Here is a 115,343-nt window from a genome sequence, read left to right on the forward strand (position 1 = left end):
ATGGGCATCGTGTTCTCCTGTCGGACTGCGTGCGACTGCGTGCTGCTGCGATCGGACGATTCGGCGGCGTAAGGGGGCGGTGGACGTCAGCGGCGGACGGTGACGACGACGGGCGTCTCAGCTCGCCCGCGGTTCGCGACCCGGCCCGGGCGGACCTGCGAAACACTGTGCGATACCCGACCATTCGACCGCGTCGGGTCCGGTGAGCTCGAGTGCGAGGTCGGCGAGTGCGCGTCGCTGGGTCACCAGGAAGCAGAAGTCGAGTGCCGGCCCGCGCACGCTGTTCGACGCGTCGTCCGGGCCCCAGGTCCAGATCTCGCCCGACGGCGCGGTGAGCGCGTAGTGGAACGGCTCGGCCGGCGGCGTACGGCCGTTGACGATGTAGGCGAAGTCGCGTGTGCGGACACCGATGTGGGCGACGCTGCGGATCCGATCGGTCGGCACGACGGGAACACCGAGGGCGTCGGCGACATCGAGGCCGTGTGCCCATGTCTCCATCAGGCGCGCGGTCGCCATCGACGCCGCGGACATCGGTGGCCCGAACCACGGGATCTTGACGCCGGCCGGTACCGCGCGCAGCGCGTCGGCGAGACGGTCGCGCGCCGCCCGCCAACCGGCCAGGATCTCGTCGGCCGGCGCGGCGGCCCCCGCTTCGGCGGCGTCGTCGACGTAGGTCGCCACACTGCTCGCCGCCTCGGAGAGCAGTGCGCCGAACCGGTCCGGGTCGGTGGCCGCGACCGCCGCCACCTCGTCGGTCCACGCCAGATGCGCGATCTGGTGCGCGATCGTCCACCCCGGCGCCGGCGTCGGGGTGGCCCAGCCCGCATCGTCGAGACCCGCGACGAGGGTGTCGAGCTGCGCGGATTCGGCTTCGAGGTCGGCGACGACGCCGATCACGGCTGCTTGTCCCTCAGGCATGCGATCACCCTCACACACGGCATCAGAAGAATCAAGCGCGCTTGATTGTTTTTCCCGCAGGGACGACCCGGCGCTTTCACCACCGGTGGTTGAGCCGGCACCGAGCGGAGCGAGGCGCCGAGTCGAAGCCACTCGACAACCCGCGCCCCCACCGCTGGTTTCAGTGTCAGGGTTGTCTAGCCACTTCGGTGGTGGTTGGGTTCTGACCATCAGGCATCTGGCTCTACCGCTGGTTACCGCCCCTGGCTGTATTGGGCTGGTGTTGGCTCATTGTGCCGATGCCTGGTGTGTCAGGACCGGCCGGCGTGACTTGATAGGAGCGTGGCATCGCCCCGACTGAGATGTGTCCGCCGACCGGCCCGACTGTCGCCACTCCMCTCTGACAGGAAGGCATCTTCCATGATCGTTATCGGTGCTGGCGTCTCACGATGCCGTGTCCTACGAGATGAAAGCTCTCGTGGACTATCGGGATTGCCTTGTGCGCGAACGAACCTCGAAGATCAACCGGGTGTTGTGGCGGGTGCATCAACTCGATCCCGAGTACCACATCAAAAAGGGTGGGTTGACGGCGAAGAAGCATCAGAAAGCACTGCAAACCTGGCTGGAGCCTCAAAGCAGTGTCGATGCCCGCCTGGCCGGCAAGGAAGTCGCCGCCATCTACGACCTGACCGTGGAGATCAATGAGGTCGAAAAGGAGATCACCAAGAAGGTTTCCGACGCGGTGCCCACCCTGTTGGCGATGCCCGGCTGTGGCGCGCTCAGCGCCGCGAAACTCCTCGGCGAATCCGCCGACATCACCCGCTTCCCCGGGGAGGCCCAGTTCGCCCGCCACGCGGGAATCGCCCCAGTGCCGGTGTGGTCGGCCAACCCCGGACGCCATCGACTCACCCGGTCTGGCAACCGCCAGATCAATGCCGCGATCCACCGCATCGCGCTGACCCAGGCACGCATGCCCGACACCCTCGGCCACGCCTATTACGAGAAGAAGAAGGCCGAAAACAAGACCCCTCGCGAGGCGATGCGCTGCCTCAAACGCCGCCTCGCCCGCGTCGTCTACAACCACCTCACCACCGACCACCACGCCCGCACCCGCAAAGCCGACAACCCAACACCCGCCGCCGCTTGACATAGGAGCTATGAGCCGGCCCCGATCGAGTACTCCTGCCCGGCACCGGCATGCAGATGCCCGGCGAACGATGCCGCCTGGCCGGCGATGGTGGCGATGACGCCGCCGTGCATGGTGCCGAACATGTTGCCCATCCACGGCTCGGTGGCACTGCGAAAGCGGATGCCGGACTCACGGTCGGTGGTGCCGTCGATCACCTCGACGCGGCCGTTGAGCATGTCGGTGAGCGGGCCGGGTTCCCGCATCTTCGACGCGATCTCCTCGACCACGGCCCGCCCGGACAGCGCGGCGGGTATGGGCTCGGGCAGGACGGACCCGTCATCGTCGCTGCATTGCGGTGTCGCGTGGCCGATCTCGGCGGACGGGGTGGCGCCGGTCGGGGCACGGCCGACACGGACGTTGCGCGCAGTCCCGACGCAGCACAGGTCCCCGGTACCGGTGCGGATCTCGACCGACGTCGAGCCCCAGTCGTCGTCGTGCATGACCACCTCGGCCCGTGCAGCAACCAGGTCGCCTACTTCTGCGCGGCCGTGTGTGGACATCGTCAGGCGTGCCTGGAGGGTCGCGGCGGCGGGGTCGTCGTGGATGCGATGGAACGGGATACCACCGCAGTGATCGAACAGCACGGCGAACGCCGGCAACTCGATCACGCCGCGATGGTCGGCGAACCGCGGGCACAGCCGCTGCGAGGCCCGCACCCCCGACTCCGACACCGAGATGTCGCCGAGGTGGAACGCGGACAGGGGATCGTGCGGCTGGCTCATGAAATCCCTTCTATCAGCGATGTACCGCCGATCTCGCATTGGAGAGTCCAATCTCACTCCCGTAGTCTGGCTGCGTACGTGTCCAAAGTGACGGGAGAGACAGATGCGACGCACAACTGTGGCGACGATCGGGGCGATTGCGGCAGTGGGAGCGTTCGGCGTAGGAGCAGGCACCGCCTTCGCCGCACCCGCGGAACGACCCCTCAGCGTGGAGCAGGTCCCCAACGCCGGAGTCACCGTCGGCGCGAACGGCATCACGGGCGGTTTCGTGGCGAGCATCCTCGCCTCGGCCACCGAACCCGGGGTCACGCTGATCACGCTCAACACGACGCCCACCGAGTCCTGCGCCACCAACCTGAAGGATGCGCGCGTCGGGATCACCTGGAAGAACACATCGACCGGGGCATCCGGCGACGAGGTCTTCGCCGCATGTGCGGACGGACGTCCGTCCGACGGGGTCGCCGTTGCGACCGGAGCGGGATCGGTCGAGTTCACCACGACGATCCTCGGCCAGGGGGACCAGACCTTCACGGTCGTCCCGGGCAGCGGATCGTTCACGCGCTGACGCCGAGCCGACCACACCCACTCCGCTGAGCGGGAGGGCGCGAGCCACCCACCCTGCTCCCTGATCTGAATGAAGCCCGTAACCCGTGCTCCCTGAGGTGTGAGGAGCGCAAGCCGCCGGGCCGAGCAAGCGACGAAGGAGCGCGTCGAGGTCGACGAGCCTCGGAGGGCTGGCGAGACACGTTGTTACACCCTTCGTGGCTCGCTTCGCTCGCACCTCAGGGAGCATGGAGATCAGACGCTCACGAGTGTTCTTTCAAAGGTCACGGCGACCCCCTCCGGTACCGCAGTAGACAATTCTGCAAATCTGTATACACGTGCGGTGAACACGTTCTAGATTTGCCGCATGGCCGAGACAGTCACCCAGCTCCTGCAGGCACGCGCCGACGACGACAACCTCGCGATCACCTACGAGGGTCGGCAATGGACGTGGCGCGAGTACATTCGCGACGCCGAACGCGCCGCGTCGGCGATTCTCGGCATCGCCGACACCGAGCGCCCGCTGCATGTGGGTGTGCTGCTCGGGAACACGCCGGACATGCTGATCGCCCTGGCCGCCGGCGCGCTGGGCGGTTACGTGACGGCGGGGATCAACAACACTCGCCGCGGTGAGGGTCTGGCGGCCGACATCGTGCGCGCGGACTGTCAGATCCTGCTCACCGACGCCGAGCACCGCCCTCTCCTCGATGGCTTGGAGCTACCCGGCGTGACGGTGCTGGACACCTCTACTCCGCAGTGGGCCGAGATGCTCTCCGGCGCCGCGGAGTTGACCCCGCATTCGGTACCCGGGGCGATGGACACGTTCATGCTGATCTTCACCTCGGGGACCAGTGGAAACCCCAAGCCGGTCCAGTTCGCGCACATGATGATGCCGTTCGCGGGCCCGGTGCTCGCCGACAAATACGACATCGGCCCCGGCGACGTCTGCTACCTTTCGATGCCCCTGTTCCACAGTGCCGCACTCATGGGGGGTTACTGCGTCGCACTGTGCGGCGGTGCCGCGATCGCGCCCGCCAAGTTCTCCGCCTCGACCTTCCTGGCCGACATCCGCCGCTACAACGCGACGTACATGAACTACGTGGGCAAACCGCTCGCCTACATCCTGGCCACCGAGGAGAGGCCCGACGACGCCGACAATCCGCTCCGGGTGGCGTTCGGCAACGAGGCCACCGACCGCGACATCGACGATTTCTCGCGCCGGTTCGGTTGCACCGTCTGGGACGGCTTCGGTTCCACCGAACTGGCGATCATCATCACCCGCGAACCCGGGACCCCGCACGGCTCGATCGGCAAGGGTTTCCCGAACGTCGCCGTGTACAACTCCTCGACGCTGACCGAATGCCCGCGTGCCGAATTCGACTCCAGCGGGGCGCTTCTCAATGCCGACGACGCGATCGGCGAGCTGGTGAACATCGAGGGCGGCGGCATGTTCATGGGCTACTACAACGATTCCGACGCCACCAGCGAGCGTCTCCGCCACGGGATGTACTGGTCGGGCGACCTCGCGTACAAGGACGCAGACGACTGGATCTACCTCGCCGGCCGGACCGGCGACTGGATGCGCGTCGACGGCGAGAACCTCGCCGCCGGACCGATCGAACGGGTGCTGTTGCGCGTTCCCGAGATCAATCGCGTTGCCGTGTATGCCGTTCCGGACGACCACGTCGGCGATGCGGTGATGGCCGCCGTTGTCCTGCAGGACGGCGTCGAGCTGACCCCGGAGTCCTTCGCCGAACAGCTTGCCGCACAGGCCGACCTGTCGCCGAAAGCGTGGCCGACGTATGTCCGGATCGAGGACGACCTGCCCACGACCGCAACGAACAAGATCCTCAAGCGCACCCTGAAATCCGAGGGAGCCGTCCCCGGCACGGGCACACTCTGGGTGCGCGAGCCCCGGTCCCGCGTGTATCGACAAGCCGTCGCCGCACAGGCATGACCTCGACCGCGGCCACCATACCGACACCGGAATCCGTCCCTCAGCAAACGCTTCCGGAGATCGGCTACTACGCACTCTCGCGCCATCCGGTCGATCCCGCCGAACTCGCCGACGAAGCGGGGCTCGCCGACCGCGCGGGCTTCGGTGCCGCCTTCGTCTCCGAGCGGTTCAACGTGAAGGACGCGGCCGTACTCGCGGGCGGTCTCGCGGCGGCGAGTCGCCGGATGGGCGTCGCCACGGCCGCGACCAACCACAACACCCGTCACCCCATCATCACCGCGTCCATGGCCGCCACGTTGTCGACCATGACGGATGGTCGCTTCGCGCTCGGCCTCGGTCGTGGATTCGCCGCACAGTGGCAGGTTCTCGGGGTTCCCGATGTCACGAGCGCCCAGCTCACCGACGCCGCCTCGGTGTTGCGCACCCTTTGGCGCGGCGAGATGATCCTGGGCCACGACGGCCCGCTCGGCACCTACGACTACCTCAACCTCGGTGTCGCGGTTCCACCGGTCCCCATCCTGCTCGTGACGATGTCGCCCAACACCTTACGTCTTGCCGGGCGCATCGCCGACGGTGTCGTCCTGCACACGTTCTTCTCCGACGAGGCCACCATCGCCGCGGTCGAGACCGTCCGGGCGGCGGCCGCCGAGGCCGGTCGGGACCCCGCTTCGGTGCGCATCTGGTCGGTACTGGCCACCGTGCCCGACCATCTCGATGATGACGACCGGTTGCGACGTCTGTACGGCCGGCTCGCGACCTATCTCCAGGGGTATCCGGACGTCCTGATGCGTGCCAACGAATGGCGTGGGGATGATCTCGAACGAATCAGAGACAGTCCGGCTTTCGCCGGCGCCCGCGGACCCATCGACGCCACCGCCACGGCCGACGAACTGGCCCGGCTCGCCGAGGTCATCCCGGCGTCGTGGGTCGCCGACAGCGCGGTCGGCAGTGCCGAACAGTGCGCGGCCGCCGTGGCGCGCCAGTTCGACCTGGGAGTCGACTCGGTCATCATGCACGGCGCCGCGCCGTCGGAACTGTTGTCGGTGCTGACGGCGTACCGGTCGATACGACCCGCCTTGCCGGCTCTGCCAGTGAACCCGGGTTCGGTTGCGGGACCACCGGTTCAGTGACCGTCAGTCGGGCACGCCGGGTGGCACCGAGTTCAGCAACGCGCCCGCCTCGACCCGGAGCTGTTGACCGGTCACGTACCGGGCAGCATCGGACACCAGGTAGAGGACCGCCTCGGTGACATCCTCCGGCGCGAGCAGGTCCACCGGCATCGCGTGCAACGACGCGAAGACGTCCTTGACGTCGTCGTAGACCGGCTTCTCGAGATCGGGTCGGAACAGCCGGTAGAGTTCGTCGTGATGCACCATCGCGGTGTCGACGTTGCCGGGATGAATCGCGTTGACGCGAATACCTTTCGGCGCCAGGTGCCGGGCGAGGTCGTTGACGAGTCGCGCCACCGCTCGTTTCGAGTGGCCGTAACCGCCTGCACCCGGCCCGGCCTGCGCGGACTCGAACGACGGCATGAACGCGGCCATCGAACCGATGCAGACGATCGATGCACCCGCTTCGAGGTGCGGCAGAGACAACTCGAGGGTGTTGATCACCCCACCGAGATTCACCGACACCGTGTTCAGCCAGGTGACCGAGGGACTCTCGGGCCCGAGCGGGCTGATACCGGCGTTGGCCACGACGATGTCGAGTCTGCCGAACTGCGCCACCGCGTCGTCGATCGCGGCCTGCAGGGCGTCCCGGCTGCGGACGTCGGCGATCTTCGCGATCACCCGACTGTCCGTCGCGTCGACCATCTTCGCGGTCTGCTGCAGGTCGTCCGGCGTGCTCATGGCGTAATTGACCGTCGTGATCTGATCGCAGATGTCGATGGCGATGATGTCGGCGCCCTGCTCGGCCATCCGCACGGCGTGGCTGCGCCCCTGACCCCGTGCCGCGCCCGTCACGAGTGCGACCTTCCCGTCGAGTCTGGTACTCACTCGCGCTCTCCTCGTCCCGGCGGCCACGAGTCCGGCCGCCGCGTCTCCGCGCAGCCTAGCCGACGGCCATCCTTCGTGTGGCGGAATGGATTTGCTGTTCGCAAGGTCGCCCGGCGTGGCCGGCCTGCACAGCTGCACACCGCCGCGCCGGTTCCCTGGACACCAGTCCAATTCCTCGGTAGTGTCCGATCAGCGGCCTGGGTGAGCCCGGTCACATCGGCCCGGCCCGCGCAGCTCGATCGAAAGGGCGTGCCCGTGCCGGACACCGTTGGAATCCCGACTTGCATAGACGAACTCACCCCGACGTGGTTGACCGCGTTCCTTGCTTCCCACGGTCACGACGTCAGTATCGAGTCGGTGGGTGCCGAACCGGTGGGAACCGGTCAGATGGCCGGTTCCTATCGTCTTCACCTCGGGCACGACAGCCCAGCGACATTGCCCGACACCATGATCGCGAAGCTCGCGACCGGGTCACCGGACCAGCGCGAGTTCGGATCGGGGGTGTTCCGCAACGAGGTGCGCTTCTATCGCGACCTCGCCGCGTCGTTCACGGTGCCGATGCCCGACTGCTTCGCCGCGACCATCTCCGATCGCGGCACCGAGTTCGTACTCTTGCTGGAGGACATGGGCGCAGCCGTGCAGGGCGATCAGATCGCCGGCTGCACACCCGCGCAGGCCGAGGCGGTAGCCGTGGCGACTGCTGGTCTCCACGCTCCCCGGTGGAACGATCCGACCCTGCTGGCCGAGATGCCGTTGCCCACCGACGCCGACCGGGAGGTGATGGAGTCGATCCTCGCTCCGATGGCGGAGGTCTACCGCGAACGCTTCTCCCCTATCGGTCCGTCATCGGCAGCGGTCGACTGGCTCGTCCGTGAAGCCGGCCAGTGGCTGGTCGCCCCGCTGGACAATGCCACCCTGATCCATGGCGACCTCCGGGTCGACAACGTCCTGTTCGGCCCGTCCGGTGAGGTCACGGTGATCGACTGGCAGACGATCACCACCGGTAACCCGCTGCGCGACATCGCCTTCCTGCTGAGTACCAGTCTGACCACCGACGACCGGCGCCGGCACGAGCGCGGCATCGTCGCCTCGTATCATCGGGCGTTGGTCACCGCCGGCGTCGGCGACTACACGCTCGACGACTGCTGGGACGACTACGTCGGCAACCTCATCCAGGCGCCGCTGATCATCGTGTTCGGCTCCGCTGCTGCACAACCCACCGAGCGTGGCAACGCGATGTTCGATGCGATGCTGTCCCGCAGTGCAGCCGCGATCGACGATCTCGCACCCGGAGGGCTGTGAACCGTGCCGTCACTGGTCATCGGGGGCAACGGGTTTCTCGGTTCTCATCTCGTTCGGCAGCTCGTGGACGCGGGCGAGGAGGTGCGGGTGTTCACCCGGCCCACGAGTGGCCTCCGGACCCTGGCCGGTCTCGGCGTCGATCACGTGACGGGCGATCTCTTCGACGCCGACGCCGTCGCGCGGGCGATGACCGGTTGCGACGTGGTGTTCCACTGCGCGGTCGACACGCGCGCCTGGTTGCGCGATCCGGCACCGCTGTACCGGACGAACGTCGAGGCCCTGCGTTCGGTGCTCGACGTCGCAGCCCGGATGCCACTGCGGAAGTTCGTGTTCACCAGCACCGCGGCGACCATCGGGCGGGTGAACGGCCGTCGGGCGACGGAGGACGATGTGTTCAACTGGGCCGCGCGGGCTCCCGCCTATGTGCGCAGTCGCGTGGCCGCCGAGGACCTGGTGCTGCGTCGAGCGCAGGACGACGCGGTACCCGCCCTCGCGATGTGCGTCGCCAACACCTACGGACCCGGCGACTGGCAACCAACTCCCCACGGCGCATTCGTTGCCGGTGCGGCGCTGGGCAAGTTACCGTTCACCGTCCGCGGCTGTCGCGCCGAGTCGGTCGGCATCGACGACGCCGCGCAGGCGCTGCTCCTCGCGGCGGACCGCGGCGAGGTCGGCGAACGCTACATCGTCTCCGAGCGGTCCATCGACACCGGTGAGATCGTGGCCATCGCCGCCGCGACCGCGGATCGTCAGCCCCCGCGCGTCGTTCTCAACCGCGCTGCGCTGTACACCTTCGGGGCGGTGGGTTCCGCCCGTGGGGCGCTGACGCGCAAGCCGGTGCAGTTGACGATCCCCTCGGTCCGGTTGATGCACTTCATGTCCGAGATGGACCACGGCAAGGCCGAACGCGACCTCGGATGGCATCCACGCCCGGTGACCGAGGCCATCGCCGACGGTGCCCGCTTCTGGCTCGAACGACGCGCCGCCCGCCGCGCTGGTTGAGCCGACACCACCACCTCGCTGGTTGAGCCGGCACCGAGCGAAGCGAGGCGCCGAGTCGAAGCCACTTGGTGACCTCGACGAGCTCGGTCAGCGGGCGAGTCAACCCGCCCTGCTCCCCAATCCCCAAGAACCGCAAAAGCACTGGTCCCTGAGGTGCGAGGAGCGATAGCGACGAGCCACGAAGGGCCTGGTGGGGCACCTTGCGAGCCCTTCGTGGCTCGCTTCGCTCGCACCTCAGGGAGCAGAGGGGTGGCCCTCCGCAAGCTCCGCACGCTTCTCAGGGAGGACGAACGCGATCGATCTCAGGGACCGGAAGGCCCGGCCAGGATGCCGGCGAGTTCGTCGAGGCTGTAGGGCGAGGTGCCCTTGTGATCGCGGTAAGCGACGAAACTCGCCTGCTGCGACTCGAACCGGCCGATGAATCCACCGGCAGCGCTGAAGATCTCGCCGGTGATGTGCTCGGCCGCGTCACTGGCCAGGAACACGTACAGCGGGGCGACGTACTCGGGCGGGGCGGGATCGAGCGCCGCGTCGCGCGTGGGGTCGTCGAGGATTCCGCGACGATGGAGTCCTTCGATGTGGGCGACGTAGTCGTCGCCGGAGGACAACCTCGACTTCGCTCCCGGCATCACCACGTTGACGCGTACGTGATGATCCCGGAGGTCCGCGGCCGCGGCGAGGGCGAGTGCGTTGACGCCGCCCTTCGCCGCGGGATAGCCGCTGCCACCGAACATTCCGAGCGAGGCCGCCGAACCCGTGAGCACGACCGACCCCGATCCTTGTTCGACGAACACCCTCCCCGCGGCCTGTAGGAGATGGAAGGCGCTCATCAGGTGGGCGTCGATCTGCTCGCGGAACTCGTCGGAAGCGATCGTCAGCACCGTCGAACCGGGAGGTTCGGCGATGCCGGCGCAGTTGATGGCGATGTCGAGGGCACCGAACTCCGCCAGCGCCGCCTCGACCATCGCCTGCGCCACTCCGTCGTCACCCGCGGACCCGCGAACGCCCACGGCATATCCGCCGCCGCCGCGGATCTCGGCGACGGTGTCGTCGACGGCCTGTCCGTCGCGACCGTTGACGACGACCGAGACTCCCTGTCCGGCCAGCGCATACGAGACGGCCAGTCCGATACCGCGGGTCGCGCCTGCGACAACGGCGACCCGGCCCCCCAGTCCCGCGCCGCCAGGTGACCAACCGCCGCCCGACGTCACGCCGAGCTGCCCACCGGCGTGATCGGGATCGACCGCCCGCGGTCGACGAATTCGAAACTCGCGCCCCCGCTGAAGCGTGCGACGGCCACCTCACCGTACTCCTTCTGCGGCGTGTCCGCCTTGGTGATCCGGACGACGAGATCGCCGTCGGCCTCGGTCGCGTCCGCGACGACGAGATACGGATCGACGGCGGTCGCCGCCGCCTGCAACGGTTCGACGTGGTCGACATCGAGTATCGACGTCCAACCGCCGTCGGTCATCGCATCGGACTCCCGGGGGATTCGGACGGTGACCGTGTCCCCGTCGGCCTCTGCGGTGAGTCCCGTGTACTGGGTCGGACCGAAACACGGATGGAGTGCCAGTACCTGGGCGAGACCTGCGGCGTCGGCGGACAGATCGAGCGCGACGCGAATCCGGTCGGCAGCGAGTCCGGCGATGCCGATCAGCTGCTTGCGGAAGATCTCGGTGGTCTGCGCCTCGCTCTCGGCATACCTGCGCAGGCTGACGAGGAAGCCCAGCGACAGCAACTGGTGTTGCAGCGCAACCTCTTCGGCGACCCGCACCAGAGCCGACGTCGACCACTCCGCGAACTGCAGATCCTCGACGAGCGGGCCGCGGTAGTCGACCCAGCCGTCGGTCTCCGTGGTGTCGATGGCCGACAGGACGAGTTGCCCCGCCCGGGTCTCGAACATGTCGACCGAATCCGGTGGGAGCGGCAGCTCGTCTCGATCCGGTTCGATCGTGACCGTCCACTCGCAGTGCGGCGTGCGATCGACCGGTCGACGCGGCGGCCGGTGGACCGGACGGATTCGTGCGCGCCGATTGGTGGCGATGGCCGTCGCGTCGAAGGTGGGGTCCTCGATGTCGTGGCACATGGTGGTCACGTAGTCGTCGCCGAGGGGTTCGACGTCGAGCAGCGCGCCGCAGTGATCGAGCACGAACGACCCGTGGTACTCGTCGTCGATGCGGTATCGGAAGTCCATGAACTGGGGTGGCGCACCGATGTCGAGTTGCAGACACTTGAACATGTCCTCGACACCGTCGCCGTCGATACCCAGGGCCGTACGCATGCGATGCGTGTAGACCGGACTCGCGGCCATCCACTCCTCGATGGCGACCTTGCCCATCACGTCCCGGCCGAAGGCGCTGATGAGATGCGCCATGCCGCTGCGGTCGATCATCTGACCCGACAGCAGCAGTTCCGGTACGAGCACGGCGAGCTGATCCTGACTCAGACCTTGGTAGGTCGGGGCTGTGGAAGTCATGTCAGTTCACCAGAACGCGACCGGGGCCTTGCCGAAGTCGTACCAACCCGGCAGATCACCCGGCGCCGACTTCTCCACACGCTTGAGCATCGGCTCACTCATCGCGTTGTTCTTCATCATCTCGATGAAGAGAGCCGAGACGTTGCCGTAGTCGAAGAAGTCACGCTGCCAGCGGAACTGGAAGTTGCCGCCGTACTTGAACCAGCTGCCCTGGATGCCCTCGAGCGCGTAATGGCTGCCGTCCTCGCGGGTGCCCTCGTAGATCTGCTTCCACAGTCCGATCATGTCGCCGGTCCGGTCATCGATGACCCAGGCCTGATAGGGATACTCCCACCCCTGCAGACCTTCCATCTCCTGGCCGAGGGCGAGCTCGCGGATCTCCTCGCGACCCACGGCCATGAAGTCCTTGTTGGGGCCGTAGTTCCACCCGTAGGTGGCGTCCTCGGTGTAGAAGTCGGCCAGGGGCTTCCAGTCCCCCGCCTTTTCGGCCTCGATGTTGGCGGCGAGCCACCGTTCTTTCATCTCGTCGAGTTCGGCACGGTCAAAAGACATGTGTTCCACCTTCATTCGGTCGTTCAGGTCGTGCGTGGGAGGTGATCGGGAATTCAGCCCTCGATGATCCGCAGGGCTTGCGTCGGGCAGTAGTGCACGCCGGCCTCGACCTCGGCGCGCTGGGATTCGTCAGGGGTCGCGTCGAGGATCTCCACATGGTCGGTGTGCGCGGCGAAGACCTCGGGCGCCTCGAGCTCACACATCCCATGTCCCTGGCAGAGGTCCAGGTCCACCTCGACGCGCATCACGCGTCCTGACGCTTGCGGTAGGCGACGCGACAGGGCTGCTGCAGCTGGACGACCATCTTCGAGTGGTCGTTGCGGTAGCTCTCCGGGGGCTGGAGCATCTCGAACTCGTAGTTCTGGAAGAGCACCGAGAAGATCGCCTTCAGCTGCATGATCGCGAATTGCGCACCGACGCAACGATGACGACCGGCGCCGAAGGGGATCCAGGTCCACCGATTGACCAGATCCTCTTGCCGCGGCTTGTCGTAACGGTCGGGGTCGAAGGCGTCCGCCTCGGGGAAGTCCTCGGGCAGCCGGTTGGAGATCGCCGGTGACACGGCGATCGACTGCCCGGCCTTCACCTCGAAGTCCTCGACGTGGAAGTCGTTCTGCACCACGCGCATGAGGATGATGAGCGGCGGGTGCAGCCGCAGCGCTTCTTTGAGCGCGTTCTCGAGCTGCGGCATCTGACGGGTGTGCGCGAAAGTGTATTCCGGGCGCTCACCGGGCGGGGTCTCGCCGTAGATCTCGTCGAGCTCCTCGTACACCCGTCGCATGTAGTCGGGATTGCGCAACAGTTCGATGAGGGTCCACGCGGCGGTGCCCGACGTCGTGTGGTGGCCCGCGAACATCATCGAGATGAACATGCCGGTGATGGTGTTGGCATCGAAGCCGACCTGGACGAGGACGTCCATCAGGTCCCGGTCTTCCTTGTTCTCGGTCGGGTTCGCGATCCGCTCGTCCATCACGCCCTGGATGAACTCGACCAGTTCGGCCCGGGCCTCGTCGCGCTTGCGGAAGCTCTCGATGTCGGCCTTGTAGTCCACATACGCGATCGGGTCGGTGCCCTTCTCGAGGTCGTGGAACAGGTGGGCGATGTGCCCGCTGAGCCGCTCCCGGAACTTCCGACCGATGAGGCACGACGACGAGGTGTACAGCGTCAGTTCGGAGAAGAAGTCGAGCAGGTCGATCTCCCCCTCGTCACCCCACTCGGCGATGATCCGCTCGACCTCGTTGGGGATGGTCACCGCGTGCTGCTTCATGTGCGCGCCCTTGAGCGCCGAGTTGTGGATCGCCTTCGACCGCTCCTCGGGGCTCGTGTCGAACACGACGCCCTCACCGAACACCGGTGTCATGAACGGGTAGGCGGCCGCCTGGTCCAGATCCTCTTCGGGCGCGCGGAAGAACTCCTCACTCGCCGCCGATCCCGAGACCAGCACCACCTCGCGGTCGGCGAGCTGGAACATCCCGACGTCACCGCATTCCTCGCGGACGCGCCAGAACAGTGCGAGCGGGTCGGTGGCGAGTTCGTCGAGATGTCCGTGTTCGCCCTCGCCACCCGAGACGCGATTCGGTTGTTTCAGGCCTGATTCGGTGATGGCGGTCATCCATCCGTCCCCTTCTCCTGTGCTGCCTGTCGTTTCTTGTCGCTGACTGCGCCTTCGGCCTCCACCTCGACCGACCGCATGTGCGCACCGCGAGGCATGGTCACCATGGCGGCGACGGCCTGCGCGATGTGTTCGGGCGAGAGGAAGTTGCCATGACGGGCCAGACCGTGTGTGATCCAGTCGTTCAGCATGTTCTCGGTCGTCTTCGGGTCGAGGTTCATCCCCATGCCGGTGAGTGTCTGCCCGGGCCGCACGACTCCCGCACGGACACCGGTTCCCTCGAGCTCGAGCTGAATGGTCGCCACCAGCCCATCGATGCCGGACTTGGCTGCGACGTACGCCGACGACCAGGGCCGCGGATGTATCGCCACATCGGACCCGATGAACACGAAATCTCCTCGGGTGCGGTCGATCATGCCGGCGATCACCGCGCGGTAGATGCGGTAGGCGCCGGTGAGATGGATGTTGATCTGATCCGCGAAGTGGTCGGTGCCGGTCTCGTAGGATAGTCCGACCGCGAGATCGCCCGCACCGGCGACGACGATCTCCAACGGCCCGAGAGCAGCTTCGGCCTTCGCCACGCAGTCGAGCACGGATTGCTCGTCGGTGACGTCGAGCGGAACTGCGACGGCCTCGCCACCGGCAGCGGTGATCTTGTCGGCGAGTTCCTGTAGCTTCTCCACCCGGCGGGCGGCCAGGGCGACGGGATGGCCCGCAGCGGAGAGGAATTCGGCCGTGGCGGCGCCGATTCCCGACGACGCACCCGCGACGAGGACCGGTCGGCGCTCGGGATGAGGACGGAAAGCCATCAGCGCACCGTCACCTTCACCGGGAGCTCGGCGAAGCCGCGCACATTCACCGAGTGGACCCGTACCGCCTTGTCGGCATCGATCTCCACTGCCCGGATCGACTTGATCACCTCGGTCAGGCCGATGTTGGCCTCGAGGCGCGCGAGGTGCGCCCCGAGGCAGAAGTGGGCGCCCAGGCCGAAACTCATCAGGGACTGGGCGCAGTCGCGGCCGATCTCGTACCGGTCGGCGTCGGCGCCGAACACCTCGACGTCGCGGTTCGCCGAACCGACGAGCAGGAGTACGCGCTCGCCCGCCGGGATCACGAAGTCGCCATAAGGGGCATCCTCGATCACCCGCCGCACGACGATCTGCGTCGAGTTGTCGTAGCGCAGCGTCTCCTCGGTCCAGTCCGGGACGACGACTTCCGGGTCGGCGAAGACCTTGGCGAGCTCGTCCGGATTGCGCCAGCCCCAATACAGGGCGTTGGCAAGCAGTTTGGTGGTGGTCTCGTTGCCCGCCACCACCATCAGAACCATGAACCCGACGATCTCGTCCTCGGTGAGCTTCGTCTTCTCACCGGTCTCGTCGTCGTCGATCTCGGCCGCGATGAGGGCCGAGACCAGATCCTCGCCGGGGTTCTTGCGACGGTCGGCGATGAGCTCCGAATAGTACTTGTGCAGTTCGATGTACGCGTACACCGCCGCCTCGGGAAGGTCGAGGTCGCCGTCCTCGCGATGCAACAGCAGGTCGGACTGGTGGCGCAGCCGGGTGCGATCGGCTTCGGGCACTCCCAGCAGTTCGGACACGACGTCCATCGGGAGCAAGGCGGCGAAGTCGTGCACGAAGTCGAACTCGCCCTTGTCGAGACATCTGCTCCAATGCTGATGGGTGAGGGCGGTGATCCTGCCGGTGAGTTCGTTGACGCGGCGAGGCGTGAAGCCCTTGGAGACCAGTTTGCGGATACGCATGTGCTTGGGGTCGTCCATGGCGAGGAACGACATCGACTTGTGCGCGTCGGGACCGTACGCCGACGGGTCCATCGACACGCCCCAGCTGTTCGAGAGTCGTTGTGTGTCACGGAATGCGGCACGGACGTCGGCGTGTCCGGCGAGCGCCCAGAAGTTCATCCCGCCGTGGTAGTAGACCGGCGCCTCCGCGCGGAGACGGGAATAGGTCGGGTAGGGATCCTCGTGGAAATCATAGGCATACGGGTCGAAGGGGAGCTCGTGCTCCATCCCCGACACCGCCGTCGTTTCGGTCATCACTTCTCCATCAGTAGATGTGCGGCTGCGACAAGACGTTCGGAGGTCTGCTCGTAGGTCATGTGCCCCATACCGGCATAGACCAGGCCGCCGGAGTAGATCATCTCCAGGGCGTCGAGCAGCGGGCCCGGGTTTTCCGGGTCCTCTTCGAGGGCGGCGGCGAGACGACGCCGGATGAATGCGCCGATCCGCACGCGCAGGTGTTCGACGTCGGGGTCACTGCCCAGCAGGGCCACCGTGACCGCACCACCCAGCTGCCCCTCGCCGGCCACGACCAGCGCGACCTCGCGGAGCACCTGCGCGACGCGCTCACTCCGCGGTGCACCGGGATCCGGTTCGAGCACCCCGGCCGAGAGGCGACGCCAGAACACCTCGGCGACGAGGTGACTCTTCGACGAGAAGTAGGTGTAGGCGGTAGCCGGCGCGACCCCGGCGATCTTGGCCACCGACCGCACGGTCAGACCGTCGAAACCCTCGGCGTTCAGCACGTCGACCGCGGCATCGGTGAGACGTGTGACCGTCTCCGCCTGCTGCTGGGTCAGCCTGCGACGAGTGGATTCCTGAGACACGGGGCTGGACATGTGAGCCACGCTACACTAGGTTTGAACGCGAGTCCAGACACCTGTCCAGATGGAGTTCCAGCTCATGCCTCTTCGCCCCGAATCCGCGTCGGATCTGTTGATCGACGGCAAGCTCACCCCCGGGAGCGGTGGCGTCTTCGACGTCGTCAATCCCGCGACCGAGGAGGTCATCGGGCAGGCGGCCGACGCCACCGCGGCCGACATGGATGCCGCCATCGCCGCCGCTCGCACCGCCTTCGACACCACCGACTGGTCGCGCGATCACGCCTTCCGCGCTCGCTGCCTGCGTCAACTGCGCGACGCACTGCTCGCCCACGGCGACGAGTTCCGAGAGCTCACCATCGCCGAGGTCGGGTGCCCGTCGTTCCTCACCCACGGCCCGCAGTTCGAGGGACCCGTCACCGATCTCGGCTACTTCGCCGACCTCGCCGAGAGCTATGAGTGGACTCGCGACCTCGGCACCGCGAAACCCATGGGACTGAAGAACCACCGTGAGCTGCGCTCGGAGGCGGTCGGCGTCGTCGGCGCGATCACCCCGTGGAACTTCCCGCACCAGATCAATTTCGCCAAGATCGGACCCGCCCTAGCCGCCGGGTGCACGGTGGTGCTCAAGCCCGCGCCCGACACCCCGTGGTGTGCGGCGCTCGTCGGCAAGGTGGTCGCCGAGGAGACGGACTTCCCGCCGGGCGTCCTCAACATCGTCACCTCGACCGACCATCAGCTCGGCGCCCAGCTCAGCACCGACCCTCGCGTCGACCTGGTCTCGTTCACCGGCTCCACGGCGACGGGCAAGAAGGTGATGGCGGCCGCCTCCGAGTCGCTGAAGAAGGTGTTCCTGGAGCTGGGCGGCAAGTCGGCCTTCATCGTCCTCGACGACGCCGACATCGGATCCGCCTGCGCCATGGCCGCGTTCAACGTCGTCACCCATGCCGGCCAGGGGTGCGCGATCACGACGCGTCTCGTGGTTCCGCGCGGCAGCCTCGACGAGGCGATCACCGCTACCCGCGACGCGATGGCCGGCCTGCCCGCCGGGGACCCGACCGACGGCGGCACCATCTGCGGACCGGTCATCTCGGCCCGGCAGCGCCAGCGCATCGAGTCCTACATCGAACTCGCCACCAGTGAGGGCGGCACCATCGAGATCGGTGGCGGCCGTCCCGCCGACAGGCCCGCCGGTTTCTTCGTCGAACCGACCCTGATCTCGGGTCTGGACAACTCGGCGCGGGTGGCGCAGGAGGAGATCTTCGGCCCGGTGCTCGTGATCATCCCCCACGACGGCGACGACGACGCGATCCGCATCGCCAACGACTCGCCGTACGGGTTGTCGGGCATGGTCTACGGGACCGATGAGGACCGGATCGACAAGGTCGTCAACGGAGTTCGCACCGGGACGATGGGCGTCAACGGCGGCATCTGGTATTCCGCCGACGTCCCGTTCGGCGGTTTCAAACAGTCGGGCATCGGCCGCGAGATGGGTGTCGCCGGTTTCGAGGAGTACCTGGAGACCAAGGCCGTCGCCCGCCCGGCGTGACCCTTCGACAACACACTGACCACACAGAAAGCAGGACAATGAGTTCCAAGCGTTTCGAGAACAAGACCATCATCGTCACCGGCGCCGCCGGCGGGATCGGCGAGGCCTATGCGCGTGCCCTCGCCGCGGAGGGCGCGAACGTCGTGGTCGCCGACCTCGCCGACGAGAAGGGCAAGCAGGTAGCGGCCGACATCGGCGGACTGTACGTCAGCACCGATGTCGCGGATGAGGATTCGGCGAAGGCGCTCGCCGCCGCCACCGTCGACGCCTACGGTTCGATCGACGGTCTGGTGAACAACGCCGCGATCTACGGCGGGATGAAACTCGACTTCCTCATCACGGTGCCCTGGGACTATTACAAGAAGTTCATGAGCGTGAACCTCGACGGTGCACTCAACGTGACCCGGGCGGTCTACCCGCACATGACCAATGGCGGCGGCGCCATCGTCAACCAGTCCTCGACCGCCGCATGGCTGTACAGCGGCTTCTACGGGCTGGCCAAGGTCGGTGTCAACGGCCTGACCCAGCAGCTCGCCACCGAGCTCGGCGGGCAGAACATCCGCGTCAATGCGATCGCCCCGGGACCCATCGACACCGAGGCGACCCGGAGCACGACACCCAAGGAGATGGTCGCCGACATCGTGAACCGGTTGCCGCTGAAGCGTTTCGGCACTCCCGAGGATCTCGTCGGCATGTGCCTGTTCCTGCTGTCGGACGAGGCCGGGTGGATCACCGGGCAGATCTTCAACGTCGACGGCGGCCAGGTCATCCGCTCATGAGCGAGTCGTCCCTCATCCGTCTGGGGTATGTCGGACTCGGCAACATCGGTGGGCCGATGGCCGGGAGCCTGGCCGCCTGGGCCGGCGGGCTGACGGTGTTCGACCTGTCGTCCGACGCCGCCGCGAAGGTCGTCGAGAAGGGCGCCACCGCTGCGGAATCGCTTGCCGATCTCGCCGCGTCGGCCGACATCATCGGCATCTGCGTGCTCGACGACGCGCAGGTCCGAACCGTGGTCGCGGGTCCGGACGGCCTGCTGTCGGCAGCTCGCCCGGGCACCGTCATCACCGTCCACTCGACCATCGCGCCGGAGACCGCCGTCGAACTGGCGGATCTGTGCGCGGCGCGCGAGGTGACTCTGCTCGACGCACCGATCTCCGGTGGTGCGATGGGTGCGGCGTCGGGCCGCCTCGCGATCATGGTCGGTGGACCGCGGGACGCGTACGAGAAGCTGAAGGAACCGTTCGCGCTCACCGCCGACATGCTGGTCCACGCGGGGCCCGAGGTCGGCGCGGGTACCCGGATGAAGCTGGCGCGCAACCTCCTCCACTTCATCTCGTTCACCGCGACCACCGAGGCCGCGCGACTGGCCGAGGCCGCCGGCATCGACATCACCAAGCTCGGCAAGGTGGTCCGGCACTCCGACGCCGTGACCGGTGGGGCCGGGGCGATCATGTTGCGCGACACCACCGCTCCCGTCGAGCGCGACGATCCCTGGTACGGAATCCTCGCCGGCGTCCGTACCCTGGGCGAGAAGGACCTGACGCTCGCACTCGCACTCGGTGAGGAACTCGGCGTCGACCTGCCCCTCGGGCAGCTCGCGTTGCGGAACCTGGCCACCGGGCTCGGTGTCCCCCACCTCGAAGGAGAACCAGCATGACCCGTTCCAACATCTCCGACGACGCACCCGACGAGGCACGCAAGCGCGGCCTCGCCAAGATGTCGGAGGTCTACGGCTGGGAGGTGAGCGACGGCCCGGGCGACTACTTCGCACACACCGCCGACCAGGTGTTCGGAAATGTGTGGGCGCGAGACGGTCTGTCCAACCGTGATCGTCGGCTGCTCCTGCTCGGCGCGCTCGCCGCGAGCAACAACATCGACGTCGCCGAGATCCAGGCCGGTGCCGCACTCGGGAACGGAGAGCTCACCCCAGAGCAGCTCGAGGAGATCAGCCTCTTCCTCTGCTACTACGTAGGCTGGCCGCAGGGCACCAAGATGCACTTCATGTTCGGTGAGGTGATCAAGCAGCACCGGAAGAAGAAGTGAGTCGACCCATGCGGTTTCGAGTCCTACAGGGCGGCGACGGGTGTTCGTTGCTCAGCGCCTCTCCCCTCCCCGACCTCGCCGCGGCCGGATACACCGACATCGAGTACGCGGCGTCGGGGGTGGCCGAGAAGATCGTCGGGGACCCGCCCGCGCCCGCCGCCGAGTTCACGACCCGGGTCGTCGTCCGACGCCCAGCGGAGCCCGCGACGTTCAGCGGCTGCGTTGTCGTCGAGTGGCTGAACGTCAGCAGTGGCGCCGACGCCGCCCCCGAATACTCCTATGTGGCTGCTGAACTGGTCCGTTCCGGGCACGCCTGGATCGGGGTCTCGGCCCAGTTCGTCGGAGTGGAGGGCGGCACGGGCTCGGTCGGCGTCGCGACCGGTGCGCCGCAGAGTCTCGCCGCCAAGGACCCGGAACGGTATGCCGGACTCCACCATCCTGGTGATGCGTACTGTTACGACATCTTCAGCTCGATCGGACGCGCCGCCCGGGACACCGCTGGGGCCGACCATCCCCTCGCGGGCCTGACGGTCGCCACCGTGCTCGCGATCGGCGAATCACAGTCGGCGATGGCCCTGACGACCTACGTGAACGCCATCGGCCCGGATGCGGCGCCGTTCGACGGATACCTCATCCACAGCCGCGCGGCCGCCGGGTTGCCCGCAGGCGAGGTCGGTTCGGGCATCGACGTGGCGACCGTCTTCGGGCGCGAGCCCACCACGATCCGCACCGACCTCGACGCACCGGTGTTCGTGGTGCAGACCGAGACCGACGTCCTGACCAACTTCCGCTATCACACTGCGCGGCAACCGGATTCCGACCGGTTACTCGTGTGGGAAATGGCGGGCACGTCCCACGCCGACCTGCACCAGGTCGGCGACTTCGAGGAGTTCCTCGGCTGCCCCGACCCCGTCAACCGGGGTCAGCAGCGTTTCGTCCTGCGGGCTGCGTTGCGGCACCTGCGATCCTGGGCCGACGGTGGCGATCCGCCGCCGGCAGCCGACCCGCTGGCCCTCCGGGACATCGACGGCGCCGACCCCGTGTTCGAGCTGGACGACATCGGCAACGTCCGGGGCGGGGTCCGGACGCCGTGCGTCGACGCACCGACCCAGGTCCTCAGCGGGATCGTCGTCGACCCCGTCTCCCGCATCTGCCTGCTGTTCGGCACGACATTCCCTGTCCCCGGCGACGCGTTGGCGGCCCGGTACGGAACGCGCGACGAATACGAGAAGCACTACCGGAACGCCGCCGACGCCGCCATCGCGGGCGGATTCGTCCTCGCCGAGGACCGTGACGAGCTGCTCGCCGACGCCAATCCGGACCTGATCCCGAACTGACCGTCCGCCGAATCGTCTCGACGCGCGGCGGTTTGAAAATCACCATGACTCCAACGGTGCCGGTGGAGTCGAGTTCTCAGTAGCGTCCCAGAAGTCCTGCCAGCCCTCTCCCAGGCGGATTTCGATGACTCTAGAACTCACGACACCGGTCGGTGTCGCCCCCGCCCCGTCCGCGGCCGGGCCCGTCGACGTGCCGTCCGACGGCCCGGCGGCCCGAGTACGTCGGCGACGGCTCTCCCGTCACGCCGCCACACGCACGCTCCGTCAGTCCATCGGCCTGATCCTGGTCGTCGTCATCTGGCAGGTCGGCGCGCGGGGATGGCTCGGCGCGACCACCCCCGCACCCACCGAGGTGGTCGAGGCGGGCTGGGAACTGATCAGCACCGGTGAACTCTGGACCCATCTGGCCGCGTCGGGGCGGCGCGTCGCGATCGGACTGGCGATCGGGATCGCCATCGGCGCGGTGCTCGGCGCGGCCGCCGGCCTCTTCAAGGTCGCCGAAGACCTGGTCAACGCACCGGTCCAGGTGCTGCGGATGATGCCCGCCGTGGCCCTCGTCCCGGTCTTCATCATCTGGTTCGGGATCGGCGACTCGTTCAAGATCGCCCTGATCATCGTCGCCCCGATCTTCCCCATCTATCTCAACTTCCTCGCCGGCATCCGGGGCGTGGACCAGAAGCTCATCGAAGCCGCCGAATCGCTGGAGCTGACGCGTTTCGAACTCGTGCGATACGTGGTCCTGCCGGGCGCACTACCGCAGATCTTCGTCGGGCTACGACAGGCGCTGGGCATCGGTTGGCTCGTCCTGGTCGTCGCGGAGATGCAGACCACCCCGGTCGGTCTGGGCTTCCTGATGAACGACGCCAAGGAGTACCTACGCACCGATCAGATCTTCCTGGTCCTGGTGATCTACGCGGTACTCGGACTGCTCACCGACATCGGCGTGCGAATACTCGAGCGTCGGTTCCTGTCGTGGCGCAACGGATTCGAAGGTAGGTGAGTGGAATGTTCGCAGATCGAATCGACGGTGTCCGCGTCCTCGGCGCCGGGCGCGAGTTCGACGGCCGGCGGGTTCTCGACCGCGTGGATCTGACCATCGCCCGGGGCGAGTTCGTCGCGCTGCTCGGAGCGAGTGGTTCCGGGAAGAGCACCCTGCTCCGGGGGATCGAGGGGTTCGACCGCGGTTTCACCGGCACGATCGAGGCACCCTCGGCCAAGGCCATCGTGTTCCAGGAGCACCGACTCATGCCCTGGATGTCGGTGTGGCGCAACGTCGCGCTCGGGTTGCGCGGCGGTGACACCGAGGCCCGCGCGCTCCGCGCACTCGACGAGGTGGGGCTGGCGGCCAAGTCCGGCGCCTGGCCGTCCACGCTCTCGGGTGGCGAGGCCCAGCGCACCGCGCTGGCACGCGCACTCGTCCGGGAGCCCGACCTGCTGTTGCTCGACGAACCGTTCGGCGCGCTCGACGCCCTGACCCGGATCAATGCCCAACGCCTGGTGGCCCGGTTGTGGGAAGCGCACCGTCCGGCAACACTGCTGGTGACGCACGACGTCGAGGAAGCCCTTCTGCTCGCGGATCGCGCGCTGATCCTGCGGGCCGGCCGGATCGCACAGGAGATCGTCGTGGATCTACCTCGCCCACGCCAGGTCACCGATCCCGAATTCGTCGCCCTCCGTTCACAACTGCTCGCCGGGCTCGGCGTCGGCGGAACCGACGCCGAATCCACCGGCCGCACAACGACACCGACAACGACACCCCGGGAGTTCACCCATGTCTGACGTACTGACCCTGTCCACGGACGTGCTGGTGATCGGCGGTGGTCCCGCCGCGACCTGGGCCGCCATCCACGCTCGCGACGCCGGAGCCGAGGTGATCATCGTGGACAAGGGTTACTGCGGTGCGTCGGGTACGACGGCCCCGGCCGGGACCGGGGTCTGGTACGTCGTCCCGGACCCGGACAAGCGCTCGGCGGCGAAGGCGAGTCGCGAAGCGCTCGGTGGGTATCTCGCGGACCACGCCTGGATGGACCGGGTTCTCGACAGGACCTACGCGAACATGCACCGGCTGGRCACCGAGGGTCGCTACCCGTTCCCGATCGACGAGCACACCGGGGAGCCCATCCGCACCGGTGTCCAGGGCCCGGAGTACATGCGTCGCATGCGCGCGTGGGTCCGGCGCCGCGGTGTACAGATCCTCGATCACTCCCCTGTCCTGCAACTCCTCACCGACAGCCAGGGCGCTGTGCGGGGCGCCGCCGGATACCAGCGGCAGACCGGCCGGGACTTCCGGATCTCGGCCGGCGCCGTCGTCGTGGCGACGGGCGGATGTGCGTTCCTGTCCAAGGCACTGGGCAGCAACGTCGACACCGGCGACGGCGCACTGATGGCGGCGGAGGTGGGTGCCTCGTTCTCCGGGATGGAGTTCGCCAACGCGTACGCGATCGTGCCGAAAGGCTCCACGGTGACCAAGACCGCGTACTACGGCTACGCCACCTTCTTCCACGCCGACGGACGCATCGTCGAGGGTGCGGGATCGACGAAGGGGCGGTCGGTGATCGCACGGACTCTGCTGCAGGAGAAGGTCTACGCACAGCTGGACCGGGCCGATGAGCGGGTGGCGGCACAGATGCGCCAGGGTCAACCCAACTTCTTCCTCCAGTTCGACCGCCGGGGCATCAACCCGTTCACCGACCGGTTCGAGGTCGATCTCCTCGCCGAGGGCACCGTTCGCGGAACCGGTGGCATCGACATCGTCGACGCGGACTGCTGGACCGGCGTCCCGGGTCTCTACGCGGCCGGCGACGCCGCCACCCGCGAGCGGATCTGCGGTGGCTTCACCGGCGGCGGCAGTCACAACTCCGCCTGGGCGATGTCGTCGGGCGGTTTCGCAGGCGCTGCCGCGGCACGAGCGGCCCGCGACGCGGGCGGGGCATCCCCACTCGATCGGCTCTCGGGCGCCGGCACCGTCGGATTGGACTCCGCCCGGAGCGGGATCACACCCGACGAGGTGGTGACCGCCGCACAGGGCGAACTGATCCCCTTCGAGAAGAACTACCTGCGTCACGGCGACCGTATGGGTCCGGCGCTGAACGCCCTGGACTCGCTGTGGGATGAGGTCTCCGGCCCGGCCTACGGCGCCCGCACACCGGCGGGGCGCGTCCGCGCGCGGGAGGCGGCTGCGATCACCGCGGTCGGACGGTGGATCTACCGATCCGCACTCGCCCGCACCGAATCCCGCGGGATGAGCAAGCGCGCCGACCCCCCCGAGCTCGACCCGGCACTGGGCGATCACGTCCGCACCGGCGGACTCGGCGATGTCTGGGTCGCCGCACCCGGATCGGCTGTCCGCCGGCCAGACCCGGCCCCTCGGCTCGCCGTCAGGATTCCCGCGTGATCGAGCTCGTCGTCGCGTCGGCGTGTATCGCCTGCGACAAATGCGTGAATGCCTGTCCCACCAACGTCTTCGACACCGGACCCGACGGCGTACCGGTCATCGCACGGCAGTCCGACTGCCAGACCTGCTTCATGTGCGAGGCGTACTGCCCCACCGACGCTCTCTACGTCAGCCCGGAGTCGTCCCCACTCGGCACCCGAGAATCGTTGCCGCTCGAGCTGATCGGCAGCTACCGGGAACGGCTCGGCTGGGGCAAGGGGCGCGCACCAGGAAGCCTCACCGCGGTCGGGCCCCCGATCCCGCATGGAGACCCGCCACCACGGCTCGTCGAGCAACACGCCGACTGACCGGCTCACCCCGTTCATCCCTTCAGATTGCCAGAACAGAGAAATCATGCCCACCACATCATCTTTCGGATCACCGCTGCGCCGGATCAGACGCGCCCTCGCCCTCTTGTCGGCGGGCGTGGCATTCGCAGCGGTGGCCGCGTGCGGTTCCGACGATGCGTCGTCGGCGCAGCGCGAGGTCATCGACACACTCCGGATCGGCGTCATCGGCTCGAGCAACGTGATCGCCGGTCCGGTCGGTTTCGCCCACAGTCGCGGGGAACTCCTCGAGGCCTTCGCCCCGCTCGGTGTCAACAACGTCGAGGTTTTCAACTTCCCGAACGGGCCCGATCTCAACCAGGCGCTCATCGGCGGACGCCTCGACGTCGCGAGCTACGGTGACACCCCCGCCCTCGTCGCCCGCGGCTCGGGACTACAAACCCGCCTGCTGTCGATCAACCAATTCGGCAACGATGCCGGCGTGGTGGCCAAAGACCCGTCGATCCGCTCCCTGGCCGACCTGGCCGGCAAGAACATCGGCGTGCCGAAGGGGTCCTACATCGACCGCTATCTCCAAGGCGCACTGGCCGAACAGGGCATCACCGCCAACCTGATCCACCTGTATCCGGCCGATCAGGAGGCACCGTTGAACTCCGGTGAGATCGACGGAGCGGCGCTGCCCGGCGTCATCCCGTCGGTGGCGCTGCAGACCTTCGAAGGCAAGGGATTTCACCTGGTCGACTCGGTCTACCGGGACCATCCCGATCTGGCCGGCACCAGCGTGACGGTCAGCAGTGACCAGTTCCTGGAGAAGAACCCGGACTTCGCCGCGACGTGGCAGCAATTGCACGCGACGTCGGTCCGCTACGCGAAGGCGAACTGGGAGCAGTACCTCCAGTTCGAGCTCGGCAACTCCAAGGCACCCGAAGCCGCCGTCCGTGCCGCCGCCAACCCCGAGGGCTACTCCGAGGAGCCGTTCCCCGCCCGCGCCGTCGAATTGCTCACCGGCACCAAGGCATTCCTGGTCGAGCAGGGCAGCATCGAAGAAGACTTCGAACTCGACTCCTGGCTGCAGCGTCCCGCGACGGGAGCGAACTCGTGACCGGGCCCCGGTTCGGGGTGTGGACCAATGTCTACGGCACCTGGGCGTCGGCACACCATCCCGACGACCCGGTCGACGCATCCTGGGAACGCAATTTCGCACTGGTCCGACGCGCGGAGGAACTGGGGTATCACAGCACCCCGTGAGGTGCGAGCGAAACGAACCCACCCCCCTGAGGTGCGAGCCCAACTACTGCTCCCTGAGCAGGGGCAGGGCGTTCTTTCGGATTAGGGAGCAGAAGAGGTCAGCGCTGCCTCACATCAGCGACCGCAGGCCCGGTTCGCTGTCGAACCGCGGGGGCGGGGCGGCGCGGAGGAATTCGTCGGTGGCCTGTCGGATACTGCCCGAGATGGCGTGTCCGACATGGCTACCGGAGTACCAATGGACTTTCCCACCCCAGTGATTGTGTAGCTGCTGGGCGGCGGTCACGGAGGTCACCCGGTCGTTGAGCGCCGCGACCACCATTCGCCGCTCAGGCGTCGGAAAGGGTTCCACCGCCAGCGGGTTGATGACCGACGAGACCGCACGAACCGGATCGCTCCGCATCAACGACGCGAGATGGCGCCCCTTGGACCCGCCGCGCTCCATGTGATGAGCCAGGGTGGCATGCATCTGCAGCATCGGCACGACGGCGAGCACCGAGCTGATACGGGGGTCCATCGAGGCGACCATCGCGGCGATCGGTCCGCCGAGCGACGTGCCCGCGATCGCGATGTCGGCGGGTTCCTGACTCTCGATCCACGTGATGAGCGAACGGATCTCGGCGATCGCCCGGATGGTGATGACGGTGTTGACCAGTGGATCGAACCCCGGATAGGCCACCTTCTCGACTCGCCGCGAGCCGTGGGCCGGAAGAACGGGGAAGACCACGTCGTAACCGAGCTTGTTGTACAGGTTGGCCGCGCGGAACGCGTAGAGATCGTCGGCCCGACCCTGAGCCGCCCCGTGGACCCAGATCAACCAACGGCGACCGGCGCGTCGTCGTGACAGCACCCGCACCGAGGCGATCCCGTCGGCGTAGGGGTCGGCCGCGGCGATCGATTCCGGGAGCGGCACCGCCACCGAGTAGTCGATGTGATCGAACGAGGTGGTCCCGAAGGTCTTCCGGTTGCGGGAGACGATGCCGGGTGGGCCGGGGTCGAGGTGGACTCGCGACGGACCGAGGGCAGCCAGTTCATCTGCGACACCGACACATCGGTCGACGCAGTCTTCCACGAAGTCGATCGGCGGGATGTCCCGGATCACCGAGTTGACCGCGATGAACAGCTCGTCGACGGCGGTCTCCCCGACCATCCGCGGACCGCAGTCCGCCGGCGGGACGCCCGTCGCGGGATCCCCGCGGCCGGCCGCACGCGAACTGCCGATCGCACGGGGCAGCACTTTCGCGAACAACCCCAGTCGTGCTGCTCCCGACTCCCAGTCGATCAACTCGCCTCCTGCGCCATCGCGGTACTGTTCTCGTCCTCGTCGGCGGTCGTCCGTCCGAGCGCATCGGCGGCCTCGGCGACCGCGTCGGCCACCCGCCGCAAGAAGCCGGCCGGGTCGGGCATCGACTCCGGTGTCGCGATGAGGCCCATGCTGAGCCTGCCGGCGTAGCTGTAGGTGGTGAGGTTGACGTCGGCGGGTGCGATGGCCAGCGCGAACGAGATCCAGTCGACGACCTCGATGTCCCCGACCCACCGCGTGGTGCGCGGACCCGGCATGTTGGCGGTGGTGATGTTGTTCATCACCAGCGGCGCGCGATTCGCGGCCAGACCGCGGAAGGTCGGGCCGAGCCGTCCGGTGTAGGTGGCCAGCGCGTCGGTGAGATCGAAGCCGACCTCGCGCCGGCATCGAACAGTCGCCGCGCAGCTCTCACCGGTGGCCGCGATCCGCTCGATCGGGTCGGCCAGATCCGACCTGAGATAGGCCATCGCGGTGGCGATCTCGTTGCCGTGCACACGGGTGGAGGCCAGGTCCTTGCATACCCCGAAGATCGAGACCGACACTCCCGGCTCCTCGCCGCGAGCGATGAGTTCCGCCCGGATCGCACCGGCGATGACACCGTGCAGAGCCCCGTTCACGGTGTTTCCGGTGGCCAGCGCGAGTCGCTGGACGGCGGCGAGCGGGATGTCGCCGGACGCACACACGCGTTCGGCGCCGCTGCGGGCGTTGAAACTCGTCCGACGGACCGTCAGGGGTTTCGGGATGAGTTCGGCATCGCCGGCCCGGCGTTTCGCGACAACCGCACGCGCCAGTGCCGACGCTGCCGACGGCAGGCGACGAACCATGCGCCAGGATTCCGAACGCGCTGCGCGCGTGAGCTCGTCGTCGCCGTGCTCGATGCGGGTCGCGCCGATCGGCGCCTGCTCGACCCGCTCATTCGGACCGGCGGTCGCGGCCATGAACGTGTTGAGTGCGGCGAGACCGTCGGCGACGGCGTGATGGACGCGGACGACGACCGCCTGCCGCCCACCGGCGAGACCGTGCACGAGGGTCAGTCCCCAGAGCGGCCGACTCCGATCGAGTTGCCGGACGGCGAGCTCGGACAGGATCGCGTCCAGCTCGGCACGTCCCCCCGGTGCGGCGGCGGAACGCTCGTCCAGGTGCCGGCGCACGTCGAAGTCGTTGTCGTGCACCCAGAAGGGACGGGCGCCGTGTCCGCGAGCCCACGCGAGCCGCTGGGTCGCGCGCGGGAACATGCCGAGGTAGTCGGGCAGGACGTCGGCGATCTCGGTGAGATCGAGGGGCCGGCCACGACGGGAGGTGTCGAGCACCGCGACCTTCAGTGTGTGCATCGGGGTCGACGCCGATTCCATGTTCAGCATCAGCGCGTCGGGACCGGACATCCGTTCGGCGTCCAGAACACCGGTGGAGCGGTCGATCTGCTTGACAGCGTGCATGATTCAGCTCACCTTTCGTTCGGTCGACGGGGCGGACGGGAGTTCGCGTTTGAGGATCTTGCCGGTGGCATTGCGCGGCAGTTCGTCGAGGAAGTGGACGTCGCGGGGGACCTTGAATCCGGCGAGCTGTTCTCGCACGTGCCGCTGGATGTCCTCGGCGCCGATCTCGGCCTCCGGTGCTCGCACCACATGGGCGACGAGACGCTGGCCGAACCTGTCGTCGTCGACCCCGGTCACCGCGACCTCGACCACCTCGTCGAGAGCCCCGACGACCAACTCGACCTCGAGGGGATACACGTTCTCCCCACCGGAGACGATCATCTCGTCGTCGCGGCCGACGACGAACAGCAGCCCGTTCTCGTCGAAGCGGCCGACATCGCCCGACACCATGTGTCCGTCGCTGAATGCCTTGGTGTCCGAGCTGGTGTAACCGTCGAACCCGGAGTTGTTAGCGACCACGATGCGCCCGACCTCGCCGACGGGGACCTCGCGGTCGTCGTCGTCCAGGATGCGAACACTCGTACCCGCGAGCGGCCGCCCGGCGGTCTCCGGCGCGGTGCGCAGATCGGTTGGGGTGGCGGTGGTGATGAGACCCGCCTCGGTGGCGTTGTAGCTGTTGTAGACCACGTCGCCGTACCGGTCCAGGAATGCGACGAGAGCGTCGGAGCGCATCCGCGATCCGCTCGCGGTGGCGAAGCGCAGTGTCGGCATCGGGTGGTCGTCGAGGACGTCGTCGGGGAGGTCCGTGATGCGTTCGAGCATCACCGGAACCACGGCGAGGCCGGTGGCCCCGTGGTCGCGGACCATGTCGAGCGTCGCCACGGGATCGAAGCGACGGCGCATGATCATCGTGCACGTCATCGTCGCCGCGATGGCCACCTGCCCGAAACCCCATGCGTGGAAGACCGGGGCCGCGATGACGATGGACTCGCCTGCGCGCCAGGGAATCCGGTCGAGCATCGCGGCAAGGGACGCCACGTCGGTGCTTCCGCCTCGGCGCGCACCCTTGGGCGTTCCGGTGGTTCCCGAGGTCAGCAACACGATCCGGCCGGCACGTTCGGGCCGCGCGGGTCGCGCGCCGCGATTCGCGCCGATCAGTCCGTTGACGGTGACACCTTGCGACGACTCGTACTCCGTCCATGCACGGATGCGCCGCAGTTCCGGAAGTCGTTGCGCCGCGGCCTCGACGACGGTGTCGAACTCGTCGTCGGCGATGAGCACGTCTGCCTGTTCACGTTCGAGGACGTCGGCGAGCTGGGGTCCGGCGAACCCGGTGTTGAGGAGTACCGCGTCGGCACCGAGCCTCGACGTCGCGGCGAGCGCCTCGATGAGACCGCGGTGGTTGCGGCAGAGGATGGCGACGGTGCCGACGGTCGTGCCGGGAAGATCGCGCAGACCGACGGCGAGCGCGTCACAGCGGGCATCGAGCTCGCGCCAGGTGAGTTGTCCTGCCTCGTCGATGAGGGCGAGTCCGTCGGGATCGCGCGCCGCGGCGAGGCCGATCCCGCTCACCGGCGAGGCGCCGCCGTGCCGACAGAGGTTGAGCCCCATGCGGACATAGCGATCGACCCGAAGCGAACCGAGAAAGCCGCTGCGGACGAGGGTGCGAACGAGCCACATCTGTGTGGTGACGCGATCGCGGAGTTGCGAGATCATCGTCGTCTCCTGGTGATCAGCCGATGACCGGGAATCGGCGCTTGCGGGCGAGGTCGTCCAGTGCGTGCTGCATGCGTTTGCGGACCATCTGGTCCACCTCGTCGTGTTCGGGGTTGTTGCCGAACTCGGCGGTGATGTCGATCGGGTCGAGGACCTCGGTGACCAGCTTCGACGGCAACGGGATGTTCGGCGGGAGGTGCGCGGTCAGACCGAACGGGAAGCCGAGCGCGAACGGAGCGGTGTCGGTGCGGATCAGCTTGTCGAGCCGCAGTATCCGGGCCAGCGTGTCACCGCGGTTGAGGAACAGCTGCGTCTCCTGGCCCCCGATGGTGACGATCGGGACGATCGGCACGCCCGCCTCGAGTGCGGTGCGGATGTACCCGGTCCGACCGTGGAAGTCGATCGTCGCGCTCTGGCTGCTCGGCCGCAACGCCTCCCACTCTCCGCCGGGGAACACGATGGTGGCCGCGCCGGACCGCAGGGCGGCGACCGCGTTCTTCGGGTGAGCCGGCAGGAACCCGACCTTTCCGAAGATCTGTTTGCCCGATCCGGTGAAGATGAGGTCGTGGGCCAGGGTGTACAACGGCCGGTCCGCCCCGAACTCGTCGGCGAAGGCCACGCTGATCACCGGGACGTCGAAGGCCATCAGACCGCCCGAGTGGTTGGACACGAGGAGGGCACCGCCGTCGGGCACCTTGTCCATGCCCCGGACCTCGGAGCGGAAGTAGGTCTTGGCCACGAGCTTGAGCACGGGCAGCACCCGCTTCACCCAGGTCTCGTCGCGTGCGGTGAGGTCGAAGGTCTCGGCGCTCATCGGTCCATCTCCTGTGGGATCGATTTCGCGGTTCGCGCGGATCACCGCTGGATCGGTCGGAGCCAGATGTCCGACCGGGGTCGATGTCCTCGGAACCACAAAATGAGAACACGTTCTAGTGGTTAAATTAGAACACGTTCTACTTTGCGTCGCCACACTTCGTTACCTATGCCACAACTGACTGATCGGTAGCCTTATGGACTTCATCCTGGAGGACATCTCCGAAGCGGAGGTCGCGCGTCGCCGCGCGGTCTACACCCCTCTCACCGACACCGTCCGGAACCTCGTCGACGCGGTGATCCGCACCGAGGTCGCCGAGGAGGACCTCGACGAAGCGCGCCGACGGATCGCCGACGTGGTGGCCGATTTGCGAAGAAGCCAGATGGACGGGGCCTTCGGGGTGCGACACACCCGCGAGAACACCGGGATGGCCTGGGGAAATGCGGTCATCGGCGTGCGCAATGCGCTCGCGCCACCTCTCGACGTGGTGCATGTCGCCGACGGGGTCCGCAGTGAGTTCACGCTGGGAGCGGCCTACGAGGGGCCGCCCGGTCAGGTGCACGGCGGGGTGTGCGCGATGGTCCTCGATCACGTCCTCGGCAACGCGGCCAGTGTCGAGGGGCCGTGCTACACCGGCACCCTCACCGTCCGGTACGGGCGACCGACGCCCCTGGGCGCTCTGGTCGCGCAGGCGTCGGTGACCGAGCACAGCGGACGCAAACGCATCGTCCGCGGCACGATCTCCGACGCCGACGGGGTGACCTGCGAGGCCGAAGGGGTGTTCATCGTGCCGCGCTCCGCGGTCGACGTCCCGTCGGTGCGCTGGTCGGCGGGCTGATGCGAGCCGCGGTGACCGCCCCCGGTGAGTCCGGCCCAGGACAGTTCGGCCCAGGCGGATTCGTCGTCGAGCATCGTCCGGATCCGACGCCTGGACCCGGCGAACTCGTTCTGCGGGTCGCGGCGAACGGGATCTGCGGTTCCGACCTGTCGACCGCGCCGCTGCTCCCGGCCGGCACGATCATGGGCCACGAGTTCGCCGGCGAGGTCGTCGGCATCGGGCCCGCGGACCCGGACGTCCCCCACGCCTTCCGGGTCGGCGACGCCGTGGCCGCCATGCCGGTCATCRGGTGCCATCGGTGCCGCGCCTGTCTCACCGGTGACGTCGCCCGCTGCCCGTCTGCGCGCACCCTCGGACTCGGCGTCCTACCCGGCGGACTCGCCGAGTTCGCGGTGGTCGGTGCCGCCGAGAGTGTCCTACTCGACGACATCGACCCGGTCGACGGCGCGCTGGTCGAGCCGCTGGCGGTGGGTCTGCACGCCGTCACCCGCGCGTCCGTCCGGCCCGGCGACCGGGTGCTGGTCCTCGGCGCCGGTCCCGTCGGCCTCGCGGCGTTGCACTGGCTCTCCCGCGGCGTGGCCACCGAACTCGTGTGTTCGGACCCGTCGCCGGGCAGGCGCGCGGCCGCACTCGATCTCGGCGCGTCCGCGGTGTGCGCTCCCGACGAAGTCCCCGCCCMGGTCGAATCGGGCTTCGACGTGGTCGTCGAGTGCGTGGGCAAGCCGGGGATGATCGCGTCCGCCCTCGACGCGGTCGCGACCCACGGCACAGTGGTCATCGCGGGCGTCTGCTTGAGCCCGGACACGTTCATGCCGGTGGCCGGAGTCGTCAAGGAGATCACCATGCACTTCGTCTCCTACTACACCAAGCGCGAGTTCGACACCGCCGCAGCGGAGTTGAACAAGGGCGCGATCGGGTCGTCGACGCTGGTCAGCGGGATCGTGGGGCTCGACGAGACCGATCGCGTCGTCCGCGAGCTCTCGGCGCCCAACGACCACCGCAAGGTGCTGATCGCGCCCGGGGTGTCCACGGTCGGCTGATCGGCACTCGCGGCCGCCCGCGCAACCGGCGTACGGTCACTCGGGTGAACAGTGCCGTCCCCGAAGCCCCCGAGCCGTTCAGCACCGACGAGGCGCGGCAGGTGCGCGCGATCTCTGCCGAGCTGGGCCTGCCGGGCATCGTCGACGTCCACACCCACTTCATGCCGCGACCGGTGATGGACAAGGTGTGGGCCTATTTCGATTCCGTCGGGCCGTTGGTCGGACGGGAGTGGCCGATCACCTACCGCGCCGACGAGGACGTCCGCGTCGCCACCCTGCGCGACTTCGGGGTGCGGGCCTACTCGTCCCTGGTCTATCCACACAAACCGAACATGGCCGAGTGGCTGAACGGCTGGGCGCACGACTTCGCCGCCAACCACGACGACTGCCTGCACACGGCGACGTTCTATCCCGAGGAGTCCGCCCACACCTACGTCTCCCGCGCCATCCAAGCCGGCACGCAGGTCTTCAAATGCCACATCCAGGTCGGCGACTTCGCCCCGACGGATTCGCTGCTCGACGGGGTGTGGTCGCAGATCGCCGACTCCCAGGTTCCGGTCATCATCCACTGCGGTTCCGGGCCCGCCCCGGGGACGTACACCGGACCCGACCCCATCCGCGAACTGCTGCAGCGGTTTCCGTCGTTGCCACTGATCGTCGCGCACATGGGGATGCCCGAGTACACCGCGTTCCTCGACCTCGCGTTGGAGTACCCCAACGTGCGCCTGGACACCACGATGGCGTTCACCGACTTCGCCGAAGAGGACGCCCCGTTCCCGTCGGACTACCTGCCGCGACTGGCCGATGCCGGCGACAAGATCCTGTTCGGCAGCGACTTCCCGAACATCCCCTACGGCTACACCCACGCCCTCGAGGCGATCATCCGCCTCGATCTCGGGGCCGAGTGGCTCCGAGACGTGTTCTACCGCAACGGCTCCAGACTCTTCGGGATCGGCTGACCGGGGCGAGCGCCTACAGCACCTGGGACAGGAAGGCCCGCAGCCGATCCGACGTCGCGTCGTCGAAGACCTGTTCCGGACGCCCGGTCTCCACGACGGCACCGTGATCCATGAACAGCACGTTGTCGGAGACGTTGCGCGCGAAGCCCATCTCGTGGGTGACGACCACCATGGTCATCCCCTCGCTGGCGAGGTCGGCCATGAGTGCGAGGATGCCCTTCACCAGTTCCGGGTCGAGCGCGGAGGTCGCCTCGTCGAAGAACATGACCTCGGGGGTCATGGCGAGCGCACGGGCGATGGCCACCCGCTGCTGCTGGCCGCCGGACAGGCGTGCCGGGCGCACATCGGCCTTGTTGGTCAGCCCGACGATCTCGAGCTGACGGAGCGCGACCTCGCGGGCCTCGTCCTTGCTCAGCCCCTTCAGCTTGCGCGGTCCGAGCGCGACATTGTCGACGACGCTCTTGTGCGGGAACAGGTTGAAGTGCTGGAACACCATGCCGATCCGGCGTCGGAGTTCGTCCGGGTTGTCCGTCAGGACCGACCGGCCGTCGAGCAGGATGTCGCCCTGGTCGGGTTCGTGCAGCCGGTTCAGCACTCGCAGGAGAGTGGACTTGCCCGAGCCCGACGGTCCGATGACCGTCGTCGTGGTGCCGGCGTCGACCTGGATGTCGACGCCCCGCAACACGTGGTGCTTGCCGAAGGACAGGTGCAGGTCGGTGCCGGTGAGCGAGACGGCCGTCCGGGTGGCGGTCGCACTCGGCGTCCGGGAGCCCGGCGTCTGGGAGCCCTCGGTGTCGGTCTCGGACTTGTTGAGATCAGGCATGGACCTATCCCTTCTCGACGACGGTCGGGGGCAGCGGGTCGTCGTGGACGTCGGTGGGACGTCCGGTGCGCAGGCGCCGGTCGATGTAGTTGACCAGGTGTGTCAGCGGGATCGTGAGGATCAGATACATGATTCCCGCGGCGACGAGGGGCGAGAGGTTGCCCGTCTGCGCGTTCAGGTCGCGGCCGACCGCGAACAATTCCCGCTGGCTGGCCAGCAACCCGAGGAAGTACACCAGCGAGCTGTCCTTGATCAGGCTGATGAACTGGTTCATCAGCGCCGGGAGCACCCGCCGCACGCCCTGCGGCACCACCACCAGACGCATCGACTGCCGATAGCTGAACCCGATGGCCCGCGAGGCCTCGAGTTGCCCGTCGTCGACGCTCTGGATTCCGGACCGGAAGATCTCGCCGATGTAGGCCGCGGCGAGCAGGGCCAGGGCGACCGCCCCGAGCCAGTACGGGTTGTTGCCGGTGATGCCCTTGACCACCGGGCCCACACCGAGTCCGACGATCAGGATGACGACGACGGCGGGCAGTCCGCGGAAGATATCGGTGTAGACGCGCGCCGGCCAGCGCAGCCACCGTGAGCGGGAGATGCCGCAGAGCGCCAGGATCATGCCCAGGATGGTGCCGAGCACCCCGGACACCACGGACAGGATCAAGGTGTTCACGAGCCCGGTCTTGATCAGCTCCGGGAACGACTCCTTGTAGAGATCCCAGTTGAAGAAGGTGTCGCCGAGCTGTTCCAGGGTGCTCTTGGGCGCGGTCTCCTCGGCCGGGCCCGCCTTCTCCGCGTTCTCGGCGGCGATGGCGGCGATGTCGGGGAGTTCGGGCGCGGGCGCGGCCTTGCTGCCCGGCTTCCACCCCTCGGGTAGCTCGCGCGGCACCCAGTCGACGTAGAGGTCGGCATACGTGCCGTCGGCGATGATGGCGTCGAGTCCGGAGTTCAGGGCCTCGGTGAGCCGCGGCTTGTTCTTGCCGACGGCCCACGCGACGAAGTTGTTGACGCTGAAGGTGTTCTCGACGATCGCGGTGCCGTCGCCCTCTCGGACCGCACCCTCCGCCTGCTGCGACGGTGCGACCCAGGCGTCGACCTGACCGCTCCGGAGGTTGGCGTAGGCGGTGGCGTAGTCCGGAAACTTCACCGGGTCGAGGCCCAGGGTGTTGACGACGTAGTCGTCCTGGACGGTGCCCTGGACCACGGCGATGCGCGTCGAGTCGGAGAGGTCGCCGAAGCCCTTGATCGCCCCGTCGGTCGGCGCCACGAGTGAGAAGTAGCCGAAGTCGTAGCCGTTGGTGAAGTCGACGGTCTTGCGCCGGTCGTCGGTGGTGGTGATCGACGACGACCCGACGTCGAAGCGGTTGTTGGCCACCTGTGACAGCAGGCCGGCGAACTCGGTCCCGTTGAACTCGATCTGCAGACCCAGCTTCGCGGCGACGGCCTTGAGGAGTTCGTTGTCGAAGCCGGTGAAGTCGCCCGCGCCGTTGACGCAGATGCTCGGTCCGGCGTCCGACAGCGTGCCGACGGAGATCTTGCCGGGCGACAGCAACTCGAGACGACTCACGTCGATCTGGTCGAGCGGCGTGGTGGACTCGGTGGTGTAGCGGTCCTCACCGCCCTGATCGGCTGCGGCGAGGTTGACCGGCGCGGCCGAGGCCGACGCGAGTCCAGCGGGCGCACAGCTGTCGGCGGGAGCCGCCTGGGCTCGCGGCGCAGGTCCGCCGAGGATGGTCAGCAGGCCGACGATGGCGACCGTCAGTGCCAGCGCGACGACGCGCACGGCGCGCGGCGCGGCCCCTCGGGCGCGATGGGATCGGTGGTTGGACACCATGTCGACACTATCCCCACGCGCAGGAGGTGTCCCAAATTTTTGCTCGCCGGTGGGTTTAACCCGGTTGAGCTGGGGATCGTCGTCGTCACGGGGCGCCTGCGAGGCGCGCTGCGGAGGCCACCGTCGGCCTGGCCATCTCACGCCGATCATCGGGGACACTTGCGTGGGGTCGACGCCGATACTTCTCTATCGGAATTTGCCAATTGCTTGTCGGAAAACGATTCGCGTGCTACCAATGATACAGGGATTCGGGATTTGTAACATCATTTCTTCACCGCGCCAGAAATCAACCCCCTCTTGATCATCTGGCACCCATCCCGCTATCCCACAGGCCGCCGACGTGCGCCTTTGTTGCGGCCTGCGTCCACTGTCGAATTCGAAGTGAAAGCGGGAAATATCATGCTGTCTGCAATCTTCTACGCAATCGAGGCTTTCGACAATCTGTTGTGGGACTTCGCGGAAACGATCGTCACCGGCAGTGACGAAGCCGCCGGCTCGTAGGCTCCACCACCTCAGGACGAGTTCAGCAGTAGGTATCGCCTCGCGATACCTACTGCTGAACCTGTGTGGGACTCCTCAGCCCCGAGCGGCAATCCGCGCCTGCACCTCGGGGCGCCGGAGCGGGGGCACCGTCTTCGGCGGCTGACGACGCTCGGGCAAGACGTCGAGCAGCGTGCGGGTAGCCGCGGTGACGGCGACCACCGCGGCCTCGAAGGCCTCCGCATTCGCCGGCGACGGATGCCGCACGCCGCTCACCTTGCGCACGTACTGCCGTGCGGCCGCCTCGATCTCGTCCTCGGTGGCCGGCGGTTCGAGCCCGCGGAGTTCGGTGATGTTGCGGCACATGGCAGATCCCCTCGATGACGGATGCGCTGGGCGGAATGCGATGCGACGTCGCAACCGGGCCGACCCGCCGAGGGCCTACTCGCCGATCTTGACGACCGCTTTCCCCAGAATCCGCCCTTCGGCGAGATCGGTCAACGCTTCCGGCAGCTGATCGAGCGTGTAGGTGACGTTGACCTGAGGTTCCATCCCGTCGGCGATCATCTGCGTCAGCTCTTCATGCAGCTTCGCGGGCAGATTCAGTTCCGGATGGGTGCGCACGTACTCGCCCCACGCGGCCCCGACGACGGCGATGTTGCGGAACAGGACTCGATTGAGTTTGACGGTCGGGATGCCGCCGGCCGCGAAGCCCACCACGACGTAGCGGCCGTCGGGGGCGACCTGGCGGAGCGCCTCGTCGAACACCTCGCCGCCCGACGGGTCGATCATCACGTCGACGCCCTTGGGGACGATCTCCTTGAGCTTGGTACCCCAGCCCTCCTCGAGCTGGACGATCTCGTCGGCCCCGGCGCTGCGCAGCAGGTCCTCGGCACCCTTCCGGTGGACGATGGCGATGACCTTCGCGCCCATCGCCTTGGCGACCATGATCGACGCGGTCCCGACGCCGCCGGCGGCGCCGAGCACGCCGACCACCTCACCGGGCTGGGTGTGCGCGCGGGTCTTCAGCGCGAACAAGGCGGTCTGGTAGTTGATGCCCATGGCCGAGCCCTGCTCGAAGGTCAGGCGTTCGGGAAGCGGCAGGAGCTGTTCGGGCGCGGCCGCGACCTGTTCGGCGAATCCGCCGACGATCGACGCCACGAGCACCTTGTCCCCGACCTTCACCGACGCCCCGTCGGGAGCCGAGCGCACCACGCCGGCGACCTCGGTGCCCGGCGTGAACGGCGTCGGCACGCGCAGCTGGTACTTGCCCTGACTCATCAGCACGTCGGGGAAGCACACGCCGCACGACTTCACGTCGACGACGACCTGGCCGTCGGCCGGGGTGGGATCGGGAACGTCCTGCAACTCGAGTCCGGACGGGCCTGTCTCTGCGGTGAGTACCTGAGCTTTCATACGGCTCACCCTACGCGGCGACCGTCACACACCCGATAGGATCTGATGCCATGTCACAACCTGCGGCACAGTCGCCGAACGCACCCTCCCCCGACCGCCTCCGCGTCGCGGACGAGGCACCCGGATTCATGCCGCTCGACGAGGCCCAGACGCTCTTCGAGATCGCCGGAGAATATCTGTCCCAACCTGATTCGACGAAGGTCGGCGTGGAGATCGGTACCTACTGCGGGAAATCCACCGTCTTCCTGGGATCGGCCGGCGAAGCGAACGACGCCGTCATCGTGACCGTCGACCATCACCGCGGTTCCGAGGAACACCAGCCCGGTTGGGAGTACCACGACGAATCCCTCGTCGACGCACACACCGGGACGCTCGACACCTCGGCACGCTTCCGCCGCACCATGTTCGACGCCAGGCTCGACAACACCGTCGTCGGGTTGCTCGCACCGTCGGCCGTCGCCGCGAAGATCTGGGGCCGTCCGGCCGATTTCGTGTTCATCGACGGCGGGCACAGCATGGAAGCGGCACAGACCGATCTCGACGGCTGGGCGCCGTGGGTGCGCATCGGCGGGGCCCTGCTCATCCACGACGTCTTCCCCGACCCCGCGGACGGCGGCCGCCCGCCGTACGAGATCTACTGCCAGGCATTGAAAACCGGACAGTTCACCGAGGTGCGGGCGGAGGGATCGCTGCGCGTCCTCCGCCGCGACTCGGGCGAGGTGGGCGCACCGCTACCGCGGAAAGCCTGACCACGTCGGAGGCCGTCAGCGTCAGACCTCGCCGGCCAGCGCCCGCACCTTGCCGAGCACGTCGGGATAGCGCTTCAGGTGCGCACCGCCGTTGACGTCGAAGGCGGCACCGGTGATCCAGCGCGCCTTGTCGGAGGCGAGAAAGGCTATGGTGTCGGCGATCTCGGCGGGTTCCCCGCTCCGGCCCAGTGGGGTGTTGTCGAGATAGTCCTCGGTGAGGCCCGGTACGAAGCCGATGCCCTCGGTCAGCGGGGTCATCACAAGCCCCGGCGACACCGCGTTGACCCGCACCCGACGGTCGGCGAGTTCGAGTGCGGCCACCTCGACGAGCATCAGCACACCGGCTTTCGACGCGCAGTACGCCCCCATCCCGGCGCCCGGTTGGCGGCCGTTGAGTGACGCGATGCAGGTGATCGATCCGCCCTCGGCGATCCGGGCGCCGGCGTGTTTGATCACGAGGAACGTTCCGGTCAGACAGATGTCGACGGTGTTGCGCCAGGCATCGAGTTCGAGTTCGGTCAGCGCACCCGGATTCGACAGTCCGGCACAGTTCACCACCGTGTCGAAGTCGCCGATGCCGGCGATAGTCGCTGCGACCGAGTCCTCGTCGGTCACGTCCATGTGCACCGCCCGCGCCCCGTCGCGCGTCGCCGCCACCTGCTCGGCACGTTCGACGTCGCGGTCGGCCACCACCACCTGCATCCCCTCGCCGACGAACGCGTCGACGGTGGCCAGTCCGATCCCCGAGGCACCCCCGATCACGACCGCCCGGTTCATCGCGTAGCCGCTTCCACAACGTCGGCGTTCGATGCCAGATGACGGCGCAGGAAACCGATCTCGTGCGTGACGCAGGGCTCGAAGAAGTCGTTGCCCGCGAAGATGTCGAAATGGTCGCACGGGTAGTGGCGCACTTCGGCGTGAGCTTTGAACGCGGTCTTCGACGCCGCGTACGGCGGCGCGGCGGAATCGAAGTCGGCTATCTGGAACAGCACCGGGGCATCGACGCGCGCGGCGTGCTTGTCGACTCGGAACGAGCCGATCTCGAGACCGACCGAGGCATCGACCTCGTTGCGCCACGACGGCCCCGCGATCGCGCGGTAGCTCTCCAGAAACCCTGGTGCGGTCAGCGCGGCGCCCACGTCGCCGGGTTCGCCGACGACCCGCATCATCTTCGGACCCCGGCCCAGCCGTCGACCCACCGAACTGGCCACTGCCGTGGCGGTCGAGCGGGCGATCGCCGCCCCGCCGACCTGGGCGTAGGCGACGCGACCGGCGGCGAGCCCGTTGACCAGTGGCACCACCGCGATCACCGCGGCCACGTCGGTCCGGTCGGCCGCCACGGTCAGCGCATGCCCGCCGGATTGCGACACTCCCCAGAGGATGATCCGTTCCGGGTCCACTCCCGGCTGTTTCTTGGCGGCGCCGATCGCGGCGCGGTAGTCGTCGGCCTGCCGTTCCAGCGAAATCGACTGTCGCGGTGCGCCACCGGACAGCCCGAAGCCGCGGTAGTCGAACGCGCACACGGCCAACCCCGCGTCGTTGAACCGCTGCGCAAAGGGCGCCAGACCCGAGTCCTTGGTCCCGGCGAAACCGTGCGCCATCACGACGACGGGGCGCTTGCCGTCGATCTCGAACGGCGAGGACTCCGCGCCCGGAAAGAACCAGGCGTCGCAGTCGGCGTCGGACGATCGGAAGCGTACGGTGGTCGCACCATTGGGGATGGTCATGCGGATGCTCCCTTCGAGACCAGATCGTCGGCCACCCCGGCCCACGTCGGCGGCCCCTGCTGGTGGGCCCGCCGGATCCCCGCCGGAATCTCCGTGGTCCGCATGTTGTGTTCGTAGAGATAGTGATCGAGTTGCTGCGTGTGCCGCGGGCGGTCGAGCATGTGTCCGGTGTAGTACTGCATGTCCGCCTCGATCGTCTGCCGCATCTCCGGTACCGACGGGAGCCGGTAGTGACCCGTGGCGTAGGCCCCGATCAGCCGCGCCTGGCATTCCACGAAGGGAAACAGCGTCGGAACCGCCTGCGCGAAACCGGCGAAGACGAGGTCGTCGATCCCCGGGTAGAACATCCGCTTGTAGAGGTCGATCCGGTTGTCGGGCGCACTGATGAAGTCCGGGTCGAAGAACGGGAACGTGATGTTGTAACCCGTTGCGTAGATGATGATGTCGAAGTCGTCGGCGGTTCCGTCGTCGAAGTGGACCGTGGACCCGTCGAACCGGCTGATGTTGGGCTTGGGGATCACGTCGCCCGAACCCAGTCGCAGTGGCAGTTCCACCGACTGCGTCGGATGTGCCTCGAAGAACTTGTGATTCGGCGTCGGCAGACCGTAATCCTCTGGCCGGCCCGCGGTCACGGGTTGCATGACCTGGACGAACTTGCGCTGCCACGAGGTCGGCAGATACGGCGTCGACCGGTAGTACTTGTCGGCGGGCTTGCCCCCGAAGTACTTCGGCACGATCCACGCTCCCGACCGCGTCGAGAGGGTCAGTGTGTTGTCCAGCGCCTTCGACGACAGTTCGACGGCGATGTCGGCGGCACTGTTACCCAGGCCGACGACGAGGATGCGCTTACCCGTGAAGTCGTGCGGGGTACGCGGATCGATGTAGTGGTGGGCGTGCATCTCGATGCCGTCGAAGTCGCCCGGGAAGTCGGGCCACCGCGGATCCCAGTGATGGCCGTTCGCCACCACCAACAGGTCGAACCGTCGACGTTCGCCGCCCTGGGTCTCCAGTTCCCAGCCGCCCCCGTCCAGTCGGGTCGCATGCTCGATTCCGTTGGTGAACTCGATCGAGGAGTAGAGGTCGAAGGCCTCGGCGTAGGAGTCCAGGTAGGCCTTGACCTGGGTGTGGTGCGGGAAGTCGGGATACTCGTCGGGCATCGGGAAGTCGCGGAACGACAACTGGTGTTTCGAGGTGTCGATGTGCAGCGACCGGTAGGCACTGCTGTGACCGTTCGGGTTGCCAAAGGCCCAGTTGCCCCCGACCCGGTCCGAACTCTCGAAGCAGGTGTACGGCACGCCGTAGTCGGTGAGCATCTTGCCGGCGGTCAGCCCGCTGATACCGGCGCCGATGATCGCGGTGATTGGTAAAGGCACACTGCCCCCTCGGTGGACCCGTTGGATGTAGACACAATCTGATTTGTGTCTACACGATGAGACGTATCGTGTTCACAGAATCCGCGAACTGTCTACGCAGCGCCCTCCTGAGCAGACATGTGGGGACGCGGCGCGCACCGACCACGACCACAGGAGGAGTCAGTGACCGAGGCCTCGACCACGACGGTCCACGAACGACTGCTCGACGCCACGCAGAAGCTGCTCGCCGACAAGGGAATCCGGGCGACCACCATGCAGCAGGTCGCGGAGTCGGCAGGTGTGTCCCGCGCGTGGCTGTATCGGCACTATCCGGACAAACCGTCCATGATCGGCGCGACCATCGTCCGTCTCACCGAGTCGTTCTGGCGCGACGCCCGGGCCGAACTCGACGCCATCCCCGACCTGGTCGGGCATCTCACCGCCGGCGTCCGGATCGGCCGGGGTGCCTACGACGACCCGGGCACGCTGCTGCTCCGACTCCGCACGGAGGAACCCACGGAGTTCGCCGAATGCGCCGGTGTCGGTGTCGTCAAGCTGGTTCCCGACCTGGCAGCGTTCTGGTTCCCGTTCGTCGAACAGGCCGCTGCCCGAGGGGAGATACACCCCGCGCACGATCCGTACGAGGTGTCCGAATGGGTTGCGCGCGTCCTGATCAGCCTCGGCACCTCCCCGGGTGAGGCCCTCGACATCGACGACGCGCGGCAGGTCCGACGCCATCTCGAGCGGTTCGTCATGCCGGGTCTGGCCACCGACCCGCAGGGATGAGTAAATGAGGCCCCCGATGCCCTCTGGCCTGGGTGACGCCGATCACCTAGACTAGTGTCCAGTCAACCGTCCGGAAAACGCGGACGACCGAACGACGCCGTCGGAGGGCCCCATGGATTTCGGGATCGTGCAGTTCACCAGCGACCGCGGGCTCAAGCCCCACGTCCTGGCCCCGCTCATCGAGGACGCAGGTTTCGCGTCGTACTACGTTCCCGAGCACGGCCACATCCCGACTCGACGCGACGCCGCGCATCCCCGCACCGGWGACGAGACCCTGCCCGACGAGCGCTACATGCGCACCCTCGATCCCTGGACGTCACTCGCCGCCGCCGCGGCCGTCACCGAACGCATCCGGCTCGCCACCGCGGTCGCACTGCCGGTGCAGTCCGACCCCATCACGCTCGCCAAGACCATTGCGACGCTCGACCACATCTCGAACGGAAGGGTCACCCTCGGCGTCGGATTCGGTTGGAATCTGGACGAACTCGCCGACCACAACGTCCCGCCGAAGCGCAGGCGGACGATGCTGCGCGAGTACCTCGAGGCGATGACCGCGCTCTGGACTAAGGAAGAGGCCGAGTTCGCGGGCGAGTTCGTGAATTTCGGCCCCAGCTGGGCGTGGCCCAAATCGACGCAGTCGCACATCCCGGTCCAGGTGGGCGCGGCAGGCAACGAGAAGAACTTCAAGTGGATCGCGCGCAGCGCCGACGGCTGGATCACCACACCCGGCGAGGAGGACATCGAGGGGTCGGTGTCGTTGCTCAAGCAGATCTGGTCCGACGCCGGTCGTGCGGGCGACCCCGAGATCGTCGTCCTCGACTTCCGGCCGGTACCCGAGAAGCTCGAGAAGTGGCGCGAGATCGGGGTCACGACAGTGCTGTACGGCCTCCCCGACGACTCGGTCGAGCGCGCGAGCGGCTACCTCGCCAAGCTGGCCGGCAAGCTCGGCATCACCCCGGCGGTCGTGTAGCGAGTAGCGTGATCGAACGCGTTCACACCTCTGATGACTATGGGGTAATGAGCCTAATGAGCCTAATGAGCAGGCTCATTACCCCACCGGAAGACTGAATCGAACGTCGCCTGGCCAGGCGCCGCAACTTCGCAGCACCAGAAAGGTCAGAGCACGAGGCTTCCCACATCATGCGTCGGCGTTGCATGGTCGCAGCGCTGGTCTCAATGCGAGACGGCCGACTTCAGTAGTGCGGCCCCTGGTCCTCGCCGACGCTTAACCCACACGTCGAGGCGAACAACCGAACCGCGTTCGCGCGTTCGGCCATTGCGGTAGAAACAGTATCCGCTTGCATTGTCCAAAAGCTGAGTTCGCGCTCCGCGAACTGTTTGACGGTTGCATTCTCGACGTTCGTACGCGCGCTGGGATCGTTTGAACGTTCACCCGTCCGAAACCCGCCCACTGAGTTAACTACAAGCTGGATTCGACGACTTTGCCCCTCCAGTCGGGGAGGCACAATCACCCGCCAGCCTGGTTCAGCGTCTATAGGCCTGACGCTCGAAGCTGCCCCGATAAACCACACAATCCAAGCGATATGTATGGCCAAATGCCAGCCCAACAACTGACGGTATCGCACTGACCGCCTGTAAACGCGGCACGATCGCGTGGGGTGGTACTGCGCCATGACTAGATTCAACCGATCGACTGAAGCGCTCACTCTGTAGAAGGCTTCAAAAAGATCGGGGTCGGTGCAGCGAAATTCTTCGCCAGTGCCATCGAAGGCGAGTTCACCGTGTGACCACCACATGTACTCTGCGCCGGACAGTTTCTCTCGGGCCTCGCCGCCCGCCCCGCTTGTCAAATCCTTGTGGAGTTCACGGGCTTCTATGTCCGTAGAAGCGCGCACGTTCACCAGCCAAACTGCGAAAGCGACCAAGCCAGAACTGCATAGGCCGATTACACCGCTCGCTATTAAGGTCGCGAAGTCACTCACAGAGTCGCTCCAGTCTGTGCAGCTGTTCTGACGCAAGTTGAGCCAGAACTGTGGACTTTCTCAACGTTCGATGCTTGGTTGCCTGATATAAAACAGCTAGATCAGCATTTCAGGGAGTCGGTGCGACGAGCCGCTGGCGGACGTCCCGGAAGATCCCGTTGGCCACGCTGGTGCGGCTCACCGCATCGGCCGCCAGGATCACAGCCGCCGAGGTCCAGCAGCTCTTCTCCACGGGCCAGCGTTTGCCGTCGGCGAAAACCAGTCCGGTCCAATACGATCCGTCCGGGTCGCGCAGATGCTGAATCGACGCGATGAGCTCGATGGCATCGGCGGTGTCACCGAGGGCATCGAGTGCCAGTGCCAGCTCACAGGTCTCGGCGCCGGTGACCCAGGGACGATGGTCGACGCAGCGAACACCCTTGCCGGGCACCACGAACTGTTCCCACCGCCGCGCGATGAGTTCCTGCCCGTCGCGTCCGCGGACGGCGCCGCCGAGGATCGGGTAGTACCAGTCCATGGAGTGTTCGGACGGCGGGGTGAAGGTCTGCCACTCGTCACGCGTGACGTCGGCACGGATCGCGTCGCCGAGCACACTGTGCGCCGCGATCCAGTCGGCGTCGGGCTGATCCATCTCACCGGCGATCCGGATCGCGCAGTCCAGCGCTTGGAAGATGCTGGCGTTCCCGGTGATCAGCGCTTCACCGAACATCGCTCCGGTCCGGTGGTCGCCGCCCCAGCGGAACGCACCGTCCTCACGCTGGAAGCGCAGCACGCAGTCCATCGCCGACCAGACCACCGGCCACATCTTCTGCAAGAAGGCGTCGTCACCGGTGATCAGATAGTGATGCCAGACCCCGACCGCGATGTAGGCGCAGAAGTTGCTGTCGGTGCCGGCGTCCTCCACCTTTCCTACGACGGTGCGGATCGGCCACGACCCGTCGTCGCGCTGTTTACGCCGCGACCACTCGTAAGCCGCCTCTGCCTCGGAGTGAAACCCGGTCACGGACAACGCCATCGCCGATTCGATGTGGTCCCATGGGTCGGTCTGCCCGCCCGGGAACCACGGCAACGCACCGTCGGCCTCCTGCATGCCGACGATCGCGGCACCGGTGGCCCGCATCTGCTCGGCCGTGACCACACCGGGGATCGCCGGGACGGCCGTCATGGGGCTCCCGTCCTGGAGGCCCCCGTCATGAAGACGCGGTGGCGGTCTCGGGCTTGCGCAGGTAGAGGGCCACCGACTTGCCGATGAGCGGGTTGAGCACCTGCTCGCCGACCCGGGTCAGCCACGGCTTGCTCATCATGTCCCAGACCAACAGCTGGTGGTAGCCCTTCACCAGGACATTGTCGTTGTTCTCGACTCCCACAGCGCATTTCAGCCACCAGTAGGGGGCGTGCAGGGCATGGGCGTGGTCGGTGCCGGTGACCTCGAGTCCGGCTCGCTGCAACTTGCCCGCGAGCTCGGAGGCCTTGTAGATGCGGACGTGTCCGCCCTCGACCTCGTGGTACTCGTCCGACAGGGCCCAGCACACCTTCTCCGGCCAGTACCGGGGCACGGTGACCGCGGCGACGCCACCCGGCTTCAGCACGCGCACCATCTCACTGATCGCGCCCTCGTCGGTCGGGATGTGCTCGAGGATCTCGCTCATCAGGACGACGTCGAAGCTGTTGTCCGCGTACGGGAGTCGAAGCGCATCCCCGACCTCGGCGCGCGCCTTGGCCGACGCGGGCACGTGACCCTCCGCCATCATGGCGTCGAACATCTCACCGACGTCGGACATGTCGCTCTCGGACATGTCGAAGGCGATGACCTCCGCGCCACGACGGAACATCTCGAACGAGTGCCTACCCTGCCCCGCCCCGATGTCGATCGCCTTGGTGCCCGGTCCAACGCCAAGCCGGTCGAAATCAACTGTGAGCACTCGATGTCCCTTCTGTTGCCCGCCGATGTCCGGCGAGCACGGTTTCGTAGTGAGCCGCAGTCTTCGCGGCCACTGCTGCCCAGCTGTAGTGCTCCTCGGCGCGTCGACGACCACCGTCGCCGAGACGCGTCCGCAGATCGGCATCGTCCAGCAGCCGGCCGATCGCCTGCGCCAGGCGTCCGGAATCCCGCGGCGGCACCAGCAACGCCGCCTCCTCAGCGGTGCCGACGACCTCGGGGATCGCACCGGCCCGGGTTGCCACCAGCGGCGTTCCGCAACTCATGGCCTCGACCGCCGGCAGCGAGAACCCCTCGTACAACGAGGGCACACACGCCACCTCGGCGGAGGCGAGCAGGCCGGCGATCTCGGAGTCCTCGAGGCCGGACACCACCGAGACGCGATCGCCGATCGCCAGATCCTCGATCATCTTGGCGGACGGACCGTTCGGGTCCAACTTAGACACCAGTACCAATTCGACATCCCGCTCGGAGGACAGCTTCGCGACCGCCTCGAGCAGGTACGAGACACCCTTCAGCGGCGCGTCGGCACTGGCGACACACACGATACGTCCGGGAACGCGCGTGGCGGCCGGCGTGAAGATCTCGGTGTCCACCCCCAGCGGGATGGTGGTGATCCGACCCGACGGGATGTCGAAGGCCTTGCGGATGTCGACCTCGCTGCTGCGGGAAACGGTGAGCAGCTCGGGGATACGGCGTGAGACGCGCCCCTGCATGCGCAGGAACGAATGCCACCGCCAGGCACTGATCTTGCGCCACCCCTTGGCCGCCTTCACCGCCAGTGTGCGGTCGCGGGTGATGGGGTGGTGGATCGTCGCGATCAGGGGGAACCCGGCCTTCTGGATGTCGAGCAGTCCGTAACCGAGGCACTGGTTGTCGTGCACGATGTCGAAGTCGTCGCGGCGCTGTTTGAGAAGGCGCGCCACCCGGAGGCTGAACGTGAGCGGTTCGCCGAAGCTCGCCGTCCACATCGAGCCGACCTCGAGCACGTCGATCCAATCGCGGTACTCGCCCGGACGAGGCGTCCGGAACGGGTCCGGCTCGTCGTAGAGACCGAGGCTCGGCACTTTGGTGACGGTGACCCCGGCGTCGATGGCCACCTGGTCCAGTTCGGGGTAGGGCTGCCCCGAGAAGATCTCGACGCTGTGCCCCAGCAGTGCCAGTTCGCGGGAGAGGTGGCGGACGTAGACGCCCTGGCCACCGCAGTGCGGCTTGCTTCGGTACGAGAGCAGTGCGATGCGCACGGTCACTGCGCCCCGGCGGTGGCAGCCGCCTCGAACTCGGAGATTCTGACGAACTTCGTGCGGACCCGGCCGGTGGCCCTGCCCGCGGACTTCTCGGCGGCGTCGATCGCCTTCCAGCCCGTGAGGTCGATGCGGTTGGCGCCGCGGTCGGCCACGAGTGCGGCGACGTCGTCCCGCGAGGTCGAGGGGTCGTCGAACGCGGCGGCGACGAAGTCCGCGATGACCGCCTGCGCGGTCTCCTGACCGCAGATGCGGTTCATGCCGATACCCCCTGTCGCTCCTCGCTTGATCCAACCCGTGACGTACAGGCCGGGCATCACATCGCCGTCGGCCGCGGTCTGGACCCGCCCCTCGGTGTTGGGGACGACGCCGTGCCCCTCGTCGAACGGTAGGTCGGTGACCGGCACGCCCCGGTAACCGATGGCCCGCAGGACCAGTCCGGTCTCGAGGTCGAACCGATCCTCGGTGGGTGTCACCGCGACTGTCCCGGTCGCGTCGGCGTAGGCGTTGCGCACGCACGTAAGCGTAGCCACTTCCCCGTCACCGGCAATTTCGACGGGAGACGTGAGGAACCGGAACACGATGCGCTTGTTGCCCGGCGTCTGCGGACGCTCGGCGAATTCTCGGGCGAGACGCACCTTGGTGGCGATCGTCGAGTCGAGCGTGTCGTCGGACTGCGCCGCCTCCGAGGCCGGGTCGAGGACCAGCTCGTCGGGGTCGATGACGACGTCGACACCGTCGACGTCACCGAGTGCCAGGAACTCGCTGTTGGTGTATGCCGCCTGCGCCACGCCGCGGCGGCCCAGGAGCACCACCTCGGAGATGTTGGATTCACGCAGCTTCGCGAGGGCGTGGTCGGCGATGTCGGTCTTGGCGAGCTCGTCGGGGTCGGTGACGAGGATGCGCGCGACGTCGAGTGCCACGTTGCCGTTGCCGACCACGACGGCCCGCTCGCCCGACAGATCGACGTCGAGGTCGGCGAAGTCCGGGTGACCGTTGTACCAGGCGACGAACTGGGTCGCGGCGACCGAATTGCGCAGATCCTCGCCTTCGATGCCCAGCCGCTTGTCGGTCGCGGCGCCGACCGCGTAGATCACCGCGTGGTAGCGGGCGACCAGCTCGTCGTGGCTGATGTGCTTGCCGACCTCGACATTGAGGTAGTAGCTGAAGTTCTTCTTCGCCGCGACCGAGGCGAAGGTCTTCTCCACGCCCTTGGTGGCGCTGTGGTCCGGTGCGACTCCGGCGCGCACGAGTCCGTAGGGCGTCGGCAGCCGATCGAACATGTCGACCTTGATGGCCGGTTTGCGGACGAGCTCCTCGGCGGCGTAGAAGGCCGCCGGCCCGGCACCCACGATGGCCACGTGCAGTTCCTTCTCGGGCAGCTTGGGTGCCTTGCGCGGTGGCACGAGGCCGCCCTCGACGTCGTGGTCCTTGTAGTAGTCCGCGTTGATCTGGAGGTACGGCTCGTCACGCTCGTCCAGCTGATCGTCGGGGATGATCGCCTCCACCGGGCACTCGTCGATGCAGGCGCCGCAATCGATGCAGGTCTCCGGATCGATGTAGAGGGCCTCCGCCGTCAGGAACTCCGGCTCGTCGGGCGTGGGGTGGATGCAGTTCACCGGACACACGCTGACGCAACTGGCATCGTTGCAACATGGGCGGGTAATCACATGCGCCATCTGCTGTTTCCTCGTGATCCGACACGTAGAACGTGTTCTATTTTTCCGATTAAATGTATCTTAGCCGCAAAGATACCGGCGACCTATCGGAGGGACTCGAGTGAGCCAGGTTACGCCAGCAGTGTCGGTTGCATCACTCCCGGATCGCAAGCCTGGTGCCCAGTTCTACGAGGTGGGCTATCGCGTCCGCACCGGCGACGTCGATCAGGACATGCGTGTGCGCCTCGATGCGGTGGCCCGCTACCTGCAGGACGTCGCCAACGACAACCTCGAGGCAACCGAGTTCAGCGCGACCGACCCGTTCTGGATTGTCCGGCGGACCATCATCGATGTCATCGAGCCCATCACCTGGCCGGGTACGGTGACCGCGCAGCGCTGGTGCGGTGCCCTGTCGACGCGCTGGACCACCATGCGCGTGCACCTCACCGCCGAGCACGAGACAAACCGGTTCAACCCCCGACCGCGTCCCGCGGGCCTGATCGAGACCGAGGCGTTCTGGATCAACGTCAACGAGCAGGGCGTGCCGTCACGCCTGTCCGACGACGCCTTCGCGATGCTGTCGGCGATGACCGACGAGCACCGCCTTCGCTGGCGGTCGATGAACCCCGAGAAGGCCCCCGACGCCGCCGACATCGACTTCCCCGACCGTGAACACGTTCTCCGGATCACCGACTTCGACCCGTTCAAGCACCTCAACAATGCCGCCTACCTCGAGGCGATCGAGGACGAACTCGTCGAGCATCCCGACCTGGTCGATGCTCCGCACCGGGTGGTCATCGAGTACCTGCGGCCCATCGTGCCGGGCACGCGGCTGGTCCTGCGCCGGGTGCGCGAGGACGACCGGCTCACCGTGTGGTTGATGATGCCGGGCGCCGGCGACGAACTCGTGGTCGCGGCCAGCGTCGTCGTCGGGCCGCTCCCGGGGTGAGCAACTTCTACTGACCGCCCTGGAGCAGCAACTCCATCAGCTTGATCGGCGCCGCGCACGGATCGCCCTGGGGCGCGCTGCGGGGTTCGACGAACCAGGTGAAGATGCCGCGGCTCGGCGCGCGGGCGGTCACACCGCAGACGCCCGGCCGGTCGGGACTGCGCTGGGTGAACGCCGACTGGCTGGCGACCTTGATGTTCTCGGTCTGGAACCCGAGCTTCTTGGCCGTCTCCTTCTCCACGTTGACGTTGCCCCACTCGAACCAGTTGAACGTCACACTCACCACGTCGGTGGTGCCGGAGACCAACCATCGGCAGATGGCCCCGCTGAACGACCGTTCGGCGAACCCGCCGCCGGCGACGACATCGGCGATCATCGCGTCGGGTAGCACATCGCATTCCAGCAAGAGCCGGTCGAACTGGTCGGTGTCGATGTCGCTGCTGCCGGACTGGTCCGCGGCCCCCAACGGCACCGCCTCACCGTCGACGGTGCGCGCACACCCGGCCAGGGCGGTCAGTCCCAGCAGCACCGCGGCGATCACGACGAGGGCGCGCTTCACGACGCACGCTCTATCGACAGCGTCGCCAGCTCGCGTGCGGCGTCACAGATCTCTTCGATCGGCCGTGGTGTCGCTGCGTCGCCGCGGATCGACCATTCGAAGAAGTCCGCGCCGAAACCGACGCCGACCTCACAGATCTGACCTGATTGCGTGTAACCGATGAATCCCTCGTGGCCGTCGATCTCGAGTCTGTTGGTGACGTCGCGCGACAACTTCACGTTCGCCTCCTCACGACCGATCGGCGATCCGCGATACCAGTTGAACGAGGCGACGGCACCCGTCCGCGAACCGGTCGTGTCCCATTCGCACACCGAGGTGTTGTTCACGGTCTCGGTGAGTCCACCGAACCCGGTGATGCGGACCACCTCGTCGAGGGACACGCCGCCGCATTCGCCAAAGAACGGTCCGGAACCGGCCTGGGCGGGCGCCTCGGGCGTGTTCGGAGTGTTTGGATCTGACGTCGGCTCGTCGTCCGAGCAGGCGCCGACGAGGAGCGTGATCGCCGCCAGTACCGCGATGAGGAATGTGCCGTCACGCAGCCGATCCAGTTGACGCCGTTCACGTTTCGTCGGCCGACCGGCACCGCGGTCGCGACGCGGCTGACTCGCGAGGATCTCCTTCGGCGGCGGCGGCGGAGACCGGTCGATGAAGCACTCGGCGGCCATCGGCGCCGACACCCGCTTACTGATCGTCCTGGTGACCTCGACGATGCGCTCCCGTCCGGCGAGCCGTACGCGGACCTCGTCACCCGGCACCACCGGCTGGGCCGGTTTGGCGGTCACCCCGTTCACGCGGACGTGCCCGCCCCGACACGCGGCGCCCGCCGCCGATCGGGTCTTGGTCAGACGGATGGCCCAGATGTAGGCATCGACGCGGGTGGACATGGTCAGCCGCCCAGCCGACTCGTCCGCAACCCGGGAGTCCGTCCGGCGCAGGCGCCCCGACCCGGTTCAGTGCCCACGACGCCGACTCCCTTCACCGCTCTCCTCGACCCTGCCGGGTGCTCGTTGGGCACCACTGTAGCGGGGTCGCCCAGCTCGCCGCGGGTGCTGAACAGGCGACACCGTCAGCGCTTGCGCGTCAGCAGGTATGCGCCCCCGCCGACGGCCAGGACGAGGAACAGGATCGCCAGGAAGGTCTGGTCGAGCAGCAGCAACGTCACGAACACCGCGATGCCCGGTGACACCGCGACCAGGCTCATCGCCGGGTGCTGACGCACGACCTCCGACACCGCTCTGCTCTTGTCCCGATCGATGGCCATGGGTCCTCCCTGTTCGATTGCATCCGGACCGGTCCGAGAACGGCCCGGGGTCGTGTGCCCAGGGTAGTCGCGTGTCGCGACAGGCCCGTCACCCGCGACCGGCAGACCTCGACTCGACCGATGGACTTCGATCGAGGTCTGTCAGTCGAGTCGAAGTCTGTCGGTCGAGAACGGATCAGGCCGCGGCATCTCCGGAATCACTGCCGGAATCGGAATCGGTGCTCGAGTCCGAGTCGCTACCGGAGTCGTTGCCATCGGAATCAGAGGTGTCGGAATCAGCGGCGTCGGAGTCCGCGGCGTCGGAACCGGCTCCGTCGGAATCCGAAGTGTCAGGATCCGAGGTGTCGGAGTCCGAGCCGCCGGGCTCGGGCGCGTCGGAGTCTCCGGCATCCGAGTTCCCGACGCCACCCTCTTCGGAGGCCGCCGGCGCCCGGTGCTTGCCGACGTAGGAGTTCTCCGCCGAGCGGTGCTTGCCGACGTAGCTATCGGCCTCGTCGGTCTCATCGTCGGTGGCGGCCGAATCCGCCGATGTGTCGACGACCGACATGCTCGTGCGCGCCAAAGTGTTCGACGCGCCGGTGTCTATTGGATCGGTGGCGGGCAGGCCGAACGGGAACTCGTAACTCGGGATGCGGATCACGGGGACGAGTTCGCCGGTGTCGAGTTGCCCGAATTCGATGACCGGCATGCCCAGTCGATTCGGCCGGAGCTCGCCGTTGACCTCGACCAGCGGCCGGAAGGTGACGGTCGAACCCAGCCAGTCGACGGTGATCGGAGCCGTGAATCCGTAATCGCTCGTCAGCCGGAGGAAGTTCCCGCTGAACAGGTCGTAGTCGCCCCCGATGCTCAGGCGGGCGAAGTCCTTGGAAAGCGACATCCAGTCGCCGTCGAAGTCGATTCCGGAGCCACTCAGGACGCCGGCGAGCAGACCCTCGAGAACGTCGGCGCCGAGTCCGCCGAGAACCCCTCCCGGATCGGCGATCAGCGCTGTCAGGTCAGTGAGCGCGAACTGGAGTTCGCCGTTCGGTTGCTGCCACCGGAAGTCGAAGGTGCCCAGCACGTTCGCGCAGGCTCCGACGCCGTCGGCATAGGCACCGGTGAGGCCGCCATAGCAACCCACGCCCTGGACGCCGGGGATCGTCGTGATCGTCTCGCCGAGGACCGTGACGTCGAGCGGCCCGGTGTTCCACGCGTGTGCCATCCCGATCAGTGCGAACGACCTCGCCGTCCGTCCGTCACTCGCCCCCGCGGTCGCGATGCTCAGCGGCAGATACGATGTCGCAGTCGCGTCGCCGCCGCGGTATGCGAGCGCGAACTGGAAACCGTTCCCGCCGACCGTCGCCGAGCCCTCGGTGGCGGGGCCGTCGGTCATCGTCGGCGGCAGGTCGATGCCGAGAAAGCGGAGGATGTCGCCGAGGACCGAACCGGACACGGTGTCGAACACCTGCTTGACCGGATCGTAGATCGCGACCGGCACCACCTCGATGCGGTCGGGCAGGACGACGGCGAGTCCGATGCCGCCGAGCTCGGTGCTCGACTGAGAGCAGTCGGCCCCGTCCCGGACGCCGCCGGACAGGCAGCTCTGGATGCGCCACTGCTCCGCGATGTCGGCGAGCGCGCCGTTCCCGATCTCGGAGATCAGACTGCCGAGCGGGTTTCCGCTGTTGAAACCGTTCAGCCAGTCGTCGAGTTCGCCGATCGCCGGTGGTATCACCGCGGCCTCGGCCACCGTCGGCTCCGCGACCTGCCCCGCTCCGATCGCGGTTACGGTCGCCAACGCGGCCGCCCCCGCGATCGCACGATGCTGCCGCCGCTGCTTCCGGTTCTCGCGTCGAGCGACCTTCTCCGATCGCTGAATTCCGCTGCGCCCCAACCTGGTCATCCGTCCCACCCTCTTCTCCCCGACCGCCCGAGCTGAGTAAGTGAATCATCACGCTCGGTGAACAGATGGTCGATCGGAGGAAATGGCACGAATCGGCGGTTCTGGTCAGACGTCCCACCCCTACCAGCGGTCGCGATCGAGACCCTGACCGGTGGCACCGGCGTCGGCGGCGCACCCGAATCCCACGAGCCAGCGGGCAGGACCGCTCTCTCCCGCGGCGATCTCGACCTTGCCCAGCATCATCGGCTCGGGCAGGGCGGCCAGGAACTCCCCCAGCGCCGACGGGGCGAGCGTCCACACCTCGCCGCGAATCGCACGGCCGGCCTCGGGATCGCGGATCAGTCCCGGTTTGGGCGGGGTCGTATCAAGTGCGACCAGACGGTACGACTGGGTCGTGGTGACCTCGCCGGCCCACCGGGCACCCCGTTCGCTGAGCTCGTGCGTCAGAGGCCCACCCCGCATGTGCGCCCCGAAGACCGCGAGTTCGATCGCATCGTCGGGCTCCGCCCAGGAGGACGCCACCGAGTCGTCACCGACGAAGCGACGTGCCACGTCGACGAGCACGGCGTCGGCATGCGCGACGCCCAGGAACGTGACGCCGAACTGGGCTGTGCTGCCGTCTCCTTCGATGACCGTCCCGGCCGGCACCGCGAGTCCGCAGAGGTCGAAGAGGTTGCAGAAGTTGGTGTACGTGCCCATCCGCGAGTTCACGCCCACCGGATCGGCGGCCACCTCGGCGAGCGTCGGGTGCGCCGGCGCGGTCGGGACCATCAGGACCGTCGCATCGCCCCACTGGTTCATCGCCGCCGCACGAAGGTCCGCCAGCCGACGACGGGCGCGCAACAGGTCGACCGCCGAGAAACGGTCCGCCGCATCGATGATGGCCGACACCGTCGGATCGAGGCCGGCGGCGCCGGGATCGGCAACGGAATCGAGGTACTCCCCCACCGCCTCGTATCGCTCGGCGACGAGCGCGTCGTCGTAGAGGAGCCGGGCGGCCTCGAGGAACGGCGACAGGTCGATGGTCTTGATCATGAGCCCCGCCGCCTCGGCACGATGCACCGCGTCGTCGAACGCGGCGCGCCATCTGTCGTCCAGACCGGGCAGCTCGGTGGGCACGGCGACGACCGGGCGTTCGGGCGCGGCGTAGGGCATAGACTTCGGGAAGGGGCGTGTCCCAGCGGCTTTCGCCATCACCGCAACCGATCGGTCGGCCAGCGCGAGGTCGGCGGCGAAGATGGTGAGGACATCGTAGCTCCGACAGGCGGGTACGACTCCGTCGGTGGAGACGACACCGAGGGTCGGCTTGACACCGACGATGCCCTGCAGGCCCGCCGGCACCCGACCCGACCCGGCGGTGTCGGTCCCGATGGCGATGTCGGCGAATCCGAGGGCGACCGCCACCGCCGATCCCGAGCTCGATCCACCCGAGATGCGGTCGGGGCGTCGGGAATCCCGCACCGCGCCATAGGGGCTGCGCGTTCCCACCAGTCCGGTCGCGAACTGGTCGAGGTTGGTCTTGCCCAGCACCACCGCGCCGGCCGCACGCAGGGCGGCGACCGCGGGCGCATCGGCCTCGGGGGTGAAAGCGAAACCGGGACACCCGGCGGTGGTCGGCAGACCGCCGACGTCGACGTTGTCCTTGACCGCGAGAAGAATGCCCGCCAGCGGTCCGCCGGTCGCGACGGACCGCTCGTATTCGGCACGCACCTCGGCCTCGGGCCGGAGCGTGATGAACACCTCCGGACGATTCGCCTCGGCGATCCGCGCGTACACCTCGTCGATCCTGCTCATGCCACCCGCTCCTCGTCGTCCGCGTTCTCCGACGCTCCGCCGTCGGCCACGCTCACACCGGCCGCTCGCGCAGCGAATTCACCTTGTAACGACCATCTCTCGCGCTCCTCCGCACGGGCGATCTCCATCGTCTCCCGGCGAGCGGAGATGTCGCCGGCGTGCTCGTCGAGGAAGCGCTGATGCGCGGCCAGCGAGAACTCGCCGTCGACGATCTTCGTGCTGTCGCCGCGCCCGGCGGCGACGTCGGCCCGCATGTCGAGCAGCTCCTCCGAGCTGACCGGATACCAGTGAATACGGTCGAAGAACCGCAGCAGCCACGGATGTTCGGGATCGAAACCCGGGGCCGGCAACGGATGCCGGTGGTTCCACACCTGGGTTGTCCGTCCGACGAACTGATAACCGCCCGGGCCTTCCATGCCGTAGATGCACAGGTAGGCGCCGCCGATACCCACCGCGTTCTCCGGGGTCCAGGTGCGGGCCGGGTTGTACTTGGTCGTGACCAGGCGGTGGCGGGGATCCAGCGGAACAGCCACCGGCGCACCGAGATAGACGTCGCCGAGACCGAGGACGAGGTAACTGGCGTCGAAGACCGTGCGGTACACGTCGTCGACCGAGTCCAGGCCGTTCATCCGGCGGATGAACTCGATGTTCCACGGACACCACGGGGCGTCGGACCGCACGCCGAGCATGTACCGCTCGATCGCTTCGCGAGTGGCCGGGTCGTCCCATGAGAGCGGCAGGTGCACCGTGCGGCTCGGCACCACGAGGTCTTCGGCGGCCGGCAGTTGGCTCTCGCATTCGGTCAGCCACTCCAGCATCTGCGCCTGCGACCACACATCCGGGTCCGCCTTCACCTGCAGGGAGCGGATTCCCGGCGTGAGATCGACCAGCCCGCGCGGCTTCTCGGCGGCGATCCGCTCGGCCAGCGCATGCACGCGGGCCCGCAGGGCCAGGTCGAGGTGCATCTCGCCGTACTCGACGAGCACGTTGTCGTCGCCGGACCGGCGGTAGGTGACGGTGGTCGATCCGTCGGCGGTCGTCGTGGTGGCCAGGATTCCGTTGTCGGCGTCGCCGCCCGACGACAGGACGTCGACGAAGCACGCCCGCCGGCCCAACCCGACCTCGGCGGGCGAGGCCGCACGGTCACCGCGCACCGCGACGAACCGGATCGTGTCACCCGGCTTCAGCTGGCCGAGCTTCCAGCGCTGCGCGGTCGTGACCGTCACCGGGCACACGAATCCACCGAGACTCGGGCCGTCCGGGCCGAGCAGAATCGGTGTGTCCCCGGTGAAGTCGAGGGCACCGACCGAGTAGGCGGTGTCGTGGATGTTCGACGGGTGCAGACCGGCCTCGCCACCGTCGTCGCGCGCCCACCGGGGTTTGGGTCCGATCAGCCGGATACCGGTCCGGTCGGAGTTGAAGTGCACCTCGTAGTCGGTCGCGAACAGATCGGCGATGTCGTCCTCGGTGAAGAACTCCGGGGCGCCGTGGGGTCCGACGGTCACCGCCAGTTGCCAGCTGTTGGTGAACGCCGGTTGCTCGTCGGAGAGGATGCGCCGGGGCGCGCCGGCCGGCGCACCCAGCAACGCGAGATCGTCGCCGGCCACCAGCGCCCGCCCGTCGAGCCCGCCGAACTTCCCCATGGTGAAGGTGGACCGGCTCCCGAGGTGATCGGCGGCGTCGAACCCGCCCCCCACCGCCAGATACGCCCGCATGCCGAGGGTGCCGATCGATCCGATGTCGAGCACGTCACCTGGTTCGAGAGTCAGCGGAACCCATTGCGGTGCAACTGTTCCGTTGATCGTCACCGGGACCGGCGCCCCGGTGACGGCCACGACCGCGGACCGGTCGAACCGCAGGGCCGGCCCCATCAGCGTGATCTCGAGACCGGCTGCCGTCCCCGGATTGCCGACAGCGATGTTGGCGAGCCGGAAGGACAGGTCGTCCATCGGACCGGAGGGGGGTACGCCGACCTTCCAGTACCCGACCCGGCCGGGCCAGTCCTGGATGGTGGTGAGCGGACCGGACCGCAGTACGGTCACCGCGCCCGTGGTGGTGGCAGACATGATGGTGGGATCCTCGTCGGAGTCAGGCGACGCCCGGGGGCGTGGAGGTGAACGGATGTCAGGACGGCCGGGTGACGATGACGCGCACCGCCGTCGGATCGAATCCGTTGCACGGGTTGTTGATCTGCGGGCAATTCGAGATGAGCACGAGGGTGTCGACCTCGGCGCGCAGCGCCAGTCGCTTGCCGGGGGCGGACAGCCCGTCGACGATCCCCAGCGAGCCGTCGGGGTCGACGGGGACGTTCATGAAGAAGTTGACGTTGCCGACGAGGTCAGCCTTGCCCAGGCCGTGCCGGCTGCCCTCGATCAGGAAGTTCTCGACGCATGCGTGCTGGTGCTTGGTGTGGTGGCCGTAGCGCAGCGTGTTGGACTCCTGCGAGCAGGCGCCGCCGAGGGTGTCGTGGTTGCCGACCTCGTCGGCCACGATCGTCATCAGCGGAGTGGAGTCGTGGTCACGGATCACGCTGCCGGTGGTGAGGAAGATGTTGCCCTGCGCGGCGATCGTCGCCTGGGCCGAATACCGCTGGGCAGTGTCGGCGGCGGCGTAGAACAAAGTGTCGACGGCCTGGTTGCCGTGCAGGTCGACGATGGTCAGCACGTCGCCGGCGGCGACGACGCCCGACCACGGAGCCCGGTCGCCCACATGCGCGTCGTCGACGACGGCGCCGGGGACGAGAGCGAGTTCGGCGGCGGGCGCCGAGGCGAAATCGGTGATGAGTGCGGTGTTTGTCTCGGTCACGATGGGTGGTCCTCTCTGTGGGTCGGCTCAGTGATGAGCCGCGGCCCAGACGTCTTCGGAGTTGGCGACCGCGCGCTGGTACTCGGGGTCCGTGCCGGCGACCTCGGCCAGCAGCGTGTCGAGGTCGCTCTTCGCCTGCCACGCCAGCACTTCCAGCGAGGTGGTGTCGAAATGCGGCGACGGGTCGAGCGGATGCGCGGTGTTGGCGATCGCGACTGTGCACGGCAGATGCAGGATCAGATCGACCGAACGCCCGGGGCCCGCGCTGCCGGTCGAGCGCAGTGTCCCGTCGGCGTCGACGGTGACGCCGTGGAAGAACGACAGCGACGGCGCCACATCCGTGGGTGTCAGACCGTGCTTCGCGGCCGCGAGCGTGAACAGCTCACGTCCGGCCGGACTACCCGAATGCACCTCCCCGGCTCCATATCTCGCGGTATTGCCCGCGAGGGTCGAGGTACCGCACAGGGCGTCGTGGTGACCGGAGTCGTCGGCGACCACGGTCGCGAGCACGCGGCCCTGATCGCTGAGGAGCGGATGACCCGCACCCAGGTACGCCTGCCACGGGACCTTCACGGTGTCGGCGACGTTGAGACGCTCCCACGGCGTGTCGGCGCGCCAGAGCAGCAGATGGGCGCAGGCCGCGCCGGCCACATCGGTGAGCCGCAACCGGGTCCCCCGTGCCAGGACCTTGCTGGTGTAGCGACCACCGGGCACCGTCTCCGCCCAGGTCAGCGAGGTGGGCGGGACGTCTGCGGGCGGGTTGGGCCAGGCCGATGGCGGCACCACCGGCATGCTGTCGGTGATGGCACCGGCCTGCGCACGGGCGTGTTCGCGGGCGCCGGTGGTGGTGCCGGTACCCGCCGCGGTGATCGTGCTCATTCGGAACTCCTTGTTGTAGAGGGTGTTCGGGTGCCACCCTGCTCCCCGAAAAGCGAGCTTGCGAGGGTATCCCCCTGCTCCCTGAGGAGCGAGCTTGCGAGGGTCTCCCCCTGCTCCCTGAGGAGCGAGCTTGCGAGCGTCTCCCCCTGCTCCCTGAGGAGCGAGCTTGCGAGCGTCACGAAGGGTCTTCGCAACTCGTCTCGCCAGACCCTTCGTGACGCGCCCTCCGCAAGCTCCGGGCGCTCCTCAGGGAGCAGTGGTTGTGCGGTTCTTTCGGATTAGGGAGCAAGGGGGCATCAGGCGGACGGGGAGGTCGTCACCGGTCGCGGGTGTTCTTTTCCGCGGGGGTAGCAGGCGATGCCGACGAGGACGGTCGCCACGATGCAGATGGGGCCGGCCCAGCGGAGGATCGGCATCTCACCGGACGGGTCGAAGACCTCGGCCCGCGGCCACGCCAGATTGATCACCATCAGGACGCCGTAGAGCACCGCGAGGGCGTTCACCACGATACCGAATCGGCCCAGGCTGAACAGCTTTCGGCCACCGGCGTCGACGGCCGGCGTGTCCCGGCCGCCGCGATGCGGCCAGCCCTGGAACCGCCGGTAGAGCATCGGGCCGGTGACGGCCAGGTAGGCGAGGTAGATCAGGATGATGCACACGCTGGCGAGGGTCGCGAAGATCGCCGAGTTGCCGACGTTGACGAGCAGGATGCCGATGCAGAGCACACCGATCAGGATCGACGGCAGGATCGGGGTCCCGGTGCGGCTGTTGACATGTGCCAGTTGCGCCGAGAACGGGAGCCGGCCGTCGCGAGCCATGGAGAACATCAGACGCGAGCAGGCGGTCTGGATGGCGAGGGTGCAGATGAAGATCGCCACGGCCACGTCGGCGAGCAGGACCTTGCCCCAGAAGCTGCCGAGCACGGAATCGAGGACGTACGGCAGACCGCCGGTCGCGAGTTGCTCATCGAGGGTGGGTGCCGCCATCAAGGTGCCGAGCAGCATCAGTCCGCCGCCGATGGCCGAGACGGTCAGCGCCATCCGGATGGTGCGCGGTGCGACGCGGCGCGGGTCCCTCGTCTCTTCGGCCAGCTCACCCGCCGACCCGAAACCGACCATGACGTACGCGGCCATCAGACCGGAGACGATGAACGCCCAGATGTAACCGGGCTGCTGACCGGGAACGCCGGTGTCGAAGACGACGTCGGGACCGCGCTGGGCGTGGGTGAACAGTGCCAGGATCACCGAGACGACACCGACCAGTTCGCAGACGACGCCGATGCTGTTGACCCGGCTCATCCACCGGACGCCGACACAGTTGATGGCGGTCACGACCACGAGCAGAACCGAGCCGAGCAGCACCGCGTTGGCCGCACCGCTCGTGGTGGTGAGGGTTGGGTCGTCGCCGATGATCTGAAAGCCGATCCAGATCGACGGCAGGACGACCTGCAGGGCGATCGCGGCCGCGGCAGCGGTGACGACCTGCGCGATCATCATGAACCAGCCGCCGAACCAACCGACGACCTCGCCGCCCATTCGCCGGGACCACTGGTAGATCGCGCCCGAGATCGGGTATCGCGCCGCGATTTCGGCGAAGCACAGCGCCACCAGGAACTGGCCGGCGTAGACGATCGGCCAGGTCCAGAAGAAGGCCGGGCCGCCGAAACCGAAACCCAGACCGAACAGCTGGAAGATCGTGGTCAGGATCGAGACGAACGAGAACCCGGCGGCGAAGGACGCGAACTTGCCGAGCGAACGATGGAGTTGCTGGTCGTAGCCGAGTGCCGAGAGGTCGTGTGCGTCGGCATCTCCGGCGCCCGGGCCGGACGATGATCCAGCGGCCGAGGAGGGCGATGCCGCGGGAGCCACTTCGGGGGTGGAGGTCATGCGCGGTCTTCCTTTCCGAGAAGAAGCTCCACGTTGAGCACGGTTGAGGCAGGCACTGTTTCCTGTCACCTGATAGGTAAGCCCTCGCTGATTTCTATCGATTGACAGAATTGTTCCGGTCGTGAAAACTCCCGTTACGTCCGCGTAACGCGCCTGGGATTTCCCCGGTCGGCGGGTCCGCGAACGGCCGAAGCACGCGGCCTGTCGGCTAGGGTCGAGAAATCCGGGTCACAAGATGCCCGGGTTGCGAGATCTGTTGACGCAATTGAGGAGACGACATGCCGTCCGGCTCGAGTACGGCCCCGACGCCGACCGGCCGCGGCCGCCCGCGCCTGGTACAGGCCCGACGCCGCGGGCAGACCGCGCGCGAGGAGATCCTCGACGCCGCTGCCGAATTGTTCACCCGCCACGGGTACACCGGGACGTCGACACGCATGATCGCCGAGGCGGTCGGCATCCGACAGGCGTCGATGTACCACTACTTCGGCACCAAAGACGACATTCTCGCGACCCTGCTGGAGACGACAGTCGTCGCCTCACTCGACCGCGCGCGGGTACTCCTCGACGGGGATGGACCCGCGCTCGCGCGGCTGCTGGAGCTCGCGCGCTTCGATGTCGATCAGCTGGCACAGTCGCGCTGGAACCTCGGCGCCCTGTACCTGCTGCCCGAGGTCGCCGACCAGCGTTTCGTCGAATTCCGTTCAGCACGGCAGGAATTGGGCGACTCCTATGCCGCCCTGGCGGCCGCGGCACTCGGCGACTCCACCGACAAGCGGACGCTGCTCCCCTTCCGGCTGGTGGAGTCGGTCATCATGATGCGCGCCGACGAACAGCGCGGCGAGCTCGGCGAACACACGGCCGCCGGTCTCGCCGCCACCGTCGTCGACGCGATCTCGCGAATCCTGTAGCAACAGAGCGCACATGGCCGACGTCGCTACGGAGTTCCCGCGAGCGTGACGGCTAGCAGGTTCCGATCACGCCACCCTGCAGCGCCACCTCCATCTTGCGCACGATGGAGCAGTCCGCCGGACCACTCCCGACACTCCGCATGGGTTCGACCTGCTTCACCGCGGGGGTCGGGGCGAGCTGCCGGCCGACCGGCCTGGTGACCTGCGGTACGACCGGCTCCGGGGCGGCATGCCGCGGCTGATGCGGGACGACGACCCGCTCGGCCGACACCTCGGTGGCGTCCGCGCGCAGGTGTCGCGGCTTGTCGACCGGCACCTTCCAGCCCTTGTCGTAGCCGTGCGCCGCACCGATCGCGACACCGGCCGCAACCGCGGGCAGCGCAACGAGGGTGGCGACCAGAGCCGTCCCCACCACGGGTCCGACGACGAGTCCGGTGGGCAGGAACGGGATACCGAAGAGCAGACCCAGTCCGCCGCCGACGACGCCGCCGACCGCGAGGGCGAGGGGTGCTGCCACCCCGGCTCCGATGACGCCACCGACCGCGGCGTCACCGACCATCTGCTCGGCCACCCGGTCAGCCCGCGCGACCGGTACCCCGTTGCTCTGTAACACATCCGAGATTCCTTGGACGATCTCACCGGCTCCCGCCGAGATCTGCGCGGCCAGTTGCGGGGACACCGCTCGCGGACGGGTCAGGTCCAGGTTGCCGACCCGAACCCGGTCCTCGGCATCGACGACCGGCACCGCCACCGAACCGAGTGGCCGCAGGTGCCGCGGCCCCGGTGTCGGGACGACCGACGTCACGTCCGGCCATGACCCGACCACCACCGGCGCCGCATCCGAGACCAGCGCGGCGTCGATCTGCGCGATGCGGAAAGCGTTGCCGGGCAGTGTTTGTGCTCCCGACGTCGATGAGGAGGGAACCACCGGGACGGGCAGGGCCACCCCGGGTGAGACCGCCTGGGCCACGGCCGGGGCCGTCACCGTGAGCGACGCGGCCATTGCGCAGCCAAGCAAGGCGCCCGCCGGGCGGCGACCGCGCGGACGTGGGCAACGGTGTGCGCCGGATTTGCCGTTCTTGTCCATGGACGACCTCATCTCTTGTTGGTGAACCGATCATCGTGAGAAAACGCTAACCCCGAAGCAGCTTTCCGCGAGGCACTTTCGCGCGTCAGATGATCGTCGAGGACGGTCGCGATCTGTCTGATCGCCTCGTCCTCGGTCATCCCGAGGTGGTGGGTGTCGATGTCGACATTCGTGATGCTCCCCCGGACGTACCGCCCCCATCCGTTGGCGCCCAACGCATCCGGTCGCCGATCGCGCACTGCGGTGAAGTAGAGCACGTCGGTGTCGACGACCGGCGGGTGCCAGTCACCGGTGGCCCGAATCAACAGGTTGTAGGCGTCGGTCAGCCGCTCGATCGTCGCGGCGTCGATGCCGAACCCGGCGCCGAGGCGCTCGGCGATCTGCTCGGCGGCTTGTTCGGCGGTCGCGTCCGCACTCACGAAATCGATGCCGAGGACCGGACCGAGGTTGCTGATCAGCTCGCCGGGGGTGACGGTGGTGATCGCCGACGAGTCGACACCGTCGGCCTCGGTGTCGAGCATGGCGAGCATCGCGACCTCGGAACCGGCGGCCCGCATCTCGGCGGCGATCGCGTGCGCGATCACCCCGCCCAGCGACCATCCCAGCAGGTGATACGGGCCCTCGGGCTGTACAGTCCGGATCTCGTCGGCGTACCTGCGTGCGATCTCGTCGATCGTGGTGGGGCCGGGTGTCTCGCCCCCGATCTGTGGCGCCTGCAGGCCGTACACCGGACGGCCGGGCGGCACCTGCCGGCTCAGGGTCTGGTAACTCCAGGCCAGGCCGGAGGCCGGGTGGATGCAGAACAGCGGCGGCAGTTCGCCTTCCGGCCGGATCGGGAGCAGGACGTCGAAGCCCACCCCGCCCGGCGCCTCGTCTCCCGGTCCGCGCGCGGCGTCGAACCCGTTGCGCATCCCGTCCTCGATCCGCCTTGCCAGGTCGGCCGGGCTCGAATCGGACAGCATCCACCGGACCGGGATCTCGACGTGCAACTCGGTCTCGAGGTCGTTGACGACCTGTACCGACCGCAGCGAATTGCCACCGAGCGCGTAGAAGTCGTCGTCGGCGCCGACGCGCGGGACACCGAGCACGTGCTCGAAGGTCCGCGCGATCTCGGTCTCCAGCCACGACGACGGTGCGCGGAACGCCGAGGCGTCACGTGTCGGCTGCGGCAGCCTCGCCCGGTCGAGTTTGCCCGACGCGGTGATCGGCAGCGAGTCGATCACCATCACCGCCGTCGGCATCATGTATCCCGGGAGCGCCGCCGACGCGAACGCGGTGACCTCGGCGGTGTTCACCGACCTCCCCCCGACGTCCCTCACGCCGACGCCGCGGTCGGCCCCCGCCGGCACCAGGTAGACGGTGAGATAGTCGACCGTGTCGGTGGAGGTGACCGCGGCCGCCGCGCGGGCGATGTCCGGGTGCGAGGCGAAGACCGCCTCGATCTCACCGAGTTCGATGCGCAACCCGCGGAGCTTGACCTGGAAGTCGCTGCGTCCCAGATACTCGAGCACACCGCTTCGGCGACGCCGCACCAGATCACCGGTGCGGTACATCCGGGCGCCGGCGGTGAAGGGATCGGCCACGAAGCGGTCGGCGGTCAGAGCCGGTCGTCCGTGATAACCCCGCGCCACCTGCGTCCCGGACAGGTAGAGATCGCCGGTCACCCCCGCCGGCACCGGACGCAGCCGCGAGTCCAGCACGTACGCACAGGCATTCCACACCGGCGCACCCATCGGCACCGCGCCGTCGTCGGCCGTCCCCACCGCGGAGGAGGTCGCGTGCACCGTGAACTCGGTCGGCCCGTACAGGTTGTACAACTCCACTTCCGGCAGCGCACGGCGGGCGGCGTCCACCACGTCGGGCCCGAAGGCCTCACCCGCGACGAGCAGGGCCCGCAACGACAGCGCCGCGCCGGTGGGCAGGGCATCGGCGAACACCGCCAGCATCGACGGCACGAACGAGGTGATGGTCACCCGATGGGTGGACATGGCCTCGGCCAGGTAGCGCGGATCGGTGTGGCCGTCCGGTCGCGCGATCACCAGTCGGGCACCGACGGAGAGGGTCGCGAACAGTTCCCACACCGACACGTCGAAGGTCGCGGGAGTCTTCTGCAGCACCACGTCCGATCGGTTCAGCCCATACTCGGCGCTGATCCAGCGAAGCTGGTTGACCACCGAACGATGCGACACGGCAACGCCTTTGGGTCGACCCGTGGAGCCGGAGGTGAACAGCACGTACGCGAGGGCGTCCGGGGTCAGCGGCGTGATCCGGTCATCGTCGGTCAGCGGCGAGTCGTCGAAACCCGAGAGGTCGACAGAGTCGAGCGCGGACAGCACCAGCACCGGCTCGGCGCACTCGACCATGTAGTCGATCCGCTCGGCCGGATGGTCCGGGTCGATCGGCACGTAACCACCGCCGGCGGCGTGCACCGCGGACATCGCCGTGAGCTGGTCGAGCGAGCGTCGCATACGGAGCGCGACCAGCGAGTCCGGCCCCACCCCCTGTGCGACCATCCAGCGGGCCAGCCGGTTCACCCGACCGGAGAACTCGGCGTAGGTCTGCGAGACCGTCCCGCAGATCACCGCGGTGTCCTCGGCGTACGCGACCGCGGCCGCGGCGAACATCGAGACGAGGGTCTCGGCGGAGTCCACCTCATGCATCGTCGCGTTCGGACCCTGGAGGGCGGCAGACCGTTCGGCGTCATCGAGCAGGTCCACGTCGTGGACAGCGCGGTCGGCGTCGATCGTCATCGCCTCGAGCATCGCCACCAACCGTTCGACGAACCGCTCCACGGTCGACGCGTCGAAGAGGTCGGACGCGAAGGTGACACCACCGGTGATGCCGGCCGGCGCCCCGTGCGCGTCGTAGGAATCGGCGACCGTCACCTGCAGGTCGAACAGGGCGAGTCCGGTGTCCGGTTCGACGGCCCGCACCGACAGATCGGGCATTTCGATGTCGGTGCTCGAGATGTTCTGGAACGCCAGCATCGCCTGGAACAGCGGGTTGTGGGCGTCGGAGCGGACCGGGTTGAGTTCGGAGACGAGCCGTTCGAACGGGACGTCGGCGTGACCGAACGCCGCGAGGTCGGTGGCGCGCACGTCGTCGATCAACTCGGCGAACGACATCCCGCTCCGCACCCGGGTGCGCAGGACGAGCGTGTTGACGAACATCCCGACCAGATCGTCGAGAGCACGTTCCCCGCGTCCGGCGTACGGGGTCCCGACGGCGACGTCGTCGGTCGCGGCGAGTCGCGCGAGCAGGGCGGCCAGCGCGGCATGGAAGACCATGAACAGTGTCGTGTTGTGGGCGCGGGCGACCCGTTGCAACCCGGCGTGCAGATCGGCGTCGATGGTCAGGCCGACGGACTCCCCGACGTAGGACTGGGTGGCCGGGCGCGGCCGATCGGTGGGCAGCTCGAGCAACGGCGGTGTGCCGGCCAACTGCTCGGCCCAGTAGTCGATCTGCGCGCGCAGCAACGAGTTCGGGTCCGATTCGGAGCCCAGGACCGCCCGCTGCCAGATCGCGTAGTCGGCGTACTGCACCGGCAACGGCACCCATCCGGGCGCCTCGCCCTGCAGACGCGCGACGTAGGCCGTCATGATGTCCCGCGCGAGGGGCCCCAACGAGGAGCCGTCACCGCCGATGTGATGCAGGATCACGGCGAGCACCCACGCGTCGCCGCCGAGCTCGAAGAGCACGATCCGGGTCGACGCCCCGGCGGTGAGGTCGAACGGTGCCGCGATCAGCTCCGTGATCGCCTGATCGACATCGGATTCCGCGACCTGGACGACCTCCATCGGGACGGAGTCCGCGGGCAGGATCACCTGAGCCGGTTCGCCTTCGACGAAGGGGTAGACGGTGCGCAGGATCTCGTGGCGGGCGACGACATCACCGATCGCCCGGTGGAGGGCGTCGACATCGAGACTTCCGGACAACCGCACCACGACCGGGATGCTGTACGCCGGCGACTCGGGTTCGATCCGGTTGAGGAACCACATGCGTTGCTGCGCATAGGACAGCGGGATCCGCTCCGGGCGTTCGTGTGCCACCAGGTCGACACGCCCGGTGTCCGTGTGCGACTCGGCGCGGGCGGCCAGCCGCGTCACCGTGGACGCCTCGAAGATCACCGACACCGGGATCGTGGTGTCAAGCGCCGCACCGATTCTCGCCACCACCCGCGTTGCGGCGAGACTGTTGCCGCCGAGGTCGAAGAAGTCGTCGTCGGCACCGACCGCGGCATCGACGGACAGGATGTCGGCGAACACCCCCGCGACGATCTCCTCGACCGGCGTGGCCGGGGCACGGAAACTCCGGGTGGTGACGACCGGCGCGGGAAGGGCACGCCGGTCGAGCTTCCCACTGGGTGTCAGGGGGATGTCGTCGAGGACCACGACCGCCGCCGGGACCATGTACGTCGGCAACACCTCGCCGAGTTCGGCACGAAGTTTCTCACCGACGAGGGCGACGCCCGGCGCGGGCACCACGTAGGACACCAGGCGCATACCGATGCCGGAGTCGTGCCGCGGGACGGTGACGGCGTAGGCCACCCGAGCGAGTTCTGCCAGCGCGGCGTCGATCTCCCCGAGCTCGACCCGGAAGCCGTGGACCTTCACCTGGAAGTCGTTGCGTCCGATGAACTCCAGGTCGCCCGAGTGGTTGCGGCGCACGATGTCCCCCGTGCGGTACGCGCGTTCTCCGGCATGGCCGAAGGGGTGGGCGACGAATCGGGCGGCGGACACCCCGGACCTGTTCAGGTAGCCGCGCGCGAGCGCGGGTCCGGACAGATACAGCTCCCCCGCGACCCCGTCCGGCACGGGCTGCAGACGGGTGTCGAGCACGAGCGTCTGCATCCCGGCGAGCGCCCTGCCGATCGTCGACCGTTCGCCCACCCGCAGCGGAGTAGTGGCGGTGGCGACGATGGTGGTCTCGGTGGGGCCGTACAGCACCCGGAATTCCCGGCCAGTAGCCGGATCGGCACCCACCCACCGGCTCACCAGGTCGGTCGGTACCTCGTCACCGCCCGACATCACGACCCGCAGGTCGTCGAGCCCGTCCGGGTCCACCGAGGCCAGCGCGGCCGGGGTGACGAACGCATGGGAGACGCGGTGATCGCGGAGGAAGTCGGCCAGCTCGCGACCACCCCGCATCCCGGTGGGCGCCACGACGAGGGTGGCCGCGGCGCTCACGGCGAGCAGGATCTCCAGCAGCGACGCGTCGAACGAGGGAGAGGCGAAATGCAGTACCCGCGGGCTGGTTCCGGGCTCACGGTCGACGTGCAGCGTGGCGAGGTAGTCGGCGACACCGGCATGCGTGACGGCGACGCCCTTCGGCACGCCGGTGGAGCCGGAGGTGAAGACCACCCAGGCGGTGTTCGCGGGCCGGACCGGGCACACCCGATCGGTCTGCCGGACCGGTGACGACGACAGTTCGGCGACCTCGGCGGCGGTGGCGGGGTCGTCGAGCACGACCCAGTCGAGCGCCCCGGACAGCGCCGGACGCGAGCCACGAGTCGTGATCCCGAGTGGCGCAGCCGAATCGGACACCATCTGGTCGATGCGCGCGGCCGGGTAGTGCGGGTCCACCGGGACATAGGGGGCACCCGATTTCACGACGGCCCACCACGCGACCAGCGATTGCGCCGACCGCTCCACGGCCACCGCCACCGGCCGCTCCGGTGCCGCCCCGTTGTCGATGAGATACCGCGCCAGCCGATTCGCTCGGCGATCGAGCTCGCCGTAGGACAGCTCGACGTCGCCGCAGATCACCGCCGCACCGTCCGGGTCGGCCACGACGGCCGCCGCGAAGATCTCCGGCAGCAGCACGGGCTCCGCGACCGCACCCGGTCCCACCACCGACACCAGTTCGGCGCGCTCGGCTCCGCCGAGCCAGTCGATGTCACCGACGGGGGTTGTCGCGTCGTCGACGATCGCATCGAGCACACGGTGCAACCGACTGGCGATGCCGGCCACCGTCTCCGGATCGAACAGGTCGCGGGCGAACATCATGGTTCCCGAAAGACCCTGCGGCGTGCCCTCTTCGGTGTAGGACTCGGCGAAGACCACCTGGAGGTCGAACTGGCAGATGCCGGTGTCGGCCTGCGCGCGGGAGACGCGCAGGTCCGGCAGGTCGAGATGGACGTCGGACAGATTCTGAAAAGCCAGCGCGACCTGGAACAGCGGATGATGCGCGGTGGACCGTTCCGGGTTGAGTTCGGAGACGATCCGCTCGAACGGGACGTCGGAGTGCCCGAAGGCGTCCAGGTCGACCTCGCGCACGCGGTCGAGCAATCCGGCGAACGACTCCGCGGCGTCGAGGTCGGTCCGGAGCGCGAGGGTGTTGACGAACATGCCGACGAGCGGTTCCAGTCCCGGTTCGCCGCGCCCGGCGACCGGGGTGCCGATCACGACGTCGTCGGCGCCGCTCAACCGGCCGAGCACCGCGGCGAGCGCGGCGTGCACGACCATGAACAACGACGCGCCATGTGCCCGCGCGAGGGCGAGGAGTTGCCCGTGCAGGCGGGCGTCGATCGCCACCGGCACCTGCCCGCCCGCGAGGGTCGCCACCGGCGGACGCGGGCGGTCGGTGGGCAGATCGAGGACGTCCGGGGCACCCGACATGGTCGACCGCCAGAAATCCAGCTGGGCGTGCATCCGCGAGGTCGGATCGTCCGCGCTCCCCAACATGTTTCGCTGCCACAGCGCGTAATCGGCGTACTGGACCGCGAGCGGTTCCCAGGTCGGTTCCGCGCCGGCGATGCGGGCGGCGTACGACGTCATCACATCGCGGGCGAGCGGCGCCATGGACTGGCCGTCACCGGCGATGTGATGGACCACGAGGACGAGCAGGAAACGCCCGTCGGTCCCCTCCCGGTCGTCGTGTGCGTCGCGGTTGTCCGGGCCATGGGGATCGTCCACGCCGTCCGGGTCGATCGCGACCACGGCCACACGCATCGGCACCGACGCGGTCACGTCGAAGCCGAGGCGCACGAACCCGGCGACGACGTCGCCGACCTCGGTGGCCGATGCCCGCATCGACTCCAGGAGCACCGGGGCGTGGTCGAGGACGAGTTGCCAGGGCTCGCCGTCGGTGTCGGGGTAGATCGTCCGCAGCACCTCGTGCCGCCCGACCACGTCGTCGAGGGCCCGCCCGAGTGCCGCGAGGTCCAGGTGCCCTGTGAGTTCGAGGACCACCGGGATGTTGTAGGCCGGCGACTCCGGCTCCATCCGATTGAGGAACCACATCCGCTGCTGCGCCAGCGACAACGGGATGCGCTCCGGGCGAACGGTTGCCGTCAGCGCGGTGCGCCGGTCGTCGCCCAGCGACCCGACCAGCTCCGCCAGGGCCGCAACGCCGGGCGCGTCGAACACCGACCGCAGCGGAACCCGTACTCCCAGCTCCGCACCCAGCCGCGCCGTCACCACCGAGGCGGTCAGCGAGTCGCCACCCAGGGCGAAGAAGTCATCGTCGGCGCCCACGCGCGGCACGCCGAGGACATCCTGGAAGACGTGCGCCACGGCGGACTCGGCCGGGCCGGACGGTGCACGGAACCCACGTGGGGCGATCACCGGTTCGGGCAGGCGACTTCGATCCAGCTTTCCGGTCGGGGTGAGGGGTATCTCGTCCAGTACGACCACCGCGGCCGGGACCGTGTATGCGGGCAGCGATCGCTCCAGCGACGCACGTAGTTCGTCGCCGGAGAGCGACGCCCCCGCGGTGGCGGTCACGTAGGAGACCAGACAGTGCGGCGTTCCGTTCCCGCCACGCGGGACGGTCACGGCGTAGGCGACGTCGGCGCGCGATCCGAGGCGCGCGTCGATCTCGCCCACCTCTACCCGGGTGCCGCGCACCTTCACCTGGAAGTCGTTGCGTCCCACGTACTCCAGTGCACCGGACCGGGAGACCCGGACGAGGTCGCCCGTCCGGTACATCCGGGTTCCGGGCGCGTCGGCGGGGCAGGCCACGAACCGCGCCGCCGTCGTCGCGGGCCGGCCGACATAACCGTCGGCCAGGCCGGGGCCGACGAGGTACAACTCGCCGACGACGCCATGCGGAACCGGACGCATCCACGTGTCGAGCACCATCGTGCCGACCGGTCCCACCGCCGTCCCGATCGTGATCGGATCACCCGCCCGCAGCGGCGTGCCGGCGGTGGCCCAGATGGTCGATTCGGTCGGCCCGTACAGGTTGATCATGTTCCGGCCGTCGGCCCACCGTGAGACCAACTCCGGCCCGACCGGTTCACCCGCGGTCGCCAGTACGCGCAAGGTGTCGAGGCCGTCGGCCGGCACGGTGGCCAGTGCCGACGGGGTCAGGACGGCACGCGAGACCTGCTCGCGCCGAATCAGATTCGCGAGCGCGGGGCCGCCGTAGACGTCGGGTGGCGCCACCACGAGACGTCCCCCGGAGCCGTGGGCCATCAGGAGTTCGAACACGAAGGCGTCGAAGCTCGGTGAGGCCACCTGCAACACATTCGACGACTGGTCGACGCCGAGTACCGCGCGCTGCGCCGCGACCACCGGCGCGAGTCCGCGGTGGGAGACGACGACGCCCTTGGGCGTGCCGGTGGAACCGGACGTGTAGATCACGTAGGCGGTGTCCCCGAGCCGGATCGGGCCGCCTTGTTCGACGTCGCTGACCGGATTGCTGGAGCGACCCTTCGAGACGCTCGCAAGCTCGCTCCTCAGGGAGCGGGGGGAGCCGCCGGCTTCGTTCGACTGGGGGCCGTCCGTCCGCGGTTCGTCGACGACGAGCCAGTCGATGCTGTCGGGCAATGCGGCCCGGCGCGCGCCGACGGTGATCCCCAGCCCGGCGCCGGCGTCGGCCAGCACGAACTCGATGCGTTCGGCGGGCAGGTTCGGATCCAGCGGCAGGAACGGCACTCCCGCCTTGGCCGCCGCCCAGATCGCGATCGCCGCCTCGACGGACCGCGGCAGTGCGCACGCCACGACGCCGGACCGCGCCCGCCGCGAGATCTGCCGCGCCAGACGATCGGACTCGGCGTCCAGCTGCCGGTACGACAGCGACCGCTCGCCGCAGGTCACCGCGATCGCATCGGGCGCCTGACCGGCTGCGGCGGTGAGGATGTCGGGCAGGGTGGCCGGTTCCGTCTTCGCGTCGATCCGACCGGTACCCGCCTCGTGCCCGATGTGACGGAGTGCGCCGAGGCGCGAACCCGGCTCATCGGCGATGCGGGCGAGACATTCCACGAAGTGGTCGACGATCTCCCGTGCGCGGCTCTCGTCGAACTCGTCCCGATGGAACCGCACGGTGATGCCGAGTCCCGGTTCCCCCTCGCCGCCGTCGATCTTCGGCGCCACGACGACGCTCAACGGGTAGGGCGTGGCGTCGAGCCCGGTGACGCTGTCGACGTGCAAGCCCGCCGCGGTGACCAGTTGTTGCAGTGCGTCCTCGCGCAGCGGGAACGACTGGAAGGCCAGTGCGGTGTCGAACAGATCCGACCGGCCCACCGCGCGGTGGATGGCCGGGAGTCCGACGTAGTGGTGGTCCAGGACCAGCGCGTTCGCGTCCTGCACATGAACCAGCAACTCGCGCAATGACATCGACGGTTCGAGACGGACCCGGATCGGTACCGTGCTGAGGAACATCCCCAGCGCCCGGTCGACGCCGGGCAGCTCCGGTGGCCGTCCGGCGACCGCGGAGCCCAGGACCACATCGGTGTCGCCGGTGAGGGTTCGCAGGACGAGGGCCCACGCCGCGGACAACGCGGTCCCGACCGTCACCGCGGACTCCGCGGCGGCCGACCGCAGACGCGCATACTCCTGCCCGGGCAGCTCGGCGATGACCTCACCGGCGTCGAACACGGTGGTCGCGGCGCCGAGTCGGGTCACGCGGGTGGGTCCGTCGACGTCGGCGTAGGCCTGCGCCCATGCGGCCGTCGAGGCGTCCTGATCCTGTTCGCCGAGCCACGCGAGGTAGTCCCGGTACGAGGCTGCCGGCCGGCATGCGCCGATCTGCCCCGGGTCGCCGTAATAGTGGAGCAGTTCGCCGAGCAGCAGGGGCATCGACCAGCCGTCGAGGATCACGTGATGGTTGGTGACGTGCAGGGCGAAGTGGTCGCTGTCGAGCCGCACGAGGGTGAAGCGGATCAGCGAGGGTTCGGTCAGATCGAAACCGGCGGCGGCGTCGTCGGCGGCGACCCGCCGGGCGGCCCCGCGGTCCGCGGCAACGGTGAGATCGACTGTCCGGAAGCGCACCTCGACGCCGTCGACGACGACCTGCCGCGGGCCACGCGACGTCTCGACGAAGGCCGTCCGCAAGACGTCGTGGCGGTCCACGAGCGCCTGCGCGGCGCGGCGCAGCAGGCCGGCGTCGACCGGGCCGGAGAGGGCGATCGTCGACTGCACGGTGTAGGTGTCCACCGCATCGGGATCGAGGGTCGAGTGGAAGTGGATACCCGATTGCGTCGGCGACAACGGCCAGACGTCCGACAGCCGGGGGTAGTCGTTGCGCAGCCGGTCGAGATCGTCGTCGGGAAGATCGACGAGTGGCGAATCCTGCTCGGTGACAGCCTGTTCGACGGCCGAACCGGTGGCGGGGTCGCCGGTCGCGGAGGCGGTGGTGGCGATCTCGGCGAGCGCGGCGACGGTCTTCGCCTCGAAGACCGCCCGGGGAGTGAGCGATAGTCCGGCGGCCTTCGCCGCCGCGACCAGTTGCATCGAGACGATGCTGTCGCCCCCGAGCGTGAAGAAGTTGTCGTCGGCGGTGACGTCGTCGAGCTCCAGTACCTCGGCGAACAGCGCGGCGATGACGCGCTCGGCCGGTGTCTCCGGCGGGCGGCCGCCCCCGCTCTCGGCACGGAACTCACACTGCCGCAGCGCCTTCGTGTCGACCTTCCCCGACCGGGTGACCGGCATCGACTCCAGCTCGACGATCGCTGCGGGAACCATGTAATGCGGCAGGGTGTTCGCGAGGTCGTCGTGCAGCGCATGCACGTCCATCGGCTCGTCCGGCGTCCCCACGACGTAGGACACGATGACCGGACGACCCGCCGGTCCGCGCTGGAGCACGGTCGCCGCCTGCGCGACGCCGGCGATCCGCGCGAGATGGGCATCGATGTCCCCGGTCTCGATGCGCAGGCCGTGGACCTTCACCTGCTGGTCGTTGCGCCCCAGATAATCCAGCCGCAGGGCGCCGTCCGTGCGAATCCAGCGCACGGCATCGCCGGTGCGGTAGAGGCGTTCGCCGGCGGAGCGTATGGGATCGGCCACGAACCTCGTCGCGGTGACGCCTGCGCGGTCGAAGTAGCCACGCGCCAGACCGGGACCACCGAGGTAGAGTTCGCCGACCACTCCGACCGGCACCGGCCGCAACCAGGTGTCGAGCACGAACGCCAAGACTCCCCGGATCGGTTCCCCGATCGTCACCGGCTCCCCGGGCCGGAGATCGTCGGCGCCGGTCGCCCAGATCGTGGTCTCCGTGGGTCCGTAGTGGTTCATCAGCCGACGACCCGGCGACCACCGGGTGACGATGTCCGCGCCCGTCGCCTCGCCGACCACCGCGACGATCCGCAGCTCCGGCAGACGCGACGGGTCCATCGTGTTGAGCACCGTCGGCGTGATGATGGCGTGGGACACCCGCTCGGTCCGCAGCAGGTCCTCGAGGTCGGCACCGCCGTAGATCTCCGGCGGCGCGACGGCCAGGCAGGCGCCGGCGCTGTGCGCGACCAACACCTCCGACACGCAGGCGTCGAAGCCGGGGGACGCGACCTGCAGGACCGTCGAATCAGGTTCCACCGCGAAGGATTCCGCGTACTCGACCACCAGGTCGGCGAGGCCGCGATGGGTGACGTGGACGGCCTTCGGCCGGCCGGTGGAGCCGGACGTGAAGATCAGATAGGCCGCGTTGTCCGGCCGGAGCGGGAGCGGGTCCCCGGTACCGAGCGGTGTCGAGTCGTCGGTACCGAGCGGGAGCGAGCCGGGTCCGGTGAGGGTCAGCCACTCGACGCTGTCCGGGAGATTCGGGACGACGGCGTCGACTGTCACCCCGATCGTGGACCGCGCGTCGGCGAGCAGTTCGGCGATGCGGTAGGCCGGATTGCCCGGGTCGACGGCGACGAAGGCCGCTCCGGTCCGGGCGACCGCCCAGATCGCCACGATGAGCGCGGCCGACCGCGGGATCGCCAGGGCCACCGAGGTCTCCGGTCCGGCGCCGCGGGCGGCGAGCTCGTCGGCGAGCCGGTTGCTGCGGCGCACGAGTTCGCGATATGTCATCGTGACGCCGTCGGCGCGCACCGCCGGTGCCTCGGGGTGTCGTCGCGCGGTGTCGGCGAGGATGTCCCGGAGTAGGCGGGGCGACACGGCGGGCGGACCCTCGATCGGACAGAGGGCGGATCGTTCGGTGTCCCAACAGGGTGCCAGCGTGGCGACCTTGCGGCCCGGTTCGGCGGCGATCTGGCGCAGCAGCAGCACGAACCGCTCGAGCAGTACCTCGGCGGACTCCCGGTCGAGGCGGTCGACGGCGTACTTCACCACCAGTTCGTAGGTGCCGGGCCGATCGGCGGCCGGTTGGTCGGCCCGTCCGGGCCGGGGCGGCGTGACCTGGAGGCTGACCGGGTACGGGGTCGCGTCGTGGGCGGCCAGGCCGTTCCATCGCAGTCCCGCGTCGCCGAGCATGCTGTTGATCTCGTCCGGGTCGACCGGGTACGACTCCAGCACCGTGGCGGTGTCGAACATGTCGGCCACCCCGGTCACCCGCTGGAGTTCGGCGAGGCCGATGTCGCGGTGGCCGAGCATCGCCGCCTGCTCGGACTGCGCTCTCGTGAGCAGGTCGATCACCCGCTCGTCCGGGTCGAGCCGGATCCGCACCGGGAGGGTGTTGATGAACAGCCCGATCATCTGCTCGATGCCCGGGATGGAGGCGGGACGGTCGGACACCGTGTTGCCGAAGACCACGTCGGATCGGCCCGTCATGATCGAGAGCAGCATCGCCCACGCCACCTGGATCGAGGTGTTCGCGGTCACCCCGTGGGCGCGCCCGAGACCCGCGATCGCCTCCGTCGTCGCGATGTCGAGATCGAGCGCGGTCTCGTCGACCTCGGCCGTCGCGTCGCGCTCCGCGGCGCCGGTGAGTCGCGTCGGACTCTCGATGCCGGCGAGGGTCTCCTGCCACGCACGTGCCGTGGCGTCGTGGTCGCGGGTATGCAGCCACTGCAGGTAGTCCCGGAACGTCCGGGGTGCGGGAAGTCCGGCAGCGCCGTCGGCGTCATCGTCGGCCAGGTACAACTGCAGCAGTTCGGAGATGACGACGGGCATCGACCACCCGTCGAGGACGATGTGGTGGTTGGTGATCGACAGCAGGAACTCGTCGCCACCCGGGTTCTCGGTGTCGCGTGTCAACCGGATGAGGTGGAAACGGACCAGCGGCGGCCGAGCCAGGTCGAAGGGGGCCGCCGACCCGGCGATGAGATGACGCAGTGCACGGTCCCGGTCGTCGGCGTCGGCGATCCCGGTGAGGTCGGAGTCCGACCAGTCGACGGTCACGTCGTCGAGCAGGATCTGCCGCGGCCCGGCGCCGGTCTCGACGAATGCAACGCGGAGACTGTCGTGCCGGGCGATCAGCGCCTGCGCCGCCCGACGCATCCGGTCCGGTTCGAGCCGCCCGCCGAGTCGCAGTTCGGCCTGCACCGTGTACCCGTCGACGGCGGCGGCGTCGTAGGTCGCGTGGAACAGCAGTCCGGACTGCAGCGCGGTCAGCGGCCACACGTCGACCATCGACGGATGGGCGGCGGTCCAGTGATCGATGTCGGCCTGGGTGGTCGAGACCAGCGGGAAGTCCGACGGCGTGTGGCCGCCGGCCGTCCCGGACCGGACGTGCTGGGCGAGACCCTTCAGGGCCTGCACCCACAGGCCGGCCAGCTCCTCGACGTCGACCCGGTCGAGCACCAGCGCGGCGTACTCCCAGCCGACGTCGAGTTCGACGCCGGCCGAACCCGGTTCGGCGATCGCATTGATGTCGATGACGGCGGGCAACGCCATCCACGGGTGCCCGGTCCCGACCAACGCGTCGAAATCGCGCGCCGGCATCCACGGACCGGTGTGCTCGCCGGTCCCCATCCGGCCCAGGTAGTTGAGGCTGATCTGGGGTTCGGGCCGGTCGCCCAGTTCGTCGCGGCCGGCCGGGTCGAGATATCGGATCATGCCGTAGCCGATCCCGTGGTCGGGGGCCGCCCGCAGCTGTTCCTTGATCTGCTTGATCGCCAGTCCGGCCGACGGACCACCGGTGAGGGCGTCCTCGACGTCGACGCCGTGCAATTCGAGCCGGACCGGGAACCGAGAGGTGAACCAGCCCACCGTCGAGGTGAGGTCCGCGCCGGGTACCGCGGCCTCCTCGCGACCGTGGCCTTCGAGGGCGATCAACTCACTGCCGTCGGCCTGCCCGCGCCGACGTCGCCAGTGCGCGAGCGCCAGGGCCAGCGCGGCCAGCAACGAATCGTTGGCACCGCCGTGGAACCGCGCGGGGATGGTGGTGAGCGCCGCCTCGGTCACATCCGCCGGAATCCGCATCCGGATGCGTCCGGCGGTGGCGACCATGTCTCGATCCGGGTCGAGCGCGCGGCGTCCGAGCAACCGGTCGCCGGGCTCGAGGATCTCCGTCCATCGGTCCAGTTCGGCCGCGGCGCGCACGGGTGCCTGCTCGACGAGGCCGTGGACCCAACGGCGGACCGACGTCGTCGGCAGGCCGAGGCCCGGCACCGCGCCCCTGCGGATCTGGTGCCAGGCGGTGAGGAGGTCGGCGAGGAGGATGCGCCAGGAGACCCCGTCGACGGCCAGATGATGGATGACCAGCCACATCAGGTCGGGCGCGGTGCGGTCGGGGTGCTGCATCCACACGAACCGCACCAGGACGCCGGCGCGTGGGTCGAGTCGATCGGCCGCGGCCTGGAGGTGGCGGTCGATCTCGTCGCCGTCCCGTCGGTCGAGCCACACGTGCTCGAGCGCCTCGTCGGCGTCGACCGCACCGGGTGGGCGGACCACCACGTGGGGTTGGTCGGCGAGATCGTCGACCAGCGTGGCCCGGAGGATGTCGTGCCGGTCGAGCACCGCGCGCAGTGTGCGCACCAGTTCGTCGCGCCCGGCGGCATCCGGGAGCTCGACCAGCGCGGCCTGTCCGAACCGGTCGACGGGACCGCGTTCGAGCATCGCGTGCATGATCGGCGACAGCGGGATGGAGCCGACGGCGCCGCCGGGCAACTCGCGCAGTCCGTCGTCGTCGGAGACATCGGAAGCCATCGCGGCCAGCGCGGCGACGGTCTTGTGCTCGAACACATCCTGGGTCGTGAACGCGAGCCCGCTCGCCTTCGCCCGCGCCACGAGCTGGATGGACAGGATGCTGTCGCCGCCGAGGACGAAGAAGCTGTCGTCGGCACCCACCTCGACGACCCCGAGTACCTCGGAGAAGAGTTGCGCCAGTCGGTATTCCCGGGGAGTCGACGGCGGCCGCCCCGATCGCGCGGATGCGAACACGGGCGCGGGCAGGGCTCGTCGGTCGACCTTGCCGAACGCATTCAGCGGCAGGGCGTCGAGGATCGTGATGACGGACGGGACCAGATGCGGCGGCAGGCACTCGCGTGCGAATCGCTCCAGCTCCGCCGGTTCGACCCGCTGTCCCGTCGCCGGCACCACGTACGACGCCAGGACGGTCGCGCCGGCGAGGTTGAGCGCGGGCACGGTGACGGACTGGTCCACCTGGGCGTGCCCGGTGAGAGCGGCGTCGATCTCACCGGGCTCGATCCGGTACCCACGGATCTTCAGCTGGAAGTCGGTGCGGCCCAACAGCTCCAGCGACGGCGCGGTCCCCGCCCCGACCCAGCGGGCGAGATCGCCGGTCCGGTACATCCGTTCGCCCGGCGCGCCGTGCGGGTGGGCCACGAAACGTGCCGCGGTCTGACCGGGCAGGCGCGCGTAGCCGCGAGCCAGCCCCGGGCCGGCGAGGTACAGCTCGCCTGCGGTTCCCATCGGCACCGGTTGCAGTGCGTGGTCGAGGACCATCACCGACGTACCGCGGATGGGGCCGCCCACCGTGACGTCTGCATCGGGCTCGACCACCGCACTCGCCGCCGTGATCGTCGACTCGGTCGGCCCGTACTCGTTGATCATCGTCGCCGACCGGGTCCACCGTTCGACCACGTGCGGTGCGCATCGGTCGCCGCCGACGACGACGGTCTGCATCCGGGTCAGCGATTCCGGCTCGATGGTCGCCAGCATCGCGGGCGTGAGGGTCAGGTGGGTGACCTCCTCCTCGGCGAGCAACTGGGTGAGCCGCTCGCCGCCGATCACCTCCGGAGGCACAATCACCAGGGCGGATCCGGTTGCGAAGCAGGTCAGCAGCTGTTCCATCGACGCATCGAAGCTCGGGGAGAGCGCGTAGGAGACCCGGGACGCCGGCGCGAGGCCATAGGCGCGGGTGCGATCGGCGATGAGACTCGCCAACCCGGAGTGGGTGACCTGCACGCCCTTCGGCACGCCGGTCGAACCGGACGTGTAGGTCATGTACGCGACGTTCTCGAGCCGGGCCCGCGACGGAGCCGGCGAGTCGTCGAAGCCGCCGCCCGAGGCGCCGTCGGTGTTCCCGTCGGGCGAGAGGTCGCCGAGGTCGATCCGGACAGCCGACGGGGGCACCCGCTCGGCGAACTCGTCGACGGTGATCGCCGCACGGGCACCGCTGTCGGCGAAGATGTGCTCGATGCGCTTTCGCGGGTATTCCGGATCCACCTGCACGATCGCGGCACCGGTCTTCGCCACCGCCCAGACGGCCACGACGGTGCCCAGGGACCGTCGCAGCAGGATGGCAACCGACTCCTCCGGCGCGCAGCCCGCGGCGAGCAGGCGCCGCGCGAGGCGCGACGAGGCGGCGTCGAGTTCGCGATACGTCATCGAACGCCCGGACGCGCACACCGCGGTAGATTCTCCCTGTCGCGCAACCGTTTCGGCGAGAATGTCGGCGAGTACCCGCGGCGGGGCGCAACGCGCGCCCCGCACGGGGAGCAATGTCGCCCGCTCATGCTCGTCGAGCAACGAGAGCTGTCCCACGCGATCGTCGGACGCCCCGCCGAGGAATGCGTGCAGGAACATCAGGAAGCGACGGTGGTGCCCGGTGAGCTCGTCCGGGGTGTAGATGTTCGGGTTGCCCTGGAAGTCGATGTGCGTGCTGCTCTTTCCCGCGCCCGGGTAGATGTTGACGAACAGATCGGACGTCGGACCCGAGGTCAACACGTGCAACCGCCCGGTGACCTCACCCAGCACCACCTCGCTGTCGACCATCATGAGGTTCACCGCCGGCCCGAAGGACGCCGACTCGTCTCGGGCCATCCCCATGTCGGCGAAGATGTCCTCCTGCCGGTACCGCTGCCGCCGCAGAGCACTCAGCAACTCCCCCTGCACGGAGGTCACCACGTCGCCGAGCGTGCGGCCGGCGACCGGCACACGCAGCGGCACGACGTTGGCCACCATGCCGCCCGACCGGCGCAGCACGGCGGAGTGGCGACCCGAGACCGGAAGGCTGAGAAGGACTTCGGCACTGCCGGTCATCCGCGCGAGGTACGCGGCGAACGCCGCGACGACCACCGGGGTCACGCCACCTCCCTCCTGCGCGGCCGCATCGAGCAGCGCGGCCGTCTCCGCGGGAATCGGCGCGCTCACGAGGATCGGGTGCAGCGTCGGCTTGCCGTGCCGGCCGGCCAGGGTGACGACCGGCGGGGCGCCGTCGAGATGGTCGCTCCAGTACCTGCGGTCGTTGTCGTGACGAGTCGACCCGGGGTAGGACGCGTCCTGGGCGATGATGTCGGCGATGTCGCTCGCCTTCGACGGCGGCGCGGGATCGCCGCGGACGGCCGCGTTGTACAACTCGGTGATCCGCCGGACCATCGTCACCGCGGCGAATCCGTCGAGTGCGATGTGGTGCGCCCGCAGGTACCACATGTAGTGCGCGTCCCCGACGCGGTAGACGATGCTCGTCATCAGGTCGTCGGTGAGCAGGTCGAGCGGTCTCGTGTAGTCGAGCGACATCAGCCGGTGCGCTGTCGCGGTCGGATCGACCTCGTCGCGCAGATCCACGGTGCTCACCGGGGCGCTCTGGGAGGCGACGTACTGCCGCGGTTCCCCGTCGACGACGATCAGGCGCAGGTGTCCCGAGCCGAACTCCCGCCCGGTGGTCAGGCAGACCTCCGTCAGCAACTCGGTGTCCAGTTCGCCGTCGATGTCGACGTACTGTGCCACCGAGATCGGCAGGTCACCGGCCACATGCTGGGCGAACCAGATGCCGCGCTGCGCGGCGGACAACGGAAGTGAGTCCACACCGGGATCCGGTCTCGCCGACGTGGCGGCCCCGGTCGTCTCCGTGGGATGGTCATCGGCCGGCATCCGGGTCGACGAGGAGTGCGCGGACGGGGTGACGAGATCCTTGTCTGAGATGGTCACGTGGCCTCCATGCGTTCGTATCGATCGCACTCGTCCGGGTATCAGGACCACCCGGGCACCCCCGCAGACCACGGGATGGACAATTCACAACCCGCGCGAGATCAAGCCAGATAAGCCCCCCTGGAGAGCTGTCGCCCCGTCGACAAATCGGACCATACTCCCGATTAACATTCGCCGACATCCCTTTTCGGCAAAGGTAAAACGTCAGTAAAGGCGAAGTAAAGACCAGCGATAAAAACGTCTCAGAATGGTCACGGAGAATTCGATAGTCCATTCGGATGAGTTTTCCGAAAGGCGTGGATTTTCGCCCGTGTCTCTGATTTTCAGATCAACTCATTCGACAAGCGAATGTGGATTCATTCTTCACACGGAGTCTGTCAAACCACAAGGAGCAGTTGTTTTTTCGGGCGACCGATCAATCGGTCCATCACGCCCGTCTCACGCAAATCGCCCAGAACAGACGGAGCTTGTTTAGGTGTCATTGCTAACGAATCGTTTATCCATGTTCAGCGTTTGGCGCCGGACCGGACTCATCGGAAATGCGGCGCCGATGTCGACGACTCGGAACCAGATGATCGTCGACGTCATTCGCTGAGACGACACGACTGATGAACGACAAAAAGCGAACGCAGCTGCCCTGGGTCAGCCACGTTGCGGGGCCGGCCGGTTGCGCGTCAACCGAGCCGAGGCGGTTGCGGTCCCCGGCCCCACGGGGTGCCACCCGACCGCCCGGGCCAGGCCCTGCGGGGGCATCCCGCTCGAGATGGTCTCGTGTTCGCCGATGACGTAGGTCTCGTGCCAGATCCCGACCGAGTCGGTGTCGGCGAGCTCGCGATTGAACCACCGCCACATGGACAGATGCGGGGCGTCGGGGTCGGACGCGAACCGTCGGAGATCGTCGGCGCTGCGCCAGTACGACAACACCATCGGCGAACCGCCCAGATAGAGGCGCGCGTCGAGCATGCCCGCATCCGGTCGGCGACGGAGGTGGATCAGCATCCGGGACATCGACGTCAGCACCGGCAACCAGGCGCGTACCCGCCAGGGTCGCGTCAACCGCATCCCGATCAAGAACACCGTCGTGCCCGGGGGCGGGGCGTCGTTGGTCATGCGGGCGGCTCGGCGAGCGGACATGAGACCTCCAGACCATTTTGTAACGTCGTTACGAAACGATGTTATGAAACGATTGCGGACATGGCAAGACCCCGATCCCACACCGAAGACGTCCGTGTCCGGCTCCTCGACGAGGCGGTTCGCATGGTGGCCGCCGACGGCATCGGTGCGCTGTCGGTGCGGGAGGTCGCTCGCGCCGCCGACACCTCCACCACCGCCGTCTACTCGCTGTTCGGCAACAAGGAGGGCCTGTCCCGGGCGATCCTGGTGCGGGCCTTCGATTCGTTCGCGCGGGCCCAGCGGTCCGCGAGCGTCGCCGCAACCGACCCGGCGACGCTCGCCGGACTGGGGGTCGCCTACGTCGGGTGGGCGCTCGAGAATCCGCGCCTCTACGAGCTGATGTTCACCGACGTGCTCGCCGGGGTCGAGCGCACCGAGGAGACCCGCTCGGCCGCGACCCGTGCGATCACGCCGTTGCGCGAGGGAGTCGAGCGAGCCATCTCCTCGGGCGCACTCCGCGCCGCGGACATCGACACCGTCGTCGCATCGTTGTGGGCACAGGTGCACGGGACCGCGACGCTGCTCCTGTCCGGTAACTACCCGGCCGGCGCCGACCCGATGGCCGCGGCGACGGCCATCATCGACGGATGGCGGACTCCTGGTGCCTGACCGGCCGGACGAGGGCACGCGCACCATCGGTACGTCTCGCCTCCTTCGGAGACACCCCACTAGGGTGTCGGTATGGCAGGGCGCAGCATGGATTTCGACCCCATCGCCGAAGCACGGGAGAACTGGACCCAGGCGGGGTGGGGCGAGGTGGCCGACGGCATGGTCGCGGTGACGTCGGTGATGCGCGCCCATCAGATCCTGCTCGCCCGTGTCGAGGCCGCCCTGCGTCCGTTCGATCTCAGCTTCTCCCGCTTCGAACTGCTCCGCCTGCTGGCGTTCTCGCGTCAGGGGTCCTTGCCGATCACCAAGGCCAGTGACCGGCTCCAGGTCCACGTGACCAGCGTGACCCACGCGATTCGTCGCCTCGAGGAGGGCGGGCTCGTCCGCCGCGTCCCGCACCCCACCGATGGACGTACCACGCTCGTCGAGATCACCGACCTCGGCCGCAAGACGGTGGGCGACGCCACGGAGACCCTCAACCGCGAGGTGTTCGGCAACGTCGGCATGTCCGACGACGAGATGACCGGCCTCGTCGGCGCCATCCAGTCACTTCGCAAGCACAACGGGGACTTCTGAAACGGCGCGCGGAATCCGTATGACGTCGTGCCCGGAATCCGGGTTCGACGTCATACGGATTCGCTCAGCTGCTCGGCGTTGGAACCGCGCGGTGATCGTCTGCGTCGAAACCCCATGGACCTCGCCGAACTGWCCGCCCGCCGAGACGGCGTGTTCTCCACCCGCGAAGCGCGTGATTGCGGTGCGAGCTCGTCGACGATCCAACGCAAAGTCGCTGCCGGCGAGTGGAAAGCGGTAGCACGCGGGGTGTACCTCGTCGCCGGGCACCACCGCACAGCCCGGGCTCAAGCCCGCATCGCGGTCCTGTCGGTGCACAACATGGCGGTACTCGGCGGACCAGCGGCCGCCTGGTGGCTCGGACTGCACGACACCGAACCCCGAAAACACCTCGTCTACACCCCGACCCGCGGCAGCGCCCGACGCTCGTCCGCGACCGCGGTGGTCAGGTTCCGGCGACTACACGACGACGACATCACCGAGCATCAAGGTCTCCGAACAACGAGCGCCGCGCTGACCGTCCTCGACGCCTCCCTCGACCTCGGGATCAGCATCCTCGATTCAGCACTACTCAGCACCCGCGTCACCCTCGACGCTCTCCGCGCCGCCCACGACCGCTACCCCAACCGGCACGGAGCACCGCGCGTCGCTGCCTATCTGAAACTCCTCGGCGACGGAGCACGATCGGAAGCCGAACGACTCACCACCGAACTGCTGACCGCCGCTGGGATCTCCGGCTGGATGCCGAACATGCCCGCCTACGGCTACGTCATCGATTTCGCCTTTCCCGACAGGAAGGTCGCAGTCGAAATCGACGGCTTCTCCTTCCACCGTGACGCCGCGGCCTTCCAGCGCGACCGCACCAAGCGCAACCTGCTCACCGCCAACGGATGGACTGTCCTCAACTTCACGTGGACCGACCTCGTCGACCGGCCCGCCCAGGTCGCCGCGGACGTCAGGGCCGTGCTCCGACGAGCGGCCGCCTGAAACGCGTATGACGTTGTGCCCGGAAACCGGGCACAACGTCATACGGATCTCGTGAGGTCGGCGAACGACCTAGTGCAGCGACGTAATGATCGCGCTGAAGTCGAGGTCAGCGTGCTGTTCGGCGAAGCCGCGGTAGAGCTGTGCGGCGTGGGTGCCCAACGGCGCACGGGCGCCGGTGCTGGCGACGGCGTCCATCGCAAGACCGAGGTCCTTGTTCATCAGGGCGGTCGCGAAGCCCGGCTTGAAGTCGTTGTTCGCCGGCGAGGTCGGGACCGGCCCGGGAACGGGGCAGTTGGTCTCGACAGCCCAGCAGTTGCCGGTGGCGCCGGTGATCACGTCGTAGAGCGCCTGGTCGTCGAGGCCCAGCTTCTGGGCGAGCACGAAGGCCTCCCCCACCGCGATCTGCTGGACGGCGAGCACCATGTTGTTGCACACCTTGGCGGCCTGGCCGGCACCCGCGGCACCGCAGTGGATGATCTTGCCCGCCATCGGATCCAGGGTCGTGCGCGCTGCGGCGAAGGCCTCGTCCTCGCCGCCGACCATGAACGCCAGGGTGCCGGCGACGGCACCCTTCACCCCACCCGAGACCGGGGCGTCGACCTGTGCGAAGCCGTGCTCGGTGGCGCGCTGGTGGATGTCCCGCGCGTCGTCGACCGAGATCGTCGACGAGTCGATGAACAGGGCTCCGGTCGGAGTTGCCGGCAGGATCTCGTCATACAGCTTCTTCACGATGCCGCCGTTGGGCAGCATCGTCACCACGACCTCGGCGGCGGACACGGCCTCGATGGCGGCCGGGAAGGTCTCGATGCCGTTGTCCTGCGCGGTCTTCACCGCCTCGGGTACCGGATCGAAACCGCGGACGGTGTGACCGGCTTTCACCAGATTGGCGGCCATCGGGCCACCCATGTTGCCGAGGCCGAGGAAGGCGATCGTCGTCATTGTCTCTGCTTCCTACGAAAGTGGTTGTCTAAAGCGAAGTGTCAGCCCTTCGAGGCTCGTCGCTAACGCTCCTAGCACCTCAGGGGGCGAGGGACCGGTAGCGGGTCGCGATCGAACGGCCGAGCACGACCCGCATGATCTCGTTGGTCCCCTCCAGGATGCGGTGCACACGGAGGTCGCGGACGATTTTCTCGATTCCGTACTCGGTGAGATACCCGTATCCGCCGTGCAGCTGTAGCGCCTGGTCGGCGACCTCGTAGCAGGTGTCGGTGACGAAACGCTTCGCCATCGCGCACTGTTCGACCTTGTCGGGCGCGCCGTCGTCGAGCGCCGTCGCCGCCTGCCACAACATGAGCCGGGACGCCTGCAGCGAGGTGGCCATGTCGGCGAGGGTGAACCGGATGGTCGGCTCGTCGATGAGCGCGTTGCCGAACGCGCGGCGACTCGCGACATAGGCCGCCGCCTTGTCGAAGGCGGCTTGCGCCCCACCGAGCGACGACGCCGCGATGTTGATGCGGCCGCCGTTCAGACCGTTCATGGCGATGCCGAACCCGATGCCCTCGGCGCCGCCGAGGAGGTTGCCCGCGGGCACCCGCACCTCGTCGAGGATGACCTGGGCGGTGGGCTGCGCATGCCAGCCCATCTTGTGCTCCTGGACCCCGAAACTCAGTCCGGGCGAATCCTTCTCGACCAAGAACGTGGAGATGCCCTTGGGTCCGGCGTCACCGGTGCGCGCCATGATGACGTAGAGGTCCGACGACCCGGCCCCGGAGATGAACTGTTTGACCCCGGTGAGCACGTACTCGTCGCCGGACCGCTCGGCACGCGTGGCGAGCGCCGCCGCGTCGGAGCCGGCACCCGGCTCGGTCAGGCAGTAGCTCGCCACCGTCTCCATCGTCGCCAGGCGCGGCACCCACGTCGAACGTTGTTCGTCGGTGCCGTACTCGTCGACCATCCACGTGCACATGTTGTGGATGGACAGGAACGACGCGACGGCCGGATCCGCGTACGCCAGTTGCTCGAAGATGCGCACCCCGTCGAGGCGCCGCAGGCCACTGCCGCCGGCGTCCTCCGAACAGTAGATGGCACCCATCCCGAGTTCCGACGCCTCACGCAACTCGTCGACCGGGAAGTGGTTCGTGGCATCCCATTCGAGCGCGAACGGCGCCAGTTTCTTGGCCGCGAAACCCGCCGCGGTCTCGACGATGACACGTTCGTCACCGTCGAGCCGGGCGAGTGCGGCGTCGGCGAAAGTCGTCAACGCCGATCAGTCCATCGTCGGGATGACGAATTCGGCGCCGTCCTTGATGCCCGACGGCCACCGCGTCGTGACCGTCTTGGTCTTGGTGTAGAACTGGATCGACGCCGGGCCGTGCTGGTTGAGGTCGCCGAAGCCCGAGCGCTTCCATCCGCCGAAGGTGTAGTACGCCACCGGAACCGGGATCGGCACGTTCACGCCGACCATGCCGACGTCGACGCGGGCCGTGAAGTCGCGGGCGGCGTCGCCGTCCTGGGTGAAGATCGCGACACCGTTGCCGTACTGGTGGTCCGACGCCAGCGCGAGGGCCTCCTCGTAGTCGCCGGCACGCACGATCGACAGGACCGGTCCGAAGATCTCCTCGGTGTAGATGGTCATGTCCTTGGTGACGTGGTCGAACAGGGTCGGGCCGATGAAGAAGCCCTTCGAGATGTCCTCGTCGCCGAAGGTCTGCTCGTTGTTGGCGCGCTCACGTCCGTCGATGACGACCTCGGCACCTTCCTCGGCACCCTTGTCGATGAACCCGCGGACCCGCTCGAGGGCGGCGGCGGTGACCAGGGGGCCGTAGTCGGCCTTGGGGTCCAGGCTGTGACCGACGCGCAGTGCGTTGACCCGGTCGATCAGCTTGGCGCGCAACCGGTCTGCGGTCTGCTCGCCGACCGGGACCGCGACGCTGATCGCCATGCAGCGCTCACCGGCGCTGCCGTAGCCCGCACCGATCAGCGCGTCGACGACCTGGTCGAGGTTGGCGTCGGGCATGATGATCGCGTGGTTCTTGGCGCCACCGAAGCACTGTGAGCGCTTCCCGTGGGCGGCCGCGGTCGAGTAGATGTACTGCGCGATGTCGGAGCTGCCGACGAAGCCGAGCGCCTTGACGTCCGGGTGGGTCAGCAGCGCGTCGACCGCTTCCTTGTCGCCGTGGACGACCTGGAACACGCCGTCGGGCAGGCCGGCTTCGGTGAACAGCTCGGCGAGACGCACCGGCACGGACGGATCGCGCTCGCTGGGCTTGAGGATGAAGGCGTTGCCGCACGCGAGCGCGGGCCCGGCCTTCCAGAGCGGGATCATCGCCGGGAAGTTGAACGGGGTGATGCCCGCGACGACCCCGAGCGGCTGACGGATGGAGTGCACGTCGATGCCGCCGCCGGCACCCGCGGTGAACTCACCCTTGATGAGGTGCGGGATGCCGATCGCGAACTCGATTACCTCGACGCCGCGCTGGATGTCGCCGAGCGCGTCGGCGTGGGTCTTGCCGTGCTCGAGCGACAGCGTGGTCGCGAGCTCGTCGGCGTTCTTGTTCACCAGGTCGACGAACCGCATGAGGACACGGGCGCGGCGCTGCGGGTTCCAGGCGGCCCACTCCTTCTGCGCGGCCGATGCGGTCGCGATCGCGGCGGCGACCTCGTCGGTGGACGCCAGCGGAACCTGGGACTGCACGGCGCCGGTGCTCGGATTGAAGACGTCGGCGAAGCGACCGCCCTCGGCGGTGACGCGCTTGCCGTTCAGGTAGTGCGGGATCGAGGAGACAGCAGGAGCGGACACGGAGATCACCTTCGACTTCGTTGGGGGTATGGCCGGTATCACCATATAGTAGGACATCCAAGTATTTCTTCCAACCCCTCGCCACCAGCGATTTCGCGCCGACGAGCCGGTTAGGCTACCCTCGCTTAGCGAAAACGCCGACGTCGAGAGGAGTTCACATGTCGGTCGTCATCCTCTACGGAACCGAAACCGGGAACGGTGAGCTCGTCGCCGACGCCATCGCCGACACGCTGGCCTCCGACCACGATCCGTCGATCTACGACATGAGCGAGTACGCGGTCGAGGACCTCGACCCCGAGGACTTCCTCGTCATCGTGTGCTCGACCTACGGCGAAGGCGAGCTGCCGACCGGTGCCGAGCCCTTCGCCGACGAACTCGAGAGCGTGAACCCGGACCTCACCGGTCTCCGCTTCGCGGTCTTCGGTCTCGGGGACTCGATCTACGACACGTTCAACCGCGGCGGCGAGATCGTCGCCGAGATGCTCACCAAGCGCGGCGCGGTCCAGGTCGGCGAGCACGCCCGCCACGACAACTCCTCGCCCATCAAGCCGGCGAAACAGGCCGCCGAGTGGGCCGAGGGAATCTCCCAGGAGATCTGAGCACGCCTGACGTCGACGCGGCCGGTCAACCCGCTGGTCGCGACGTCGCGCCCGCCGCCGGGCCCGCGTCGGCTGCGGCGGACTCCTCCGCCGCCACGGCCTGCTCGTATCCGCGCACGGCCGACAGCTTCGCGAGTTCGCATACGGCGCGCACCATGATCGCGAGCACGATCCCCAGGAACAGCGCGGTCGGTACCGATACCTTCAGGTTCTCACCGAGCAGCAGCACACCGAGCACCATCGCGACGGCCGGCTCGGCGACGGTCATCGACGGGAACGACGTCTGCAGATCACCGGCCCCGAACCCCATCTGCTGGGCGAGGATGGCGCAGACCACCACCAGCACGAAGAGATAGATCTCGGGGTGGACGAAGGTACGCCAGAAGTGGTGCGTGATCTGGTAGATCACGGTCTTCACCAGCAACGCCGACACGCCGAACAGGATGCCGGCGACGAGCCCGTAGAACAGTGCCTTGTAGTGCGGACTCGAGCGGTGGGCGAGGATCACCAGCGCGACCACGACGCCGATGACCGCTCCCACGGTGCCCCACAGCAGGAGAGCATCGGGGCGTCGCATCGACGGTTCGGGACGCGCCACGATCAGGAACGTCACCACGCACGCGACGAGAACCCCGCCCCAGGCCCACTCGATGCGGGCCGGATGTCGGTGATCGGCCCACGCCTCGAGCGGAAGGGCGAACAGCACGGCGAGGACGACGAGGGGTTGCACGAGGAGGATCGAGCCGAGTCCGAGTGCCGAGGCCTGCAAACCGAAGCCGCACAGCGCGATCGCCGCTCCGGCCCACCATCCCGGGGTGATCGCACCGTTGACCCGGGAGGCGCGCTGGCGCAACACGGTACCGGCGGCGATCAACAACGCGGCCAGCACCGCGAGGAGCGCGGGTACCCAGGTGTGCACGATCCCCAGGGTAACGGCGGTGAGCCGCGGTCGCGGTCCCGGCCGGGGTCGCCCCGGGCGACATCGACGGTGTCGTAACACCAACGGCCTGCCCGGACAACGTAGATTCGAACCCATGCGTTATCGGTCAGATCTGGAACGACTGGCCACCCTCGACGCCGCCGCGATCGAGGTGGCCTGCACCGACTGCACCTCGGTGGGTGAGCTCATCGACTGTGCCGTGGACGAGTACCTGGAGTTCGACGTCGCCGCCGACGAGGCCGAGGCCCGCGGTCACGACGAGCACGCGGCCTACCTCCGCCAGGAGGCCGCCGCCTGGCGCGCGACCGTGCGGGTCCTGCGGATGATCGGCGCCGAGTCGGGGTCCGAATCCCACGCCCGGGACCGTGGCCGGCACGGCGCCGCATGAGCCGGACCCGCACGCTGGTCCTGATGCGGCACGGCAAGTCGGGTTATCCGCCCGCGACGCCCGACCACGACCGTCCGCTGGCCGAGCGCGGCGATCGGCAGGCCGCCCTCGCCGGGCGCTGGATGGCCGATGAGGGCCTGCGGATCGACGCGGTGCTGTGCTCGACATCGACGCGAACGCGCCAGACGCTCGCCCGAACCGGCATCGATGCGCCCGTGACCTTCGTCGAGGACATCTACGGCGGCGCGCCCGAGGAGATCCTGGAGGCCCTCCGCGTCCACGCGCCCGCCGACGCGCGGACGGTCCTCGTCGTCGGCCATGAGCCCGGGATGCCGTCGACCGCACTGACGCTCGATCCGCACGGGTACATCGAACGCTTCCCCACCTCGGCTTATGCGGTCGTCGGCATCTCCCACGAGTGGGACCGGATCGGGATGGCCCCGGACCCCGAAGCCCACCTCGTCGGCGTGCGGATCCCACGCGAGGAGTGACCGATGGCGCACACTGGGACCATGCGTGAGATCCAGCGAACCATCATCGACGCCCTCGCCGTGAAGCCCTCGATCGACCCCGGCGAGGAGGTGGAGCTGCGGGTCGGATTCCTCGTCGACTACCTCCGCGCCACCGGCGCCAAGGGTTACGTACTCGGCATCTCCGGCGGCGTCGACTCCAGCCTGGCCGGGAAGCTCGCCCAGCTCGCCGCCGAACGCATCCGGTCCGACGGCGGTGACGCGACCTTCATGGGCGTGCGGCTGCCCTACCAAGTGCAGCACGACGAGGACGACGCGGCCGCGGCCCTCGAGTTCATCGGCGCCGACGAGGTCGTGACCGTCAACGTGGCACCCGGCGTGGATGCCCTCGACGACGAGATCGAACAGGCCACCGGCACCCGGCTCACCGACTTCACCAAGGGCAACGCCAAGGCGCGGCACCGCATGGTCGCGCAGTACGCCCTCGCCGGTGACCGCGGATTGCTGGTGATCGGCTCCGATCATGCGTCCGAGAACGTCACCGGCTTCTTCACCAAACACGGCGACGGTGCGGCCGACGTGCTGCCGCTTTCCGGCCTGAACAAGCGGCAGGGGCGTGCCCTCCTGCGCCACCTGGATGCGCCGCAGCAGCTGTGGGAGAAGGTCCCGACCGCCGACCTGCTGGACGAGAAGGCCGGACAGACCGACGAGGACGAACTCGGCCTGCGCTACGACGACATCGACGACTACCTCGAGGGGCGCGAGATCCCCGAGGACGCGGCGGAGAAGATCGAGGCGGCCTGGCACCGCAACCGGCACAAGCGCACCACCCCCGTCGAGGTCGACGACACGTGGTGGCGGTCCTAGCGCTGCACCCGGCCGGCGCGTTCGGCGGACCCCGCACGACGGCCTGTCCGCGATTAGGGTGTCGGAGTGTCTGTCTACGCAAACGGATTCGCCCGCGTCGCCGGAGCCGTACCTGTCCTGACGCTCGCCGAACCCGCGGTCAACGCCGCGCGCACCGTCGAACTCGCGACGCAGGCCGCTGACGACGGCGCCTGCCTGGTCGTCTTCCCCGAACTCGGGCTGTGCGGGTACAGCGTCGACGACCTCTTCCACCAGGACGCCCTCCTCGACGGTTGCCGCACCGCGCTCGACGACATCGTGACGGCCAGTGCCGGGCTCAAGCCGGTTCTCTGCGTCGGACTACCGATGCGCGTGGGTGACGGCCTGTACAACTGCGCCGCCGTGATCCACGACGGCGCGGTCCTGGGGGTGGTCCCGAAGTCGTACCTGCCGAACTACCGCGAGTTCTACGAGCAGCGCTTCTTCGCCGCGGCGCGCGACGCGGTCCCCACGACCGTGCGGTTCGGCGACGTCGAGGTCCCGTTCGGTGCCGATCTCGTCTTCGAGGCCCGCGATCTGCCGGGTTTCGCACTGTTCGTCGAGATCTGCGAAGACGGCTGGGTGGCGATCCCACCGAGTACGTGGGCGGCTCTCGGCGGCGCGACCGTGCTGGCCAACCTGTCGGGCAGCCCGGTCACCATCGGCAAGGAGAGCTACCGCACCAACCTGTGCACCGGGCATTCCGCGCGGACCATCTCGGCCCACGTGTACGTCGCTGCCGGGTACGGAGAGTCGACCACCGACCTCGCCTGGGACGGCGATGCCCTCATCACCGAAAACGGTTCGCTCCTCGCCCGCAGTGAACAGTTCGCGACGACCGACCAGATCATCACCGCCGACATCGATCTCGACCGCCTGCGGCAGGAACGCATGCGGATGATCAGCCTCCGGGACCAGGTCGGCGATCACTCCGACCGGTTGAAGTCGTTGCGTCGCATAGGTTTCGACTTCGGAGACCTGCCCGACGACGATGTCGTCCGGCGGGCGGTTCCCCGATTCCCCTATGTCCCAGCGGATTCCGCCGACCGCGACGAACGCTGCGCGGAGGTCCGCTCCATCCAGGTGCAGGGCTTGGCCCAGCGACTACGCTCGACGGGTCTGGAGAAGATCGTCATCGGGGTGTCCGGCGGCCTGGACTCGACACTCGCGCTCCTGGTCGCAGTCGACACCTTCGACCGGCTCGGGTTGCCGCGCACCAACATCCTCGGTTACACGATGCCCGGCTTCGCGACCGGCGGCCCGACGCTGCGGCGCGCCCACGCACTCATGAACTCGCTCGGGGTGAGCGGCGCGGAGATCGACATCCGGCCGTCCTGCGAGCAGATGCTCGCCGACCTCGACCATCCGTACGCGCGCGGCGAGAAGGTCTACGACGTCACCTTCGAGAACGTGCAGGCCGGTGAGCGGACCTCACACCTGTTCCGGCTCGCCAACGCCAACGGCGCCATCGTGCTCGGGACCGGCGATCTCTCCGAACTCGCGCTCGGATGGTGCACCTACGGCGTCGGCGACCAGATGTCGCACTACAACGTCAACGGGTCGGTGCCGAAAACGCTGATCCAGCACCTGATCCGGTGGATGATCACCAGCGGGCACCACACCGCCGAGACCACCGAGACGCTCGTAGAGATCCTCGACGACGTCATCTCTCCCGAACTCGTCCCCGCCGGCGACGACGGCCGGATCCAGAGCACCGAGGACACGGTCGGCCCCTACGAGCTGCACGATTTCTTCCTCTATCACCTGACGCGCTTCGGTTATCGCCCGAGCAAGATCGCCTATCTCGCGCGCCAGGCGTGGGGTGACCGCAGCCGTGGCCCGTGGTCGGATCTGCTGACCGAGGACAAGCGCAACGAGTACGACACCGCGACCATCGAGCACTGGCTCGAGGTGTTCCTGAAGCGGTTCATGGGCAACCAGTTCAAGCGCTCGGCGATGCCCAACGGCCCCAAGATCGGGTCGGGCGGGTCGCTGTCCCCACGCGGCGACTGGCGTTCACCCTCGGATGCGTCGGCGCGGGTCTGGCTGGACCAGCTCGCCGGGGGCTAGTGCGGCGGGTGGTCGCGCCCTGCGCAAGCTCCGGCCGCTCCTCAGTACCTGCGGCCAGGCGGCCGTCGTGGACTACGACAGAACGCTCTTGAGCGTCCACATCTCTGCTCCCTGAGGTGCGAGCGAAGCGAGCCACGAAGGGCTCCGCAACCTGTCTCACCAGGCCCTTCGTGGCTCGTCGCTGGCGCTCCTCGCACCTCAGGGAGCAATGGTTATGTCGTTCTTTCGGGTTAGCGAGCAGGGTGGTCGCGCCCTGCGCAAGCTCCGGCCGCTCCTCGGAGAACACACGTGACCAGGGGTCATGCGGTTCTCTCGCCTCAGTCGCAGGCGGCCAGCAGCTGCTTGATCTCGTCGTCGAAGGCGTTCGCGATGGCCCACGGGTCCGGGGTCTGATCGGTACAGCCGACGATGCCGATGTTGAGGTTGCCGTCGGCGGAGAAGACCGTGATGTTGAGTCCCAGGCCATGCATGATCGGGCCCAGCGGGTAGACGCCGGTCACGCGCGCGCCGAGGAAGTACAGCGGGAAATCCGGGCCGGCGACGTTGGACACCAGGACGTTGAACACCGGCGGATGCGCCGACGCCCAGTTGCGGTCGCCGTAGATCTTCATTGCGGTGGACAGTGTCGTACCGGGAGCGAACTGCGCCCAGGACCGCAGGATGTTCGCGTCGATCTCGGCGTGGTGCTCCTTCGAGGTCCGGCTCAGCTCTGCCTGCTTCCGCAGCCGCGCGACCGGGTCGGGCTCGTCGGAGGACAGCAGGGTGAACATGCCGGTCACCTTGTTGGTGCCCTCGACGACGAGGTCCTTCTCGTCGGCGCCGTGCACCGAGACCGGGACCATCCCCACCAGCGGACGATCGGGGAGCTCGTCGTGGCCGAGCAGGTAGGTGCGCAGCGCCCCGCCGACCATCGCGAGCACGACGTCGTTGAGCTTCACCTCGAAGTGGTCTTTCACCCGCTTCACATCGTCGAGCGAGAGCTGGGTGACGGCGATGCTGCGGTGCGGCGTGATGGGTGCGTTGAACCGAGTCCGCGGGGCGCGAAACGGTGCGGGCATCGCCGAATCCTGTTGTGCCCGACGGAACCAGCCGACGGGCACGCTCAACGTGCGGGGGAGCAGTTTGGCCATGGCGAGGGGCCGCTGCACGAAGTAGTTGACCGCGCCGCCCGCGGCCATCGCGACGCGCGACGACGGGCCGGCCGACTCCCCCACCTTCTCCGCGTCGAGATCCGGCGGTTCGGGCGTGAGCGTGCACATCTGGGCGAGCATCTCGGCGCCCGTCACACCGTCGGTCCCGGCGTGGTGCATGCGCAGCATCGCGCAGACCCGGCCGTCGGCGAGACCCTCGATGATCCACAGCTCCCACAGCGGCTTGCCCCGGTCGAGCGTCTGTCCGGCCAGATGACCGCACAGTTCGGCGACCTCGCCGGCGCCGCCGGGGGCCGGCACGCCGACCCGGTGCACGTGACGCTCGATGTCGAAGTCGTCGTCCTCGATCCACACCGGGTGGTCGATGTTGAACAACGAGTTGTCGAGTTTCCGCCGGAACGCGGGTATGGCAGCGATGCGTCGTTCCATCTCGGCGCGGAGTTTGTCGAAGCGGTAGCCGCCCGGCATGGTGCTCGGATCGATCTCGAACAGACCGATGACATGCATCAGTTGCGAGCGCGTCTCGAGGTAGAGAAACGATGCGTCCAGTCCGCTCAAGCGCTGCATGGGATTCGCCTTCCCTCGACGTCGGGCACCCGACCCCGTGGGCACCCCACGCCATCATGCCGCACGTGACGACCCCGGCGGGGTCGGTTCCGGCACAGCCGTGACGGCGTCGAGATGCCAGATGATCCCGGCTCAGAGCGGCAGCGAGTCGACCATGTCCAGAATGTCCTGTCCATCCGTTTCGAGGACGACGATCATGGCCAGCTCGCGCGACGGGTCGTCGGTGATCTTGAAGACCCCGCGTCCGTTCTCGTCGATCAACCCCGTCCCGTGCCGCCATCGCACCGGCCGCGACGTCTCCGAGGAACGCGAGTACTCCGCGTTCAGCGCATCTCGGGACGCGAACCAGAACACCCCGAAGGGGCGATCGACCGAGCCCGCGGCACATCGGACGACGAACACGGTGCGCACCTGACCCGCTCCGGTCTCCGACGGCCCGACCTCGTCGCGACCGCCGGAGTATCGGCGGATGCACTCGGTGTTCATCCACTGCGCCGCGGTGTCGGGGGCCTGCGGGAGCAGCTCCGGGAACTGCGCCACCAGCGGCGCGAACTCCCCCCAGCTCGCGCCCGTCCGGACCCGCTGCACGGGCCCGGGCTCGGAGTACACACCCGCGCGGATCGCGATGACCCGGTAATCATGTTCTCCGGCAGGCACACTCACGTCCTCGGCGGAGGTCTCGGGTCCCTGGTGGACGACGTAGCCGTCGCCGCGGAGCAGCTGATAGGCCGACGCCCCGGACACCGGGTCCCACGACGCGACCACCCGTCCCGGTCGCGCCTGCAGGGTCAGGCCGCCGGGGGTGTCCGGCGCGTCGGGCGCGGTCACCGACCGGACCACGACGAAGCCGCCGACGGCGACCACCGCGGCGACGAGCACGATCAGCCCGATGAGCCACGGACCCGACTCGAACCGGCGTGGCGAGCGCGGTGTCGTGGTGGGGGACGTCGAGGGTGTCGGCGAGGTCATCAGATCGGCAGCCTTCTCAGGACGTCGCCGGCTGCGGCGGCGGGCTCACCCGGGACGACCACCCACACCACCGAGCGGGCATGGTCGCCGTCGTCGAAGGTGAGGATCGCCTGCCCCTGATCCCGCTGCTTGTCCGACAGGTACAGCGTGCCAGTGTGCCCCTGCGCGGTGGTGTAGTCGACGCCGCGGAGGTCGTGGGCGGTCACCTTCGCCGCCGCGACCGCTTCCTCCGGGGTCTCGTAGGTGTCGACGATCACCTGATACGCCGCCACACCCGGGTCCGACGGCCGCCCGCTGTCGTCGCCGGTCGCGGCGTCGGCGTCGCGGGTACACGACACGGTGCGTTTGCTCGACGAGAACGCGAGATCGCCGTCCTCGCCCCAGCAGCGCATCGCGTCGAAGCCGTTGGTGCTCAGCGGCGTGGCCGGGATCAGGTCGTGGTACAGGTCGGCGATGGGTTGCAGCTCGCCCCACGTCATGAAGACATCGACCTGTTCGGAGTTCCGGGAGAAGTCCGACACCCGGCCGCCGTCGTGCGCCGCGACCTGATACGTGTACATGCCGGGAACCGGCCGGGGCGCCGTGAACTCGGTGGCGGGCCCGGAATAGATCACGTCCTCGTTCTGGGTCACCACGTAGTCGGTGGCCCCGGCCACGCCGTTCCAGGTCAGTTCGACAGCGGTGGTCGTGACCTCCACGTCCGGGGGATCGGGGGTGTCCAGGGAGGTGGCCGACATGCGTGCGAAACCGATTCCGGCGCCGAGGATCCCGGCGACGAGCACCGCCACGATGCCGATCGCGGCGAGGTGGCGAGGCCGACGGACCGAAGTGGGTTGCGTCGCATCGTCATCGGATGGCCAGATCTGCGACGGACCCGGTTGCACAGGCGGTGGCGTGTACCCCGTGCTCCCCGCGACGCCGGCGCCGACGTGCCGGAACCCCGGGCTCGGTTCCGGACCGGCCGGTGCGGGCCCGACGGGGGTCCCGGCCGGGGGCTCCGTCGGGGGCTCGGGCCTGATCGCCGGGCCGATGAGCGTTGCGCGGGAATCGAAGACGTCGGCGAGCGCGGCGGCGAACTCCCCCGCCGTCGGGTGACGACGACCCGGCTCCTTGGCGATCGCCCGCGCGAGCACGGCGTCGACCCCGGCGGGCAGCGCCCGGTTGCGGGCGCTCGCCGACGGGGGCTCGTGGTGCATGTGCGCGGTCATCAGTCCGTGCAGCGACGGTGAATCGAACGGCGGTGCACCGGTGAGGAATTCGTACGCAGTGGCAGCGAGGGAATAGATGTCACTCCGGCCGTCGACGCGCAACCCCTCGATCTGCTCCGGCGAGGCGTAGCGCATGGTCCCGATGGTGATCCCGGTACCGGTCAGGTGGGTCACCTCGTCGAGGACCTGGGCGATGCCGAAGTCGGTGAGTTTGACGGCCTCCGGGGCGCTGTCGGTGGCGCCGTCCGAGCCCGGCGTGATGAGGATGTTGGCCGGTTTGATGTCCCGGTGCATGACGCCACGCCGATGCGCCGCGTCCAGGCCCGCCGCCGCCCCGGCGATGATCGTGCACGCGAGACCGGGGTCGAGCGGCGACTCCCGGGCGAGCATCCGGGCCGCGTCGGTACCCGGCACGTACTCCATCGCGATCCACAGCAACTCGTCGAAGACACCACGGTCGTAGACGGCCACGATGTTGGGATGGTGCAGCGGAGCGACGATGTCGGCTTCGCGTTCGAACCGCGCGCGGAAGACCGGGTCCGCGGCGTGGACCGAGCGGAGCACCTTCAGGGCGTCGGCGCGCGGCAGCCGGGGATGCGCGGCCTGATAGACCTCGCCCATGCCGCCGCGTCCGAGCACGTCGAGGACGCGGTACCCCGCGATCAGGTCCCCTACCTGGTACATGACGTCCTCACCGATCCGTGTGCGGTGGCTGTGCTGGGGACGAATGGTACCGATTGTCGCGAAACGCGGTGGACCACACCGGTGCGGACTCTACGATCGTCGGCGATGGAAACCACCGAGAACCCGACCCCGACGACCGCCGACTTCACCCCGGCAGAGCTCGACGAGGCCTTCGCACAGTTCCAGCGCACGGTCGCCGAGATCGCCGTGAGCCGGGACTGGGATCGCTATGCCGAACTGTTCACCGAAGACGCCGACTACATCGAGCACGCCTTGGGCACCATGCGCGGCCGCGAGGAGATCCGGACCTGGATCTGGCGGACGATGACGTCGTTCCCCGGCAGTCACATGACCGGGTTCCCCTCGCTGTGGCATGTGGTCGACGCGCCGACCGGCCGGGTCATCTGCGAAGTCGACAACCCGATGCGCGATCCGGGCGACTCGACACACATCACCGCCACCAACATCACCATCCTCACCTACGCCGGCGACGGCCGGTGGAGTCGCGAGGAGGACGTCTACAACCCGATGGAGTTCGGGCGCGCGGCGATGCGCTGGTGTGAGAAGGCACGCGAACTGGGCACCATCGACGAGCCGGCCACGGCGTGGATGGAGACGACGGGCGCGATGTTCGCCTCGCGTCCACGTTCCGGTTGAGGGCCTGCCGACCTGCGCGAACACCGGTTCCGGCGTCGCCCGCACCGACGTGACCGACACCACCGGCCGGTTGCGTAACGCGGCGCGCGGGCGTGAACGACACCCAGGCGACGGACTTGGGACACCGGTGTGCGTGCCGTACGCTAGAACTTTGACGAGTGGCGACGGGGCGGCGCGGGGGACCCGGCCCGACACCCCACGGTTCGGTGGGCGGGGTGCGCGCCTCCCCACGACGACGTCGCGAACCACGGTCGTGGCCGCCGGCCACGCACGCGGATCGATCGACACGACGCACGACGACGACACGCAATGACTACACACGCGGACACCGTTCGGAGGACATCTATATGGCACGCGACCTGACGCAACTCGAGCTACTCAAGGAGCTGGCCCCGGTTGCCGAGGACAACGTCAACCGCCACCTCAAGATCGCCAAGGACTGGAACCCGCACGACTACGTGCCGTGGGACGAGGGCCGTAACTTCGCCGCCCTGGGTGGCGTCGACTACGACCCCGAGCAGTCGCAGCTCGACGAGGTCGCCAAGGCCGCGATGATCACGAACCTCCTCACCGAGGACAACCTGCCGTCGTACCACCGTGTCATCGCCGACAACTTCTCGATGGACTCCGCCTGGGGCCACTGGGTCGGTCGCTGGACCGCCGAGGAGAACCGCCACGGCATCGTCATGCGCGACTACCTCGTGGTCACCCGCGGCGTCGATCCCGTCGCCCTCGAAGAGGCGCGGATGATCCACATGACCAATGGTTACGACCCGATGCTGGCCGCCGCCGGACGCGTGGACGAGCTCGAGGAGCACGCCGACGAGCTCGGTCTGCTGCATTCAGTGGCGTACGTGACCTTCCAGGAACTCGCGACCCGCGTCAGCCACCGCAACACCGGCAAGGCGTGCAACGACCCGATCGCCGACAAAATGCTGCAGCGCATCGCGGCCGACGAGAACCTGCACATGATCTTCTACCGCAACATCTGCGGTGCGGGCTTCGACATCTCCCCCGACCAGACGCTGCGCGCCGTCACCGACATCGTGACCAACTTCCAGATGCCCGGCGCCGGTATGCCCAACTTCCGTCGCCACGGCGTGCTCATGGCCAAGCACGGCATCTACGACCTGCGCCAGCACCTCGAAGAGGTCGTCATGCCGGTCCTGCGCAAATGGAACGTCTTCGAACGCGACGACTTCACCAGCGAGGGCGAGAAGACCCGCGAGGAGCTCGCCGCCTTCCTCGAGCAGCTCGAGAAGGACACCATCCGCTTCGAGGAGATGCGCGACCGTTCGCTCGCCCGCGAGGCCAAGAAGCGGGAGCAGCAGGCATCCTGAGCACCCTCATCGACAGCCACCCGGCGCCCTCGACCACCGAAGGCTCGCTTCCCAGCTCCCTGAGGAGCGAGCTTGCGAGCGTCTCGAAGGGACTACGTATCGGGTCCATCGAACTGGCCAGCCCGGTCGTGCTGGCCCCGATGGCCGGTGTCACCAACGTCGCGTTCCGGACGCTGTGCCGCGAACTCGAGCTCGCCCGTACCGGTACCGTCTCCGGGCTGTACGTCTGTGAGATGGTCACGGCCCGCGCGCTCGTGGAACGGCACCCGGTCACGATGCACATGACGACCTTCGGACCCGACGAGAACCCGCGGTCGATGCAGCTCTACACCGTCGACCCGGAGTACACCTACCAGGCCGCGAAGATGATCGTCGACGAGAACCTCGCCGATCACATCGACATGAACTTCGGCTGTCCGGTCCCCAAGGTGACCCGCAAGGGCGGGGGGTCGGCGATCCCCTACAAGCGCACCCTGTTCCGCAAGATCGTCGCGGCGGCCGTCCGTGCCACCGACGGCACCGACATCCCGGTGACGGTCAAGTTCCGGATCGGTATCGACGACGATCACCGCACCCATCTCGACGCCGGCCGGATCGCCGCCGAAGAAGGTGCCGCCGCCGTCGCCCTCCACGCACGCACCGCATCGCAGCGGTACTCCGGTGAGGCCGACTGGGACGAGATCGCCCGCCTCAAGGAGCACGTCACCACCGTGCCGGTGCTCGGCAACGGCGACATCTTCGAACCCGCCGATGCGGTCGCGATGATGCGCCGGACCGGCTGCGACGGCGTCGTCGTCGGCCGCGGTTGCCTCGGCCGGCCCTGGCTGTTCGCCGAACTCGCCGCCGAACTCGGCGGATTCGACGCTCCGGCGCCGCCGAACCTGGGCGAGGTCGCCGACATCATGGTGCGGCACTGCCAGCTCCTCGTCGATCACCACGGCGAGATGAAGGGTTGCCGCGAGATCCGCAAGCACGTCGCCTGGTACCTTCGCGGCTTCCCGGCCGGCTCGGAGATCCGGCGGCGGATGGCGCTGGTCGGCAGCGTCGACGAACTGCGTGAACTGCTCGCCGAGCTGCCGGCCGACGCGCCGTTCCCCTCCGACGGTCACGGCCCGCGCGGCCGGCAGGGTTCGCCGGCGAAGGTCGCGCTTCCGGACGGCTGGCTCGACGACCCCGACGAGGACGTGATCCCCGCAGGCGCCGAGATCATGCACTCCGGCGGTTGAACCGGATTGCGAAAACCGTCACAACCGGCGCCTGGCTGAGACGCTTTCTCAGGTGGGATCAGTACAATTGCGCTTCAGGTCCCGGCCGCCGGGGCCTGAATTCTGTGCGCACCGCGCTGGTCGAGCCCCGATCTGCGGTGACTCCGCGACACGACCACGGGGCATGAGGAACGTGCATTGAGTCGTAGGACACCGGGCCCGGACGACCCCGAGGTGGGCGACGCCGATCGCTCGCGTCGTGGTCGCCGCGCCGGACGCTCCCGCGACGACTTCGAGCCCGTCTCCGGTCCGCACGCACCCGGCCCCACCGACCCGGGCTCCCCTCCCCCGGCGCACCCCAGCCTCCGCGAGCCACGCTCGGCAGATCGGTTCGTGCGGGGACGCACTCGCCTGACGGTCCGCCAGCTCATGGAGCAGATGAACGCGGAGGAGTCGTCGCCGTCGGAGCCGCCCGCCGGCTCCGGCCGGTCCGGCGCCCGCCGCGCGACGCCGCCGCGCCCGGAGTCGCGGACGGGCGAGCCCCCGTCGTCGACCCGCGGGCGGTCCCGACGCCCCGGGCCACCGTTCGGTGGGAATGCCGCGCCACCGTCGGCCCCGGGCGGGCGGGTCCCCGCCGCTCCGCAGCCGGCGCCCGACGACCGCCCGACCACCGTCCATCGTTTCGACAACGACGTCACCCAGAAGATCCCCACCGTCGGCGACGCCGCGCCCGACCTGTCCGATCGCGCGACCGAGAAGCGGGTGATCGAGGAATCCCGCGCCCAGGAGCCGGTCGCCGGCGGCCCGGCCGGACCGTCGGCCCCGCAGCCTCCGCTGGAACGCACACCCGACCTCACCGAGCCCCTCGCCCTGCGTTCGGCGCCTCGTCGCCACCCCGGGCGTGACGAGGACCGGCAGGGCGCGATGCTGCGCAAGACCGCCGCGACCGGACGGATACTGGTCGCCATCGCGTGCGTGCTCGCACTCGTCGGCACCGGCTTCGTCTGGGGTTACCTGCAGTCGTGGAACGGCAACTGGCGCAACGTCACCGCCGTCGACCCCGACGACCAGAACATCCGGAACAAGGACGCCCAGTACGGCGACGAGACCTACCTCATCGTCGGTACCGACACCCGCGGTGGCCAGAACTCCAGGGTTGGCGCCGGCACCACCGCCGACGCCGAGGGCGCCCGTTCGGACACCGTCATCCTGGTGAACATCCCGGCCAACCGCAGTCGCGTCGTCGCGGTGTCGTTCCCGCGCGACCTGCAGGTGGATCAGCCGGCGTGCAACGCGTGGGACAACGAGACCGGTGAGTACGGCGCCGAGATGCCGGCCCAGTCCGGCGTCAAGCTCAACAGCGTCTACTTCTACGGCGGTCCGCAGTGTCTCGTTCGCGTGATCACCGCGATGAGCGGGCTCAACATCAACCACTTCATCGGGATGGACTTCTACGGCTTCGAGAAGGTCGTCCGCGCGATCGGCGGCGTCGAGGTCTGCTCGACGGTCCCGCTCTACGACTACGAGATCGGCCAGATCCTGCGTAAGCCGGGCAAGCAGAAGCTGACCGGCCGGCGCGCACTGAATTACGTTCGTGCCCGCAACATCAGCACGGAGGGCAACGGCGACTACGGCCGGATCAAACGCCAGCAGCTCTTCATGTCGTCGCTGTTGCGGTCGAGCCTGTCGGGCAATGTGCTGTCGAACCCCAACAAACTCAACGGGATCGTCAACACGTTCATCGAATACAGCTACGTCGACGGCGTCGACACCCAGTCGCTCATCAACCTGGCCGAGTCGATGCAGGGCATCGAGGCCGGCCGCGTCTCGTTCCTGACGATCCCGACGTCGGGTACCTCCACCGACGGCGCCAACAACGAGATCCCGCGCACCAGCGACATCGACGCGATCTTCGACGCCATCATCGACGACCTGCCACTCCCCGGCGAGCAGGCGCGCAAGAAGCCGCCGTCGTCGTCGAAGGCGCCGACGAGTCCCGGCGCACCGAGCACCGACTCGAACGCCAGTGCTCCCGGACCCGTGACCGCGACCGCCCAGAACCCCGGCAATGTCGGCGTCCGGGTTCTCAACGGCACGGGCCAGACGGGCCTCGCCACCGAGGTGTCCGAGCAGCTCACGCCGTACGGTTTCGACGTGCGGGGTGTCGCCGATGCGTCGGAGAACCGGGACGACACCGTCGTGCGGTACGGGCCGGGACAGCGCGACGCCGCCGCGACGCTGGCCGAGATGTTCCCGAACGCGAGCATCCAGCTCGACCGCACGGTCAAGTCGGGTGTCGAGCTCATCGTCGGTGCGGATTTCAGCGGCTCCCTGGAGTCGGTACCGGCCTCCGGGGCGACCCTGACGGCGAACCAGCTCGCACCTGCGGAGAACACCGGCAATCTGCCCAACGACCTGGCCATCACGAACGCGGGCGACACCACCTGCACGTGATCTCAGGGTGTCGGTGCACTCGCAGGTGGACGGATCTGCACCCGACGTTCACTGGACGTTCATCGGTCGGAGTCGGCCTGGAGTGATCACGCACGTATCCTGGGACCATGCGTACCGCCTATCAAGAGCAACTCGAGGCGCTGACCTCGGTATTGGGTGAGATGTGCGAGCTCGCCGGCACCGCGATGGCGCGCGCCACGCAGGCACTGCTGCAGGCCGATCTCGCCATCGCCGAAGAGGTCATCGGGGACACCGACCGGATGAGCCGGCTGACGGCTCGCGCGGAGGAACAGTCCTTCGCGCTCCTCGCCCTGCAGGCCCCGGTCGCCGGTGACCTGCGTGGAGTCGTGAGTGGATTCCAGATCGTCGCCGACGCCGATCGGATGGGTGCACTGGCGCTCCACGTCGCCAAGGTCGCCCGCCGCCGGCATCCCGCCAAGGCACTGCCGGAGGAGGTCAACGGCTACTTCGCCGAGATGGGCCGCCTGGCCGTCACCCTGGCCAAGAACGCACATGAGGTCCTCGTGACCAGCGACCCGCAGGCCGCCCTTCGTCTCCAGGAAGACGACGACGCCATGGACGACCTCCACCGCCACCTGTTCACCGTCCTGATGGACCGCGAATGGAAGCACGGCGTCGCCGCCGCGGTGGACGTGACCCTGCTCGGCCGGTACTACGAACGGTTCGCCGACCATGCCGTGCTCATCGGACGCCGCGTGGTGTTCACCGCGACCGGCAAGACCCCGGAGCAGTTCCAGAGCGTGGGGTGATTTCGCTCGCTCGGTGCCGTTCATCGAGCGAGGGCCACACCGAAAAGGACCGAGAATTTAGTTTCCCACACTGATTCTCGGTCTTTTTTCATGTCTGTGAATATCTGAGCCCGAACGGAGTCGGGGAGATTTCACACGCGCCGAGGTCGTCGTTAGGGTGGCGGGCATGGCCCAGCACTATCCGACCGAGCCCGACGTCAATGCGGTGACCGACGAGGCCGCAGAGGCTGCCGCCCACCGCCGCAAGATCCTGGCGTACCTGGGTGTGACCGCGTCGCTGGTCGCCCTGCTGGTGATCCTGCTGCTCAACATGTGACACCCCGACACGACGACCCGACACGACAAGGCCCGCTCCCCCGGGCGGGTGAGCGGGCCCGTTCACGTCGTACGAGTGATCAGCCGAAGCGGCCCGAGATGTAGTCCTCGGTCTCCTTCTTCGTCGGGTTCGAGAACATCGTCTCGGTGTCGTTGATCTCGACGAGCTGTCCGGGCTGGCCGACCGCCTCGAGGTTGAAGAACGCGGTCTGGTCGCTGACGCGAGCGGCCTGCTGCATGTTGTGGGTCACGATGACGATGGTGTACTCCTTCTTGAGTTCACCCATCAGGTCCTCGATGGCCAGCGTCGAGATCGGGTCGAGCGCCGAACACGGCTCGTCCATGAGCAGGACGTCGGGAGAGACCGCGATGGCGCGGGCGATGCACAGACGCTGCTGCTGACCACCCGACAGCCCGCCGCCCGGCTTGTCGAGGCGATCCTTGACCTCTTCCCAGAGGTTGGCGCCGCGCAGGCTCTTCTCGGCGACGTCGTCGAGCTGTGAGCGGTTCCGCACACCCTGCAGACGCAGCCCGGCGACGACGTTGTCGCGGATCGACATCGTCGGGAACGGGTTCGGCCGCTGGAACACCATGCCGATGGTCGCGCGCACGCTCACCGGGTCCACGGTCTTGCCGTAGATGTCCTCGCCGTCGAGCAGCACGCTGCCCTTGGCGTAGGCACCCGGGGTGACCTCGTGCATGCGGTTGAGGGTCCGGAGCACGGTCGACTTACCGCAGCCCGACGGGCCGATGAACGCGGTGATGCAGCGCGGCGGCACCTCGAGGGTGACGTCCTTGACCGCGTGGAAGTCGCCGTAATAGATGTTCAGGTCTTTGATGTCGAGGCGCTTTGCCATGTCATTGGTCCGTTCTGGAAAAGATGACCCGAGAAGGGTGGGAGGTCAGGAAGTCTTGGGGGCGAAGATCTTCGACACCGCCTTGGCGCCGAAGTAGACGATGGCAACGAGGATCACCAATGTCAGCGCCGCGCCCCATACCTGATCGAAGGCGCCCGGTCCGTTGTTGTACTGCTGCACCATCATCAGCGGCAGCGACTGCTGGTTGCCGTCGAAGGGATTCCAATTCATCGCGCGGGTGGCACCGACGAGGATGAGGACCGGCGCCGATTCGCCCATGACCCGGGCGATGGCCAGCATCACGCCGGTGACGATGCCCGACAGGGCCGTCGGCAGGACGATCTTCACGATCGTCTTCCACTTCGGGATACCCAGGGCGTACGACGCCTCGCGAAGGTCCTGCGGGACGATCTTCAACATCTCTTCGGTGGCGCGCACCACGAGCGGGACCATCAGCAACACCAGCGCGATCGCGACCACGAATCCCGAGCGGGGCAATCCGAGGGTGGTGCGCCACACCGCGTAGACGAACAACGCGGCGACGATCGAGGGCACACCCGAGAGGATGTCGACCATGAACGTGGTGACACGCGCGAGGAGCGATTTCTTCGTCGCGTACTCCACCAGATAGATGGCGACGAAGATGCCGAGCGGGATGGAGATGACCGCCGCGAGGGCGGTCTGCATCAGCGTGCCGACGATCGCATTGGCGGCGCCGCCGCGTCGCTCGGCCTGGGTCCACCAGTCGATGTCGATGATCGCGCCGATACCGCGCGACACCAGCGTGAAGACCAGCCAGAGCAGGGGAACCAGCGCCAGCAGGAGGGCGGCCATGACGGCGACGCGCACGGTCCCGTCGGTGAATCGCCGGCGCCCGGACATCGGGGTGAAGCCAGAAGGCTTCTTGACCGGATCGGCGGCGGAAGATGTCGTGGTCACAGACATGGTCACTTCTTTCCGGCGACGACCGCGCGGGCGGCGGCGTTGACGATGAAGGTCAGGACGAACAGGGTCAGGCCGGCCGAGATGTAGGCGCCGGTCTTGGCCGGGGAGTCGAACTCCGCCGCGTTGTTGGCGATCTTCGTCGCGAAGGTCTCGCCGCTCTCCATGAGGTTGAAGTTCATGGGGCCGACGGTCGAGATGATGAGCAGCAGCGCCATCGTCTCACCGAGCGCGCGTCCCAGGCCGAGCATCGAACCGGAGATGTAGCCGGAGAACCCGAACGGCAGCACGGCGACCTTCACGACCTCGAACTTGGTGGCGCCCAACGCCAGTGCCGCCTCGCGGTGGCCCTTCGGGGTCTGCATGAAGACCTCGCGGGTCACGGCGGTGATGATCGGCAGGATCATGACGGCGAGCACGATGCCCGCGGTCAGGAGCGTTCCGCCGGTGCTCATGTTGGCGACCTGAGTGGGTTCCTGGAAGAACGGCAGGAAGCCGAGATTGCCGACGAGCCACTCGTTGACCGGCACCAGCGCCGGGCCGAGCACGAGGATGCCCCAGAGGCCGTACACGATCGAGGGGACCGCGGCGAGGAGGTCGACGGTGTAGGTGATCGGTCCGACGAACCGCTTCGGCGCGTATTCGGTCAGGAAGATCGAGATACCGAGCGCGACCGGCATGGCGATCAGCAGCGCGATGACCGACACCACGACTGTCGCGTAGAAGAGCTGCGGGATTCCGAAGGCGAGCTGATCACCGCTGGTGATCCACTGGCCGGTGTAGGTGAAGAAGTTCTCCTCGTTCTTCGCCAGCGACGGGATCGCCTGCGCCAGAAGGAAGAGTGCGATGAGCCCGATGACGATCGAGACCACGAAACCCGAGCCGACGGCCAGGGTGCGGAACACCCGGTCGGCGACGCGGTGATGCGCGGCCGAATGAAGCGAGGATTCGGGCTGGTCGGGCGATGACCCGGTGGGGCGGAACTCGCCGGTGTCCGGCGGAGTCGTGCCACCCTCTTTGCTCAGCGAGGTCATGCGTCCTTCTTGTGATTCGGCTCTGGTCATTGAGTCACTTCCCGCCGTCTCGTGGACACGCGAAATGTCGTGTCAGTGTGTCAACCACATCCGCGGGGCCGCAACCGAGGCGGCCCCGCGCACGCGATCTGAGGGGATTGATCAGGCGTTCCCGGACCCACCCGACAGCGAGTCGATGGTTCCCTGCAGCTTGGTCTTGTAGGCGTCGGGGACCGGCACGTAGCCGATTTCCTCGAGACCGGCCTGGCCGTCGTTCAGGACCGCGGTGAACGCGTCCTTCAGCGTCTGGCTGGTGGCCTCGTCCTCGTAGCCCGCGGAGCAGACGATCGAGTACGGGGTGAGCAGCAGCGGGTACGCACCCGGGGCCTTCGAGGCGAACAGCGCGTCGGTGTCGACGACGAGGTCCTTGCTGGCCGGATCGGCGAAGGCCAGCGACTCGAGCGCGTTGCCCGCGCTCTCCGCGTTCAATTCGACCGGGCCGGCACCGAAGTCGACCTGGGCGACACCGAGATCGTTCTCGGTGGCGAAGCCCCACTCGACGTAGGTGATCGAACCCGGGGTCTTCTTGACGGTGTCGCCGACGCCGGTCGACTTCGAGGCACCGGAACCGACACCCTTGGGTGCGAATTCCTTGCTGTGCTCGTACGGCCAGTCAGCGGGGGCCGAGTTCTCCAGGAAGCGCTGGAAGTTGTCGGTGGTGCCCGAGCTGTCCGAGCGGTACACCGGCACGATGTCGGTGGTGGGCAGCGTCACGCCGGGGTTCAGCGCGGCGATCTTGGGATCGTTCCAGGTGGTGATCTTGCCGTTGAAGATCTGCGCGATGACGCTGGGGTTGAGCTTGAGGTCCTCGACACCGTCGAGGTTGTAGGCGACCGCGACGGGGCCGACGACCAGCGGGAGGTGCCAGGGGGCGTTGCCGTTGCAACGTGCGGTGGCGTCGGTGACCTCGTCGTCCTTGAGGGCCGAGTCCGAGCCGGCGAAGTCGACGTCGCCCGCGATGAACTTCTTGATGCCGTCGCCCGAGCCGCTGCCGGTGTAGTCGAGCACGATGTCGCTGTTGTCGGTGAGGACCTGGCTGAAGTGCTCCATGGCCTTCTGCTGCGCGGTCGAGCCCTCGCCGCTGACAGTCTGTTCGCTTCCCCCACCGCCGCACGCCGTGACGAGTGTCAGTGCCGCGATCGCCGACACCGACGCCAGGGCGCCGTTCCGATTGATTTTCACCGCTGGTGTTGCCTTTCCGTTCGCGTTCCCCGCACCGACTGGCGTCGGCTCCGGAGTGTCCGAGTGGAAAGCTATGGGGGCGTGGTGGACTGATCCCCTCCAAAAGATGAACGACAGGTGAACTGGCCAAGGCAGACGGGGTGCGACCTGCCCAGGCGTGATCGTACGTGATCTGCGTAACCCGACATTCGAGACTTAGGCAAGCCTTGCTATAGTTCTGCGGATCGCACTCATGGCAACGCCTTCACCAACCCCGGATTCGACCCCCCGGCACGTCGACCCCCCCGGCACCCCGACCCGGCGGGCTCCGGCGTATCCGAAGCGCGGCGATCGACCGGTTGCACGGACACAACCGGGCGGCGCTCGTCATCGGCCCCCTGGCTCTACCGTCCCGCGCGGTCGCCGCCGAACGGATCGTCCGGCTCGCGCGAATCGGTCCACACACCCGGGTCGGGCTCCTGCCCTCGCCGCACCGGCGACACTGGGTCTTCGATCCGGACGCGGCGGCCGACGCGGTCATCGCCGCACCACCCCCGGCGGCGGGTGCCGATCCGGCCCGCCTGTTCGAGGCCCTGTACTCGCTGCCACACCGTCCGCTTCGGATCGTGCTGGCCGGTGATCACCTCGCGCTGGACTACGACCACGGACTCGGCGACCTCACGCTGCTGAATCTGATCGTCGACGTGATCGTCGGCGCGGTCGACCCGTCGGGGTTGCCGCCCCGGGGCCCCGCCGTCCCCCCACTGCTCGTCGCGGCGGCGGCCACCGTGGCCGATCCACGACGAGCCCTGGCGCTCTTGCGTTTCCGGCGACACCGCGAAATAGTCCAGCCGGTGCCTGCGCGGCGACCGGTGCCTCCCCGACGACCGGCGGCCGCGAATGTCCACATCCCGGCCGACGACGTCGAAGCGATCCGGTCCGGCCGGGCGGCGTCGATGCCGGGAACCGGCCTGTTCGCCGTCTACACGGTCGCCCTGGTCGCCGCACTGACCGAGGCCGGCGTGGCGCTCAACCCGATGGTCACGCTGCCCTTCGACGCGCGCCATCACCTGCCGACGTCGATGCGGACCTACGCCAATTTCTCTGCAGGACTGAGCTTTCCGGTGTCCGACACCACGTCGGCGGCCGCCCTGCAACGGGAGATGACCGCGTCGGCCCGGATGGGCCGGCCGGCYGCCAACCTGGCGCTCGCCACCGTCAAGACCCTGCGCCGTGCCCGCACGGGCGGATCGGCTTCGCCGGCCCCGTGCGTCCCCGCCGAGGGCCCGGTCCATGCAGAGCTGCTCCATTCGAGTGTCGGTCACCTGCCCGGCCGCCGACGCGGCTGGCAGTGGTCCGACCCGGCGCGTGCCACCGTCATCGCCGTGGCCACGCCACCGTCGGCGGCCGGTATCACGGTCACGACCGGATTCGTGGACGGCGGGATCTCCATGACCGCCGCATTCCGCGACGACGTCTTCGACCCGGCCCGTATCCGCGCGGCCATGGATGCCGTCGCGGGGCACGCCGCCCGGATCGTCGGGGTGCCCTGACGCCCTCCGGTCCCCCGCCTCATCAGCGAACCCCATCCGACCCCGAGCTATCGAAGGCCGAAAAACGTGCTGTCCTCCCATCCTGTCGAGCCACTGGCCGACCCGGTGACCCCAGTCCCCGTCGCGGCCGTGCACGCTGATCCGGTCCCCGACGATGCAGTCCGGACAGAGCCGACCCTCTCGGTGATCGTCTGCTGCTACACGGAGCGTCGACGTCGGCTGCTCGACGCCGCGATCGCCGAGGTCCGCGCGCAACTGGGTCCCGCCGACGAACTGCGCGAGGGCGCCGGGCGACCGGTGTTCTGTTTCACCGGCGCGGGCGCATCCGCGCTCACCTTCGTGCCATTCGCCGATCGCATCGGCGAACTCGACGCCATCGGTTCGGTTTTCGCGTTCGCGCCACATGGCCTGGACACCCGCGGCATCCCCGACTGGACGGTCGACGCCGCCGTCCGGCGTCACCTCCGCGACCTACGTCGTATCCAGCCGGAGGGGCCTTACATCCTCGTGGGCCATTCGCTGGGCGGGTTCATCGCCCTGGAGACCGCGCGACGCCTCGAGGCCGACGGGCACCGTGTCGATCTGGTCGTCGTGGTGGACACGTTCGTCCCACCGCGGGTGCTGCATCGCGCCAAGCGCGCCGACCCGTCTCTCACGACGACCACCACATATGAACCGCTACCCCGAAAAGAACTGTGGCGCCGACGAATTCGTGTTCCACTCGCAGGTGTGGTGAGAACCTCGCCGACCGCCGACGCGCAGGCACTCGAGGAACTCGGTGTCCGGGTGGCGCGGCTGCACCGCCCCCGCCCGTACACCGGTCGCGCACTCGTGGTGCAGGGCAGCGAGAATCGTGACGACCCGTCGGTGTGGCGGCGGCACATCGTGACCGGGGACGTCGACGTCCTCCGTCTCGAGTGCAATCACCTGTCCGTGGTTCGCGAGCCCCACATCGGCGACGTCGTCGACGCCATCGGCGCCGCACTCGGGCAGCCTCAGCCGTAGGCGACGTCGACGGCGTATCGGGTGAACCCGAGGCGCTCGTAGGTGTGCAGCGCGGCGACGTTGTCACCCTCCACGTAGAGGTTGATCTCCGAGACGCCCTCGCGCGCAAGATGATGCAGGCCGGCGAGCGTCAACAACCGACCCAGTCCGCGACCCTGCGCCGCAGGATCGACGCCGACGATGTACACCTCGCCGAGGTCCGCGTCGTGCCGCTTCGTCCAGTGGAACCCGAGGAGCTTGCCATCTCCCCCGCCCGATCCGTCGCCGGCACGGTCGAAGGCGAGGAACAAACCCGCCGGATCGAACCAGTCGGCGGCAACCCGTTCACGGATCTGCTCCGGCGACCAGCCACCCTGCTCGGGATGCCAGTCGAAGGCCGCGTTGTTCACCCGCAGGATCTCGGCGTCATCGGCCGGTCCGGCATAGGTCCGCAGGTCGACCGTCGGGTCGACGACGAGTTCGGGGAGTTCGTGGCCGGGCCCGACCGGCCGGCGCAGTTGCAGTAGTTCGCGACGTTTCGTCAGCCCCATCGCCGCAGCGAGCGCCACCGCGCCAGGCAGGTCACCGTGTGCCCACACCCGGACCCCGGACCCCGTTTCGGGCGCGGACGCCGCCGCGAACGACGCGTCGAGCAGCGCCCGGCCGTGTCCCTCCCGGCGGTGCGCCGGGTCGACGACCGCCTCGATCATCGCCGGCTCGCCGTCGCGACCGGGGACGATGACGGCGTACCCGGCCTTCGACCAGACGTGCACGATCGGTGAACCCTCGGGGGCGTCGATCGCGGTGACCGCCCCCTCCGAGAGCGGGGCGACACCATCGGCGGCGTTCGCCTCGCGCACCAGCCGGTGAGCGAAATCAGCGACGTCGTCGGGCAGTGCGCCTCGACGCACCTGCGGGTCCTCAGTTCCCGGCACTGGCACTGAACTCCTCGTCGAACGGATCGGGACCGTCGAGCGCGTCGTCGAAGTCATCGGTGTCGACCGCATCGGGACCGGATGCGTCCTCGGACAGGTCGGCGTCGGCCGCGGGCGCCCGGCCACGCGTCGGACGGACTGCCTTGTATCCGACGTTGCGGACGGTCCCGATCAGCGACTCGTGCTCGCTGCCGAGTTTGGCGCGGAGTCGACGGACGTGGACGTCGACGGTGCGGGTGCCACCGAAGAAGTCGTACCCCCACACCTCCTGGAGCAGCTGGGCGCGCGTGAACACGCGACCCGCGTTCTGCGCCAGATACTTCAGGAGCTCGAACTCCTTGTAGGTCAGGTCGAGCGGACGTCCGCGCAGGCGTGCGGTGTAGGTCCCCTCGTCGATGACGAGTTCCCCCAGCGTGACCTTGCCCGAGGACTCCTCCGCAGCAACCCCGCGGGTACGGACCACGAGCAGGCGCAACCGGGCGTCGAGCTCGGCCGGACCGGTACCCGGCAGCAGGAATTCGTCGATGCCCCAGTCCGCGTTGACCGCGACCAGCCCGCCCTCGGTCAGCACCGCTGCGACCGGCACCGAGGAGCCGGTGCTGCCCAACAGGCGGCACAGCCCGCGGGCCGCCGCCAGATCGGCGCGGGCATCGACCAGCGCCACATCGGCGTTCCCCGCCTCCATGAGTGACGACACCTCGGTCGGAGCGGTCCGCACCGTGTGCGCGAGCAGCGACAACGACGGCAAGACCGACTCCGGATTCGGGTCGGCCGTCAACAACAAGAGATCCACCCAGCACTCCGATCTCGTTCGTCCCCGTCCCGGACCATCCAGATCGCTCACCACGACGTGAACGCCACCCGCGCGTAGCTCGGCGATTGTTT

Annotated in this window: 93 protein-coding genes (1 of these 93 running past the window's edge); 41 read left to right on the plus strand and 52 right to left on the minus strand. The window is 68.3% G+C overall.

Features of this window, described 5'->3' with window-relative positions:
• Window positions 1-8, minus strand: the 5' portion of a protein-coding gene (locus A9310_RS05195; protein WP_065629676.1) for an acyl-CoA dehydrogenase family protein. It extends 1,153 nt beyond the left edge of the window; only the first 8 of its 1,161 coding nucleotides appear in the window; the start codon lies at window positions 6-8; its stop codon lies beyond the left edge, outside the window.
• Between the two features lie 109 nt (window positions 9-117).
• Entirely contained in the window at window positions 118-918 is an 801-nt protein-coding gene (locus A9310_RS05200; RefSeq protein ID WP_065629677.1) for a TIGR03084 family metal-binding protein, read from the minus strand.
• A 433-nt stretch (window positions 919-1,351) separates the two neighbouring features.
• Here A9310_RS05200 and A9310_RS05205 point away from each other — a divergent pair, with 433 nt between their 5' ends.
• Window positions 1,352-2,044 (plus strand): transposase, encoded by a 693-nt coding sequence (locus A9310_RS05205; protein ID WP_254661179.1) that lies wholly within the window; start codon window positions 1,352-1,354, stop codon window positions 2,042-2,044.
• A gap of 8 nt (window positions 2,045-2,052) precedes the next feature.
• Here the strand turns inward: A9310_RS05205 and A9310_RS05210 are convergent, their stop codons facing one another.
• Complete coding sequence (locus A9310_RS05210; RefSeq protein ID WP_083207266.1) at window positions 2,053-2,808, minus strand: thioesterase; 756 nt, start codon at window positions 2,806-2,808, stop codon at window positions 2,053-2,055.
• 103 nt (window positions 2,809-2,911) lie between these two features.
• Between A9310_RS05210 and A9310_RS05215 the strand changes: the two genes are divergently transcribed.
• The 3 genes from A9310_RS05215 to A9310_RS05225 all read left to right on the plus strand — a co-directional run bounded on the left by A9310_RS05215 (window position 2,912) and on the right by A9310_RS05225 (window position 6,438).
• Window positions 2,912-3,373 (plus strand): hypothetical protein, encoded by a 462-nt coding sequence (locus tag A9310_RS05215; RefSeq protein ID WP_065629678.1) that lies wholly within the window; start codon window positions 2,912-2,914, stop codon window positions 3,371-3,373.
• A 345-nt stretch (window positions 3,374-3,718) separates the two neighbouring features.
• Window positions 3,719-5,308: a fatty-acid--CoA ligase FadD1 gene (gene fadD1 / locus A9310_RS05220; RefSeq protein ID WP_065629679.1), complete on the plus strand. Its 1,590-nt coding sequence runs from the start codon at window positions 3,719-3,721 to the stop codon at window positions 5,306-5,308.
• A complete protein-coding gene (locus A9310_RS05225) occupies window positions 5,305-6,438 on the plus strand; it encodes a TIGR03857 family LLM class F420-dependent oxidoreductase (protein ID WP_065629680.1) in 1,134 nt (377 codons plus the stop codon). Before fadD1 ends, A9310_RS05225 begins: the two co-directional genes overlap by 4 nt.
• A 3-nt stretch (window positions 6,439-6,441) precedes the next feature.
• On the opposite strand, the gene A9310_RS05230 is transcribed toward A9310_RS05225, so the two are convergent.
• Window positions 6,442-7,305 carry a mycofactocin-coupled SDR family oxidoreductase gene (locus A9310_RS05230; protein WP_065629681.1) on the minus strand — a complete coding sequence of 288 codons (864 nt, stop codon included), beginning with the start codon at window positions 7,303-7,305 and terminating at the stop codon, window positions 6,442-6,444.
• A 255-nt stretch (window positions 7,306-7,560) separates the two neighbouring features.
• Here A9310_RS05230 and A9310_RS05235 point away from each other — a divergent pair, with 255 nt between their 5' ends.
• Together A9310_RS05235 and A9310_RS05240 are read left to right on the plus strand one after the other, a co-directional pair.
• Complete coding sequence (locus tag A9310_RS05235; protein WP_065629682.1) at window positions 7,561-8,607, plus strand: phosphotransferase family protein; 1,047 nt, start codon at window positions 7,561-7,563, stop codon at window positions 8,605-8,607.
• 3 nt (window positions 8,608-8,610) lie between these two features.
• Entirely contained in the window at window positions 8,611-9,609 is a 999-nt protein-coding gene (locus A9310_RS05240) for an NAD-dependent epimerase/dehydratase family protein (protein ID WP_065629683.1), read from the plus strand.
• Window positions 9,610-9,911: 302 nt separating this feature from the next.
• Here A9310_RS05240 and A9310_RS05245 read toward each other — a convergent pair whose 3' ends face one another.
• The 8 genes from A9310_RS05245 to A9310_RS05280 are packed head-to-tail and all read right to left on the minus strand — an operon-like array spanning window position 9,912 to window position 16,883.
• Entirely contained in the window at window positions 9,912-10,820 is a 909-nt protein-coding gene (locus tag A9310_RS05245; protein WP_058252394.1) for an SDR family NAD(P)-dependent oxidoreductase, read from the minus strand.
• Entirely contained in the window at window positions 10,817-12,085 is a 1,269-nt protein-coding gene (locus A9310_RS05250; protein ID WP_065629684.1) for a hypothetical protein, read from the minus strand. Before A9310_RS05250 ends, A9310_RS05245 begins: the two co-directional genes overlap by 4 nt.
• Before the next feature lie 6 nt (window positions 12,086-12,091).
• Window positions 12,092-12,637, minus strand: a complete 546-nt coding sequence (locus tag A9310_RS05255; protein ID WP_065629783.1) for a hypothetical protein — start codon at window positions 12,635-12,637, stop codon at window positions 12,092-12,094.
• Between the two features lie 53 nt (window positions 12,638-12,690).
• Window positions 12,691-12,882 carry a ferredoxin gene (locus A9310_RS05260; protein ID WP_004022803.1) on the minus strand — a complete coding sequence of 64 codons (192 nt, stop codon included), beginning with the start codon at window positions 12,880-12,882 and terminating at the stop codon, window positions 12,691-12,693.
• Window positions 12,882-14,249, minus strand: coding sequence for a cytochrome P450 (locus A9310_RS05265; protein ID WP_065629685.1), 1,368 nt, complete (start codon window positions 14,247-14,249; stop codon window positions 12,882-12,884). Before A9310_RS05265 ends, A9310_RS05260 begins: the two co-directional genes overlap by 1 nt.
• The gene (locus A9310_RS05270) at window positions 14,246-15,058 is read right to left on the minus strand and encodes an SDR family oxidoreductase (protein ID WP_065629686.1); all 813 of its coding nucleotides are present in this window, start codon (window positions 15,056-15,058) and stop codon (window positions 14,246-14,248) included. The genes A9310_RS05265 and A9310_RS05270 overlap by 4 nt, the downstream gene beginning before the upstream one ends.
• Window positions 15,058-16,302 (minus strand): cytochrome P450, encoded by a 1,245-nt coding sequence (locus tag A9310_RS05275; RefSeq protein WP_065629687.1) that lies wholly within the window; start codon window positions 16,300-16,302, stop codon window positions 15,058-15,060. Before A9310_RS05275 ends, A9310_RS05270 begins: the two co-directional genes overlap by 1 nt.
• Complete coding sequence (locus tag A9310_RS05280; RefSeq protein ID WP_033206302.1) at window positions 16,302-16,883, minus strand: TetR/AcrR family transcriptional regulator; 582 nt, start codon at window positions 16,881-16,883, stop codon at window positions 16,302-16,304. The genes A9310_RS05275 and A9310_RS05280 overlap by 1 nt, the downstream gene beginning before the upstream one ends.
• A 64-nt stretch (window positions 16,884-16,947) precedes the next feature.
• Between A9310_RS05280 and A9310_RS05285 the strand changes: the two genes are divergently transcribed.
• The 11 genes from A9310_RS05285 to A9310_RS25530 all read left to right on the plus strand — a co-directional run bounded on the left by A9310_RS05285 (window position 16,948) and on the right by A9310_RS25530 (window position 26,762).
• Window positions 16,948-18,414: an aldehyde dehydrogenase gene (locus A9310_RS05285; RefSeq protein WP_065629784.1), complete on the plus strand. Its 1,467-nt coding sequence runs from the start codon at window positions 16,948-16,950 to the stop codon at window positions 18,412-18,414.
• Window positions 18,415-18,452: 38 nt separating this feature from the next.
• Complete coding sequence (locus A9310_RS05290; RefSeq protein ID WP_065629688.1) at window positions 18,453-19,193, plus strand: SDR family oxidoreductase; 741 nt, start codon at window positions 18,453-18,455, stop codon at window positions 19,191-19,193.
• Window positions 19,190-20,071: an NAD(P)-dependent oxidoreductase gene (locus tag A9310_RS05295; RefSeq protein WP_065629689.1), complete on the plus strand. Its 882-nt coding sequence runs from the start codon at window positions 19,190-19,192 to the stop codon at window positions 20,069-20,071. Before A9310_RS05290 ends, A9310_RS05295 begins: the two co-directional genes overlap by 4 nt.
• The gene (locus tag A9310_RS05300; RefSeq protein WP_065629690.1) at window positions 20,068-20,457 is read left to right on the plus strand and encodes a carboxymuconolactone decarboxylase family protein; all 390 of its coding nucleotides are present in this window, start codon (window positions 20,068-20,070) and stop codon (window positions 20,455-20,457) included. Before A9310_RS05295 ends, A9310_RS05300 begins: the two co-directional genes overlap by 4 nt.
• 8 nt (window positions 20,458-20,465) lie before the next feature.
• Entirely contained in the window at window positions 20,466-21,794 is a 1,329-nt protein-coding gene (locus A9310_RS05305) for an alpha/beta hydrolase domain-containing protein (RefSeq protein WP_065629691.1), read from the plus strand.
• A gap of 124 nt (window positions 21,795-21,918) precedes the next feature.
• The gene (locus tag A9310_RS05310; RefSeq protein ID WP_058252405.1) at window positions 21,919-22,794 is read left to right on the plus strand and encodes an ABC transporter permease; all 876 of its coding nucleotides are present in this window, start codon (window positions 21,919-21,921) and stop codon (window positions 22,792-22,794) included.
• 5 nt (window positions 22,795-22,799) lie between these two features.
• Window positions 22,800-23,573, plus strand: a complete 774-nt coding sequence (locus A9310_RS05315) for an ABC transporter ATP-binding protein (RefSeq protein ID WP_065629692.1) — start codon at window positions 22,800-22,802, stop codon at window positions 23,571-23,573.
• A complete protein-coding gene (locus A9310_RS05320) occupies window positions 23,566-25,188 on the plus strand; it encodes an FAD-dependent oxidoreductase (RefSeq protein ID WP_065629693.1) in 1,623 nt (540 codons plus the stop codon). Before A9310_RS05315 ends, A9310_RS05320 begins: the two co-directional genes overlap by 8 nt.
• Complete coding sequence (locus A9310_RS05325) at window positions 25,185-25,535, plus strand: ferredoxin family protein (RefSeq protein ID WP_058252408.1); 351 nt, start codon at window positions 25,185-25,187, stop codon at window positions 25,533-25,535. The genes A9310_RS05320 and A9310_RS05325 overlap by 4 nt, the downstream gene beginning before the upstream one ends.
• Before the next feature lie 46 nt (window positions 25,536-25,581).
• Window positions 25,582-26,616 carry an ABC transporter substrate-binding protein gene (locus A9310_RS05330; RefSeq protein ID WP_065629694.1) on the plus strand — a complete coding sequence of 345 codons (1,035 nt, stop codon included), beginning with the start codon at window positions 25,582-25,584 and terminating at the stop codon, window positions 26,614-26,616.
• On the plus strand, window positions 26,613-26,762 hold the full coding sequence (locus A9310_RS25530; protein ID WP_254661180.1) for a hypothetical protein: 150 nt from the start codon (window positions 26,613-26,615) through the stop codon (window positions 26,760-26,762). The genes A9310_RS05330 and A9310_RS25530 overlap by 4 nt, the downstream gene beginning before the upstream one ends.
• 109 nt (window positions 26,763-26,871) lie before the next feature.
• On the opposite strand, the gene A9310_RS05335 is transcribed toward A9310_RS25530, so the two are convergent.
• From A9310_RS05335 to A9310_RS05350, 4 genes are read right to left on the minus strand one after another with little or no spacing between them, the layout of a single operon-like run.
• Entirely contained in the window at window positions 26,872-28,044 is a 1,173-nt protein-coding gene (locus tag A9310_RS05335) for an alpha/beta hydrolase family protein (RefSeq protein ID WP_065629695.1), read from the minus strand.
• Window positions 28,041-29,498 (minus strand): wax ester/triacylglycerol synthase domain-containing protein, encoded by a 1,458-nt coding sequence (locus A9310_RS05340; RefSeq protein ID WP_065629696.1) that lies wholly within the window; start codon window positions 29,496-29,498, stop codon window positions 28,041-28,043. Before A9310_RS05340 ends, A9310_RS05335 begins: the two co-directional genes overlap by 4 nt.
• A 3-nt stretch (window positions 29,499-29,501) precedes the next feature.
• Window positions 29,502-31,154 (minus strand): AMP-binding protein, encoded by a 1,653-nt coding sequence (locus A9310_RS05345; RefSeq protein WP_065629697.1) that lies wholly within the window; start codon window positions 31,152-31,154, stop codon window positions 29,502-29,504.
• Window positions 31,155-31,170: 16 nt separating this feature from the next.
• Window positions 31,171-31,968 (minus strand): lysophospholipid acyltransferase family protein, encoded by a 798-nt coding sequence (locus tag A9310_RS05350; RefSeq protein ID WP_058252413.1) that lies wholly within the window; start codon window positions 31,966-31,968, stop codon window positions 31,171-31,173.
• 196 nt (window positions 31,969-32,164) lie between these two features.
• Here A9310_RS05350 and A9310_RS05355 point away from each other — a divergent pair, with 196 nt between their 5' ends.
• Genes A9310_RS05355 through A9310_RS05365 form a run of 3 tightly spaced genes read left to right on the plus strand, consistent with a single transcriptional unit; the run spans window position 32,165 to window position 34,805 of the window.
• The gene (locus A9310_RS05355; RefSeq protein ID WP_065629698.1) at window positions 32,165-32,806 is read left to right on the plus strand and encodes a PaaI family thioesterase; all 642 of its coding nucleotides are present in this window, start codon (window positions 32,165-32,167) and stop codon (window positions 32,804-32,806) included.
• Complete coding sequence (locus A9310_RS05360) at window positions 32,806-33,846, plus strand: alcohol dehydrogenase catalytic domain-containing protein (protein ID WP_065629699.1); 1,041 nt, start codon at window positions 32,806-32,808, stop codon at window positions 33,844-33,846. Before A9310_RS05355 ends, A9310_RS05360 begins: the two co-directional genes overlap by 1 nt.
• A gap of 44 nt (window positions 33,847-33,890) precedes the next feature.
• On the plus strand, window positions 33,891-34,805 hold the full coding sequence (locus A9310_RS05365) for an amidohydrolase family protein (protein ID WP_065629700.1): 915 nt from the start codon (window positions 33,891-33,893) through the stop codon (window positions 34,803-34,805).
• Window positions 34,806-34,818: 13 nt separating this feature from the next.
• Here the strand turns inward: A9310_RS05365 and A9310_RS05370 are convergent, their stop codons facing one another.
• The 4 genes from A9310_RS05370 to A9310_RS05385 all read right to left on the minus strand — a co-directional run bounded on the left by A9310_RS05370 (window position 34,819) and on the right by A9310_RS05385 (window position 39,358).
• Window positions 34,819-35,628, minus strand: a complete 810-nt coding sequence (locus A9310_RS05370) for an amino acid ABC transporter ATP-binding protein (RefSeq protein ID WP_065629701.1) — start codon at window positions 35,626-35,628, stop codon at window positions 34,819-34,821.
• Window positions 35,629-35,632: 4 nt separating this feature from the next.
• A complete protein-coding gene (locus A9310_RS05375) occupies window positions 35,633-37,462 on the minus strand; it encodes an ABC transporter substrate-binding protein/permease (protein WP_175401081.1) in 1,830 nt (609 codons plus the stop codon).
• Window positions 37,463-38,038: 576 nt separating this feature from the next.
• The gene (locus A9310_RS05380) at window positions 38,039-38,308 is read right to left on the minus strand and encodes a DUF2277 domain-containing protein (protein WP_058252418.1); all 270 of its coding nucleotides are present in this window, start codon (window positions 38,306-38,308) and stop codon (window positions 38,039-38,041) included.
• Between the two features lie 75 nt (window positions 38,309-38,383).
• Window positions 38,384-39,358, minus strand: coding sequence for an NADPH:quinone oxidoreductase family protein (locus tag A9310_RS05385; protein ID WP_065629702.1), 975 nt, complete (start codon window positions 39,356-39,358; stop codon window positions 38,384-38,386).
• 50 nt (window positions 39,359-39,408) lie between these two features.
• Between A9310_RS05385 and A9310_RS05390 the strand changes: the two genes are divergently transcribed.
• Window positions 39,409-40,107 carry a class I SAM-dependent methyltransferase gene (locus A9310_RS05390; protein ID WP_065629703.1) on the plus strand — a complete coding sequence of 233 codons (699 nt, stop codon included), beginning with the start codon at window positions 39,409-39,411 and terminating at the stop codon, window positions 40,105-40,107.
• Between the two features lie 21 nt (window positions 40,108-40,128).
• On the opposite strand, the gene A9310_RS05395 is transcribed toward A9310_RS05390, so the two are convergent.
• From A9310_RS05395 to A9310_RS05405, 3 genes are read right to left on the minus strand one after another with little or no spacing between them, the layout of a single operon-like run.
• The gene (locus A9310_RS05395) at window positions 40,129-40,884 is read right to left on the minus strand and encodes an SDR family NAD(P)-dependent oxidoreductase (protein WP_065629704.1); all 756 of its coding nucleotides are present in this window, start codon (window positions 40,882-40,884) and stop codon (window positions 40,129-40,131) included.
• A complete protein-coding gene (locus A9310_RS05400) occupies window positions 40,881-41,834 on the minus strand; it encodes an alpha/beta hydrolase (RefSeq protein ID WP_065629705.1) in 954 nt (317 codons plus the stop codon). Before A9310_RS05400 ends, A9310_RS05395 begins: the two co-directional genes overlap by 4 nt.
• A complete protein-coding gene (locus A9310_RS05405; protein ID WP_065629706.1) occupies window positions 41,831-43,207 on the minus strand; it encodes an NAD(P)/FAD-dependent oxidoreductase in 1,377 nt (458 codons plus the stop codon). Before A9310_RS05405 ends, A9310_RS05400 begins: the two co-directional genes overlap by 4 nt.
• A gap of 162 nt (window positions 43,208-43,369) precedes the next feature.
• On the opposite strand from A9310_RS05405, the gene A9310_RS05410 reads away from it, so the two are divergent.
• Window positions 43,370-43,972 carry a TetR/AcrR family transcriptional regulator gene (locus A9310_RS05410; RefSeq protein ID WP_175401082.1) on the plus strand — a complete coding sequence of 201 codons (603 nt, stop codon included), beginning with the start codon at window positions 43,370-43,372 and terminating at the stop codon, window positions 43,970-43,972.
• 112 nt (window positions 43,973-44,084) lie between these two features.
• On the plus strand, window positions 44,085-44,942 hold the full coding sequence (locus A9310_RS05415; RefSeq protein WP_058252424.1) for an LLM class F420-dependent oxidoreductase: 858 nt from the start codon (window positions 44,085-44,087) through the stop codon (window positions 44,940-44,942).
• 1,082 nt (window positions 44,943-46,024) lie between these two features.
• Here A9310_RS05415 and A9310_RS05420 read toward each other — a convergent pair.
• Genes A9310_RS05420 through A9310_RS05435 form a run of 4 tightly spaced genes read right to left on the minus strand, consistent with a single transcriptional unit; the run spans window position 46,025 to window position 50,777 of the window.
• On the minus strand, window positions 46,025-47,080 hold the full coding sequence (locus A9310_RS05420) for a prenyltransferase (RefSeq protein WP_065629708.1): 1,056 nt from the start codon (window positions 47,078-47,080) through the stop codon (window positions 46,025-46,027).
• A 25-nt stretch (window positions 47,081-47,105) separates the two neighbouring features.
• Entirely contained in the window at window positions 47,106-47,837 is a 732-nt protein-coding gene (locus A9310_RS05425) for a class I SAM-dependent methyltransferase (protein WP_058252426.1), read from the minus strand.
• The gene (locus A9310_RS05430; protein ID WP_065629786.1) at window positions 47,824-49,098 is read right to left on the minus strand and encodes a glycosyltransferase family 4 protein; all 1,275 of its coding nucleotides are present in this window, start codon (window positions 49,096-49,098) and stop codon (window positions 47,824-47,826) included. The genes A9310_RS05425 and A9310_RS05430 overlap by 14 nt, the downstream gene beginning before the upstream one ends.
• 2 nt (window positions 49,099-49,100) lie before the next feature.
• The gene (locus A9310_RS05435) at window positions 49,101-50,777 is read right to left on the minus strand and encodes an FAD-dependent oxidoreductase (protein WP_078114127.1); all 1,677 of its coding nucleotides are present in this window, start codon (window positions 50,775-50,777) and stop codon (window positions 49,101-49,103) included.
• 100 nt (window positions 50,778-50,877) lie between these two features.
• Here A9310_RS05435 and A9310_RS05440 point away from each other — a divergent pair, with 100 nt between their 5' ends.
• Window positions 50,878-51,705 (plus strand): acyl-[acyl-carrier-protein] thioesterase, encoded by an 828-nt coding sequence (locus A9310_RS05440; RefSeq protein ID WP_065629709.1) that lies wholly within the window; start codon window positions 50,878-50,880, stop codon window positions 51,703-51,705.
• A 7-nt stretch (window positions 51,706-51,712) separates the two neighbouring features.
• On the opposite strand, the gene A9310_RS05445 is transcribed toward A9310_RS05440, so the two are convergent.
• The 9 genes from A9310_RS05445 to A9310_RS05490 form a co-directional block, all read right to left on the minus strand.
• The gene (locus A9310_RS05445) at window positions 51,713-52,264 is read right to left on the minus strand and encodes a DUF3558 domain-containing protein (protein WP_065629710.1); all 552 of its coding nucleotides are present in this window, start codon (window positions 52,262-52,264) and stop codon (window positions 51,713-51,715) included.
• Window positions 52,261-53,148 carry a DUF3558 family protein gene (locus A9310_RS05450; protein WP_065629711.1) on the minus strand — a complete coding sequence of 296 codons (888 nt, stop codon included), beginning with the start codon at window positions 53,146-53,148 and terminating at the stop codon, window positions 52,261-52,263. Before A9310_RS05450 ends, A9310_RS05445 begins: the two co-directional genes overlap by 4 nt.
• 182 nt (window positions 53,149-53,330) lie before the next feature.
• Window positions 53,331-53,525, minus strand: coding sequence for a hypothetical protein (locus tag A9310_RS05455; protein WP_058252431.1), 195 nt, complete (start codon window positions 53,523-53,525; stop codon window positions 53,331-53,333).
• A 175-nt stretch (window positions 53,526-53,700) separates the two neighbouring features.
• The gene (locus A9310_RS05460; protein ID WP_083207267.1) at window positions 53,701-55,407 is read right to left on the minus strand and encodes a hypothetical protein; all 1,707 of its coding nucleotides are present in this window, start codon (window positions 55,405-55,407) and stop codon (window positions 53,701-53,703) included.
• 120 nt (window positions 55,408-55,527) lie between these two features.
• Window positions 55,528-57,201, minus strand: a complete 1,674-nt coding sequence (gene atzF / locus A9310_RS05465; protein WP_065629712.1) for an allophanate hydrolase — start codon at window positions 57,199-57,201, stop codon at window positions 55,528-55,530.
• Entirely contained in the window at window positions 57,198-59,267 is a 2,070-nt protein-coding gene (locus A9310_RS05470; RefSeq protein WP_065629713.1) for a 5-oxoprolinase/urea amidolyase family protein, read from the minus strand. Before A9310_RS05470 ends, atzF begins: the two co-directional genes overlap by 4 nt.
• A gap of 58 nt (window positions 59,268-59,325) precedes the next feature.
• Window positions 59,326-60,006, minus strand: a complete 681-nt coding sequence (locus tag A9310_RS05475) for an urea amidolyase associated protein UAAP2 (RefSeq protein WP_058253818.1) — start codon at window positions 60,004-60,006, stop codon at window positions 59,326-59,328.
• A 27-nt stretch (window positions 60,007-60,033) separates the two neighbouring features.
• The gene (locus A9310_RS05480) at window positions 60,034-60,885 is read right to left on the minus strand and encodes an urea amidolyase associated protein UAAP1 (RefSeq protein ID WP_065629714.1); all 852 of its coding nucleotides are present in this window, start codon (window positions 60,883-60,885) and stop codon (window positions 60,034-60,036) included.
• A gap of 296 nt (window positions 60,886-61,181) precedes the next feature.
• Complete coding sequence (locus A9310_RS05490; protein ID WP_065629716.1) at window positions 61,182-62,771, minus strand: amino acid permease; 1,590 nt, start codon at window positions 62,769-62,771, stop codon at window positions 61,182-61,184.
• Window positions 62,772-63,049: 278 nt separating this feature from the next.
• On the opposite strand from A9310_RS05490, the gene A9310_RS05495 reads away from it, so the two are divergent.
• Window positions 63,050-63,679, plus strand: coding sequence for a TetR/AcrR family transcriptional regulator (locus tag A9310_RS05495; protein ID WP_065629717.1), 630 nt, complete (start codon window positions 63,050-63,052; stop codon window positions 63,677-63,679).
• A 52-nt stretch (window positions 63,680-63,731) separates the two neighbouring features.
• Here A9310_RS05495 and A9310_RS05500 read toward each other — a convergent pair whose 3' ends face one another.
• From A9310_RS05500 to A9310_RS05510, 3 genes are all read right to left on the minus strand, one after another.
• Entirely contained in the window at window positions 63,732-64,766 is a 1,035-nt protein-coding gene (locus tag A9310_RS05500) for a hypothetical protein (RefSeq protein WP_065629718.1), read from the minus strand.
• A gap of 8 nt (window positions 64,767-64,774) precedes the next feature.
• On the minus strand, window positions 64,775-83,200 hold the full coding sequence (locus A9310_RS05505) for an amino acid adenylation domain-containing protein (RefSeq protein WP_065629719.1): 18,426 nt from the start codon (window positions 83,198-83,200) through the stop codon (window positions 64,775-64,777).
• Window positions 83,201-83,842: 642 nt separating this feature from the next.
• Entirely contained in the window at window positions 83,843-84,334 is a 492-nt protein-coding gene (locus A9310_RS05510) for a DUF4188 domain-containing protein (RefSeq protein WP_065629720.1), read from the minus strand.
• Between the two features lie 51 nt (window positions 84,335-84,385).
• On the opposite strand from A9310_RS05510, the gene A9310_RS05515 reads away from it, so the two are divergent.
• The 3 genes from A9310_RS05515 to A9310_RS05525 all read left to right on the plus strand — a co-directional run bounded on the left by A9310_RS05515 (window position 84,386) and on the right by A9310_RS05525 (window position 86,542).
• Window positions 84,386-84,982, plus strand: coding sequence for a TetR/AcrR family transcriptional regulator (locus A9310_RS05515; protein ID WP_065629788.1), 597 nt, complete (start codon window positions 84,386-84,388; stop codon window positions 84,980-84,982).
• Window positions 84,983-85,054: 72 nt separating this feature from the next.
• Window positions 85,055-85,558, plus strand: a complete 504-nt coding sequence (locus tag A9310_RS05520) for a MarR family winged helix-turn-helix transcriptional regulator (protein ID WP_058253826.1) — start codon at window positions 85,055-85,057, stop codon at window positions 85,556-85,558.
• Window positions 85,559-85,672: 114 nt separating this feature from the next.
• A complete protein-coding gene (locus tag A9310_RS05525; RefSeq protein ID WP_065629721.1) occupies window positions 85,673-86,542 on the plus strand; it encodes a DUF559 domain-containing protein in 870 nt (289 codons plus the stop codon).
• A 69-nt stretch (window positions 86,543-86,611) separates the two neighbouring features.
• Here the strand turns inward: A9310_RS05525 and mmsB are convergent, their stop codons facing one another.
• The 3 genes from mmsB to A9310_RS05540 form a co-directional block, all read right to left on the minus strand.
• Window positions 86,612-87,481 carry a 3-hydroxyisobutyrate dehydrogenase gene (gene mmsB, locus A9310_RS05530; RefSeq protein WP_065629722.1) on the minus strand — a complete coding sequence of 290 codons (870 nt, stop codon included), beginning with the start codon at window positions 87,479-87,481 and terminating at the stop codon, window positions 86,612-86,614.
• Window positions 87,482-87,560: 79 nt separating this feature from the next.
• Window positions 87,561-88,742, minus strand: a complete 1,182-nt coding sequence (locus A9310_RS05535) for an acyl-CoA dehydrogenase family protein (RefSeq protein WP_065629723.1) — start codon at window positions 88,740-88,742, stop codon at window positions 87,561-87,563.
• Window positions 88,743-88,748: 6 nt separating this feature from the next.
• Window positions 88,749-90,281, minus strand: a complete 1,533-nt coding sequence (locus tag A9310_RS05540) for a CoA-acylating methylmalonate-semialdehyde dehydrogenase (protein ID WP_065629789.1) — start codon at window positions 90,279-90,281, stop codon at window positions 88,749-88,751.
• A gap of 158 nt (window positions 90,282-90,439) precedes the next feature.
• Between A9310_RS05540 and A9310_RS05545 the strand changes: the two genes are divergently transcribed.
• The gene (locus A9310_RS05545) at window positions 90,440-90,880 is read left to right on the plus strand and encodes a flavodoxin domain-containing protein (protein ID WP_065629724.1); all 441 of its coding nucleotides are present in this window, start codon (window positions 90,440-90,442) and stop codon (window positions 90,878-90,880) included.
• A gap of 25 nt (window positions 90,881-90,905) precedes the next feature.
• Here the strand turns inward: A9310_RS05545 and A9310_RS05550 are convergent, their stop codons facing one another.
• Window positions 90,906-91,799, minus strand: a complete 894-nt coding sequence (locus A9310_RS05550) for a DMT family transporter (protein WP_065629725.1) — start codon at window positions 91,797-91,799, stop codon at window positions 90,906-90,908.
• A gap of 115 nt (window positions 91,800-91,914) precedes the next feature.
• Here A9310_RS05550 and A9310_RS05555 point away from each other — a divergent pair, with 115 nt between their 5' ends.
• The 4 genes from A9310_RS05555 to A9310_RS05570 all read left to right on the plus strand — a co-directional run bounded on the left by A9310_RS05555 (window position 91,915) and on the right by A9310_RS05570 (window position 95,633).
• Window positions 91,915-92,208 carry a hypothetical protein gene (locus A9310_RS05555; protein WP_065629726.1) on the plus strand — a complete coding sequence of 98 codons (294 nt, stop codon included), beginning with the start codon at window positions 91,915-91,917 and terminating at the stop codon, window positions 92,206-92,208.
• Window positions 92,205-92,699, plus strand: coding sequence for a histidine phosphatase family protein (locus A9310_RS05560; protein ID WP_065629727.1), 495 nt, complete (start codon window positions 92,205-92,207; stop codon window positions 92,697-92,699). The genes A9310_RS05555 and A9310_RS05560 overlap by 4 nt, the downstream gene beginning before the upstream one ends.
• Before the next feature lie 21 nt (window positions 92,700-92,720).
• Window positions 92,721-93,545, plus strand: a complete 825-nt coding sequence (gene nadE / locus A9310_RS05565; protein ID WP_065629728.1) for an ammonia-dependent NAD(+) synthetase — start codon at window positions 92,721-92,723, stop codon at window positions 93,543-93,545.
• Between the two features lie 66 nt (window positions 93,546-93,611).
• The gene (locus A9310_RS05570) at window positions 93,612-95,633 is read left to right on the plus strand and encodes an NAD(+) synthase (RefSeq protein WP_065629729.1); all 2,022 of its coding nucleotides are present in this window, start codon (window positions 93,612-93,614) and stop codon (window positions 95,631-95,633) included.
• Window positions 95,634-95,950: 317 nt separating this feature from the next.
• On the opposite strand, the gene A9310_RS05575 is transcribed toward A9310_RS05570, so the two are convergent.
• The 3 genes from A9310_RS05575 to A9310_RS05585 all read right to left on the minus strand — a co-directional run bounded on the left by A9310_RS05575 (window position 95,951) and on the right by A9310_RS05585 (window position 100,212).
• On the minus strand, window positions 95,951-97,351 hold the full coding sequence (locus A9310_RS05575; protein WP_065629730.1) for a wax ester/triacylglycerol synthase family O-acyltransferase: 1,401 nt from the start codon (window positions 97,349-97,351) through the stop codon (window positions 95,951-95,953).
• Between the two features lie 132 nt (window positions 97,352-97,483).
• Window positions 97,484-98,320: a hypothetical protein gene (locus A9310_RS05580; RefSeq protein ID WP_065629731.1), complete on the minus strand. Its 837-nt coding sequence runs from the start codon at window positions 98,318-98,320 to the stop codon at window positions 97,484-97,486.
• Window positions 98,320-100,212, minus strand: coding sequence for a serine/threonine-protein kinase (locus A9310_RS05585; RefSeq protein ID WP_065629732.1), 1,893 nt, complete (start codon window positions 100,210-100,212; stop codon window positions 98,320-98,322). The genes A9310_RS05580 and A9310_RS05585 overlap by 1 nt, the downstream gene beginning before the upstream one ends.
• Window positions 100,213-100,317: 105 nt before the next feature.
• Between A9310_RS05585 and A9310_RS05590 the strand changes: the two genes are divergently transcribed.
• The 6 genes from A9310_RS05590 to A9310_RS25830 all read left to right on the plus strand — a co-directional run bounded on the left by A9310_RS05590 (window position 100,318) and on the right by A9310_RS25830 (window position 106,954).
• On the plus strand, window positions 100,318-100,869 hold the full coding sequence (locus tag A9310_RS05590) for a nuclear transport factor 2 family protein (protein WP_065629733.1): 552 nt from the start codon (window positions 100,318-100,320) through the stop codon (window positions 100,867-100,869).
• A gap of 347 nt (window positions 100,870-101,216) precedes the next feature.
• Window positions 101,217-102,209: an acyl-ACP desaturase gene (locus tag A9310_RS05595; protein WP_065629734.1), complete on the plus strand. Its 993-nt coding sequence runs from the start codon at window positions 101,217-101,219 to the stop codon at window positions 102,207-102,209.
• Between the two features lie 59 nt (window positions 102,210-102,268).
• Window positions 102,269-103,435 carry a tRNA dihydrouridine synthase DusB gene (gene dusB / locus A9310_RS05600; RefSeq protein WP_175401085.1) on the plus strand — a complete coding sequence of 389 codons (1,167 nt, stop codon included), beginning with the start codon at window positions 102,269-102,271 and terminating at the stop codon, window positions 103,433-103,435.
• 177 nt (window positions 103,436-103,612) lie between these two features.
• The gene (locus A9310_RS05605) at window positions 103,613-105,868 is read left to right on the plus strand and encodes an LCP family protein (RefSeq protein WP_065629735.1); all 2,256 of its coding nucleotides are present in this window, start codon (window positions 103,613-103,615) and stop codon (window positions 105,866-105,868) included.
• A gap of 107 nt (window positions 105,869-105,975) precedes the next feature.
• Window positions 105,976-106,638 (plus strand): phosphate signaling complex protein PhoU, encoded by a 663-nt coding sequence (phoU, locus tag A9310_RS05610; protein ID WP_058253532.1) that lies wholly within the window; start codon window positions 105,976-105,978, stop codon window positions 106,636-106,638.
• Window positions 106,639-106,804: 166 nt separating this feature from the next.
• On the plus strand, window positions 106,805-106,954 hold the full coding sequence (locus A9310_RS25830; RefSeq protein WP_175401083.1) for a hypothetical protein: 150 nt from the start codon (window positions 106,805-106,807) through the stop codon (window positions 106,952-106,954).
• Window positions 106,955-107,033: 79 nt separating this feature from the next.
• Here the strand turns inward: A9310_RS25830 and pstB are convergent, their stop codons facing one another.
• The 4 genes from pstB to pstS form a co-directional block, all read right to left on the minus strand.
• Window positions 107,034-107,810, minus strand: a complete 777-nt coding sequence (gene pstB / locus A9310_RS05615) for a phosphate ABC transporter ATP-binding protein PstB (protein ID WP_004022008.1) — start codon at window positions 107,808-107,810, stop codon at window positions 107,034-107,036.
• A gap of 45 nt (window positions 107,811-107,855) precedes the next feature.
• Window positions 107,856-108,755, minus strand: a complete 900-nt coding sequence (gene pstA, locus A9310_RS05620; protein ID WP_065629736.1) for a phosphate ABC transporter permease PstA — start codon at window positions 108,753-108,755, stop codon at window positions 107,856-107,858.
• A gap of 2 nt (window positions 108,756-108,757) precedes the next feature.
• Entirely contained in the window at window positions 108,758-109,786 is a 1,029-nt protein-coding gene (gene pstC / locus A9310_RS05625; RefSeq protein WP_065629737.1) for a phosphate ABC transporter permease subunit PstC, read from the minus strand.
• A gap of 141 nt (window positions 109,787-109,927) precedes the next feature.
• Complete coding sequence (gene pstS, locus A9310_RS05630; protein WP_065629738.1) at window positions 109,928-111,007, minus strand: phosphate ABC transporter substrate-binding protein PstS; 1,080 nt, start codon at window positions 111,005-111,007, stop codon at window positions 109,928-109,930.
• Window positions 111,008-111,345: 338 nt separating this feature from the next.
• Here pstS and A9310_RS05635 point away from each other — a divergent pair, with 338 nt between their 5' ends.
• Together A9310_RS05635 and A9310_RS05640 are read left to right on the plus strand one after the other, a co-directional pair.
• A complete protein-coding gene (locus A9310_RS05635) occupies window positions 111,346-112,539 on the plus strand; it encodes a hypothetical protein (RefSeq protein ID WP_254661181.1) in 1,194 nt (397 codons plus the stop codon).
• Window positions 112,540-112,644: 105 nt separating this feature from the next.
• Window positions 112,645-113,544 carry an alpha/beta fold hydrolase gene (locus A9310_RS05640; RefSeq protein WP_254661182.1) on the plus strand — a complete coding sequence of 300 codons (900 nt, stop codon included), beginning with the start codon at window positions 112,645-112,647 and terminating at the stop codon, window positions 113,542-113,544.
• Here the strand turns inward: A9310_RS05640 and mshD are convergent.
• On the minus strand, window positions 113,535-114,464 hold the full coding sequence (gene mshD / locus A9310_RS05645; RefSeq protein ID WP_065629741.1) for a mycothiol synthase: 930 nt from the start codon (window positions 114,462-114,464) through the stop codon (window positions 113,535-113,537). The two genes, A9310_RS05640 and mshD, sit on opposite strands and share 10 nt — an antisense overlap.
• Entirely contained in the window at window positions 114,445-115,251 is an 807-nt protein-coding gene (locus A9310_RS05650; protein ID WP_065629742.1) for a response regulator transcription factor, read from the minus strand. The genes mshD and A9310_RS05650 overlap by 20 nt, the downstream gene beginning before the upstream one ends.
• Between the last annotated feature and the right edge of the window lie 92 nt (window positions 115,252-115,343).

It is taken from the genome of Gordonia sp. UCD-TK1 (genome assembly GCF_001691435.1).
Classification (GTDB): Bacteria; Actinomycetota; Actinomycetes; order Mycobacteriales; family Mycobacteriaceae; genus Gordonia; species Gordonia hongkongensis.

Excerpts from the sequence above, each read along its gene's own strand:
- A9310_RS05200 (WP_065629677.1), bottom strand. The coding sequence starts at position 918 with ATGCCTGAGGGACAAGCAGCCGTGATCGGCGTCGTCGCCGACCTCGAA.
- A9310_RS05210 (WP_083207266.1), bottom strand. The coding sequence starts at position 2,808 with ATGAGCCAGCCGCACGATCCCCTGTCCGCGTTCCACCTCGGCGACATC.
- A9310_RS05215 (WP_065629678.1), top strand. The coding sequence starts at position 2,912 with ATGCGACGCACAACTGTGGCGACGATCGGGGCGATTGCGGCAGTGGGA.
- fadD1 (WP_065629679.1), top strand. The coding sequence starts at position 3,719 with ATGGCCGAGACAGTCACCCAGCTCCTGCAGGCACGCGCCGACGACGAC.
- A9310_RS05225 (WP_065629680.1), top strand. The coding sequence starts at position 5,305 with ATGACCTCGACCGCGGCCACCATACCGACACCGGAATCCGTCCCTCAG.
- A9310_RS05250 (WP_065629684.1), bottom strand. The coding sequence starts at position 12,085 with ATGACTTCCACAGCCCCGACCTACCAAGGTCTGAGTCAGGATCAGCTC.
- A9310_RS05255 (WP_065629783.1), bottom strand. The coding sequence starts at position 12,637 with ATGTCTTTTGACCGTGCCGAACTCGACGAGATGAAAGAACGGTGGCTC.
- A9310_RS05260 (WP_004022803.1), bottom strand. The coding sequence starts at position 12,882 with ATGCGCGTCGAGGTGGACCTGGACCTCTGCCAGGGACATGGGATGTGT.
- A9310_RS05265 (WP_065629685.1), bottom strand. The coding sequence starts at position 14,249 with ATGACCGCCATCACCGAATCAGGCCTGAAACAACCGAATCGCGTCTCG.
- A9310_RS05270 (WP_065629686.1), bottom strand. The coding sequence starts at position 15,058 with ATGGCTTTCCGTCCTCATCCCGAGCGCCGACCGGTCCTCGTCGCGGGT.
- A9310_RS05275 (WP_065629687.1), bottom strand. The coding sequence starts at position 16,302 with ATGACCGAAACGACGGCGGTGTCGGGGATGGAGCACGAGCTCCCCTTC.
- A9310_RS05280 (WP_033206302.1), bottom strand. The coding sequence starts at position 16,883 with ATGTCCAGCCCCGTGTCTCAGGAATCCACTCGTCGCAGGCTGACCCAG.
- A9310_RS05285 (WP_065629784.1), top strand. The coding sequence starts at position 16,948 with ATGCCTCTTCGCCCCGAATCCGCGTCGGATCTGTTGATCGACGGCAAG.
- A9310_RS05290 (WP_065629688.1), top strand. The coding sequence starts at position 18,453 with ATGAGTTCCAAGCGTTTCGAGAACAAGACCATCATCGTCACCGGCGCC.
- A9310_RS05295 (WP_065629689.1), top strand. The coding sequence starts at position 19,190 with ATGAGCGAGTCGTCCCTCATCCGTCTGGGGTATGTCGGACTCGGCAAC.
- A9310_RS05300 (WP_065629690.1), top strand. The coding sequence starts at position 20,068 with ATGACCCGTTCCAACATCTCCGACGACGCACCCGACGAGGCACGCAAG.
- A9310_RS05305 (WP_065629691.1), top strand. The coding sequence starts at position 20,466 with ATGCGGTTTCGAGTCCTACAGGGCGGCGACGGGTGTTCGTTGCTCAGC.
- A9310_RS05310 (WP_058252405.1), top strand. The coding sequence starts at position 21,919 with ATGACTCTAGAACTCACGACACCGGTCGGTGTCGCCCCCGCCCCGTCC.
- A9310_RS05315 (WP_065629692.1), top strand. The coding sequence starts at position 22,800 with ATGTTCGCAGATCGAATCGACGGTGTCCGCGTCCTCGGCGCCGGGCGC.
- A9310_RS05330 (WP_065629694.1), top strand. The coding sequence starts at position 25,582 with ATGCCCACCACATCATCTTTCGGATCACCGCTGCGCCGGATCAGACGC.
- A9310_RS05340 (WP_065629696.1), bottom strand. The coding sequence starts at position 29,498 with ATGCACGCTGTCAAGCAGATCGACCGCTCCACCGGTGTTCTGGACGCC.
- A9310_RS05345 (WP_065629697.1), bottom strand. The coding sequence starts at position 31,154 with ATGATCTCGCAACTCCGCGATCGCGTCACCACACAGATGTGGCTCGTT.
- A9310_RS05350 (WP_058252413.1), bottom strand. The coding sequence starts at position 31,968 with ATGAGCGCCGAGACCTTCGACCTCACCGCACGCGACGAGACCTGGGTG.
- A9310_RS05355 (WP_065629698.1), top strand. The coding sequence starts at position 32,165 with ATGGACTTCATCCTGGAGGACATCTCCGAAGCGGAGGTCGCGCGTCGC.
- A9310_RS05370 (WP_065629701.1), bottom strand. The coding sequence starts at position 35,628 with ATGCCTGATCTCAACAAGTCCGAGACCGACACCGAGGGCTCCCAGACG.
- A9310_RS05375 (WP_175401081.1), bottom strand. The coding sequence starts at position 37,462 with ATGGTGTCCAACCACCGATCCCATCGCGCCCGAGGGGCCGCGCCGCGC.
- A9310_RS05380 (WP_058252418.1), bottom strand. The coding sequence starts at position 38,308 with ATGTGCCGCAACATCACCGAACTCCGCGGGCTCGAACCGCCGGCCACC.
- A9310_RS05385 (WP_065629702.1), bottom strand. The coding sequence starts at position 39,358 with ATGAAAGCTCAGGTACTCACCGCAGAGACAGGCCCGTCCGGACTCGAG.
- A9310_RS05390 (WP_065629703.1), top strand. The coding sequence starts at position 39,409 with ATGTCACAACCTGCGGCACAGTCGCCGAACGCACCCTCCCCCGACCGC.
- A9310_RS05395 (WP_065629704.1), bottom strand. The coding sequence starts at position 40,884 with ATGAACCGGGCGGTCGTGATCGGGGGTGCCTCGGGGATCGGACTGGCC.
- A9310_RS05400 (WP_065629705.1), bottom strand. The coding sequence starts at position 41,834 with ATGACCATCCCCAATGGTGCGACCACCGTACGCTTCCGATCGTCCGAC.
- A9310_RS05420 (WP_065629708.1), bottom strand. The coding sequence starts at position 47,080 with ATGACGGCCGTCCCGGCGATCCCCGGTGTGGTCACGGCCGAGCAGATG.
- A9310_RS05435 (WP_078114127.1), bottom strand. The coding sequence starts at position 50,777 with ATGGCGCATGTGATTACCCGCCCATGTTGCAACGATGCCAGTTGCGTC.
- A9310_RS05450 (WP_065629711.1), bottom strand. The coding sequence starts at position 53,148 with ATGTCCACCCGCGTCGATGCCTACATCTGGGCCATCCGTCTGACCAAG.
- A9310_RS05455 (WP_058252431.1), bottom strand. The coding sequence starts at position 53,525 with ATGGCCATCGATCGGGACAAGAGCAGAGCGGTGTCGGAGGTCGTGCGT.
- A9310_RS05460 (WP_083207267.1), bottom strand. The coding sequence starts at position 55,407 with ATGACCAGGTTGGGGCGCAGCGGAATTCAGCGATCGGAGAAGGTCGCT.
- atzF (WP_065629712.1), bottom strand. The coding sequence starts at position 57,201 with ATGAGCAGGATCGACGAGGTGTACGCGCGGATCGCCGAGGCGAATCGT.
- A9310_RS05470 (WP_065629713.1), bottom strand. The coding sequence starts at position 59,267 with ATGTCTGCCACCACCACGGGCGCGGTGACCGTACTGCGGTCCGGTCCG.
- A9310_RS05480 (WP_065629714.1), bottom strand. The coding sequence starts at position 60,885 with ATGAGCACGATCACCGCGGCGGGTACCGGCACCACCACCGGCGCCCGC.
- A9310_RS05490 (WP_065629716.1), bottom strand. The coding sequence starts at position 62,771 with ATGACCTCCACCCCCGAAGTGGCTCCCGCGGCATCGCCCTCCTCGGCC.
- A9310_RS05495 (WP_065629717.1), top strand. The coding sequence starts at position 63,050 with ATGCCGTCCGGCTCGAGTACGGCCCCGACGCCGACCGGCCGCGGCCGC.
- A9310_RS05500 (WP_065629718.1), bottom strand. The coding sequence starts at position 64,766 with ATGGACAAGAACGGCAAATCCGGCGCACACCGTTGCCCACGTCCGCGC.
- A9310_RS05510 (WP_065629720.1), bottom strand. The coding sequence starts at position 84,334 with ATGTCCGCTCGCCGAGCCGCCCGCATGACCAACGACGCCCCGCCCCCG.
- A9310_RS05520 (WP_058253826.1), top strand. The coding sequence starts at position 85,055 with ATGGCAGGGCGCAGCATGGATTTCGACCCCATCGCCGAAGCACGGGAG.
- mmsB (WP_065629722.1), bottom strand. The coding sequence starts at position 87,481 with ATGACGACGATCGCCTTCCTCGGCCTCGGCAACATGGGTGGCCCGATG.
- A9310_RS05545 (WP_065629724.1), top strand. The coding sequence starts at position 90,440 with ATGTCGGTCGTCATCCTCTACGGAACCGAAACCGGGAACGGTGAGCTC.
- A9310_RS05555 (WP_065629726.1), top strand. The coding sequence starts at position 91,915 with ATGCGTTATCGGTCAGATCTGGAACGACTGGCCACCCTCGACGCCGCC.
- A9310_RS05560 (WP_065629727.1), top strand. The coding sequence starts at position 92,205 with ATGAGCCGGACCCGCACGCTGGTCCTGATGCGGCACGGCAAGTCGGGT.
- nadE (WP_065629728.1), top strand. The coding sequence starts at position 92,721 with ATGCGTGAGATCCAGCGAACCATCATCGACGCCCTCGCCGTGAAGCCC.
- A9310_RS05575 (WP_065629730.1), bottom strand. The coding sequence starts at position 97,351 with ATGCAGCGCTTGAGCGGACTGGACGCATCGTTTCTCTACCTCGAGACG.
- A9310_RS05580 (WP_065629731.1), bottom strand. The coding sequence starts at position 98,320 with ATGACCTCGCCGACACCCTCGACGTCCCCCACCACGACACCGCGCTCG.
- A9310_RS05585 (WP_065629732.1), bottom strand. The coding sequence starts at position 100,212 with ATGTACCAGGTAGGGGACCTGATCGCGGGGTACCGCGTCCTCGACGTG.
- A9310_RS05590 (WP_065629733.1), top strand. The coding sequence starts at position 100,318 with ATGGAAACCACCGAGAACCCGACCCCGACGACCGCCGACTTCACCCCG.
- A9310_RS05595 (WP_065629734.1), top strand. The coding sequence starts at position 101,217 with ATGGCACGCGACCTGACGCAACTCGAGCTACTCAAGGAGCTGGCCCCG.
- phoU (WP_058253532.1), top strand. The coding sequence starts at position 105,976 with ATGCGTACCGCCTATCAAGAGCAACTCGAGGCGCTGACCTCGGTATTG.
- A9310_RS25830 (WP_175401083.1), top strand. The coding sequence starts at position 106,805 with ATGGCCCAGCACTATCCGACCGAGCCCGACGTCAATGCGGTGACCGAC.
- pstB (WP_004022008.1), bottom strand. The coding sequence starts at position 107,810 with ATGGCAAAGCGCCTCGACATCAAAGACCTGAACATCTATTACGGCGAC.
- pstA (WP_065629736.1), bottom strand. The coding sequence starts at position 108,755 with ATGTCTGTGACCACGACATCTTCCGCCGCCGATCCGGTCAAGAAGCCT.
- pstC (WP_065629737.1), bottom strand. The coding sequence starts at position 109,786 with ATGACCTCGCTGAGCAAAGAGGGTGGCACGACTCCGCCGGACACCGGC.